The following is a 115,343-nucleotide window of genomic DNA, read 5'->3' on the forward strand; positions in this document are numbered from 1 at the left end:
ATTTTACGGAAAGGGTGATGTCAGTGAACGGTGAACAGGCGGTAAACGGACTAACACAATTGCTGGTCAAAGATATAGTGACCTATGAGCATAGTATAAGGGTTGGAAAAATGGCCAAGCTGATGGCGGCCTATCTGAACTTTGATGAATTGCAAACCCAAAAATTGATTGCAGGATGCTGTTTACACGATATTGGCAAGGTACATATCCATGACTCCATTTTGAAAAAGAAATCCTCGCTCACACAGGAAGAGTGGAAATATATGAAGTGTCATGCTTTTTTCGGAGTTCAGATGGCCATCATGGAAGGAATTACCGATCAGGATGTCATCGATACCATTCATTATCATCATGAGCGTTGGGACGGTACAGGCTATCCCAGCGGCTTGAAGGGAAACGACATTCCTGTATATGCCCGCATTTGTTCGATATTGGATGCTTTCGACTGTATGATATCGGATCGCCCCTATAAAAAAGGGATGTCCATACAGCACGCTCGCGAAGAACTGCTGAACCAGAGTTATTCGCAATTTGACGGTCATTATGTTCAGGTGTTTCTCACCATCCAGGATATGATATTGGAACATATTCAAAGAGACTCCGTACATTCGATCGCCTATCATACGAGAGCTATATATCATTCGGGAATCGTATGACGATGAGATGAGTAGGTCACCGCCGGTGGCTTATTTTGGCTTTTGACGGCTGAAAATGTTACAAATTATTGTTTTTTGATAGGACGGAAGGAAAATGAGGGGAGGGTAATGAATTAAAATTAAAGAAGGGCAGGAAGAGCCGAAGCATACAAGATTGGAGGGAAATCAGAAGTGAAGAAGGTTCTTACATCCACGACATGGAAGGTATGGCTTGCCTTTTGGATGATGATCGCCATGCTGACCATTCCGGCCCCGAGAGCGGACGCGGAATCGTTCTCCTATTTCGGGTATCCGAAAGGAACGGTGGGCATATCCAAACCAACCATCGGTTTTGAGCTTGGCGAAAGGAACGGACTGCAGGTTGGTTCGTTTAATATGAAGCTGGATCAAAAGCTTGTTTCGGGGACTTTTGATAAAGAAACGATGAGTTTTACATATACACCGACTGCGGGATTAACGCCAGGGGAGCATTCGGTTGAAGTGCAGCTGCAATTTACCGGTTATCAGACGGTCCATTTGAATTGGACGTTCACGGTAGCAGACAACCCTATAAGCGAAGTTCCCGCCGCATACTCACAGAACCGTCAACTGGGTCTGAAAGCGATCAACGATTATCGCATGCTTTACGGATTAAAGCCGGTCAAGCTCAACGGGAATCTGACGTTAGCTGCCCAACTCCATGCCCAATATTTGTTCACGAACCGTGCAGCGGAGACGACGCCTTCGGTTTCGCTGCATGATCAAAAGAAGGGATTGCCCGGTTATATAGGAGCCACCCCTTCCGAGCGTGCGGTTTATGCCGGATATTTTCGCGGCGTCGGAGAAAATGTTTCTTTTAAAACGGGAAATCTCGTGGATTCCATCGACCAGCTGTTTGATGCGCCGTATCACCGCAAGCCCTTTTTAATGCCGCATGTTACGGAAGCAGGTATAGAGATGGTCGGGGATTATGTCGTCATCATGTTTGGCTATGGGGAAAACTCCGAAACGGAGATGACGGTCTCTCCTGCCCCCGGGGATCCCTATGTTCCGCTGATTTTTGACGGTTACGAAAATCCGGATCCAATACGTATGCATGCGGCAAGAGATTATCCCGTCGGGTATCCGCTTAAGGTAGTCGTAACGGGAAAAGGCGTTGGCGAAGTCCAGTTGCTTGAAGCGACTTTGAAGGATGAATCGGGTCAACCGGTGAAGCTGCTGCAAAACAGTCCGAGCAATGACGATCATTTAACCAACAGCGTCATCTTAATTCCACCCGAGCCCCTAAAGCCAGACACTTCATATGCTGCATATGTGAAGCTGGGCGTAACAGTGAACGGGGTATCCCAAACGCTCGAGAAAGCCTGGAATTTTCATACGGAGCCGGTTCGCGGCATCGGGAAGCAGAAGCTGCATACAGACATCGCCGCGTATGTGAAGCTGACAGAGCAGAAAGACAGAATTCAGCACGTGGTCACCTTCAAGCTGGACGATGATAGCTATACAGTGGATAACGTGCCGTTCCCGTTGAAGAGGGCTCCGTTTATTGAGGAAGGCACGTCCTATTTATGGGTCAGGGACTTGGCCGCGGCGCTGGGAGCCGAAGTGACTTGGGATGACGAACGCAAAGCGGCGGTCTATACAAAAAACGGCCGCGTAATCACTTTCTTTACGGGTCGTAACGTGTATGCCATTAACGGTATTGAACATACTACGGAATCGCCGGCCCGACTGGTAGACGAACTCACCATGATTCCGGTACGCCTGCTGTCCGAGGTTTTGGGAGCGCAGGTAGAGTATCTGCCGGAAACGCGGACCGTAAAAATTGTATATTGATACGTTTGAAGAAGCTGAAGGGTCCCGGTGATATGCCGGGAGCCTTTTTTTGGTATGCCCAGCATGGGCGTCATCTTTAGGGTGAGAGTCCCGAACGGGGGCTGGCGAGCGCCTACCGTAGCTGAGGGCAAGACCCTCTATGTCAATATAGAATGTACGTTCGGTTTTTGGGACGGATATCTCCCACTTCGTAACACTGGAGAGTCAGAGGTGTGTTTAATCGCCTCCTCGCCTTTTCGATCCAAATCAAGCAATACATATTTTTTGAACAAGGGACTTGCATGTTTTCATAGGTGAGAGGACGGGGGTTAGCCGCCCCCTCCTACTCGATTCTCCATTTCGTTTATACGCCTAAGAGGATATTCCGCAAGGAACCCGAATATATACAGATAGTTGAAGCAGAAGCTGAGGCCGTTAGCCAATCATGGATAAGGGAGGAATGCGGATATGATCAACATCCTGCTTTTGTTCTTGTTGATCATGAATCCGGGAAATCCGGTCGATTCTCATGAAGATTACATTTTTGATGCGCGTCAGGCATGGGTCGGTCAAACCGCAGCGGGAATGACGATCCAAGATTTGGATGTTCAACCGATCAATGAGTCGGATTATTGGGCTGTAGTCAAATTTAAAGGCAAGACCACGGTTTGCGGAGAGATTGTTTTTATCGACGATAATGAATCCGGTGAAGGGTGGGGACTGCTTAATCATTTTACCCCGAGCAGCCATTGCGCCGCCAAAATTCCGGTAACCGACGTCGGGAAGCAGCGCAACGGTTTTTCGTTGACCGATAACCCTGCCCGGCAGCTTGAATCATTAAAATTAAACGGTAAACGTTATCAGATCACGCTGATCATCGATGATTATGAAATCTATCAGACCGGTAAGGCTCAAGAAAACAAAGCGCGTCTGATTAAAGTTGTAGATGCGGTGAAGTTGGATTAACATCAAAGAGTCAACGAGAATTCTTGGGGAGGAAGACATGAGGGTTATTGATTTATCGGAGACGATAATGGATGGAATGACCGTTTACCCGGGTGATCCCGAAGTGAAGGTTGAAGTGGTTCATACCCGCGAAGAGCATACATGGGAGCTGCGTCAATTGACGTTGGGCACACATACCGGAACGCATGTCGATGCTTTCTCACATATGCATCAGGGGGGAAATCCATCGATGAGATTCCTGTCGAACGATTTTTCGGAACGGCGCAGCTTGTAAAATTACATTCGGAGTGGCCGGTTCGTCAAGGCTTGTTTTTTATAGAAGAATGCGGAATGGAACAGTTTGAACGAATTAAACAAGCCAATCCGCCTTTTGTAGGAGGAAACCTTACAGAAGCTGTGGAGAGAAACCTGTTGGCGATCGGAATCCTCACCTATACGAACCTGGTAAATCTGGAATTGCTGCCTTACGGAAGAAGCTTCATGTTTTATGGCTTCCCTCTTAAAATTAGGCACGGGGACGGGTCTCCGGTGAGAGCCGTTGCCATACTTGATCATTGAATCGCAAGGGTATCCGTTCATGGTTGTAACGGGTACCCTGTTTGCGTCGAATCAAAATGATCCGAATTTTCGCATGCACCGTTTCTTTTTTCCCCGGCTGCACTTTACATCCAACGATCGTAGATTTAAATTCAAGGAATGATTCTGAATCGAATGTCAATTAAATACAATGAAATATCGATGTCTCTACGGGAGGAGGGGCACATAGCAGCGGAAAGCTAAGGACGGGATTGTAAGCGTTAACAATCATAGTGTGAAAACTTCTTCAGCATTACGGGAACGAGGTGATTACAGTGGGAACTCGCTTATTATCGGAGCATATGATTAAAAAACAGTATCCTCATTTGAGATATGTAAGAATTCATACCGACGGCAACAATAAAGCCACGATCTATGCATGGAACGATAATTTGCAATTACCCGATAAGGAAATAACCAAGTTGAAGAAATTCGCTTCCGGTTATTTGCCTCAGCACGTTTGTTATCAAGTCAAATCCTATGACAAGATTGAAGCTGACCGGGTCCCGCAAGTTGGTGAGCTTCCGGAGGCTGTGGTTCAAGCGGCAATGAGCAGAAGCTTAAATCAAAACCGCATCGTCGAGGTGATGAATGAGCTGTTTTCCAACGGAAGGATGACCTTTAACAGCTACGATATGATCACGGGAACCATTCATTTTGATCTTTGCTCATCTGTGCCGTTTACCGTGATGGAAAAAGAACTGATTCGCCGGTATCTTTACGAAATTACGCCTTTGGGAGCTGCCAGTGAAGTAAATTATTGCCAAGAGCCGGTCGGCGATGATAAACCTGCAGATTTGATTTGAAAGGATTAGCAGGCGAAGCAGGATGTACGGCCATCCCATCCAAAAAAGACTGATCCGTCAGAGGTCAGTCTTTTTTGGTACGCCCAGCATGGACGTCATCTTTAGGGTGAGAGTCCCGAACGGGGGCTGGCGAGCGCCTACCGTAGCTGAGGGAAAGGGTGTCCGACGCGCGGCGGAATCCGAAGGAAGCCGGAGGCAAATGCACGGGCCGAGGTACACGAACTGGATTTGAGGCAGGGTTAGTCGGATGAGTTGCCCAAACACAATGAAATCCAAAGCCGCCAAGGGCTAATCCTGTAGACTCCAGTGGTCGCGGGCAGACAGATGACGTTCTTATCTGGGGAGGCCTGCGGAATACGCGAGGTCACTTCGTAACACTGGAGAGGATGCTCGAAGGGGACAACCTACGGCTCGCTTACTAGCGAGTGATCCAAAACGGAGGAGCCCCCGGTGTGGACGGCGTAACGGTAGTGGCGCTACAAGCTTACCTGAATATCCACTGGGAAACGGTGAAAGCCGAACTCCATAAGCGTGTGCTGAAACTGATTCGGGCTTACCTGAACGCCGGAGTCATGGATAACGGGGTATGTCAGAGGATGGAAGAGGGCACGCCGCAAGGCGGGCCGTTAAGCCCGCTTCTGGCCAACATCCTGCTGGACGAACTGGACAAAGAACTGACCAAGCGCCAAAAGGGCATCTCAAAGTTTTTGCCTGGATAATGTATTGAATAATGGATTGATCCTATGGTATTATAATTGTAACATTTTGTATATAAAACCAGGTTTATTATAATAAACCGAATGGTGAGCGATACATATCATTTAGTCTTACGTCAATATGCTGAGCGCGTCATATTTTCGCCGATATAGTGTTTTGCAAGCGTTTTACAAGGAGGAAATAAATCCGCATTCCGATGGAGTCTTCCCCTCCGGCTTTCTTGCTAACCAGGCCGTCTCTACGGAAGAGATAAGCGTTGAATTTATCATGATCAAGGAGTATGATGAAAGATGAAAACTTTAGTTTGGTCAGGTCCTGAAAAAATGGAAGTACAGGAGGCAGCCGTTCCCGCATTCGGGGAAGATGAATTGCTGTTGAAGGTAGATGCCGTAGGGATCTGCGGATCCGAAATTGAAGGCTATCTGGGACATAACAGCCTCCGGGTACCTCCGCTGGTCATGGGGCATGAATTCAGTGCCACGGTTGAGGCCGTAGGAGCCAAGACCAACGGATTCTCAAAAGGAAACAAAGTTGTAGTCAACCCGCTTCTTTCCTGCGGTGCGTGCAATTCCTGCCGCAAAGGGCTGGTACAGCTGTGTGCGAAACGGGCCATCATCGGCATTCATCGGCCGGGGGCATTTGCGGAGTATGTTCATGTGCCGGCATCTGCCGTTCATCTTCTTCCGGAGGGAATAAGCCCTTTTCGGGCGGCTCTGACTGAGCCACTGGCGTGTTCGCTGCGAGCGGCCAGAAGAGCGATGGAAGGACATCCGTTTGCCAATGTCGTCGTATTTGGAGCGGGAACGATCGGCTTGCTAAGCTTTCTGACCGCACAAATTTTGGGGGCCTCCAAAATCATCGTCGTCGATACGAACGAGGCCCGCTTGAGAACGCCTGAAAAATTGGGCGCCCATGCGGTATTTACTCCCCATACTCCCGATTACTTGCATCAAATCAAGGAAGCCATGGGACCTTCCGGAATTGACGTCATCATCGATGCTGCGGGATTCCAGGCCACTCGTTCCGCGGCTGTAGAACTGGTGAATCTGGGCGGAACCATCATGAACATCGGTCTTGGCATCGATCATACGCAAGTTCCGATCAATGTTTGTATTCGCAATGAAATATCAATCCTGGGCTCCTTTTCTTATGATAAACAGGACTTTTACGATGCTCTCGAGCTCTTGAAGAGCGGCAAAATTAACGAATCGGATTGGTCGGAAATCCGTTCCTTACGGGATGGAGACCGGGCGTTTCAGGATTTGATTCATGGAAGGGTACCTCATGCAAAAATCTTTTTGACACCTTGAGGGGGAGTATTTTTCCTTCCTATTTTTTTTATTTATGGAGATGAGCAAAAGTGAATTGGCTTATTATTCTTTTATGTTCGATTTGGGGATTTAACTGGGTTGTAATGAATATCGGGGGGCAATATTTTCCGCCGATGATGTTTTCCGCACTGCGTTTTCTTGTAGGGTCTCTGGTCATATTTGCCGTCATATGGGTTAAGCGGATTCCATTGCCCAAAAAAGAAGACTGGAAATGGTACGGAATATGCGGTTTTTTACAGATCGCCTATGTTTATACGGCTTCCCAATATGCATTTCATTATATGGATACGGGCCTTGTATCTGTTCTGAACTTTACGATGCCCCTATGGCTGACGCTCATCTCTCCGTTTTTTATGCCTGATGAACGTTTGACGAAAATGAAATTGTTCGGCGTATTTACCGGCATCATCGGACTGGTTATGGTCATGGAGATAAATCCGGCTCAGTTTGACGGCAATGGGATGAAGCTGTGGATGGAGGTATTCGTATTATTAGGTGCGGTGGGCTGGGCGATATGCAATATTATCATGAAAAAAGTGCTCCATTCCCACGATAAGATTCAGTTTACAGGGTATCAGATGCTGATCGGCGCCATACTGCTGCTTTTGGGGTCATTGGCTTTTGAAAGAGGGGATGCGATCACCTGGAGCAGAGAAGGCATATTCGCCGTCCTCTTTGCGGGGGTGCTCGCATCTTCCCTGGCTTATGTCTTATGGTTTTATATTTTAAGCAAAATTGATGTGACCAAGGCTTCCATGAGTTTATTGCTGGTGCCTGTAGTCGGTGTTTTTTCCAGCGCGCTCGTTTTCCAAACCCGGTTGAGCTGGAGCGTCTTAATAGGGATTGTTCTGATACTTGCGGGTATCGGGATCGTTAATCTGAAGCAGGGTCAGCGTGCACGGAGTATTGCTGTTAAGCAGTAAACCCATCCGTATAATGAACAAGGGGCCTCATCTGAGTCGAAGACTTGGGTGAGGCCCCTTGTTTATTGTAAGAACCCGAAATGATGAATCGAAAAATCAGAAATTACAAAAAATTAATCTCTGTATAACAATGAGTTGATACTTCAAGGCTAAAGTCAAAGTAAAGCGTTCCATTTCTTTTCCGATGCCCGCTGGAAGATATCGCAGAAAGGTGAGATTCCGATGACAATACGAATGGGAAATGCACAGCCGCACTCTTTACCTTTTGAAGTTAAATTGGCTTATCGTTCCGATGAAATTGAGCAAGCATTACGTTTACGGTACCAGGTTTTTGTCGAGGAGGAGCGTAATCTTCGTTTAATGAACGATTCAGGCTTGGAGCAGGACCGGTATGACGAATTTTGTGATCATCTCATTGTTAAGGATCTGAATTCGCAGGCCGTTGTCGGCACATATCGCTTGCTTCCCGGGCCCAGGGTGCTTCAGCACTGCGGATTTTACTCGGAAACGGAATTTGATTTGTCCCGCTATGAAGATTATAAATGGAATACCCTGGAATTGGGCAGAAGCTGTGTGGCGGCGGAATATCGCAATGGAAGGGTCATTCAACTGCTGTGGGAAGGCATTGCCGATTATATCAAGCAAAAAGGATACCGTTATTTAATAGGATGTGCGAGCCTTCATATGGGCACCATTAAAGAACTGAATGAGCTGTACACGATGCTTGCAGTGAATCACGTCATTACGGACCGCTTTGGAATTACCCCGCTTGAAACGCATCGCATTCCAGGTTTACAGCTGGTAAACATGGAGCTTAGCGAAAAGGAGTTATTTCGTAGGCTGCCTCCATTAATGAAAGGCTACAAGTGGTTAGGCGCTGAAATCGGCGGCGAGCCTGCCTATGACGAGATTTTTGATACCGCGGATTTTTTCATTATTCTGGAGGCCGAAAAGATCACGAACAGCTACAAAAAGAAATTTCTAAGGTGATTTCAACTCATCGTTCCAGAGGAGGCTTTCCATTGTACGTCTGGATAGGAAAAATGGCAGGGCTTGAACATCGATTGCACCGATGGGCCGGCTTCATCCCCCGTTGGGCTATTCGTTCAGCTTGTTATGGCTTAAGCTGGCTGCTCTTTATGTTTGCAGTGAAATGGAGAAAAAAGGTGCTGGGTAATATGACGCAGCTGCTTCAAACCACCGGTACGCTTCAGCTTTGCCATTACTGCAGATCGTATTTCTATCAGGTCCTTCTGACGCTTTACGAAATAGGATTCGCTTCCTCCGGGCTGCTGCGGCATTGGGAGAAGCGTTTTGAAATTGAAGGCGAATGTCATCTCATAGAGGCGCTCAAGCACAAAAAAGGAGTCATATTAACGGTTCCGCATATCGGCAACTTTTTTTTCTATTACTGGTATTTGTCACAAAAATATCTCTGTTTGACGGTGGCTACGGCAGGGAGTGAGGAGCTTCGTCCTTTGTATCTCAAATTCCAACGGCTGGGCTGCCGCGGATTGGATTACGATAACGTCCCGCCCCTGCAGCTTATTCGGAGGCTGCGGAGCCATTTGAAGCAAAATGGTGTAGTCTTCCTTATGGGAGATTTTTACCGCCGAAGCTTTCCTCCTGCCCTTTTTTTCAACCGGGCCACAAGGAGTCCTAACGGTGCGGCATATCTTGCATTGGAATATGGCGTTCCGATTCTCTCTTTTTACGGATACCGGACCAAGGGATTTTGTCACCGGCTCGTCTTTGACGCACCACTGGACTTGAACGGGCAATTTCAAACGGATCAGCGGTATGAGGCAACCAATGCGTTGAATAAAATTCTGGAACAAAAGGTCAAGATGGCTCCGGATCAATGGTTTTACTGGTTTAATGCCGAGGAAAGATGGGACTGTCACCCGGAACGGAAACAAAGCAGCAAAGGAATAGAATCCGCTTCATAATGGGTACTCGTGTTACAAGACCAAAGGTATTGTGAGGCTGATGAAGAACATGGATACAGGGAGCCATTTGATTTTTGGCGCGACATTGGCGGGACTTGCTTATGTGGACCCCGTAGTGGCGCATAATCCAAGTTTGGCCCAGGCTGTTATGGTAGGCACATTGATTGGCTCTCATGCACCCGATTTGGACACGATACTACGGATTAAGGGATTCTCGTATTATATCAGATATCACAGGGGAATTACCCATTCGATACCCGCTTTGTTGATATGGCCTGCGTTCATTGCATTGCCGCTGATGATGGCCTACAGCCGTTGGGATGATTGGATGCATCTTTACGGCTGGATTTTTGCCGCGGTTATTCTTCACGTATGGCTCGATTGGTTGAATGCTTATGGTGTACAGTGTATGCGGCCTTTTAACAGCCAATGGATGCATCTGGATGTTCTCGCTATTTTTGATCCGTTTTTATTTTTCCTTCATGCCTTCGGATTAGGATTATGGTGGGCCGGGTATGACCCGGCGGGCGTCTTTACCTGGGTCTATGCGATTAGTATAGGATATATCGGGTTACGGGCCTGGTGGCATCATCTTTTAGTGAAGCAAGTTATAAATATGGTCGGCCGGCAGAGCATTTGCCATGTGCTTCCTGATCTTCGCGGATTTCGCTGGAGCTTTGTCGTAGAAACAGACGAGTGCTTTTATACCGGTAAAATTGTTTTTCGTACGATCAGGATGGAGGATGTGTACACAAAAGAAAAAAGAAACCATATCATTCAAGCAACGATGGGCATAGATGGAGTCCGTACGTTCCTGGGCTTTGCCCAGCGCATTCATGTTACCTGGAGGGAACACAACGACGGTTATGAAGTAAAATGGAGCGATGTCCGTTTTTGGTACAACCGTAAATTGCCGTTTGGAGTAGATGTTCAGCTTGACCGTGAGTTGAAGGTGATTGATTACTCCCTCGGCTGGAGGAAGAAGGCGTGGGATCCTCCTTTTGTATAAATGAATTCAATTCCGTCGGATTCAACCTTGGAGATATGCTCCCCTTAAAGTAGACAGGTGAAATCATAAAAACCTGCTGCTGAAGGGGAGCTTTTTCCGCTTCTGAATATTTAAGCCCCCGGGTTCTTCATAAAATTAGAGCGGCATGTTCCGAAATACGGAACAAATATCTTGTTTAAACCGCTCAAAAAAACGATGATAAAAGTGTTCACCTCATATCATTTATCTACTTTTGCCAAGGGGGTCATTCGGGTATGTTTAAAAACGTACAATTGAAAACGTTTACTTTTCTGGCGCTTGTATTTGTATTTGTGATCGGGTGCAGTGCTGAACCGGCTGCGACAATGAAGGAAGCACAAGTACAGACCAACGGAGATAGCGCTTCGGCCCCGGTCTCCAATCAGCCTCTAGACCTCCGATTCATGGCTGCTCCACAATCCGGTTCATGGTATCCGTTAGCAGTAGGTATTACAGAGGGATTGAAGAAGAACATGAGTCAGTTAAAGCAAGTCAGTATTGAACCCGGCGGCGGTGTTGCCAATGTAATTGCGGTCAACGGCGGAAAGGGACAAATGGGATTCTCACAGGCTATGCCGACGGTTGACGGTTATGCCGGTAATCCGCCCTTTAAAGAAAAGAATCAGAATGTGCAGTATGTGCTCTCGTTATTCCCGCATACCACACATATCGTTGTGCTGAAAAATTCAGGAATCACCAACATCGAAGAGATCAAAGGCAAAAAAATCAATGTTGGTCCTAAGGGTTTATTGACCGAAGATATTGCGGCCAGAATTCTTAAGGCTTATGGCATGAGCTATAAGGATATGGCCAGCGTTCAAAATCTGTCCTTTTCAGATTCCGTCGAGCAGATGAAAGACGGNNGGCGCTTGGACGTACTGTTCTGGACGGTGCCTTCTCCCTTTGCGGTATTGACCGATCTGGCTCAAAGCAAGGATATGGACTTGCTGGCGATCCCCGAGGACAAAATTGAACAAATGACCTCGTCCAATCCCGGTTTGGTTCGAGCCATCCTGACAAAGGGAACGTATAAAGGTCTGGATCATGATGTGGTGTCCGTTCAATCCCCGCTAGTGGTTATAGCCAATAAGGATGCACCGGAGGATCTGGTGTACCAGGTGACCAAAACCATATACGACAACCTGAACGATTTGAAAAAAATCGATCCTGCTTTGAAACCGGTGGATCAGGAAAGCCTGCCGGCCAATATTGGCATTCCGATGCATCCTGGGGCCAAGAAATTTTTTCAGGAAAAAGGATTATTGAAATAATACGCTGTAAGACCAACGTTACATGGTGTGGCTCCACGCAAGATTAACAAGAAAGGCTGGGTGAAAATGCAGCATTACTTGAAAAAGCTCGTGCTATTCATTACGTATGCCTTCAGTTTTTATCATCTGTACACCGGGTTCTTCGGTACGTTCGAGACGTTCCTGCAGCGCTTTGTCCACCTGTCTTTGGCTATGTTTCTTATATTTTTGCTGTATCCTTATAAAACCGGAAGCCGCATCATCAATAGGATTCTTAACAGTACAACGATCCTGTTGACTATACTTTCCATGGGTTATTTATATTTGAACTACGATTATATTCTTGGTGAACGATATCCAATGATCACGCCGTTAACTACCATGGAGACCCTGTTGGGCATCGCGATGATCGCGTTGGTTTTGGAGGCTACAAGGAAGCTTGCGGGACCGTCATTGCCCATCATTGCCTTATTGTTTCTACTATACGGCTTTGCCGGACCTTATCTGCCGGGTATCCTTGCGCATGCCGGATATGACCTGGACAGCATTATCGATTTAAATTACATGGGGACGGAAGGCACCTTCGGTATTCCGCTCGGAGCAAGCGCCTCCTATATTGCCCTTTTCATCCTGTTCGGTTCATTCCTTGCCAAATCAGGCCTCGGTACGCTATTGATGGATCTTTCTCTGGGCTTGGCCGGCCATACGAAAGGCGGTCCCGCCAAGGTTGCGATTATCGGCAGCGCCTTGCACGGCATGTTGTCCGGCAGCGCAGTCGCAAACGTCATGACGGTGGGAACATCGACCATCCCGCTCATGAAAAAGACCGGATATAAAGCTCATTTCGCGGGAGGGGTAGAAGCCGCAGCTTCCGCCGGGAGCCAAATCATGCCGCCTGTTATGGGGGTTATTGCCTTTATTATGACGCAGTACACGGGTATTCCTTATATCCAAATCGCTTTTTACGCTCTTCTGCCGGCGCTGCTGTATTTTTTGGGGATTGGCGTCATGGTCCATTTGGAGGCTGCGAAACATGGTATGGAGGGAATCCCCAGGAAGGAGCTTCCTGATTGGAAAGCCAGCCTCAAACGCCGTGGTCATCTGCTGCTGCCGATTGTACTTATGCTGGTTTTATTGATACTGGGTTATAGTCCATCATATTCTGTGACTTATTCCATATTAAGTATCATCATAATTTCCGCATTGCGCAAAGAAACGCGAATGAAATTTCAAACGATACTGGATGCGCTTCAAGACGGGGCCAAAGGCATGCTGATGATCGCGGCAGCTACAGCGACAGCAGGCATGATTAGCGGAATGTTCGGTCTAACCGGTCTGGGGCTGCGTTTTTCGGTATCACTCGGAGAGCTGGCGGGAGGGAACCTGCTGTTGGCTCTTGCCTTAACCGCTCTTACCTCGTTTATATTGGGCTTGGGGCTGCCTCCGTCAGCTTCTTATATCGTTCAAATCGCCGTGAGCATTCCGGCTCTCATATCCGTGTTGGAAGCAACCGGTGTAGATTCGATTGCCGCGAATGCTGTACTTCTCACGCATATGTTTGTCATGTACTGGGCTTCCGTCGGGGTCATTACACCTCCTGACGCTCTGGCCGCCTTCGCAGCCGCGGCAGTAGCCGATGCGAAACCGATGTTAACCGCGATGACCGCAACCCGACTCGCTTTTGTAGCTTACGTCATTCCATTTATGTTCGTTCTCAATCCTGCCTATCTATTGATCGGGAGCGTTGGAGATATCGCCTTGGCTATTTCGAGCGGAGTCTTGGGAGTCGTTGCTTTCGGCATCGTGTTTCAAGGGTATATTCATCACCGGATTGGATGGTTTCGCCGGGCCTGGGCTCTTGCTGCCGGAGGGTTGATCATTATTCCTAACCCTCTATGCAACATGGCGGGGATTGGTTTAATCGTGTTCCTGCTCGTATTCTCGCATCTGTATAAACGAAACGAAGCGGTTTCTTTGAACAGGTCCCTGTGAGAACAATGTCTGCCTTCCGTAAAATTCCGTGGTCTACGGTCCGATCCGTTGTTTTTATCACGTCGGTTATCGTCTATCTGGTATTTACCTTTTTCCATTTTCAGATGTTGGAACCGTTATTGTCTGTTCTGGCCGTGATGGCGATTCTGATTTCCATCCCGAAAAGCGGGAAGAGCGCTATAGCGTTCACCCTGCTTTTCTTGGGCGGGGGAACATGGTTTCTATGGCAAACGGGAGCAAGTGTGTTTGAGTACATCTTGTCTTTCGGAGACATGCTTTATCTGCTGTCGCTGTTTGCCATTGTTCCGGTTTTGGCCATCCCGATCAAAATCGGCAGGTATAGCGAAGCCATACAGCTATTTTTGGAACGGAAAAAGAGGTCTGATACTCAATACTATGGTTTTATTACCGTCATTTCGTTCCTGATGGGCAGCTTTCTTAGTTTGGCCACGGTACCGATCATGTATCATAGCATTAAGAACTCGGTGGAAAAATGGGCAGGAAAACAAACCAATAAATTTGTTTTATCGTCCATTATTCACGGTTATGCCGTATCGGTTGCGTGGGCGCCGGTATCTGGCGTATTGGGCGTTGTGCTTACCATCACCAAGGTGGAGTGGCAGAACATCATGCTGCCATTATGGGGAATCAGCATCGGCGGTTTAGGTGCCAGCTGGCTGATTTACCTCGTGATCAGACGTCTGGGTCCACGGTTTCGTTTGGCTGATGGGGGAGTTGGGCATTCGGATGTCATGAAGGAAGGAGAATCGGAGATTGCCGTCGCTTTGGAGCCCGATGGGGCGCACGCTATTCATCCAACAATGAAAATGGTACAGATCGTATGGGCCATTGCACTGTTGATTGTTCTGGTCTTGACCCTGAACAAAATATTTCTATTGAATATTGTTCTTATCGTAACCGTAATTGCACTGCCATTTGCTTATGGATGGTCGCTTTTGTTAAAAAAAGGCTCCCATTTTGTGAAGGGAACCTCCTCCTATGTGAAGGATCAGCTTCCGGCGATGTCGGAGCAGTTTGCGATTTTTTTGAGTGCGGGCTTTTTTGTGAGAGCCCTGAATGAATCCGGCTATCATCATTATGTTCATCAGTGCTTTGTAGAATTAAATCACGGGCTGGGCGGTCCCGCATTCTTGATTTTATTGCCGCTGCTGACGCTGTTCTTCGCGTTTGCAGGTGTGCACCCTATTGCAGTCATTACCCTTTTAGGCGAATCGCTAAATCCGGTGCTGCTTGGTTTGTCGCCGGAACATCTGACGATTGCGCTGACGGGAGGGGCTGTGCTGACCTTTCTGGTCGGCCCGTTCAGCGGAACGATTGGCGTCGTATCCTCCCTGATCGGGAAAAGTCCGTTCCATGTTGCAGGCTGGAGCGTTTGGCAAGCGTTGGGGTTCTTTCTTGTATTGGTTATTGCTTTATTAGCTTATTAGCAGAGGTTCCGAGGAATTAACCCGTTACCGGAACATGACTAACCAGACGGATGGATTCCAGTAAACTGTTCGGGGAAGCAACACCTTTGCCGGCAATATCCGGTGCGCTGCCATGACCGACGGTGCAAAAGAAAACAGGGGTGCCGATAGTAAACGCGGTAATTTTATCGAATGCCAATAGCTTGATCGGCAGATGGGCTTGATCGTGGTACATAGCGATATAAGCATCGTATTTGAGCTCACAATGCTCAAGAAACAGGGTGTCGCTTCCATATGGTCCAAAGGCATGAATGCCTTCCCGTTGTGCTTGCAGGATAGCCGGTTCAATATCCTCGATTTCTTCTGTTCCGAACATTCCTTGTTCACCGGCATGCGGATTTAAACCGGCTACTGCCATTTGAGGCGCTTGGATCCCCATGCTGCGTACCGCTTTGTCGGCTGCCCTTATCGCTTTGAGCACCAGCTGCTTGTTGATCATTTGCAAAGCCCTTCGCAGTGACACATGCAGAGTGACGTTCACAATGCGCAGTCGGTCGGAGACTAACATCAAGAATGCTTCCTCAGGCTTCGTGCCGGTTACCTTGGCAACGTAGCTTGGATACCCGTCAAATTCGACCCCGGCGAGCTCTACCGATTTCTTGGTATGGGGTCCTCCAATCACTGCCTGTACCTTGCCTTCCAATGCCAGCTGTAATGCCTTGTTTGTATACTCCAGCATGGCTAGTCCATAGTCGGCGGCATGTTCTCCAATTTGCAGCCGGTCTATCTTGACGTTAGGCATATGTATCACATCGATAAGCCCGTATTGGAACAGAGCTTCACCCGGTTCCGTAATCGGATGCAGGGTTAACGGAGCCTGTAAAAGACGGATGTACCACGCCAGTAAGTTCTTATCTCCGATCAGAATCGGATTGCATATTTCATACGTTTTTTTGTCTAAGAGAGCCTTAAGGGAAATTTCCGGACCGATCCCGGCGGGGTCGCCGATGGTTATCATAATGACGGGCTTCTGATTATTCATAAGGGCTTCCTCCTGCAGCATATATTTAGTGCTCCGTATTCATAGGATAGCTTTTAAGGCGATTGGCAGAAAGCCTCTTGTTCAAGCATGCGGAAAAGAAAATGAATTTTTGGAGGGATATTTTATGAAATTAAAAAATAGGGAAGATTCGATGACCTCGGTCCACAAAGCGATTCGGATTTTAAGGGAATTTTCCCAGAACGAACCGGAACTCGGGATCAGCCAATTGAGCCGAAGATTGGGAATAGCCAAAAGTACCGTATCCCGTTTGATCCAAATTTTGTGCGAAGAAAATATGGTCGTTCAAAATACGGAAACCCGAAAATACCATTTGTCCTTAACTGCTTTTGAGATTGGTTCTGTGGTTTATAATGAGATGGAATTGTGCCAAATTGCTTTTCCGCTGTTGAAAAAAATGCTGTCTGCGGTGCAGGCGGCCATTCAAATGGTTACTTATGACAAGGGCGGCATTGTATACCTGTTAAAGCTTCCCGAACACCGGGACGGTAAAATATTAAACGTCATGGGGAAAAGGGTGCCGGCCCACAGCACTGCATCGGGCAAAGTGATGTTGGCCTTCCAGGATGAAACGGAAATCAGCCGCGTGTTGAGCACACATTTGAAAGCGTTCACCAACAAAACCATCACTTGTCCCGATAAATTGCGCGAGGAGCTGCAGAGGATCCGAAAAAAGGGTTATGCCGTGTCACACGATGAATTCAGTCAAGGCATGAGCTCCGTAGCCGTTCCCGTATTCGATGACTACGATTCGATTATCGCCTCCATCTGTATCTTAAGGCCCACCGGACAAATCACGAATGCCAACATCCCACCTCTATTAAAAGAGATGAGAATGTACAGCCGTTTGATTACCGAGCAGCTGGGTGTGGAACAAACGAAGAAACTCCGTTATTTACATTAGCAGGCATCATGGAAAACAACAAAATTTTATTTTTTTGTTCCGCATAGCTGAATCGTCTGCTGTCTATCGGTCCGTCGCTTCTCTAATATAAAAGTACCCACATTCCAATAAGAAAGGAACATGATCATGTCAAAACTTGGTACTGAGACGACGGAGATAATCAGCTGGCCTGAGGAGGGGGTCACTAGAGTTCCTTATCAGGTATATATGGACCCATCGGTTTACGAGCAGGAGCAGCTGAGGATTTACCGCGGACCAACCTGGAACTTCCTGGCTTTAGAAACAGAGCTGCCGCAAAGCGGAGATTATAAGACCACCTTTGTCGGCGACACGCCGGTCGTCGTGACCAGAGACCGCGACGGAGAAATCAGAGCCTTTGTCAACCGCTGTTCGCATCGGGGAGCAACCGTTTGTATGGATTCCTGCGGCAATACCAAAACTTTCACCTGCGTCTATCACGCCTGGGCCTTTGACGCCAAAGGGGATCTGAAAGGAGTCCCTTTCCGCAGCGGTGTGGAAGGCAAGGGCGGCATGCCGGAGGACTTCGATACATCCAAACATGCTTTGCACAAGCTGAGAATCGAAACCTTCTGCGGTGTGATTTTCAGCTCCTTCGATCCTCATGTGATGCCGCTGCAGGAATATCTCGGTGAAAAAATGTGCGGGTATATTCGGCGTGTTTTCAATCGACCGGTTCGTGTTCTCGGCTATAACCGCCAATCGATGAATAATAATTGGAAGATTTATTTCGAGAATGTCAAAGATTCGTATCATGCAAGTATCCTTCATACGTTCTTTAGCACCTTTGGACTGAACCGCCTTTCACAACGCGGCGGTATTGATATGGACGATACAGGAATGCATCATGTGAGCTATACCTACGGTTCATCAAACGAGAACGAGGACACATATAAACAAGCGAATCTTCGTTCCTTTAATTCCAAATATAAATTGGAAGATCCTACCATGTTGGAAGGCCGGAAGGAGTTTGCGGACGGAATTACGCTTGCGATCCAGTCGATATTTCCGGGCATGGTACTGCAGCAAATTCATAATACGCTTGCGGTCCGTCAATTACTGCCGAAGGGCCCGGAGAAATGTGAGCTGCATTGGACTTATTTCGGTTATGAGGACGATGACGACCAAATGACAACGATGCGTATGAAGCAATCCAATCTGGTAGGTCCCGCCGGTTTTGTTTCTTTGGAGGATGGGGGAGTAGGGGAGCTCGTACAAAGAGGAATCGTCCGGGATAAGGATAAAAGCTCATTTGTCGAAATGGGCGGCAAAACGGTACAAAGTCAGGAATTCCGTGCTACCGAAACGTCGATCCGCGGGTTTTGGAAGCGTTATCGTGAATTGATGGGATATTAATCGGAAGGAAAGGAGTGCAGATCCATGAACCAACAGAAAGTGAATGCACCGGCATTGGAAATCAAAGCGGCCATAGAAGAATTAGTCCACGCCTACGTGGAATGCATCGACAATGATAAATTGGAGCAATGGCCGGACTTTTTTACAGAGGAATGCTTATATAAAGTGATTTCCCGAGAAAATTATGCGAGAAATCTTCTGACTTGCGTGATATACTGCGACAGTAAAGGGATGCTGAAGGACCGGATTACAGCCCACAGACACGCGAATATCTATGAGGCGCATACCTATAAGCACTTGGTAAGCGGTATCCGCATGGCAGGCCAGGAGGGTGATACTTATCTGGTGCGCGCCAATTATGCCGTTTTCCAAACGAGACAGGATGGGATAACAGAGGTTTATAATGTCGGCCAATACATGGATAAGGTTACATTTGTGAACGGCGAGGCGAAATTTAAAGAAAAGCTGGCCGTTTACGATACGGCTCTAATCCCAACGCTGCTGGTAACGCCAATTTAATTAGCCGCTCATGCAGAAAAACACCTTTGAAGCAAATGATTGTCATCACAAAGTCAATCCTTATGTTACAATAAAAAATAATCCATCCCAATTTATGTAATATGTAATCATAAGGAGGCATTGATATGAGCCAGACACCGAATTCGATCATACGGGAACCTTTTATCCTGGAGGCGGGCCATTTGGATACCGGTGAGCCGCTTTATATTCGCGGTGAGGTGAGGGCAGCGCGCGGGACGGAGGACACCGCCAGACCCGTTGTATTTATCAGCCACGGCTTCAAAGGCTTTAAGGACTGGTCTTTCTTTCCGTATATCGCGGAGCGTTTTGCCGGGGAAGGCTTCTTCGCAGTCACCTTCAATTACTCCTGCAACGGAGTGAACGAACGGGATTTTGACGAGCTGGATAAGTTCGCACGGAATACTTATTCACGGGAGCAGGAGGATCTTGCCGTCCTGCTTCAAGCTCTTGAGTCGGGAACGCTGCCGCTCGCTTCATTCGCCGATCCGCGGCGTCTTTACTTGCTGGGTCACAGCAAAGGGGGAGGCGGAAGCATTATTTTGCCTCTGAGCATCCTCAGGTGAAGGCTGTCGTCACTTGGAACGGGATTGCATCGGCCGACCTGTTCGACGATGCGTTTAAAGCTCAGATAGCCGAGCATGGCATTGCCTACGTAACGAATGTGCGAACGAAACAAGACATGCCGATCCAGGCGAGCTTCTATGAGGACTTGTCCCGCAATGCGGAGAGGTTTGATATCGTCCGCCGTTTGGCCGAATTAAAAATTCCGGTACTGCTGGTCCAGGGCGGTCAGGATTCTCCGCGCCTGAAGGAAGGGTTTGAACGGCTTCGCCAAGCTGCGCCTCAGCATCAAATCTTGACCATTCCTAGTGCAAATCATACATTCGGGGCCGTTCATCCGTTTCAGGGCATAACAGAAGAACTGGAAACAGCATTAAAGGAGAGCATTCATTTTTTGAAGGAAATTTCATAGTATGAACATACGGTGACGACAATTCATCAGTGAACGCAATGCCGCTGTGGAGCACACCGGAATGATCGAATCCCTCTTGTGCAGACAGTATGGGCTAATATTACCCTATCTGTTCGTGAACACAAGAGGGATTCTTTGTCAGGCGCTGAGAGGTTATGATAAAGTCCACTCTCTGCCGTTGACGTGAAGCGTTTGGCTACCACAAACAATTTGAAGCGATCAGAGAATTATAGGAATTATCTTTCATTTATTAAAAATACAAGAGCGGCAGCACCTTGCTTATGCACGTAAGAGGCTGCTGCTCTATTTTAATTGTTAGGGATAGTGAGACGAAAGGCTACAGGAAGAGTTTAAGTGCGTCATTTTCTGATTTCCAAAAAAGTATCAAAATCCTTCCATTGGGGAAAATAGTGAAGCATCATTCAGCCTATCGAGGGGATTTGATTTGTTGGACCGGATCATTCGTTATTTTCCAAATATTTTTACCTTATCTAATTTAGGCAGCGGCATCGTTGCTTTAGTTTTCATTGTCAATCATCTGCCGCTTATCGCTACCCTGTTCGTTGTTTTGTCAGCCGTATTTGATATGCTGGACGGCAAAATAGCACGCAGTCTCAAAGTGACCAGTGAATTTGGGGTGGAGCTTGATTCCTTGGCGGATATCGTCAGTTTTGGGGTTGTTCCGGCATTAGCGCTTTATGAAACCATCCCTCATCAAGCTGCATCGACGATGGCTTTAATGGTATTTCCCATAGCGGGTGCTCTTAGATTGGCCCGTTTCAATACACGTCCCACCAAAGGATATTTTGAGGGTCTGCCGATTCCGGCAGCGGGTTTACTCGTATGTTTTTTGTTATGGTTTCCCGTCTTGTATGGCTTTACGGCCTACGCTGCTCTGGTTCTATCGATTCTAATGGTCAGTAAAATACGGTTCAAAAAGGTATAGCCGGTCATCCCAAGTTCTATTTCGCGAATGGAATTTGCGGATTGTCCTGCGCTGATTTAAGTGATATTATAAGTTTATTAACATATCATATGAGTTGGTGATGATGATTAAGGAGCTGGCAAGTACCAAAGTTTTGAATGAATTGACCCGAAGGATTGAGCAGGAAGAGTGGAAGTCCGGACAGAAGCTGCCTTCTCTGGCCGCCGTAGCCAAAGAATTTCAGGTCGGCGTCTCCACCGTACGTGAGGCACTGCGCATTTTGGAAAACAAAGGGTATATTCTCATTGAGCACGGCAGAGGAATGTTCGTACGCAATCCAAACTGCTGGAAACAGGAAACCACATGGGATCTCACTCGGCTTTCTGTAGGAGATATGTTTTCCCTGCAGGAATTCCGGGCCGTTCTTGAACCGGAAATGGCAGCGCTTGCAGCGGAAAGAGCCACTCCCGGACAAATGGCGAATATAAAGGCGGCCGCTTCAAAAATGATCGAAGATGTAGCCAACAATGAAGATTATTTCGAAGCAGATATTGCCTTTCACGAATATATCGCCGAGGCCTGCTCGAATGAAGTCATGGCTCAGGTGATGAAAGGGATCTCGGACTTGCTTCTGGAGAGCCGCAGGAAAACCACGCGTATTCCCGGAAGCGCCGAGAGAGCGGCACATTTTCACATGCTGATTGCATTGGCCATAGAGCAGAGAAACAGCGCGCTTGCCAAAGAGATGATGAAGGCGCATCTCCAGGATGTTCGTCAGGATTCGATGAAGCTCAAGGAAGGCTGGCTAGCCGCCGCCGAATTGAAACCAAGGAAGGGGAGGAAAGATCATGATAACAATCAGAGGGTTTAATCCGTATCAGGGCAATGTGCAGGGGAAGGCGAACGAGCCTATTACGGTAGCCGGGCTGCTGGACCGTGCACGCCGCGGTCTCGGCGGGAAATACGAAGGCGGGGAGCCGGATTGGACGCTTGACAATATTTATGACCGGCTGGAGCACAATTCTCCGAGGATCGCCATTATCGGCGGCTCCTCCGATCATCCGGCCCACATTCTGGACCATGAGACGGTGTACAAAGCCGCTTTGAAAATATGGCAGGAAGGCGGAGTGCCGTTTTATTTCAGCACGCCGGTGCTTTGTGACGGAACAGCGCAAAACAACATGGGAATGTCCTATTCATTACAGAGCCGCAACGCGATTGCGGAAATCGTGGTAAATCAAATGGAAGCGCAATCATACCATGGGGCTTTCGTGATTCAGGGTTGCGATAAGCAGCCGCTGGGCGTATTAAGCGGGCTTGCTCATCTGGACCGGGTCCGGCGCAATCGCGGCGAGCATCATGTGTTTGCTACCTTTGCCCCTTCCCACGTGCTCAAGGGGGGAACGATTCCGGATGATTTGAAGCTGGAATTGGCGGAGTTGGTATCCCAGGCCGCCGCAGCGGGATATGACGATATTGCCGCCGACATTGAGGATGCGGTGAGCTATATCCTTCAGTGCTCCTCGAACACCTCATTCCAAGGGGTTTTTGAACGCGCCGTCAAATGCGGACTATTGACTGTGGAACGGCATAAGGATTTTGAAAAAAGGCTGGCGGTAAGCACGTGTGACGCCAAGGGCGGCATCTGTGCGTTTCATGGAACGGGCAACAGCTCCCGGGACGTTACGGCAGGGTTCGGTATGGTATGTCCGGAGCTGGAGCTGCTGACGGAACCGCCGACACAGGCTCAAGTCAATAAAGCGATCGAATCCTTATTTTCCATCATCGACCGTCCGGAATGCAGCGTAAGTGAATTGCTTCGGGCCAATATCGCCAATGTGATCCGGATCCACAGTTCCGCAGGAGGTTCCACCAACCTAATGATGCATATTGTCGGGGCGATGATCTATGCCGGATTTGACTTTACGCTGGAAGACATGGAGCGCATCGCTGCCGAACATCCGATTCCCGATTTATTCGATTACAGCCTGACCGAAGGCAGAGATATTTATGCATTGGCGCAGCAGTGCTGCTCGGGTCAAATCCGCGGCATGGAGACGCTGATCTATGAGCTTACAAGAAACGGGGTTCCGATGGCTTTGGATGCGCCGACGGTAACAGGCCAAACCTGGAGAGAAAGGCTGTCCCATACCGAAGGCTTGAGCGCGGACGGCGTGAAGGACAATCCCATCATCCTGAGCAGGCCCAGACGCGGCTTCAGCGGCGTCGATGTCCTCCGGGGAAACTTTTTCAACCATGCAGTGGTTAAAATCAGCGGGATGCCTACAAAGCAGCTGGATCAATTCGACGATAAGATCGCGTTTGTGCTTTACTTTGAAAATGAAGAAGAAGCGAATCATCGGTTATTGGACGTGAACATGCTGGATCGCCTAAAGGCCCAAAGAAGCTTCGGGCTAGAACATATGAAGCGGATGGCTTCCTACAACGCATCCGTTTCTTTGGAAGCGCTGCAAGCGTTGAGCTATGATGAGCTGTTCGACCGGATGATTCGGGAGGAATGGCTCAGGCTGGCGGTCATTATATCCGGTCAAGGCCCGGAAGCATTCGGAATGCCGGAAATGATGACGCCGATGCAGCATATTAACGCACACCGTCAGTTAAAGCGTTTGACGACTCTAATCAGCGACGGCCGTTATTCGGGAGTGACATTTGGCGCTGCTGTAGGGCATATGACTCCGGAAGCTTTTCATGGCGGCGGGCTGCTGTATCTGCAGGAGGGAGATCTGCTGCATTTGCAGTTCCGCAAGAAGCGCATCGATCTGCTGAATCCCGGGAGCTTTGCTTCGGGCCATATCGTACAGGATGCCGGAGAGCTTCGGTCGGAGCGGACGGAGCTAGGATTATCCCGGATGGAGCAGCTGCGTAAAAGACAAAAGCGCGTGGCGGCATCGAACCGGCTGCGCGATTGTACGGATGCGTCCCGCGGCGTAGTTCCGATGGGAGTCGCGTTGGACGCGGAGTTGAAATGGATTTAAAATGGTTTGGTTTGTATTGACGTGTTTAAAAAATGATGATAAGGTGTCATTAAAATATTTAATACATTAATGTTTATTCGAACAGACATGAAGAGCGTACCGGTAAACCGGAGGCATGGGGAATCTTATCCTCATGCTTTTTTTATTATCCGAATCGGTAAGGTTGTTCCGACGCAAGAAGAGATGAAGTTGGTTCAACAAAAAAAGGTAAAGGTGATAGGATGGACTTGCGGACGATAAAAACGTTTCAAACGATTGTCAAGCTGGGAAGTTTTCAACGAGCGGCGGAAGAACTCAAATATGTGCAATCCACCATAACGATGCATATCCAAAAACTTGAATCCGACCTGGGCGTCAAATTGCTTGAACGCAGCAAGAAAGTCTGCTTGACGGAGGCGGGACGTTTGTTTCATGAGAAGGCGGATCTGCTGTTAAAAGATTATGAATACCTTCAAAGCGCCATGACGGAATGGATTCAGGGGGAAGCGGGTGTGGTTCGGTTAGGTGTAATGGAACCTGCGGCCAGCTATCGGCTGCCCAAAATCCTTGCTCCATTCATGGAACGCTATCCCAAGGTGCAAATCAGCATTCAAATCGGCAATACGTACGTGTTGCGGGAAATGCTGATCGAGGGCAAAATTGATTTGGCCATATGCAGTGTACCGGATACAGGTTTGGGAACCACGTTTGAGCCGCTTTTCGCAGAAAAGGTTGCGCTGCTTGTTCCCAAGCAGGACGATCTTGCGGGGAAACATGAGATTTATTTAAAAGACCTGCGGGGCAAACGGCTGCTGCTTACGACTACGATTTGTCCATACCGAAAAAAATTGGAAGCGGCATTGCTGGAAAAAGGCGGAAGTCCGTATTTTGGTATTGAAATCAGCACCATGTCCGCATTGAAATATTATGTTCAAGCCAATTTTGGCATTGCGGTGGTTCCGATCATTACAGTAACGCCTCCCCCGGAAGGAACGGTGCTAAAACCAATCCTTGATTTGGATACCGGCCTGGTGACAGGCATTTTGCTGAAGTCTGATTATAAGGCACTTGGATCTGCAGGAGAAAAGCTGATCAGCACGTTAAGGGACGGTTTGCTAAATCAAAAATGCGATCAAATTACGGGAGTATAGAATAAAGAAGTTCAAAATTTTTGAAGCTTTTGTTCTTATTTATCAAATTTACAAATCTGATGAATTATTGTATGCTTATATTAACCCGATCGGATAACTGTGAAATTCTGCCGGACAACCGGAGATGAAAGACTTGCTTGATTGAACACATGATTATACATTTTCGGATCCACCGGACCCCCCGGAGACCCAGCATACTTGTTATGTTGGCGTCTCTTTTTTATTGCAGTCAAATTTTTGTTTTCCGGGATGGATGCCTGGGGAGGTTGGCTTTATGAATTTCAAACGAAAAAGAAAGAAGCGCAGCATGATCTTATCCGTTATCGCTCTGTTCACGCTATCCATTATGTTGATCGGCTGCGGGACCGCAAATAACAACAGTCAAGCATCCGGCGGGCAGACCGCCAAACCGAATGCGGAAAAAACGGTCCTTCGGATCGGTTATCAAAAGTCGGGAACATTGATGGTATTGAAGGCCAAAGGCGAGCTGGAAAAAAAATTGGCTCCTTTTGGAACGAAGGTCCAATGGTCTGAATTTAACACAGGCATTTCAGTCATGGAGGCGCTGGGCACCGGGAGCATTGACTTCGGCATCGCCGGCGATGCGCCGGTATTGTTCGGACAAGAGCGCGGTCTGCCGTTTCTGTATGTAGCCAGTGAACCGTCCAGTCCGCAAAGCGAGGGCATTCTGGTGAAAAAGGATTCGCCGATCCAGACGATCGCCGATCTGAAAGGCAAAAAAGTAGCGTTCAACAAGGCGTCGATTTCCCAGTATTTGATCAATGAGGCGCTTGCTTCGGTCGGATTGACGCTGAATGATATCGAACCGGTTTACTTGGCTCCTCCGGATGCACGCATCGCTTTTGAACGGGGAAGTGCGGATGCCTGGGTCGTTTGGGATCCCTTCTTCTCGGCAGCCGAGCTTGCCGGAAATCGGGTTCTGGCCGATGGGAAAGGGCTCGTCATTTACAGAACGTTCTACCTGGGAGGAAAAGAGTTCGCTGAAAAGCACCCCGAGGTGCTGCAAGCGCTGGTTCAGGAGCTCCAAAACATCAGTGAATGGATTAACCAAAATCCGGGGGAAGTCGCCAAATTGCTTGCTGCGGAAACGCAGCTTGACGTGGCGGTCTGGGAACAATCTTTGCGGAGAAGGCCTCTCACCATCAAGCTGATCGATGAGGAAATCATACAGGATCAGCAGAGCGTTGCAGATACATTCCTGAAGATCGGACTTGTTTCCAAGAAGATCAACGTCAGGGAAAATGTCTGGATACCGAAAAATCAGTAAGCAGTTAGAGGTCAAAGGGGTGAAGCCCTTCTATGGGAACGAAATTTCTGGAGCTGCCGGAAGCGGCTGCGCTTATACATCATGGGGATACGGTAGCGATCAGCGGCAGCATGGAGATGTCGCCCATGGCTTTGCTGCGCGAACTGATCCGCTCCGGGGCCAGCGGCCTGCACCTCCTATGCAGCGGATCGGCGGCCATTAACGCCGATCTGCTGATTGGTGCCGGATGTGTGGAGACGGTGGAAGCGTCGCAAATCATCCTGGGAGAGTTCGGCTTTGCTCCCCATTACCGCCGTGCGGTGGAGGAGGGGCGGCTGCAGGTTCGCGAACACGCTTGTCCGGCTATGGCCGCTGCGATTCAGGCGGGTGCCATGGGGCTTCCGTTTATCCCCGTTCCAGGGTTGCTGGGAACGGACTATTTGCAGGTCAGAGATGATTTTCGTCTCATTCGCAACCCTTATCGGCCGGAAGAGGAAGTCGTCGTGGTACCGGCTATCCGTCCGGATGTGTGTATATTTCACGCTTATCAGGCGGATACGCAAGGCAACGTGGTCGCCAGCAGGCTGCAGAACAACCGGCTGCTTGCCCAAGCCTCGCGCCATGTCATTGTGACGGTAGAGGAGGTGGTGGCTCCCGGGGAATTGGATCGTGAAAAGGGAACGTTCATTCCGGCGCTGTACATCCATACTGTGGTAGAAGCGCCATTCGGAGCCTACCCGACAAGCTGTCCAGGCTTTTACCCTGCGGATGAAGCCCATATGCAAACTTATTTGAAAGCGGCCGGACATCCGAACGAGTTTGAAAAGTACTTGCAGCAGTATGTGTTTTCTTACACGAGGCACGAGGACTATTCCGTTTACTGCAGCCGTAAGGAGAGTCAGCATGAAATATTCGACTGAAGAATTCATGATTTGTGCTTTGGCCCGCGAGCTTCATGACGGGGAAACGATCGCCGTAGGCAACAGTTCTCCGGTGCCGGCGGCGGCGGCCCTGCTGGCCAAAGAAACCCATGCCCCCCGCGCCCAAACCTACATCATGGGGTATGAGCGGGAATGGCCGTTTGAGGGGACCAAGGAATTTTTCGATTACATCCAGCGCGGCCTTGTCGATGTGTTCTTCTTGAGCGGGGCCCAAATCGACTGTTGGGGCAATATCAATTTACATGTCATCGGCGACTATGCCCGCCCGAAGGTCAGGCTTCCCGGAGGTGCCGGTTCATCTATGGTGTATTACCGCTGCAAAAGGATTTTCCTTTTTAAAACCGACCATCATGCAAAGGGGTTTCCCGAACGATTGGATTTTGTCAGCAGCAGCGCTTCTCCTGATTTCCGGCAGGAGGGCGCTGGGCGTCTGGAAGCGGTATATACCCCGCTTGCCGTACTGAGGCCCGCTCCGCTTACGCGCCGGCTGCAATTGTCCGCGATCGCGCCGGGAACGACGGCAGAAGAAGTGCAGGGGAAAACTGGCTTTGATCTGGGGATCGAAGGCGACGTTCCGCGCATCGAAGCGCCTTCCCCGCAGCAATTGGATGTTTTGCGAAGCAAAGTGAAAGCGGCGCTTCAGGAAATTTATCCCGCATTCGTTAAAGGAGGAATTGGAAATGGTTGAATTTATTACGATGGCGCCTACCTTCGGGGACGGCCAGTACGTGGGAACTTCCAATTACAATGCTCAAAGGCTGGACGCATGGAGCACGACGGCCGAACGCGAGCCTACCCTGGAATACATCTCACGCATTGCGCAGGCGGCGGAGAAGGGCGGATTCGGCACGCTTCTGCTTCCGACCGGCAGCAGCTGCCTCGATTCGTTGATCATCGCAACGGCGCTGATTCCCGCCACGGAACGGCTCCGCTTCCTGTTCGCCGTGCGCCCCGGCTTTACCGCCCCGTCCGTGTTTGCGAGACAGTTTGCCAGCTTTGACTACTTGTCCGGTGGCCGTGCCCTGGTCAATATCGTTACCGGAGGGTCTCCCGCCGAGCTTGCCGGCGACGGCGATTTTTTGGATCACGCTACCCGCTATCGGCGTACCGATGAGTTCATTCGGGTATTGAAACGTTTGTTTAGTGAAGAAAACTTCGATCACGAAGGTGAATTTTACAAGCTAAAAAATGCGTCTCTCTATCCGAAGCCGATTCAGAAAAATCCGGAGATCTATTTCGGGGGCGCCTCGGAAGCCGGCCAAGCGGTCGCGGCTTCCGTCGCCGATGTCTATATGATGTGGGGGGAGACGCTGGACAATATCCGCGAACGAATCGGGGAGATCCAACGGTTGGCGGCCGTTCGCAATCGGAAACTCAGTTACAGCATTTCATTCCAGGTCGTCTTGGGCGATACGGAGGAGCAAGCGTGGGAAAATGCCAATCATCTGATCAGCAAGGCCGATCCCGCCGTCATTCAGAAGAAGGCGGAAGCCAGCGACAAAGGCGAATCCGTCGGTCTGAAGCGTCTGCATCAACTGATGCTGGATTCCAAGGAAAATCATTTCCGGATCGGTCCGAATTTATGGGCCGGGCTGACCCAGGTGCTCAGCGGCAATTCCATCGCCTTGGTCGGCACACCCGATCAAGTAGCGGACCGGATCGTAGAATATGTCTGCCTGGGATTCGATAAAGTGCTGCTTAGAGGGTTTCCGCACCTGGAAACCATTGAGGCCGTTGGAAGAGATGTGATTCCAAGAGTGCATGCGAAGCTGCAAAAAAATGAAATACCATCCGAGAGAGGTGTACTTCACTAATGAGCACAGCATACGGTTTTAAAGAGTTGGAGGCCGACATTCGTTCCGTTCTTTCCCGAACAGGCGATTTCCGAACCATTGTGGATGAAGTTCGCCCATTTTTACAAACTTTGCTGCAATCCGACGAACTCCTGCCTGAAAGGTATCAGCAGCCATTACCGCACAAATATGCCCAATATTTGTTGTATAAGCCCGAGGATGAAGCCTTTTCCGTGATCGCCTTCGTATGGGGGCCCGGACAGGTAGCCCCGGTGCACGATCATTTGGTATGGGGGCTGGTCGGCATCTACAAGGGAGCGGTGGAAGAGAAGCGTTACCGGAGAGTGGATCATGGGGAAGCGGCCCCGAGGCGCTATACGCTTGAGGAAGTGGGAACGGTGCATGCCACGAAGGGCGATATCTCCTTCGTTTATCCTCCGGATTACGATATTCACGGCGTGTCCAATCCACATAGCGAAGTGGCGGTTACTATCCATGTATACGGCGCTGATATCGGCAAGCAGGAGCGGCACATCCACGATCCCGCAACGGGCGCTTTGCGTGATGTGGTCACGAAGCATGATAATGACGTGCCGATCTATGCCGATGTGTAGAAAGGGAGGTGTGATGCAATCATGAGCACATTACAGGGAGGGCCGCTTTCGGGGCTTAGGGTCATCGAGTTCGGGCAGATCGCGGCCGGCCCGTTTACAGGCATGCTTCTGGCTGATTTGGGAGCCGACGTGGTGAAGGTGGAAAGACCTGACAGCGGAGACGGCATGCGCGATTGGCCGCCTTTCTTTGTGAATGAACAGGGAGAGTCCTACAGTGCAAACTTCGCCTCCCTTAACCGCAACAAACGAAGTATTACGGTCGATTTCAAGGACCCGGAACAGCTTGAAGCTTTGCGGAAATTGTGCGGAAAGGCCGATATCATTATCGAAAACTACCGTCCCGGGGTGCTGCGGAAGTTTGGCTTGGGTTACGATGCGCTGTCGGCGGAAAATCCCGGACTGGTCTATTGCTCTATCTCCGGATACGGCCAAGAGGGCCCGTATGCGCAGAAGGGCGCTTTTGACGTGACGATTCAGGCGATCAGCGGCTTGATGAGCGTTACCGGAGAAGAAACCGGTACACCTGTCAAATGCGGAGTGCCGATAGCCGACTTTGCCGCCGGACTTTACGGTGCTTACAGCATCGCCGTTTCCATCCTGCAAGCGAGTCAAAGCGGAAAAGGCGCCTATATCGACTGCTCCATGCTCGGCAGCGTCCTCGGTATTTCTGCGCTGCAGCACAGTGAATATTACGGCAACGGGATCTCTCCCAAGCGGCTTGGGACCGCCCATCCGCGCAACGCCCCGTACCAGGGGTTTTACGGAAGCGACAAACCGTTTGTGATCGCCGCAGGCAATGACAAGCTGTGGAGGGAAGTATGCGAAGCCGCCGATCGCCCCGAGCTTATTGACGATCCCCGCTTTGTGACGCAGACCCTCCGTGCCAAAAACCAAAAGGAGCTGGCTTCTTTGCTGCAGCAGTCCTTTTCGCGGAAGACGGCCGGGGAATGGCTGAAGGAGTTTGACCGAAGAGGCGTACCGTGCGCGCCCATCAACGATTACGAGGACATTTTGCATGATCCGGCCGTTCATCAAATCGGGCTGGTGAAGGATTTGCAGTTACCCAACGGATTAACAACCCGGACGGTTCCGTTCCCGGTCAAGGTGACCGGCTACGATTTTTCCGTATACCGCCATCCTCCGCAAAGGGGCGAGCATACGGAAGAAGTTTTCAAGGAATGGCTTGACGCAATCCACCCTTAAACGGGACTGCCGGCTTGCGGAAGAGATATCTGAATCTGAAGAAGTCCGTTACCTATCGGACGCTTATGGGAACGAATGTTGGAAGAAGGTGGGCTCCCGTTTGGCAAAGACTTTGCTAAAAGATGTACCGTTGACTGAAGATGTCCCAATCAAGATCCGGGCAAACGATGTCGGGTTTGGCTATGGTCATCAGGACATTTTGCAAAATATTCATTTTACCGTTCGCGAAGGGGAGTTTGTCGTTTTGATGGGACCCAGCGGATGCGGCAAAAGCACATTCCTCCGCCTGGTGTCCGGTTTATCCCTGCCAACGCGCGGAAAGCTTGAAATCGATGGCGAACCGGTTCGGGACACGTCGATCGAGCGTGCGATCGTGTTTCAAGACTACTCCTTGTTTCCCTGGCTGACAACTGGGGAAAATGTCATGCTTGCACTCAGCCAGGTGATGAAAAAGAAAAAAAAGGAGATTCAACAGGTCGCGCAGGAATATCTGCAAATGGTACAGCTCGAACACGTCTTCGACAAATACCCTGGACAATTATCGGGGGGAATGCGCCAGCGTGCCGCCATCGCCCGGGCGCTTGCTTTGTCGGCGAATCTGCTGCTTATGGATGAACCGTTCGGCGCGCTGGATCCGGTGACCCGCGTTCATTTGCAGGATCTCATCCTGCAGTTATGGCAGGATCGCCGCCAGACCGTACTGTTCGTGACGCACGATGTGGAAGAAGCGCTGTTTTTGGCAGACCGGATCCTGTTGTTTTCGCCCGGTCCTTCCAGCATCGTTGCACATGAATTGAAAATTCCGTTCGCAAGACCCCGGCAGCGGAAAAAGGTGTTCCAATCCCCGGAATTTACCGAACTGAGGGATCAATTGATGGATCACATGAATAAAGGGTTGTTCGAGAAGCTGGAAAGAGAGGAAACGGTCTTCTATCCGGGTGACCGGATCTGAAACCGTAAAAAACATAATAGAGGAGGAACATGGGTGTATAAAGTTCAAGTTCATCGGAAAAAACAATCATTTGCCTGGCTACTCGCTTCCGGCCTTGCCCTTTCAGTGCTCGTCACAGGCTGCGGCCAGCAGTCGGCAGCTCCGCAGCCTGCGGTTTCGGAGCAAGCCGGGAAGTCCGATCAGGCCCAAAAGCAGGATCAAACGTTTGAACTCAATGTCGGCTACGGCCAATCGTTGGGCACCCAGCACGGATTCATTGCCGAATACGAGGGGTATTTTAAGGAGCAAAACCTGAAAGTCAACTTTGTGCCTTTTGCGTCTACAGCGGACGGATTAAACGGCCTGCAGGCCGGGAAAATCGATGTCGGCGTATCCTTCGGAACCGCAGGTCCGTTGACATTTATCTCCCAAGGATCGGATTTTTCAATTATCGGGGGCATTTGTCCGGCGGCAGCCCGGTCTATGCCAAAAAGAAAACCAGGATCAGTTCAAGACGATCGAAGGGTTTCGCGGGAAAAAAGTGGGCACCCTTCGTCTGTATACCGGCGATATCGTCTTCCGTTCCGCTTTGAGCCAAGCCGGAATCGATTGGAAAAAAGACATTGAACTGATCGAGTTCAAAAACAATTCCATGCTGCTTGAAGCGATTAAATCAGGCAAAGTCGATGTCGGGGTCGGATCGCCGGGCACGTTATACGAGGCGGAGGAAGGGGGGCTGGTCGCCGTCACATGGAGCAACGATCTGCAGCCGGATCACGTATGCTGCCGCATCGTGGCCAAGACGGGCGACGTGAAGGAAAAGCGGGAAGCCTTCAAACGGTTTCTGAAAGCGATCATTAAGGCGGAACGGGACAAAGAAAAAGATCCGAAGGTGACGATTGACGCCAGCAGGCCCCACATCAGGCTTGACGACAAAATTATGGAGAAGTCGATCATCGAACCGCATATGCTGAATCATTCCGATCCGAACAAGAAAGAAATCGTCAAAATGTGGGAAAACATGAACGACATCGGCTATATCAAGGAAGGAAAAGACATCGATATTACCAAATACATCGATACGTCGTTGTACAAAGAAGCCGTTGAAGAACTGATCGCTTCCGAGCCGGACGAGCCGTTTTTCCAAAAAGTAAAGGAGCGTTTCAACCAGCAAAATATTGGATAAGGAGCTGTTTTTCGCGTTGAAACGGTTTGTTAAAACGTATTATGGTACTTTGCTTATCGTAGCCGCCGTGTTGGCGGCATGGATTTACTTTACGGATGTCGCCAAAAAGATCAATCCCGTGCTGTTCCCGAATCCGCAGGCCGTCCTGCTTGCCTTCTGGAAAAGTAAAGGGCTGCTGTTGGAGGGGTTCATCAGCTCGATGCAGCTGTTTCTAAGCGGATATTTCTCCGCCGTCATTGCGGGAATAGCGGTAGGGTTGGCGGTCGCGCTGCATCCTGCGCTGAGGAAACCGCTGATGCCGATTTTCCATGCGTTGAGCCCGATTCCCCCTACGATGTACATTCCGTATGCCATAGCGCTTTTGCCTACGTTTAAATCCGCATCCGTGTTTTTGATTTTCGCCGGCGCGTTATGGCCTATCCTGCTCGGTACCATTCAAGGCGTATTGCTTATAGACCGGCATTATCTGGACAACGCCCGCGCGTTAGGGCTAAGAAGCGGAAAGCTTCTCACAAAGGTGATCATTCCGGCGGCGCTGCCGTTCATTTTTAACGGAGCGGGCGTAGCGCTGGGATTCGCCTTCATTATTCTGACCGTGGCGGAAATGTTCGGCGCCAAATCGGGCATGGGGTATTTTATTCAATACTACAGTGATTTTTCCGATTATAAAAACGTTGTTGCCGGTATGATTTTCAACAGCCTGGTCATCCTGGCCATCATGCTCATTTTTGACAAGATCAAAAACAAATACTTGTTTTGGACGCAGCTCGATGACAAAACTTTATAACTATAGCGCATCCAAATGGCCCTCCGCATCGCACAGCCGGGGGGAGGAAGAAACGGGCTGTACCGCTTTTGGCTGATCAGCCCTTCACTTCAAGGAAGGGAAAGATTCGCAATGACTACGATTTCGCATCAGGCCCCCATCGATTATTTGGCTGTGGCCGATGAACTGGTTGATACGTTTTCCCTGACCGCCGTAGAGCGGGATATCAAAGGAGGTACGGCGAAAGCGGAACGGGATTTGATCAGGAGAAGCGGCTTGCTCGCCTTGCTGGCGCCCAAGAGCTTTGGCGGTTGTGGGGATACATGGCTAACCGTACTGGAGATCGTTCGATGATTTGCCAGGGTCGACAGTTCCATTGCGCATTTGTTCGGATATCATTTTCTGAATTTGGTCACACCGCATATGTATGGAACCGAGGAACAGAAGCGCCGATATTATATGGAAACGGCGAACAAACCCTTGTTCTGGGGAAACGCATTTAATCCGCTGGATCAACGGCTTGTTGCCGTTCGTGAAGGCGACCGTTATTACTTGAGCGGAACCAAACGGTTCTGCTCCGGTGCTACGGATTCGGATTTGCTGCTCGTTTCCGCGAAGCATGAAGAGGGAAACGGCCCTCTGATTGCCGTCATTCCTACCCGTCGGGAAGGAGTGAACGTATTGAATGATTGGGACAATATGGGGCAGCGGCAGACGGACAGCGGGGGGATCGAATTTAGCCGGGTTCCGGTAGAATTAGGCGAGGTGCTTGACACACCGGGTCCGGTCGGGACGGAATTTTCCAAACTTCGCAGCTCCATTTCGCAAATTATTCTGACGCATGTATATTTGGGTATCGCGGAAGGGGCGTTCGAACAGGCCAAATTATACACGGCTTCAAGCGCCAGAGCCTGGCCTGCTTCCGGCGTCTCCTCCGCTGCTCAGGATCCGTATTTTCTTCGCCATTACGGCGACATGTGGGTCCGGTTGGAAGCCGCCCGGGATTTTCAATCGGCCTGGGAGAAGGAGTGGGGATTGACGGAACGGGAACGGGGAGAATGCATGATGAGCATTGCAACGGCGAAGGTGATGACTACGCAGGTCGGGCTGGACATTACAAGCCGTATGTTCGAGGTGATGGGCTCCCGGGCGACTTCGTCCGAATACCGTTATGACCGTTTTTGGCGCAATCTTCGCACGCATACGCTTCACGATCCGGTCGAATACAAGCTGAAGGAATTGGGAAATTGGGCGCTGAACGGCCAATTTCCGCAGTCCTCTTCGTTCTTTTAAGGAGCTTCGGGGACGAGATGAAAAGAAATGCCATCGTGAATTTTGCCATTGTCGTGCTGCTGGTTTTCACTTGCTATTCGTTTTGGAACAAGCAAGAGGACAGTGCTTTTGCGGCACCGAACGCCGCCGCTCCCGAGGTGAAGCTGCCTGATCTGGATGGTCGATGGGTGGATATCCGTAAAGATGCGGATGGAAAAGCGGTATTTTTGGTTTTTTGGACTTCCTGGTGCGAGTACTGCAAGAAGGAAGCCTCAGTACTTGGCGAATTGTACGGGGAGTTTAAGGACCGGATCGCTTTTTATGCCGTCAATGTGACGCATCAGGACGATCTGAAGGAGGTGAGAAGCTTTGTCCAGGCCCATCGTTTACCCTTTCCGGTACTGCTCGACGAAAAAGGCGAAGTCACGGAACGATACAGGGTGGAGTACTTGCCAACCTTTTATCTCATCGGCCGGGACGGGATCGTCGAGGATCTGTTGATCGGGGAAATTCCGCGGGAACGGCTGTTAGGCAAGCTGCAGGAGCTCGCCCCGTAAACAAACCGGCTTTGGACTTTGGCCAAAGGACCGAATCGTGGAAAAGGAAGGTTGATTCTTTTGGAACAAAAATCACAAAAACCGGCAATAGGCTTTATTGGCACCGGGGTCATGGGAAAAAGTATGGCCAGCCGTTTAATTCGGGCCGGATATGTGCTTCATGTCTACACCCGCACCAAGTCTAAGGCGGAACCGCTCCTCTTAGAAGGGGCCAATTGGCATGACACGCCGGCATCTTTGGCCGAACAATCGCAAATCATCATAACGATGGTCGGTTACCCCCATGACGTGGAAGAGCTGTATCTCGGGGAACATGGAATCATTCATCATGCCCGGCCCAATAGTTATTTAATTGATATGACCACTTCCAGCCCGGCCTTGGCCCGGCGAATTGAGCAGGCGGCGCTTGGGCGCGGATTATTTTCGCTGGATGCTCCCGTGTCGGGCGGCGATATAGGGGCCAGGGAGGGTAAGCTGTCTATTATGGTTGGCGGGCGGCGGGAAGCTTTCGATGAGGTAACGCCGGTTTTGAAGTCCATGGGGACGAACATTGTTTATCAGGGGGCGCAGGCGCCGGGCAGTATACGAAAATGTGCAATCAAATCGCGATTGCCTCCAATATGATCGGCGTCTGCGAATCGTTGATTTATGCTCAAAAGGCCGGATTGGATCCTTCCACCGTACTGAAAAGCATTGAGACCGGAGCGGCCGGCAGTTGGTCGCTGAGCCATTTGGCTCCGCGTATCATCGGCGGTAATTTTACGCCGGGTTTTTACGTTAAGCATTTCGTTAAGGATATGAAAATTGCCCTGGAATCCGCCAAGGAAATGAACCTTGAACTGCCGGGGCTGGCTCTTGCCCACTCCCTTTATGAGAAATTAGTTGAACTGGGAGAAGAGGACAGCGGCACGCAAGCATTATTTAAAGTGATCGGGGGCAAATCTCCGGCTGTCTCTTGAAACCGATGAAACAGCATGGATCGCAGCGGGATAGCCCAGTATTTTAGCAGGCGGGTTCAACATGAAAGACGCCTGCGCAGTGAATCTAAACCAAAAAAATCGGGTTAAAATTTGGAGGTATGGACATGGCAGAGAATGTGAAATTGGTATTGTGGAGCCGCGAAGGCTGTCAAGCTTGCCAGGAAGCGAAAGCTTATTTAAAAGAAAAGGGATACGTTTACTCCAATGTGGATGTGGGAGGGAAAGATTACTTAAGGGATGTTCTTGAAGTCAAGTACGGTATTCGTCATGTGCCGGTGATCGAGGTCGGCCGCAATCAAACCTACGAGGCGATCGTAGACAGCGACTTTAACCGGCTTGAAGCTTTACTTAAGTCCTAAACAGGATTTCCCCAATAAAGATAAACACAGTTGGACAGGATTGACGGCCTGTTCAACTGTGTTTTTTTGTAAACCGGAGCCGACTCAGGATATGGACTGGAGTCATCCGGTTTTTTTGATATTTTTGCGGAACGAAATATATTGCGTAAAGGGCGAGCACATGAGAAAATAGGATTAGAATGATGGATGTTGTTGCATTTTTAAACACTTGTTCATGTGCTGCAAAAATCTTTATTTGAGAGGTGAAGGAATTGAATATACTTGCCATAGCTCCATATAAAGGGTTGAAGGATTTAATTCTGGAAGTGAATAAGGATTTAAAGAAAAACATCCATGTTGAAATCGGAGATTGGTATGAAGGGCTCGACATAGCCAAAGCGCTGGAAACCAAAGGTTATGATATGATCATCAGCCGCGGTGCGACCGTAAATCTGCTGAGGGAGCATTGTTCCATTCCGGTAGCGGAAATCAAAATATCGGGGTACGACATCTTGAGAACGCTTACGCTCTTGAACGGATTTGAAGGGAAAATTGGCGTGATGAGCCATTTGAAGGTGATTCAAGGAGCGGACTTTATAGGCAAGCTGCTGAATATGGACTTAACCTTTTACGACGATGCCGAGTGTGAAAAATGTCTGGAAAAGGCCATGGAAGACGGGGTACAAGTGATCGTCGGGGATGTTAAATCCACACAGGCGGCCAGGAGCTTCGGACTTCACGGCATTCTCATCACTTCCGGAAGGGAAGCTGTGATTGAAGCCATCCAGGATGCGGAGAGATTGGTTTATTATACGAATAAAGTAAAAGAAAAGTATGCAGGGCTGGTATCCGTATTGGATCAGCTGGAGGAAGGCGTAATCATTGTCAGTCCGCAGGAGGAATGTCAATTCATCAATGCCCGCGCGCGTGAACTGTTAAATGTAAACAAGGACCAATCAGTGGATACGCTGTTCAAAGCATCAGGCTTATCCATAAATTTAAGCGACGTGATGAAGCGGGAGGCCGTTCACAGCAGCGAAAGAGTGCAGCTTTCTGATAAATCGCTGGACATCAAGGGATTTCCGTTATATCTTGACGGACGGATGACAGGAGCGGCCGCTGTATTGAAATGGAACCCTGATCAAGCCGGACGGAATAAAATAGAAGAGTACCGGTTTGTAAAAAAAGCAAAGGCTTCCGCCCACTTCAATCAACTGGTCGGGAAATCACAGACGATGGTCAGGCTGATTGAGTGCGCCAAACGGATCAGCAAATCCGAACTGCCGATCATGATTTACGGGGAGCCGGGGACGGGAAAACACGTCTTAGCCCAAAGCATTCATAATGAAGGCGATTTAAAAACGAAAGCGTTTGTTACCATAGATTGCCATTCCCATTCACCCGAGATATTGGAAAAAGAAATGCTGGGGGCGGGTTCCGAGCCGGGTGCCTTTGAGCTCGCCAATGGCGGCACCTTGTATATGTCCAATATTGGCAAGCTGCCTCTGAGCCTCCAATCGGCCTTGTTTCACATTCTGACGCGCCATAAGGTCAGGAGAATAGACAGCAGTGAAGAACGGGAGATCAAGGTGCGCGTGATTGCAGAACATGAAGAGAAATTAATCTCTTTGGTCTCCAGGGGGGAGTTCAGGTCGGATCTGTACCGCGTTATCAATACATTTACTTTAAGTCTTTCGCCGCTGCGTGAAAGAATAGAGGATATGCCCGATTTGATACGGATGTTTATCGCTTCGGCCAATGTCGTGACGGGAAAGGAAATCGTCGGGGTTCAACCGGAAGTGATGGACATTTTAAGATCGTACGACTGGCCGGGAAACGTATATCAGTTGAAAAACACCATCCATAAAATGTGCCTTTTGAGCGACGGACCGTATATCAAAAAAGACGAGATCGAACCGGTAATCAAGGAATTGGCGGACAGCACGGAAACGAGGAATCCCGCAGTATTTTCGTTCTTCAACAAGACTTTGGAGGAAATTGAAAGCGATATCATCTACAGGATTCTGGTAGAGGAAGAATACAACCAATCCAAAGCGGCGAAAAGGCTCGGCATCAATCGAACAACCCTTTGGCGAAAATTGAAAATGAAGAATCAGAAGGTCCTGGATTATAACCAATGATTAAAAATGCAACAAATCGATGCCACATAACTGTGGTCAAAGGTAACAATGCCAATTATAATGATAAAAAAACGTTTACATCAATCAATAAACGGTAAAGGAGATAAGGTATGAAAACTCAAAGAAAACCGGTTATGGCTTTGACTTACGGCGATGCAGCAGGAATCGGGCCGGAGCTGGTCGCTAAAGCGCTGCAAATGGATGAAATTCGCAGTTTGGCTCAATGGGTGCTGGTTGGTGATGAACGGGTGTTTAAGCAGGGGGCGGAGCTCGCCGGGGTCACCTTAAACTATCGAAAAATCGATTCCATCGAACAGGCTTCATTCCAGGAGCATGAGCTTCCGTTAATCGATCTGCAAAATATAAATCCGGATGATTTCCAAAAGGGCATCCTCTCTCCGGAAGCGGGGTTAGCGAGCGGAAAAACGCTGGAATACACTTTGCAGCTCGTGAAGGGGAATCATCTGGAAGGCGTGGTCTATGCTCCTTTGAATAAAGAAGCGATGTTTCGGGGCGGCCTTCATTTTGAGGATGATATTCATTTTCTTGCCGACCTGCTGGGCGTTAAAGACGGTTTCGGTGAAATTAATGTCATGGAGAAGCTTTGGGTATTCCGCGTAACCTCCCATATTCCTCTTCGAAAAGTAAGCGAGCTGATTACGAAAGAAAGTGTCGGTCAGCGGATTCGGTTTGCCCATGAAACGCTTACGGCAGCGGGTTATCATCAGCCGCGAATTGCGGTGGCCGCACTCAATCCTCATGCCGGTGACGGAGGTCTCTTCGGGACGGAGGAGATCGATGAAATGATTCCTGCGGTGCAAGAAGCACAGGCACAAGGCATCAATGTCGCGGGGCCTTATCCGGCGGATACGATTTTCCTGCGTCTTCCCAAGGACCCGTTCGACGCTTTGCTTGCCATGTATCACGATCAGGCGCAGACGGGCATGAAGCTGATGGGCTTCAACAAAGGGGTGACGGTCAGCGGCGGGCTGCCTGTCGTTCTGGCGACCCCTGCGCATGGAACCGCATTTGATATTGCGGGCAAGGGCATTGCCGATCCCGGAGCCATGGCACATGCCATGAGGCTGGCCGTTCGATTGGTTTTGGGGAAGAGGGATAAGGTAACCAATGGATAATAAGCGGGTGGGGAGATGATGCGGCATGGAGACCAACTACAGCACGGTCATGATGAAACCGATTGACAATGTGGCGGTGGCCTTGACGAATATTCCTGGCGGGACGGTAGTAACGGTCAACTGCGGCGGGAACACGATCGCTGTGGAGCTGAAAGAAAATATCGAATTCGGTCATAAATTTGCGGTCGCGCCGATATCCAGCGGGCAAGACATCTTGAAATATGGAGAAGTGATCGGCGTTGCGGTGAAGGATATCGCCGTCGGGGAGCATGTGCACGTTCATAACCTGGAAGGGAAACGGGGAAGGGGTGACCGCATTGTCTCTTGATGCTGTGACATTTTGGGGATATCGTCGTCCTGACGGCCGGGTAGGTATTCGCAACCACGTGTTGATCCTGCCTACGATTGTTTGCGCCACACAAGCGGCAAAGCATATCACGGAGCTTGTTCAAGGAACGGTCAGCTTTATTCATCAGCATGGCTGCGCGCAGGTAGGCGTCGATTACGAGCAGACGTTCCGCACCTATGTCGGCATGGGGACCAATCCGAATGTGTACGGTGTTGTCGTTCTCGGGCTGGGCTGTGAAACCCATCAGGCGAGAAGCATTGCAGGGGAAATCGCCAAGTCGGGCAAACCGGTTGAGGTCGTCTCGATCCAGGACCACGGCGGCACCTTATACACGGTAGCGGAAGGGGCAAGAATAGCTGCCAAGATGGTGCAGGATGCATCCGCGCTTCATCGGGAACTCTTTGACCTCCGTGAATTGATTGTCGGCACCGAGTGCGGGGGCTCGGATGCTTGTTCAGGACTATCCGCTAATCCGGCGGTAGGCGTAGTCAGCGATATGATCGTCGACCATGGAGGAACGTCCATATTAGCGGAGACGACGGAATTAATCGGAGCGGAACACTTGTTGGCGAATAGAGCCGTAGACGACAGGGTAGCCAAAAAAGTTTATGAGGTTATCCAGGCGATGGAAAGCCGCGCGTTCAAGATGGGGGTCGATATACGTACGGGGAATCCGAGTCCGGGCAATATCCGGGGAGGTTTAAGCTCGCTGGAGGAAAAATCATTGGGCGCAGCGAATAAAGCGGGAACCAGGCTGCTTCAGGAGCTCATCGATTATGCGGAAGCCCCGACCAAAAAGGGACTCGTATGGATGGATACGCCAGGCCATGACATCGAACAATTAACCGGGATGGTAGCCGGCGGGGCGCAAATCGTGCTATTCACTACCGGCAGAGGAACGCCTACCGGCTCTCCGATCGCGCCTGTGATCAAAATCTCTACGAATACCGCCATTTTTAACAAGATGGGCGACAATATTGACATTAATGCCGGTACGATCATAGACGGAACAGAAACGATCGAAGCTGTAGGACAACGTCTGTTTGACGAAATGGTTTCGGTATGTTCCGGTAAATGGACCAAATCGGAAATATTGAAGCAGCACGATTTCGGCATTTATCGGATAGGGCCTACTTTCTGAATATTGGAGGGAATACGGGTGAAAGGAAAAACCGCACTGATTACCGGATCGGCTACGGGTATCGGGAAAGCCATAGCGTGCCGTTTGGCGCAGGAAGGCGTCCATATTGCAGTCAATTATTCCAAATCGGAAAAAGAAGCCTTGGAAACCAAAAAGGAGATCGAGGCATTAGGTGTCAATTGCATAGTAATTCAAGGCACGGTATCGGATGACCGGAAAGTAAGGGACATGGTTCAGCAAACGATAGATACCTTTGGACGATTGGACATTTTGGTCAACAACGCCGGTGTGACCGATTTTGTGAAGCACGATGATCTGGAAGGATTGAAGGAAGAATATTGGGATCGGGTCATGGATGTCAATGTGAAGGGGATGTTCTTCTGCTGTCGTGCTGCCGCCGCAGAATTAAAAAAACAGAGAGGCTGCATAGTGAATATCACTTCCGTAGCAGGAATCACAGGCTTAGGCAGTTCCATCGCCTATGCGGCCTCCAAAGCGGCGGCGATCAGCGTGACCAAATCACTGGCCCGTGTGATGGCACCCGAAGTGAGAGTGAATAGCGTTGCGCCTGGGGTTGTGCAGACCAGGTGGGTGGAAGGCCAGGAGGATCATGTGATGCGCTTGGCGGAAGGGACGCCGTTAGGGAGAGTGGCTGCTCCGGAGGATGTTGCCGAAGTGGTTTATTCCGTGATTGCTCATTCCCATTTTGTGACCGGCGAGACGATTAAAGTAGACGGCGGTATGTTTATTTGACAGCAAATCGCATTTTATGAGGCATCGCACGATATGAAGGAGAGGCAGGGTACTATCGCCTCTCTTTTTTGGTTGGTTAAATCTATTAATGTATTCATTAATTTAAGATCATGAGCGAGATTCGGAAAGCGAGATTTTCTTTTGAATTGAAATTTTATAAGTTTTATCAAACTCATTTTACGCGGGTTTAAAATTTCGAGGATGAAAATACAAGAAACTATTGACAATAACGTATACGTTAATTGATAATGAACATACAGATCATCAATAAATCAAGCATATTACAAAATGATGGCAGGAGGCCGAAGCATGAGTGAACAACAACATTTTCGAATTGCAGTCATCCCTGGTGACGGTATCGGGCAAGAGGTAATCCAAGAAGGACAGCGTGTACTGGAGCACTTGGCCCAAGCGTCCAACGGAAAATTTTCTTTCCAGTTTGATTCTTTTCCATGGGGAAGCGAATATTACGCTAAACACGGCCGAATGATGGCTGAAGACGGGTTGGAGCAGCTGAAGGATTATGACGCTATTTATTTCGGCGCCGTCGGCTGGAAAAATGTCCCGGACCATGTGAGTTTGTGGGGATTGAGACTTGCGATCTGCCAAGGCTTTGATCAGTGGGCCAATATCCGGCCTGTTCGCTTCCTGCCGGGAGTGGAAAGCAAGCTGCGCCATCCGAATGTGGAAGAGCTGGATTGGATCTTGATTCGTGAAAATTCGGAAGGCGAGTATTCGGGCTTCGGCGGACGGAATTTCACAGGGCGGGGGAAAGGGAAGGAAGTGGCGGTTCAGTCATCGGTGTTTACGGAGGAAGGCTGCGAACGGATTATTCGTTTCGCGTTTGAGACGGCCCGCACTCGTAAAAGAAAGAAAGTGACCAGTGTAACGAAAAGCAATGCACAGCAATATGGAATGGTGCTTTGGGATGAAGTGTTTGCGCGTGTGAGTCAGGAATATCCGGATGTCGAAACCGAGCAATGGCTGGTTGACGCTATGGCGGCCCGCTTTGTATTGAAGCCGGAAACATTGGAAGTCGTCGTGGGCTCCAACCTGATTGCCGACATTCTGTCTGATCTGGGCAGTGCTCTTGCCGGAAGCCTGGGGCTTGCCGCCAGCGCCAATCTCAACCCCGACAGACGCTACCCGAGCATGTTCGAGCCCGTTCATGGATCTGCTCCCGATATTGCCGGGGCGGGCATAGCCAATCCGATCGGAACCATTGCCAGCGGGGCGCTCATGCTGGAGCATCTCGGCCTTCATGAGGAAGCCGCACTTCTCAATCGGGCGATCGAAGAAACGACTGGACAAGGAAAGCTTACTCCTGATGTAGGGGGTACCAGCAGAACCACGGAGGTTACTGATGCGATTATAGCTAATCTGTCCAATAAAGCTGCCAGTCTTAAATAATCCAAGAGCTGAGGTTGATTTCCGGAAAATCAACCTCAGCTCTTTTCTTTAGGTGGCGCGGATCGTCCGGAGCACTTCCAGAATTTCATTGCGGGCCCTGTAGCGGTGAGATTGCAGCATCGTACGGGCGGCTTCCGGTTCTCCGGCCTTCATGACAGCCAGGATCGCTTGATGTTCGATCATCGAGCGCGTAGGCTTGGGCCTGTATTGTATCGTATACAACCGGGCGCGGTAAAGCTGATCGGTTTGACTGTCCATAATGCCTCTAAGACGCGGATTTTTGGCCAGGTCCACGATATAGTTATGAAACTGATCATCCAGGTCTGTCCAGGCAAGGAGATCGTCGTTGTCCAGTGCCTTTTGCTGCTCATCAACGAGAAGCTCGAGCTGATGAAGTTCTTCTGAAGTGACACGGCCGGCGGCAAGACGGCCCGCAATGCCGTCCAGCGCTTCAACCACCTCGTAAATTTGCTGCAGATCATCCGCTACAATGGGCGCAACGGTAAAGCCCCTGCGCGGGATCAGGCGGACCCAGCCCTCCATTTCCAGACGAACGAGAGCTTCACGCACGGGTGTCCTGCTCATGCCCAGAATTTCGGCTAATGTCCCTTCCAGTACCGTTTGTCCGGGTGCCAATTGAAGATGCCGAATCGCATGGCGAACGGCTAAGTAGGCACGCTGCGGCAGGCGAGTTTCCTCATTCGTCTCTAACTGGGACAAAAAAGACTGCATATTGGAAGAAAGAGCAGGGTTGACCGGTTCTTGGTCATTTCCTTCAGACAGGGGAATCGTCGGTCGTTTTTCCATGTTTATCTGTACACATCCCGATAGCATAAGATTTGATGTCTTAATTTACTTAAATTATAACAAAAAGTAAGCGGATTCCTCAATGAGCCGAGGGGTTGGCGCTCCGGTACTTTTCTTGACAAAAGCCCATTTGTTCGTTAATTTCAATATATGGACAGTAGTTCAAATAAACGAATCATGAAGGTGGAGCTATGACACAAGATAACGGAGCATTTAGAACGGTTTCCCGGATATTTGCCATTTTGCGTCTGTTAAGCAAGAAATCACACGGGTTATCGTTCACGGAAATGATGAATGAGTTTGCCGATATCCCCAAAAGCAGCATGCACAATTTGTTGAAGCAAATGGCTTCACACGGGTATGTGTATTACAACGATGCAACAAAGCTCTATTCGATTGGGGGCGGCATGATTGAACTGGCTTCATCCATCGTGCATCATTTTACTGTCAAACCTTTGGCGCGTCCGTATATAGAGGATTTGGGGACCAAAACCGGGGAAGACATATACCTGGGAATTGTGAGCGGGGATGAATTGGTTTATATCGATAAGGTGAAAGGGACGCATCCCATCCGGTATGACATCCCCGTGGGCACCCGCAGGCAATTTTATTGTACTTCCATGGGTAAACTCTACTTAGCCAGTATGAAGGATGACGAACTGAATGCCTATTTTCAAAAAAAACAGCTGGTTCGAATGACCGAAAGAACAATGACGGATCCTGCACAGATCAGAGAGCACCTCAAAGCCGTTCGCACGTATGGATTATCCATCAGCTATGAAGAAAACATGGATGGCATTGTCGGCATTGCCGCTCCTGTTCTTGACCAATCCGGAAAAATGGCGGCCGGAGTGGTGATTTCCATTCCAACGGACAGAGCAGGCGAACAACGGCTCGATTTTTTGGCGAATCATGTCAAAGAGACAGCGGAGAAAATTACAAACCGCATGGGCGGACAACCATGGAATCGCGGTCACGGCATGGAAACGGCCGCATTGGATTGGAAACACTTGATTGCAAGAATGTAATTCATAAAAGCGACCTCAAACCAAATCCTTTCATAGCTGCGATGGCGGCCGACAACCGGGAGCTTTGATTTCAAACCATAGCGGTAGCCGCCTTGAGCGTGATCCAGCGATCGTTGATTTCCCCAACCTCCCGGTTTCTCACCGGACAACCCCCATTTGCTTGTTTCTCCATAACCCTGACTTTGATGAGAACCTTTCTGAAACCGCTACCAATTTTGTGATTGACAAGATTTGAGATAAGGAGTAAGATTTAATAAGTTCAATAGTTAGAACAAAAGTTTAAATATTTGAAAAAAAGGTGGTGGTTCATGGGGACAATACGGATGGGTCCGTTCACTGCACATGAAAAGAAATCATTGAGCACGAAGGGAGAAGCTTACTATGGCCATCAGAGGACTTAAAGTCGTCGATACGGACGCACATTATTTGGAGCCCATCGAACAGCTTGCCGATTATGCGGATGACGTTTGGAAATCGCGGATCAAAGGGGTGAGTCCGACCCGGCTGCTGCCCATGACGCTCGGGGATCGAATGATGGAGGGCCGGATCAGAAGGGAAGATATGGATTACAACTACCATATTGGATCGAACAAGGAAGGCGAAGTCAAGGCGGCCATGAACCGGCTGCAAATCGACGCTTCTATTTTTGTTCCAAACCACTTAATCTCGATGGGGCATACTCCGGTGAGAGATTTGGTCGTGGCACTTTGCAACGGCTACATCGATTTTATGATCGATAAAGTATTGGATCCTGATGAGGGGATTTACACCATGGTCATCGTTCCATGGCAGGATCCTGAAGAAGGCGCCAAAATCATTGAGCGTGCAGCTCATCATCCCGGTGTGGTCGGAGTATGCTTTATGTGTTCCGGCGCTTACCCTCCTCTTGGAGATGTTCGCTACGATCCGGTTTATGACGCTGCCCAAAGACATGACCTGCCTATGGTATTTCATTCCGCTCCCGGATTGACGCTGGTGGAAGGGGCGTCTCCCGCCGATGGATTTCAACGTTTGATCGAGTCCCATTCATTGGGATTTGCCGTAAGCAACATGATTCAGCTCACCAGCTTACTGATGCAGGGGATTCCGGAGAGGTTTCCAAAGCTCAAATTCGTATTTCAGGAATCCGGGTTGTTTTGGGTACCGATGATGATGTATCGTCTGGACGAATATTACTTGAAACGCCGTTCCGAAGCTCCATTACTCAAGGGCTTGCCGAGCGAATATATTCTGAACCGAATATACTTTGGAAGCCAGCCTATTGAAATGCCCAAGCAGACTCAGCACTTGAAAGCCGTGTTTGACATGGCCAACGGCTATGATCAGTTCATGTATGCCAGTGATTACCCGCACTTTGATTATGATGATCCTTCTATTGCCTATCGCATGCCGTTTCTGGATAAGGAAGCGAAGGCCAAATTTTTGGCAGGCAATGCCATGAAGGTGTTCAATCTTAGAAAAGGGGGAATCAAAAAATGGGAAAACATATCATCGGTCCCGTCGGACAATTCTCAGATGGAACCGTTAAAATAGTCGATCTGGAAGGGAAATCGGTTGGCATCGTATGCACGGGGGGGAAATTTTATGCATTACGCAACTTATGTCCTCATCAGGGCGGCCCGGCCTGCGGAGGCATTTTCCCTACATTAAAAGCAGCGATCCAGGCTAACGGGCGCATCGTGGAATACAATGATTACGAGGAACCGGTCGTATCCTGCCCTTGGCATGGCTGGGAGTTTGATGTGAAAACGGGCGAGTGCCTGGCCGACCGCACGAGGCGAATTGCCGTATATGACGCGACGATAGAAAACGATTCCGTGATTGTAACCATCCCCTGAAGAAAGGAAGAGGGTCCATGAATCCGTTTGGCACATTGAATTATGAAATCAAACCGCATCCGGAGCATCAGCGCTTGAAACATGTTGAGTTGAGCAACGCATCGCTTCAGCAATTTTTTCAATCCGTTAAGGACATCGACATCGAAAGAATCGAATATGTTCCGTTTGAACGATTTTATTTGGCCGATCAGCTTAAAGAAGCGGTTGGAGATTCATTTCAGCAGACCATCCGGCAAATTCTGCAAGACCGCAGCAGCGGAGGCTTTACCATAGGTGTCCAGGAGCAAACGGACGATACGGATGAATATCTTAAATTTGCAACGGCGATTGCCTATCTCATTGGGATTTCCAATCATGACGCGATGTCGGGCAAGTTTTACGCCAGATTTGCTGTGCAGCATTCGGACGATAGCGATACGTACCTTCGTCAGGCTTTTCGGGTGCTGGAACTGCATACCGACGGCATTTTCGTTGATGAGCCGACGGATTGGCTGATCATGATGAAATTCGTGGAACGAAATGCTGTCGGGGGCGAATCGCGGCTGCTTCACCTCGATGATTGGGAGGACCTGCCTGCTTTCAGCCAACACCCCTTGGCCTCACATATTTATAAGTACGATTACTCCGACAGAGGCAGCAAGAACGTAACAAGTGCCGTATATAATCCCACCTTCTATGAACGGAACCATACCATCTGTATGCGCTACAACCACCAATGTGTCCATCCGCAAACGATAGAGCAGGCGATGTATCTTAAACATATTCAGGAATCGATGGAAAATAGTCCGGGAACGCTCGCCGTAAACCTGCCTGTCGGACAGCTGGTCATACTGAACAACCACTTCTGGCTTCATGGCCGGGAGGCTTTTGAAAAGAATACGGATCTGTACCGGGAGTTAATGCGGCAGAGAGGCGTTTTCGCCCAAAATTGATTTCCGTTCAAGACAGAAAACGGGGAGATGCATAGTATTGTCCAATATCGGATTCCGAATATGCAAGAGTGTCGACAGGATCAATCCGGAAATTATCGCCAGCTTTAAAGGGATTGCCGCATCGAATATTGCGGACGTCATGGGACGCTTTCGCGCTATGGATCATGCGATTAAAAGTGTGAACAAGCCGGGCATTCATGTTGTTGGAAGCGCTTTTACCGTCAGAACGCATCCCTCGGATAACTTAATGGTGCACAAGGCGATGGACCTGGCCAAACCGGGAGATTTGATCGTCATTGATGCTTCCGGGGATATGGGTCATGCGATACTCGGCGAGCTCATGTGTCACTATGCCAAGGTGAAGGGCCTCGGGGGTTTTATTGTCGATGGTCCCGTGAGGGATCTGTATGCCATTGCTGAGATGGGCTTTCCCGTCTTTGCCAGGGGCGGCACACCGCGCGGCCCCTACAAGGAAGGGCCTGGTGAAATCAACACCGTCATTAGCTGCGGCAATGTTCCGGTAGCACCGGGAGATGTCATTGTTGGTGATGATGACGGGGTTGTGGTCATCCCTTCAGCAGAGGCGCAGGAAGTATTAAAGTCAGCCCGGGCGGTGCAGGAGAAGGAAGCGGCGACCATTCAAGCGATTTACGACGGCAAATGGGATAGATCATGGATCGATGCCGCACTTCAAGCCAAAGGATGTGAAGTCATTGAGTAATGGGGTAGTGAAGGTGCCGAAGGCGGAGCTCCAAGATTTTGTTTCCCAGATTTTCACATGTGCAGGATTGGATGAAGAACAATCATCCACGTTGGCCAGACATCTGGTTCTGGCCAATTTAAGAGGCATTGATTCCCATGGCGTCAGCAGGGTCGCCATTTACATTGATAGGCTTCACAGAGGGCTGACCAATAAAAAGTGCGAATTGAAAGCCGTCCGGGAAACCGCCTCATTCGCTTTATTCGATGCTCAGAACGCTTCGGGTATCGTCGCAGCAACAAAGGGAATGCAGATCGCTGTAAATAAAGCGAAGCAGACGGGGATCGGGGTGGTCGGGATCAACCATTCGAATCACTGCGGCATGCTTGCCGATTACACCATGTATGCGGCAGAGCACGACTGTATTGCGCTGGCAACGACCAATGCCCCGGCGAATATGGCGCCATGGGGAGGCAAGGAGCGCTTCTTCGGGACCAATCCTTTATCCTATGGAATCCCGGCGGGCGAGGAGGAGGATATCATCTTCGATATGGCTTCCAGTGTCGTTGCCAGAGGCAAGATCATCAATGCTCAGAAAAACGGGCAAACCATTCCCGTCGGCTGGGCGATTTCCAGGGAGGGCAACCCGACAACCGATCCGACGGAGGCTTTGGAAGGGTTGGTGCTGCCGGTCGGCGGTCATAAAGGATACGGGATTGCGATGCTGGTCGACATTCTGTCCGGGCTGTTTACAGGAGCGCAATATGGGCCGCATATCGGCGATTTGTACCGAAACTTTGAGCGGCATCAGCATGCGGGACAATTCTTTATGGTCATGCGTGCCGATTTATTTCAGCCTTTGCAGATTTTCAAAGACCGCATGGATCAGATGATAAGGGAAATTCGGCAGGTTCCGTTGATTGAAGGAGTAGAGCAAATTTACATGCCGGGCGAAATGGAACGGGGCATGATGGATGACCGCACGAAAAACGGAATACCGTTATCGACACAAGTTGTCCAGGAAATGGTTCAGGTTGCCAATCGCCTGCATGTATACAATCCGCTGTTTCAAAGCGCGAAATAAGAGGGGGGCTGTGATTCTTGAAAAAGCTGGTTTCGATTATTCTGGCTGCGGCATTAACGATGGTTGCGGGATGCGGTGCGACGAATCAAGGGACGACAAACCAAGGAAATCAAGCGAATCCGGGCAGCGATGGAAAACAGCAGGCAGCCAATGGCTATCCGAATAAGCCGATTACCTTGATCGTAGCGTTCGAGGCAGGCGGAGGCACCGACGTAGGTGCAAGAATATTGGCTCCATATGTGGAGAAGGAGTTAGGGGTGCCCCTCGTTATATCCAATAAACCGGGCGCCGGCGGCTGGGTCGGTTGGGGGGAATTGGTCAAATCGCCGCCCGACGGTTATACCATCGGATATATTAACACGCCTAATTTAATTACAGGCTATGTGAATCCTTCTACGGCCCGGAAGGAAAACCTCGACAGCTTTGAACCCATTGCCAATCATGTGACGGATCTTGGCGCGATAGCTATCCGGTCCAATGAAACCCGATTCACGGACATCAAGAGTTTAGTTGAGTATGCCAAGGCAAACCAATTAACGGTAACCTCTACGGGAGTCGGCAGTGACGATCATTATGCGGCTTTACGAATGAATCAAAGATTGGGTACGAAGTTCAATGCAGTCCATACCAAGGGCTTCGGCGAAAATTTGAGCAATCTGCTCGGAGGGCACGTGGATGTAATGCTTGCCAATGTCGGTGAAGTCGTTAAACCTCATAATGAAAAACAGTTGAAGGTTATTGCGGTGATGGCGCAGGAACGCTCGTCTTATCTTCCGGATGCGCCGACCTTAAAGGAAAGCGGATTTGGCGATATTGTTTCCTGGTCTGCCCGGGGCATCGCGGCTCCCAAAGGGGTCAGTCCGGAAATTATGGAGAAGCTGATCGCCGCATTCGAAAAAGGAATTAACGACATGGAGCAAAAGAAAAAAATGGAAGACATGGGCCTCCAGGTGGATTTTAAAAAGGGAGAAGAGTACAAGAACATGCTGAAGGAAGAGGAAGCGGGCGTTATGGAGCTGAAGAAGCTGTTGAATTGGTAAGCGAATGAGACCTGATTTCAAAGGTATGGGCATAGTCCAAGAAAAAGCTGCACCATGCCTTTGAAATCATAGGGATCGATGCGGGGAAAGGAAGTGGTCTGATGTTGAAAAATGCGGGATTTGTGATCGGTATCGTGATCCTGCTTTTTGCATCCCTGATTTTATGGCAGTCCTTATCGCTTGACTATTACAGCGAGCTTGGACCCGGACCAGGATTACTGCCGCTTTGGCTTAGTGCGGTTTTAATGGTCTTGTCGCTGCTGTTTATGATGAAGTCGCTCAAGAAAAGTATTATTTTGTTCCCGGAGATTTTACCGAGGGGCAGAGGGCTCGGGAATATTCTGACCATTATCGCTGCTGTGCTTTTTTTATTATCGCCGCTCCTTTTGCCGGTTTCACGATCGCGGGTATCCTGACGCTGTCTTTTATTCTGATAAGAGATTATAAATGGGTTATGGCTCTGGGTGTTTCGGCCACCGTTACGGTATCCCTGTTTTATGTTTTCAAATTTCTCCTCAATGTGCCTCTGCCGGTGAATGCATTGGGATTCTAAGTAAGGGGGAAAACCATGGAGTCATTCGTTCATTTATTGTCGGGATTTAGTACAGCGCTTACATTGGAAAATCTGGTCTACTGTTTGCTTGGCGTTACGGCCGGTATGCTGGTCGGCATCCTCCCGGGACTGGGCCCTACATCGGGAACGGCCATCCTGCTCCCCATTACTTTCGGCATGGACCCCATATCTGCGATTATTATGTTATCGGGGATTTACTACGGGGCGATGTATGGAGGCACCATTACGTCTGTTCTTATCAATACCCCGGGCGAAGCCGCATCGGTGATTACCTGTTTGGACGGGCATCCTTTGGCGAAGCAGGGAAGGGCCGGAACCGCATTGGGAGTAGCGGGAATCGGGTCATTCATTGGGGGAACCGTGTCGATTATAGGGCTTGCCTTTCTCGGGCCGGTGATCGCCCGAATGGCATTGAAATTTGGACCGCCGGAGTTTTTTGCTCTGATGGTTTTGGGCTTGACCCTAGTGATCGGTCTGATCGGCAAATCGCTCTTAACCGGGATGATGGCTGCTGTGTTGGGGCTAACCTTATCCATGATCGGGATGGATACCATGTCCGGTGTGGTCCGGTTCAGCTTCGGGGAGCCCCAATTAATGAACGGTTTCGATTTTGTGACGGTGGCTATGGGGTTATTCGGTTTATCCGAAATTTTAACCAATGCCGAAATCCATACAAAAGCGCAGAAGGCTCCTAAAGTGCAAGGACTTTTGCCTAGACGGGAAGAATGGCGTCCAACATTGATGTCCATTGGACGAGGCACCGGATTAGGATTTTTAGTGGGGCTGCTGCCCGGATCCAATTCGGTTATTCCTGCCATCATGTCGTATTCCCTGGAGAAAAAACTGGCTAAGGATCCTGCTCGCTTTGGAAAGGGAGCCATTGAGGGCGTAGCCGGACCCGAAACAGCCAATAACTCCTACTGCGGCGGTGCTCTCATTCCTTTGTTCACGCTTGGGATTCCTAGCTCGCCTACGATTGCCGTCATCCTGGGAGCGTTTATTATGCATGGACTTACCCCGGGTCCCACTCTATTTCAAAATAATCCGGATTTTGTCTGGGCCGTCATTGCCAGTATGTTTATAGGCAACTTTATTTTGCTCATCATGAATGTGCCTATGGCAGGGTTGTGGGCCAAAATTGCAACCGTTCCGTTCAAGCTGCTTTTTCCCATTATCCTGATGATTTCAATTTTAGGTGCATATAGTGTGAATAACAGCCTTTGGGATGTCGGAGTCATGCTCGCATTTGGTATTATAGGGTATTTTATGAAGAAGGTCGATATTCCTATGGCGCCTCTGGTGCTAACCTTTGTTTTAGGAAAGCTGATGGAAGACGCATTGATGCAGTCGTTAATCATCTTTAACGGAAACTTCTTCTCCTTTTTCCAGCGTCCGATTTCAGGTACCATTCTGGCCATTTCCATCCTGATTTTGATGATAAGCTTTATAGCAGGCTTGAAGAAGAAAAAGGAATTTTTGGCTAATGACGTTGAAATGTAAACGACGTAGAGGAGCTGCAATCCTGTGGAAGACTTGAAATCTGCATAACGAGGGGGTCAAATACAGATTGACTTTGGAAGCATACCTAAAGACAGGTGACGTTGCGGCCTGTCTTTTTTTGTATTGAACAGAAAATTCCAGTGGTATGGTCGGCAGATGCGCTTGGAGTAAGATTGACACGTATTGGATGTTGAATTAAAATGATTCCAAAACTACCAATATACACGCATCCCGGCCCCTGAGATTTAAGTTGTGACCTGTAATCCCATATATAGGACTCCAATCATAGCCATCAGCAAGTTAATCCACTGATTTCCAATTTTATGATCTCAGCATCAGCAACTTGTCAGAATATGTAAGTCCAAAGACCTATTTTGAAAGCGTTTTAATTATTGGGGATTTATACCTGGTGGTAAGAATTTAACATTGAAACCTGAACATCATTTGTGGAGGTGGAGTACATTTGAATTCTTACATGAGCCGACGTCAATTCCTCAAAAAGATGACGAAATGGACTGTGCTGGGGGTGGGTCTTTGTCTGAACGGAACGCTGCTTGCCGCTTGTGAGAAATCGATTACAGGCGGCGGCTTGAACTTGGAGGACCCGGATACGGAGGAACAGAAACCGTTTATATTTTTTTCCAATAAAAGTCTGGGGTACTATTTTTATATTATTCAACAGGAGGCCGTTAACCGCGCGGCTCAATCGATCGGATGGGGCTTTCAGTCTTCTGTTGCCGATTTCGATCCGTCCAAGCAGGATCAGCAAATTCGGGATATATTGGCCAAGAAGCCGGTCGCTGTGGTGGCAGATCCGGTAGACAGCGAAGGGCTGGAAGAAACGATGAGTGCAGCCAGGCGCGAAGCCATTCCGGTGGGAATTATCGATACGCCTCTTATGACCGGCGAAGCCTCGATTACGATCGCCTTCGATAATTACAAAGCCGGGGAAATGGCCGCCCAAAAAATCATTGAGCTGTTGACAGAAAAGTACGGAACGCCTAAAGGGATCGTACTCAACTGTTTTGGCCAACTGAAGAGCCATGCGTGGAATCTTCGAAAGCAGGGCTTTGAAGCGGTGCTCCAAACCTATGAGGATGTCGAGTTAATCAGCCGCGCCACCGAAGGCGATTTAACGAAAATGCATGATGTAACCGCCGAAATATTGTCCCAATTTCCACAGCTTGACGCCGTCCACGCGCCTTCCGAAACCCCCGCCCGCGGTATTTATCAGGCATTGAAGGAAAAAGGCAGGCTCCATCCCAAGGGTTCGAAGGAGCACGTTATTTTTGTCACCATAGACGGGGAGCCGATCGCACATCAATGGATTAAGGAGGGGATTTTGGATGCCACCATCTCTCAGGATCCGATTGCTTACGGGGAAATATGCGTCGAGCTTCTGAATAAGTATGCCCGGCAGGGTAAGGAGGTCCCTCTGGAGCAATATTCGAACAGCAAGTACTACTGGGAAAAGGCGCAAATTATGCAAACCGCCTCCGGTCCAAGCCTGATTCTGCCGCCGTTTGAAGTGAATACAGGCAATGTGGACGACAAGCGGCTGTGGGGGAATATCGCCTTTAACGACTGGGGAATCAAATATTATTAACCATGACATCAAACAAAGAGAGGACGCCTATGGGACGGATCCTTCATTTTTTTAGAAAAAGCATTAAGCGCCGTCTTCTTTTTTGCTTTGTATGGATCAGTATTCTGCCTATAGTGATCGTCGGCTTCATCCCTTATCAAAAAACAGCCGAAGTCGTGAAGGGGCAGGTATTGGAGTATGCGCAGATTACGGTGAATCAGCTCAATGAGAATATTAACTACCATTTGAACGAGATGGACTTGATGTCGAGAATGGTGTACTATCAGGTGTTTGCCGCCTTTGAGAAAGAAGGGGGAGAAAGCGAGATCCATCGCGAGGATTTCCGCCAATTTATTTTGGCGCTCAAAAATAACCGCACCTTCATTGATGAAATTCATGTGATTGAAGGGGATCAATACTATTCGACTGCGTCCGTGCTGAGGCAGGAGCTGTTGAAATCCAAAGATTGGTATATCAGCTCCTTGCAAAATCCGGGAGAGAAGACATGGGTCGGACCGCATGTAAACGATTACTCCCTGAATGAACCGAAAACGGACAGGGTCGTATCCCTTGTGTATCCCTTTATCCTTCCCAAGCGTTCGTCGCCGGCCGTTATTATTATCGAAATGAAACAAGATAAGCTCGATGAGCTGTTTCAGAGTCCCGCCCTAAGAAGCCTGGGTAAAGTATTGCTGATCGACAAATATGGCCGTATTCTGTACAGCTCGGATCCGTCATTGCTGCCTGCGGAGCATGAATATTCGAATCAATATATTACGAATACGAATCTGCTCGGCGGGTTAAACGATGAATACAGCTTTATCTATGACATCAATTATTTCAGCGGATGGAAGGTCGCCGCATTCATTCCGAATGTGAAGATAGAGCAAAGCTTTGCTTCCATCCGGAAAATCGTGTTTATGCTGATCGGCATTTTTCTGGTCATATCGATCCTGCTGGGCTGGGGATTGTCAGACCGGCTGATCAAACCGCTGAGAACATTGCAGATCGACATGCGGCAGGTAAAGAAAGGCAAGTTTTATACGCGGTCTGCCATTGATGCGGACGATGAAATCGGTGATCTCAGCCGCAACTTCAATCAAATGGTAGCCGAGATCGAAAGCCTGATTGATAAAATCTCCGAATCCGAACGAAAGAAGAAGCAAATCGAGATGCAGTCCCTTCAATATCAGATTAATCCGCATTTTCTATACAATACGTTAAACTCCGTGCAGTGGCTGGCCAAAGAGTACAAGGCGCCGGAAATCAGCGAAATGCTGACGGCTTTAATCAAGCTGCTGCGCGCGAGTTTAAATACGACCAATTATACGCATATGCTGGAGGAAGAATTGGAGGTGTTGTCCTACTATGCCCGTATTCAGAAATACAGGTATGACGATCAGGTGAAGATCATTTACCGGATCGATACGGATGTACTGGCCGCCCTTGTGCCCAGATTTGTTCTGCAGCCGCTGGTAGAAAACGCATTCTTTCACGGCCTTTCCGACAATGAAGGAAGGATTGAAATCAGCGCCCGCCGCAAGGAGGATCTGGTTGAAATCGTTGTGGAGGATAACGGAAGAGGAATCGATGCCGACAAACTGAAAACCTTATTTTCCCCCGATGTGGAAAGAAAGCATTCCAGCGGAATCGGAATCAAGAATGTGGACGATAAAATTAAGCATTATTTCGGCGATTCGTACGGGTTATCTATTGATAGCGTCAAAGGTAGGGGAACGAGGATTTCTATCGTATTGCCTTGCAGGCTAAAGGAAGGGGTAGAGGAGCTTGACGATACAAATCTTGGCTCTTCGCTCTACTGGGTGGGTAGAGGCGCAAATATTAGTTTTATAACCCTTCCGCCTCTAAGAGAATTTCAGAGATTGAAACAGCCCTCAAGAAGAGCACTTGACCGCTGTTTCAATCTCTGAAGCGTGGTATTAAGGCGGTAAGGGTTATTGTGCTCGGCGTGCTCCGAGCGTTGGAAGTCGGAGCTTATTCGCGGTCATGTAGACCATGGCGATCAGATTTTCTACGTTGCGGTAACCTCTGGCTCGCCGTTTGGCTGCTTGCACCAGACCATTAATACCTTCGAGCAAACCGTTCGTCATCTTGCTGTGGAACCAGCGTAATATGCCTTCCTCATGTTGCTTGATCGTCTTGGCTAAGCTAATCATGGGCGAGAGCTTTGATCGAGTGGCCCAGCCGATCCATTCCCGCAAATACATATCCGCCAAAATATGCGGGGTAGTCCAGAGATCCTGTAAGGCCAGCTTAAGACGGTAAGCCCGCCCAGTCTGCAGGTTGCTGTCCTTTAGGCGCAGTAAGGTTTCTTTCTGCTCCGCTTTGAGGTTTGCTTCGTTCTTCAACCAGATGTATTTCGTTCGCTTCAGTTCTGGCATTTGCTTCTGCTCTTGAATTCGAACCTCATCCAGGGCTTCGCCCACCAGCTTCATCACATGAAATTTGTCAAAGGTGATCTCGGCATCAGGAAAATATTCCTCAATGCCTCGGATAAAGGCGGGTGACATATCGCAGCATACTTCTTCAATCTGCTGCGCGGCAGCACCTTTTGTTGTCAGATACGACTTAAAGCGCTCCAACGTATCCATTCCTTTGCCTTCAGTTGCAAACAGCACGGTTTTGCGATCAACATCAACAAACAGGGTAATGTAGCGGTGCCCTCGCCTAGATGACGTCTCGTCAATCGCAATCCGTTTCACCTTGGATATATCAAGCTCTGCCATCGCTTTATCGACGTAGTGATGGAAGATGCGCCACATCCGTGTGTCATGTTCTCTCAGCTCACGGGCTGCCGCATTGACGGGCATTTCCGCCATTAATCGCATCGCCCATGCTTCAAAGAGCAAAGTGAAATGAGAAAGCGGTCTGGCCCACTTCACCGATACTTGCGTTATCTTGTTACACGCCTTGCATTTTACTCGTGGCATTCTGGCGTGCATATATGTTTTCCAATTCCAGAAGTCCAAGTGTCGCCAGGTCTTCTTCTCGGAGTCATATGCTTTACAAGCGATCCCGCATAAGGGACAAGCGAAGGTTGCTCCTCGTGCAAAGTCGATAAACAGGTGCCAAGCTTGATCCATATCGTCAAACTCAACATGCGTCAATTTCCATGGTTCTTCCAACTGTAACGCCACTTTGAACATCTCTGAAATCATATTGTCACTACTGCTTAATGTAGTCCACACTAGTCATCCCGCCCTATTAATCATCTTACAGAGCAGTATTGACTAAATTTCTATTAAGCAGACATTAGCCATGAACTATAGCGAGGAAGCCAAATCTTAGTGGTTGATGACGAGATGATTGTTAGAAGAGGACTTAAAACGCTGGTCCCCTGGGGTGAATTCGGCATGGAGGTCGTATCCGAAGCGGCCAACGGGGAGAAGGCGTTGAACATTCTCAAGCAGCAGCCCATCGATTTGGTCATTACGGATATCCGGATGCCGATCATCGACGGGCTGGAGCTTACGCGCATCATCAAGCGGGATTATCCGCATATCAAGGTACTGCTGCTTACTTGCTACAATGACTTTGAATATGTGAAGGAGGCTTTGGAAATCGGGGCCTCGGGTTATTTACTTAAAACAGAAATGGAAGAGGACGGTCATCTGGAGAACGCTTTATCCAGAATCCGGTCCGAATTTGAGCAGATGAAGACGAATCAGGAAATGGTTCGGGAGCTGCAAAGACAAGCCAGTCAGTCCCTGCCCTTACTGCGGGAGAAATGGTTGAGGTCGCTTCTGACGGGAGATCACTATACCGAATTGAAGCAGCAAAGCGACAAGCTGGCCCTCCGATGGCTCGATAAGCCGTGCCTGCTCCTGTTGATCATGTATAAAGAAAATGTCAATGCCGCCGAAGAGACCGTTTCCAAAGCATTACAGGATGGCCTGGGAGAAGCGAATGCTATGGCGGTAAGGTTAAGTGACAGGTCCTATCTGGTTTTGATTGAAAAAGCGGCGAATATCAGCAAGCAGAAGGGGATGGAATGGGAAAATCATACAGTATTAACGGTATATGCGGCCTTGAAGAGCCTGGCTCCGGCCTCCGGTCAGGTTCAATTGTACTATCGTTCCTCCCGCAGTATGGATCAGCTTCCTGCCGAATATTCGAATCTACTGCAATTTGCGGAGCAGCACGCCTTTTACCATGAGCTTGGAACCGTGGAGGATACGCACGGCATGGAGCTTCCGGAAGCTTTTGAAGCCCAGGCCTATGTGAACGGGCAGGACGTCAAGCGGCTGGCCATGATCCGGAATTGGAGCAGGCTGAAGGAAATGCTTGCGGAAGTGACAGCTTTGATTCAGGATCGCAAGCCCAGTGTCGAATCTGTAAAAATGATGGTGATCGATATCGTTTTGGCCATTATGGAAGGGCTTCAATCGAACAGTCATATTATATCCTCTCTATGGGGAAGCAATAAATTCGACTACATGGAAAGAGTCAAAAAAATTCCGACGTTCAAGGAATTGACGGAATGGCTTATGGATGGTATCGGGCATCTGGAAGCGGAGAGATCCGTCCTGATTGGCGGAGTGAATAAGGTAATAGCCAAAGCGGCTGCCTACATTGAAACCCATTTCCACGAGGAGGTGACGCTGGAGCAATTGGCGGAGCATGTCGGCCTGAGCAAGAGCTATTTAAGTTCTTACTTCAAAAAGGTTACGGGTGAAAGCTTCATTGATTATATGCTTCAGCTGCGTGTCGAAAAAGCCAAAGAGCTGTTTCGGCAAACGAATCTGAAAATTTATGAAGTCGCGGAGGCCGTTGGTTTTCAGGACCCCAAATATTTTACCAAATCGTTTAAACGGATCACAGGCGTATCTCCGAATCAGTACAAAGAAGCCATCGAAAAATAAAAGATCAGGCACACGCGCAAGGTCATCCAATGGACCTGCGCGTTTTTTTTTGTGTGGAGGCCCAAAAATTTTACACCCTGCCGTAAATCATTGCACCTTTCTCCGTTATATTGCGAATCATCTAAAAAATGAACACCTGCATCCAAACTTTCATCCATGTTGCGGTATTTGTCAATGGAGTAAAATCAAATCACAGAAGGAGGGAGATAGGAAATGAAAGCGGTTAAAGCAGCTGTTATTCACAAACGGGGCGCATTGGAGATAAGAACTTTTCCTAAACCCGTACTGAACGATGAAGAGCTGCTTGTCAAAGTCCACATGTGCGGAATCTGCGGTTCCGATCAACACATCTTCCGTGGAGATTGGGGCGAGCCTTATCCGATTATCCCGGGTCACGAATTCGTGGGCACCGTAGAGGAATTAGGCAAAAATGCCGCACAAAAGCATGGGGTCAAGCTCGGGGACAAGGTTGCAGTAGAGATGATTCTTCCTTGCGGCGCGTGCAGGTGGTGCAAAGAGGGATTTTACAATCTGTGCGTCAAAGACCGGGAGGAGGGAAGACAGTACGGCTGCAATATCAGCTGCACCCGGGAGCCTCATTTATTCGGCGGATGGTCGCAGGTTCTGTATGTGCCTTCCAACGCCATCGTTCACCGGATTCCCGATCACGTTCCATGGCACAGAGCCGTTTTGACGGAGCCGCTTGCTGTGACGGTCAGGGCGGTCCACCTGACGCCGCCGAAGCTTGGAGACACCGTAGCCGTGATCGGCGCGGGGCCGATCGGGCTGCTGACTGCGGTTGCGGCCAAGGCGGCAGGGGCGGCGGCGGTTATTCTCATCGGCACGCGGGATGAAAGACTTGCTCTAGGCAAACAGCTGGGTGCGGATGAGGTCATCGATTTTAGAAAAGAAGATGCCGGGTCCAGATTGCTTGAACTGACAGGAGGGAGGGGAGCCGATCTCGTATTCGAAACGGCGGGAACGCCGCAGGCGCAAAAGGATAGTCTGAATTACGCCAGAAAAGGCGGAACGGTCAATTATCTCGGATTAACGGGGAATAGGCCGGTTACGATTGAAACCGACAATCAGATGACGTTTAAGGAGTTGAAGCTGCAGACGTCTTTCCTGAGTGCATGGGGGTATCAAGGGGCCATCGATCTGATTGCCAGCGGGCGATTCCCCATTGAGAAGATGGTTACGCACGAATTTGCTTTAGACGAGGCGGAACAAGCCCTGCAATGCGCTTCGAACCGCGAGGAAAAGGCGATTAAAGTAGTCTTGATTCCTTAAAAGAATTTGTAAGCGCTATTATACACAACGGACATGAAGGAGGAGCAACCATGCCAATCATCGGAAAAGCAGCGGTTTTGGACGGAGTCGAAGGGAATTTTCATATTAAAGAATATGAGGTACCGGAGCCGAAGGCCGGAGAATTCATTTTACGGACGGAATATGCGGGTGTTTGCGGAACGGATGTTCATATCTATTACGGGCATTTGAATACAATTGAGTATCCGATCATATTGGGCCATGAATTCTGCGGCATCATTGAGAAGCTTGGACAGGGCGTAGTCGAAGACTCGAACGGAAGACCGGTAAAGGAAGGCGACCGGGTGGTGATTGTGCCGGGAGTACCGTGCGGAAATTGCTATTACTGCAAAATTTCCAAAACGCCGACCCGCTGCGCCAATGTGAAAGCTTACGGGTTCATGCCCGATCAGGCGCCGCATCTATTATCCGGCGGATTTAGCCAATATGTTCATATTCAATACCGGGGCACGTCTTTCTTCAAGACGGACATGGAACCGCATATTGCCGTCCTGACGGAGCCTCTCTCGATTTGTATCCATGGTTTTCAGCGGGCCGGCGGCGTTCGCTTCGGAAGTACGGTGGTGGTGCAGGGGACAGGAGCCATCGGACTGGGAGCGGTCGCTTTCGCCAAACGGTCGGGTGCCGCCAAGGTGATCGCCGTGGGAGGGCCGAAGCGCCGTCTGGAGCTGGCCCGGGAATTAGGCGCGGATGTCACGATTGATATCGAGGAAATCCGCGATCCCAAAGAGCGTATCCAATTGGTCAAGGAGGAAACCAAGGGCGGTCGCGGAGCCGATATGGTCGTCGAGTGCTCGGGATTCCCGGCTTCTGTTCCGGAAGGACTTTCCTACCTGCGCGACAGCGCATCCTATGTGGAGCTGGGCCATTTTACAGACGTAGGCACAGCCAATATCAATCCGCATTGGCATATTCTCCGGAACAACGCCGACATTCACGGGGTATGGGGAAGCGATGTAGAGCATATGGAAATGACGCTGAATATCATTGAGAAAATGGAGCTGCCTTACGATAAGCTGGTTACGCAAACGCTTGGATTGAATCGAATCGGGGACGCCATTACGGCAATGAGCAAAAAAGGGTACCGCCTTGACGGCGAAGATCAGGTGATCAAAATTGCCATCAATCCGTGGATCTAGCTGCAGTATCCCAACCGTTCCGCTTCACAAATCCAAAAGGAAAGGGAGTATACATGTTATGTCTATTCAGTTGAACGGAGAACAACGCGGTGCTTCGGGCAGTGCCGTTATTGAAGTAAGGAATATGGCCACGATGGAACTGATTGACACCGTACCGGCCGCAACGATGGAGGACGCTCAGAAGGCGTTGGACGCAGCGCAGGCTGGAGCGAAGGCTTGGGCGCGGACGCCGATTTATAAACGGGCGGAGATCATCAACCGCTTTGTGAGCCATCTGCGGGCCGAACGCGATGAGCTCGCCCGGCTGCTCAGCGCAGAAAACGGCAAGACGCTGGAGCAGGCAGGCTGGGAGCTGGATACGGCGGCGGCCATTTTTGAAGGCTTTGTCGAAGAATCCAAAAGATTGTTCGGTCAAACGATTCCTTTGGAAATCCAGTCCGGTCTTGAAAAAGATTTGATGATTACGAAGCGGGAACCGCTGGGCGTCATCGTAGGCATTATCCCGTTCAATTTCCCGGCGGAATTGTTTGCCCACAAGGCGGGGGCTGCTTTGGCTGCCGGGAACGCGATGATCGTCAAACCGCCGGAAGATGACCCGTTAACGGTCACGCGCATGGCGGAGATGCTGCATGAAGCGGGTGTTCCGAGAGATGTGCTGCAGATTGTAAACGGTTATGGCGAAGAGGTAGGAGATTATTTGGTTAAAAGTCCGGCGGTTCAAGCCGTCAGCTTTACGGGAAGCACGGAAGTGGGCACCATCATCGCCCAAAACGGCGCCAAAAACTTGTCAAGGGTGTTCCTTGAGCTTGGCGCAAATGATGCGATGATCGTTTGCGAGGACGGCGATCTGGATGCAGCCGTCGATCATGCGATATTCGGAAGGCTGTTGGCGAACGGTCAAGTCTGCTGCGCAAACAAACGATTGCTGGTGCAGCAATCCGTCTATGAGGAATTTAAAACCAAGTTGGTTGAAAAACTGGCTGCGAAGCGGATCGGCCATCAGCTTGAAGAAGGAACGGATGTCGGACCGCTTATTAACGAAGCCGCAGCAGTAAAAGTGGAACGACAAATTCAATATACGATCGGCCAAGGCGCCACGCTGGCACTGGGAGGAAAACGGGTTCGGCAAACGTTCATCGAGCCTACCGTTCTCGAAGCAACGAAGGATATGGACATTGCCAAGGATCTGGAGATCTTCGGTCCCGTATTTGCTCTGATCGCGTTTGAAGATCTGCAGGAAGCGATCGACATCGCAAACGCCAGTCAATATGGCTTGAACTCTTCCATTTTCACCAGGGATATTTACAAGGCGATGGAGGGGGGAAATCAAATCGAGGCCGGGATTGTTTCCGTCAATGGCGGAACCTGCTACCGTCCGGTATGCAGCGCCTTCGGCGGATATAAGAAAAGCGGGATCGGCAGAGAGGGAACGCTGTATACGCTTGAAGAGCTGACGCAAATCAAAAGCATCGTTCTTCGCGGTGTCATGTAAGTCCGCGAAAGCTGGAGGAGAACTTGAAACAGAATAGGGGGATGTCTATGAAACATTTAAGAAAAAGAAGCTTTGCCGCATTGATTGCCGTATTCCTGCTGTCGCTTGCCATATCCGCCTGCGGAGGAGGGCAGCAGCAAACCGCCGGAGGCTCAACGCCTCCACAGCAGAATGAACAAGGAGGCGGTACGTCGCCGAGCGGCTCCAATGGCAAAGGGCTGATTGCTTTATCCCACAAAAGCTTGAACTATTATGCCTTTGTCGCGATGCAGGAAGCGGCCAAGCGGAAAGCAGAAGAGCTCGGCTACCAATTCGAAGCGAGCGTGGCCGACTTTGATTCCGCCAAACAAACGAACCAATTTATCAACTTTATTTCCAAGAAGCCGGCAGCCATTATTTCCGATCCCAATGACAGCGAAGGACTGGTTACGGCCATCGATAAAGCGGAGCAGGCCGGCATTCCGGTTGCGATTTTCGATACGCCGACGACAGGCGGCAATGTATCGTTTACAGTGGCTTTCGACAATTATAAAGCCGGTGAAATGGCGGCCATGGAAATCGTAAAACGGCTGGAGCAAAAGTACGGAGAAGCCAAAGGCAACGTTCTGAATGCATACGGGGCCATGTCCAGCTCGGCATGGAGAGCGCGTAAGGAAGGCTTCGATGCGGTCATGAAGAAATATCCGAACATCAATTATCTGGCCATGCCTGCCGAAGGAGATATGAGAAAGACGCAGGATGTGGCGTTGAATGCGATCGCGAAGTACAAAACCCTCGACGCTGTCCACGCGCCAAGCGACAACCCTGCAATGGGACTTTATGAAGCGTTGAAGCAGACCAATCAATTGAAAAAGGTGGGCGAAGAAGGACACGTCATCTTTGTCACGATTGATGCGGAGCCGATTGCGCTGCAGCGGATTCAAGAGGGCTGGTACGATGCCTCGATTAATCAGGATTGCGTAGCTTACGGTGAGCTGGTGATTGAAATGCTGGACAAATATACGCTAAAGGGACAGAAGGTTCCGATCGAAACCTATAAGAACGACAGCTATTTCTGGAAAGAAGCGCCGATCAAGGAAGGTCAGACCGGCCCGCACATGGTCATCGATCCTTATGTCATTGACAGCACCAATGTAGACAATGATGCGCACTGGGGCAATGTAGCCTGGAACAAGTACGGATTACGATATTAAGGAGATATTAAGGCTTCATACACGGTATAAGATGGGGTAGAGCTCCGCTCTCTCCATCTTATGCGCATAAAGATTAGTAGTAGGAGGGGATCCGTTTGCTGCTTCAAATCTCCAATGTGTACAAAAGCTTCGGCGGGAAGGAAGTATTGAAAAATGTCGAATTTGCCGTAGACTATGGTGAAATTCATGGATTGGTCGGCAAAAACGGTGCAGGTAAATCCACGCTGGTCAATATCATCTCGGGCGTTCTCTCCTGCGACAGCGGAGCGGTTGAACTGGATTCACAGCCGATCGACCGGCTTTCCGTTCTCGAAAGACAAGATTTGGGCATCTATGTCGTCCCCCAGCATGCCACCATCATTCCCGAATTCAGCGTCGCCGAGAATCTGTTTCTGGGCGTATGGCTGCGGAAAAAAGCAGGGCTCGTGGATTGGAAGCCTATGTTTGAGAAGGCGGAGCAGGAGCTGCGTGAATACGGACTTCCCATCGATCCCAGGATGAAGGCCAAGGATCTGTCTCTTGTCAATCAAAGAAAGCTCAATATTGTCAGAGCTTTGTTCAGCAAGGCCAAATTAATCATATTGGACGAACCGACGACGGCACTTTCGGCGGATGAGAGAAACAGCTTGTTTGAATTCGTACTCAAGCTGAAAAAGCAGGGTACCGGCATTATTTTTATATCTCACTATCTTGAAGAGGTGCTAAAGCTGTGCGACCGGATCACCGTCATCCGCGACGGTCTGTCTTTTACCGGTTATGCGGCGGATTCGGTTGACGAGCGCTCGCTGACGAATTTGATCGTGGGCGAAGATGTTGAGCTGTGTACCCGTACCCGGGAGCCGGGAGCGGAGAAGGAACCGATTCTGGAATGCAGGAACATCAAGGGAAAGGACCTGAAGGACGTATCCTTCCGTTTGCACCGTGGAGAAATTTTGGGCTTGATCGGGTTTCCCGGATCAGGCGCAAGGGAAATATGCAGGGGCCTGTTCGGGCTGTATCCGGTGGAGAGCGGGGAAATTCATTTGAACGGCCGGGAGATCGGCATACCCAAAGAACCGGCTGAAGCCTTGAAGCATAATATCGTCTATGTATCTTACGATCGTCATAAAGAAGGGATTGTACAGCAGCTTCCGATTCAAGAAAATATCAGTTTGTCCATCCTGGGGTCCAAGCTCAAAAAGCTGATGGGATTGGTGGATAAGGAAAGAGAGATCGACAATTCTACCGGCTATTTTAAACAGCTGAACATTAAAGCCGGCTCTATTTATGAATTGGTAGGGAATTTGAGCGGGGGGAATCAGCAGAAAGTGGTGATTTCCAAGGCGCTAAGCGTGGAACCGTCCGTATTGATTATCGATGAGCCGACAATCGGGATCGATGTCAAAAGCCGGGAGGAGATTTTGTTTCTGATCGATGAGCTTACCCGGTCGGGTTTAAGCGTTCTGTACCTGACGAACGATTACAATGAGCTGCTCAGGGTAGCGGACCGCTTAATCTTTTTCTCCGACGGAAAGGTCGTCCGTGAAGCGGAAAATGACGGGTTCACGGCTGAGCAGGTGATTCAAATGCGAGATTCAGTAAAGGGTGGTGCAGCATGAGCGTCAAAGAAAGCAATGTTGCCGTTTCGCAGCCTCCGCTGCCGTTGGCACAGAACGATCAAAGGCTGGTCCGGCTGTTTGCCAATCATATTGTCTGGTTTCTCCTTGTATTCGGGATTATTACTATGGGGTTAATCGACTCCACGTTTTTTTCCAAATCGATTTTGCAAAATATTCTGGTCCAAACGGCTGTGCTCGGCGTGCTGACCGCCGGGATGTCTTTTGTCCTGATTATCGGGGAGATCGATTTATCGGTTGTCGGTGTTCTGGCGTTTAGCGCCGGATTGGGCACCACCTTGATGAACGGCGGGCTTCCCTGGTTTCTTGCCGTTGTGGTCATTGTTTTGTTCGGGGTTGGCGTCGGATTCGCAAACGGTTGGCTGATCGCCAAATTGAAGGCTGCGGCCTTGATTGAAACGCTGGCCATGGGGCTTATTCTGCAGGGAGCGCTTATGGCCTTGACCCAGGGCCGTTCCATTATTAATTTTCCTGCGGCCTATACATGGATCGGACAAGGAACCGTCGCCGGTCTTCCCGTACTCCCCATCCCGTTCCTTCTTATCTATTTGTTGGTCTATTTTATATGGAAGCAGACCGTGTTCGGCAGAAGCCTGTTCGCAACGGGCGGTAACAGCCGGAGCGCCTATGTGAGCGGGATCCGGACAGATCGGATCAAGATTTATGCTTTTGCCATTTCGGGCGGATTGGCGGGTTTTTCGGGATATTTGCTCTCCGCATATATGGGTGCCGTTACGATGACGTTCGGCTCCGATTTGCTCATGTACACGCTGGCTGCAGCCGTCATCGGAGGCGTCAGTCTCACGGGAGGGAGGGGAAGCATCTCCGGAGTATTAGGAGGCGTGCTGCTGCTTACCGTCATTCAAACCGGCCTGCAAATACTGGGAATTTCTTCCTATTATGTGACGATGGTCGGGGGCTTGATGATTTTTATTGCCGTTGTGGTCGATGCGTTAAAAACAAAATATTTACAATGAAACAAACCGGTCCAGGGCGGTTCCTCTTCATATAAACGGCATATGTTCTTTTTAAAATCCCAATCACATGGGATTTTTTTGTTGCTATGAATGTACTGTCTGGTTTGGCGCTGCATATGGAAGTGAGATGAAAAAATTGACTTCGGTGATTTTTTTATACTACAATTCTGTAAGTACAGTAGGCCGATAGGCATCGTTTGACATGAAAGCGCAGGCAAAATACATAACATATCCATTTCGTAGGGGGATTCCGGTGTGGAAGGCAATGTTGTAAACGTTTCACTTATTTTACTTAATATAGTCATCTTCATTCTGATCATGAGATACAGAAGACGAAGACTGGCCAAACAGGCTGAAAAGGCACGAAGACTGCAAAGCTTGATCGGTCAAATCTCGGTCGAAGCCAATAATGAGAATGTGCAGGAATTGATTAACGAGCTTCAGGAAACCTATGCATTATTCAGAAACCCGAAGAATGGCGGAATTGTCCGTTCTACCTTTGAATCCATATTAGCAAGCGATAAAGTGGATCTGGAATTAAAGCACGAATTACGCAGGATTCTAACCAAATCGGGAGTCAAGGATCTTAAAGAGGTACAGGCATAGAAAATTAAACCAACAAGCTGACAAGCTGGCGTCCGCATTCCGTGGATGTCAGCTTGTTTTTTGTTTAGGACCTGAGACGAAACTGATTTTCTTTTGGCATTGTTCATTATACAAGAACCGCCCCTGTTTTTATCGTTTGCGGAGAGGTATTTTATTGAAGAGGGCGATCATGAATAGTGTGGGGACCGGGCCCTCCGACACCTGAAAGGGGAGCGAGTGGGATGAAGAGGTGGATTCGACATTCGTTAAGCAGGACTGGAAAGCATACGCTGAGGCTGCTTGCCTGTACCTCGATGTTACTGGCAGCTGCCGGATGCGGGAGCCAGACGGCTGATTCGCCCGCACCAGAGGGCAAGAATGGAAACCCGGGAGCTGCAGCGGCCATGAAGACCATGCCGGATCAGCTGACCACGGTGAAACTGGGGCTTCCGTCGAAAAACATGAGCTATCTTCCGATTTTTGTAGCTCAACAGAAAGGATTTTATAAGAACGTCAATTTGGAAGTCAATCTCGAGTATGTCAAAGGCGGTGTTCTTGCGCTAAGAGGACTTCAAACCGGAGAATATCCGATCATCTCCACGCTTCCGGAATCGGTTATTACCGGGGTGGCGGAAGGCGCAAACGTCAAAATGATCGGTACGCTCGACGATCAGTCGATGTATTCGATCTTTGTATCCAAGGATATCAAAAGCCCCGGCGATCTGAAGGGAAAGTCGGCGGCGAGCAACGTACCGGGTAACGGAACAGACATTCAGCTGCAATATTGGTTGAAGAAAAACGGGCTGACGCCCAACGAGGACGTACGGCTTATCAACGCAGGGGAGAACGCGGGCCGCTTGCAGGCACTGCAGACCGGTCAGGCGTCCGTCACTATTTTAAGCCAGCCTACCGATTTGAAGGCCGAGGAGCTCGGTTTCACCAGGTTGGCCTTAATGCGCGACGAGCTTAAAACGTACAATCACAATATGATCGCCGCCAATGGGGACCTGATTAAAAATACGCCGGAGGTGGTCTACGCCTTTATGTCGGCGCACGCCGAGGCCGTGAAGTTCATAAAGGATGGCGCCAACCGCGAAGAAGCTTTGCAAATCGCCATGGCAGAGTTGGGAATGAATAGAGCCGATGCGGAAAAATCGTTCGATTTCGTACTGCCGGCACTCGCAGACAAGGGAAAAATAAACATCGAAGGCATGAAATGGGCTATCGATACGGTAAAGGAAACCGGTGCGCTTGTGAAAGAAATGAGTGTCGATCAAGTGGTGGATGAACGCTTTTATGCGAAGTAGCAGGTGATAAGAGCGGCCCGGGCCATTTGGTCGACCCTGTCGAAGAAATCAAAGTCCAGCGGTAAGATGTCAAGTTCCTGATTCGCGGTAATTGGAAATTCTTTTGATGGAAAATCGCTTTGAGTCAGGAAAAATGGCATCACGAAATAAACCCTGAGTAAAATCGAGCGATTTTTCCAGGATATACCTCGATTTTACTGGGAATTCCCAATGGGCTTCGCAGAAAGTAGGTGAGAAGCTTTAGGCGTTAGTCACCTTCCTCCGCGGCGTGTAGACTTGGTCGTTGCGTAGCAGCACATCGACCAGCCGCACAAGTTTTCTTGCGGTTAAGACGAGGGCGCGTTTGTGTTGGTGCTTCGTGACTTCGTTGTATTTTTTCCGGTAGTACTCTCCGAATTCTGCGTCGCGGTTCTTTACCAAGTTGGCAGCTTCAACCAGGTAATAACGCAGAAACCGGTTGCCGGATTTAATACGGGACGTTTCTTCGGCTTCAAACTTGCCAGACTGATTCTTTCGCCAAGTAAGCCCAGCGTACTTCGCCAGAGCGGCTTGATCGTCAAAGCGATGGATGTCACCGATTTCGGCGATAATACCAGCGCTGTAGATCGGGCCGATACCGGGGATCGTCTTCAGGACGTTTTCACCGGGTAAGCCGGCGATAATGCGTTCAATCGCCTTGTCGAGCTCCTTGATTTGCTTCTGCGTACTTCGAATGGCTTCGATAGAAGTGCCCAGGATGATATCGATGGAGTCCTCGACGACTTTTGAGAGACGATAGGAAGCACGCGCGGCTTTCTGGATGCACCTCGCTACACCCTCCGGATCAGGGAATCGATTACGGCCCTTATCCTTGAGGTAGTCGGCTAAATCCGCCACATCCATCGAGCTGACCTCATCCAGGCTGTATTTCTCAAGGAGCAATTCAGTGATGGCATGGCCGAAGGCGGAGCTCTCCACCTCCGCGGAGAACGCACTGCACTTGTAGAACAGGTGCTGGAGAAAGTACTGCTTCTCTCGTGTCAGGTTGTGGACGAGGTGAAACCGCATGCGGGTCAGTCTTTGAAGAGCGATGTACTGCTCTTGGGCGACAACGGTCATCGGCAGCCTTCCAAAACGCAGCCTGTCTGCAATAATCCAGGCATCGATGCGGTCGTTCTTATCGAGGTCCACATAGGCTTCCTTGAACTTGCTAATGAGCTTCGGATTAATGGTAAATACCTTCGTATGCCGCTCGCTGAGAAGCTTGTCCCCATGCAGGAACATGGCGGGGTGCCAACTGTAAACCGATGTTGATTCCAGACCGATGTGAATCTCCGATGGCTTGATGCGGTCAGCGTGGGCAAGGATCTGATCCCGCAGGTGGCAGGCACCGTGGTAGTTGTTGAGCACCGTGAACGCTTGGAGGGTATCGCCGCCAGCATCCATGATGCACACCTTTAAATCTTGCGAACTCACGTCAATCCCGACAAACAACTTCACGTGGGATTCCTCCTTTCTTTATGGGATTCAGGGACTGGACCTTTCGGGATGCCCCCAGCGCACTCGCCGTTCAATCACCCTCGCATATGAGAACTCACTTCGGTCCATGAGCTGCCTCGAAGCTGCTATCTTCGAGCATGGGTTGCCGAAGGGGACAGCCAGCGGGTTAGAAGTTCAAGCGAGAGCCGAGGAAGCAGACTTTAAGAGTAGTCGATGCTACAGGAGAGAGAAGGATTTCCCCGAATAACCCTAAGAATTATTGTCTGGAAGCATCTCGAAAAGTCCAGTCCCAATTCAATTTTCAAAGAGCCAACGCTGGAAATTTTGAAAGCGGTCGCCAGTTCCCTGGGGAACTGGAAATTGGCCTTCAAAGCTTTACAACAAATATGATACGAGGGAGAGATGGCTATGTTAAAAAGAGAAGACAACGAAAGGCTGTGCAGGGTAGGTCCCGGAACACCGATGGGAGAGTTGTTCCGCCGTTATTGGATTCCTGCCGTCTTGAGCGAAGAGCTGCCGGCAGCGGATTGCCCGCCGGTTCGCGTCCGGCTGCTGGGGGAGGATCTGGTTGCCTTTCGCGATACGAACGGCAAAGTTGGACTGCTCGATGCGTACTGCCCTCATCGCCGGGCCCATTTGTTCTGGGGGCGCAATGAAGAATGCGGACTCCGCTGTGTATATCACGGCTGGAAGTTCGATACAAACGGTCAATGCCTGGACACGCCGAACGAGCCGCCAACCAGCGATTTCAAGCATAGCGTCAAATTGAAAGCCTATCCTGTCTATGAAAAAGCAGGCGTCATCTGGACCTACATGGGGCCGAAAGAGCAGCAGCCGGGTTACCCGGATTACGAATGGATGAGAGCTCCGGAAAACTGCCGCAACGTATCGAAAACCTTCGAAGCGTGCAACTGGCTGCAAGCCCTGGAAGGAGGCATTGACACTTCCCATTCCTCGTTTGCCCATAACAATAACATAGCGGATAAAAACGCGCTGCGGACAAGGGCTACCGCGCCAAAGCTCGAGGTGGTCAAAACCGATTACGGCTTCAAATACGCAGGAATTCGCGACTTGAAGGAAGATAACCATTATGTCAGGGCTTATCAATTTCTTATGCCCGCACAGCAAATGAGAGGTGCCATGATCCGCTGGACCGACGGTAAAATGGAGCAATTTCCGTCCATCGCAGGCCATGTGTGGGTGCCTATCGATGACGCTAACGTATGGGTGTATAACATTTTATACTCATCGGATGTCCATATTCCATTCACTCCTGAATTTGTGAAGAAGCACGAAAAGGACTTCGGTCGCGGAGAAGAAGATATGCTGCCGGGGTATAAACTGGTGCGCAATCCTTCCAACGATTATCTCATTGACCGAGAGGTGCAGCGAACCGAAACCTTTACCGGCATCTCCGGAATCAACACCCAGGACTACGCGCTTCAGGAAACGATGGAACAGCCATTCTGCGATCGCACCAAGGAAAAGCTGGGTACCGCGGATACCGCCATTATTGCGGCGCGCCAGCTGCTTTTGGAGGCCACCAGAGACGTGGAGGCGGGTAAAACGCCGCGCGGGGCGGATCCGGAAACACACAGCAGGGTTAGAGGCTGCGATCAATTTCTGCCCAAGGGTGTGGATTGGAAAGAGGCGCTGCTCGAAGAAATGACAGCCAAGTTCTAGGCGGCCCATTAGCAAAGGGGAGGAACGAATATGGTACTCGCTGCTGGTTTGGAATCATTAAAAATGAGCTTGGTACAATGTATTCTGATGCTGGAACGGGCAGAGATCATCGACTTTAACGGCCACTGCAGCGTGCGTATTCCCGGTACGGAGCATATCCTGATCAATTCGGGACCGAGTGCCCGGAACGATTTGAGCGCCGGGGATATCGTCATTATGGATGTACACGGCACGCCGTTGGAAGGGAGCGAAGTCCCGCCGATGGAATATCACATCCACACGGAAATCTATAAAAAACGGCCCGACGTACAGGCTGTGATCCATGCCCATCCCCGCTGGTCGACCTTGTTCAGTATAACGGGAACACCGCTTAAGCCTGTTTTTCCTCAAGCAGCTCTTTTGGGGGAGATTTCGACGTTTGACCGTGTGGATTCCATAAACACTTCGGAGCTGGGCGGCCGGTTGGCCGAGGCGCTCGGGGGCAGCCGCACGATGCTGTTAAAATCTCACGGAAGCGTCATCACCGGCTCCACGCTCGAGGAGGCGTTCGCCTTGTGCATTTACTTGGAAGAGAACGCTCAGCGCCAGTACAGGGCTCAAGCTTTGGGCATGCCCTATGAGCTGAACGATCAGGAAATCGAGGCCTGTGCCCGTCATTTAGGGAAGCCTGCTCTCTACCGCAAGGTATGGGATTATTATGAAGTAAAACTACGGCAATAACTTCCGATTGGCTTGGCAGAGAGGGGAGACGCCATGGCGATGCCTAATAAATTTGCAGGAAAAACAATTGCCGTACTTGGCTACAGCGAGGACGGGGCCGAATATGCAAAGCGGCTGCGCGAGCAAGGCTATGAGGTCGTGATCGGCTTGCGTGAAAGGGATGTTATGTGGCCTCGTGCCGAGCAGGACGGCTTTAAGGTGATGAACCTGTGGAATGCGGTCGGAGCTTCCGACATCATACAAGTGTGGTAAACCAAAGGAGGGATTTCATCGTTTGAGCGAATCGACTGAACCCGTCGCAGCATCGCCGTCGCCTTCCTTGAAGGACATGTGGCTGATCACGATCGGTCACGGATTAACCCATTGGTATCCGGCCACCTTTTATATGCTGCTTCCGGTGATTGGCCAAGAGCTGGGACTCAGCTATACCGAAACCGGCATGCTCATTACGTTTCAATATATGGCGAGCACGATTTCCAATGTGCCGGGAGGCATGCTGGTCGATACGGTCGGCAAAAAAGGTCTTCTGATGGCACTATCGCTCTTCTGGGTCGGATTTCCCTACTTGTTCATGAATTTCACGAGTACCTACTGGATGCTGCTTCTTTGCATCTCGCTGGTCGGCATAGGCAACAACCTGTGGCATCCGACGGCGATCCCTGCATTATCGCAGCGCTATCCGGAGCGGAGAGGCTTTGTCCTCTCAGTTCACGGCATGGGAGCCCATGCAGGCGATGCGCTCGCCCCGCTTGCGATAGGTGCGATGCTGGCTCTATTTACATGGAGGCAAATCGTTGTGCTCAATATCGTTCCCGGCGTGATCATCGCGCTGCTTATTGTGATCATGCTGCGGAATTCACCATTGGACCTCAAAAAACAAAAGGCGAGGGCTGGCGAGGAGAAGCAGGGACAAACCGTAAAGGAATATTTCAACGGACTGAAGGGACTGGTACAAAACCGCAGCCTGGTGCTCATTTCAACGAGCTCCGCCTTCCGTTCCATGACGCAAAACGCGCTGCTTACCTTTCTTCCGTTGTATTTGGCGCATGAGCTGGATTTTTTCCCTTTGTGGGTCGGATCAGGCATATTCCTGCTCCAGATGGGAGGCTTTATCGCCGCTCCGATATCCGGTCATTTGTCCGATAAATGGGGACGCAAAAAGGTATTGACGACAAGCATGACGGTATCCGCCGTTATTTTGATTGCTATGGCGGCTTTTGGCAAATCGCCGTTGTTCATCGTATTTATCGCGGTTCTCGGATTTTTTCTCTATGCGGTCCGTCCCGTGATGCAGGCTTGGCTAATGGAATCGTCTCCCCAAAAAATGGCCGGGACCAGCATAGGCATCCTGTTCGGCATGCAGTCCCTGGGCCAATCGGTATCCCCCTTGCTTGGAGGCATCATTTCCGACAAGTTCGGTTTATTTGCGGCATTTTATTTTGTGGCCGGTACGATTATCATTGCGAACCTGCTCATTTGGTTTGCGCCACAAGAGGAGTCATCAACCGGTAATCACCATTCCATATCTACATAAGGAGGATTTCCATGGCTAAACTGAATTTAAGCTTCGCCTGCTGGGACTACGATCGTGTTCATGCGTTAATGGACGGTTCCGTCCGTCCCAAGGGCATTGAACTGAACTTTCTCAGCATGCCGGTGGAAGAAACGTTTTTCCGCATGATGCGCCACCAGGAATTCGATGTTGCCGAGCTGTCTGCTTCTTCCTATCTTCTTGCGAGGGACCGCGGATTTCCCCATTTTACGGCCATTCCGGTATTTCCGTCGCGGTATTTCCGTCATTCGGGGATTTATGTGAATGTTGAAGCGGGAATCCGTCGACCGGAGGAGTTAAAAGGCAAGCGCATCGGTATTCCCGAGTATCAGTTGACCGCTTGCGTCTGGATTCGCGGATTTTTGCAGCATGAATACGGTGTTCATCCGACCGAGGTGGAGTGGTTCTATGGAGGGCAGGAGACGCCCGGTCGTGTCGAAAAGTTCAAGCTGGAGCTGCCCGCGGACATTCGCCTGCAGCCGATCGGTCCGGAGCAGACACTAAACCAAATGCTGGAGAACGGCGATCTGGGCGCGTTTATTGCTCCTCGGGCGCCGTCCTGCTTCTTGAAGGGGTCGCCGCGCGTAGAACGTCTGTTCGAAGATTACGTATCCGTTGAAAAAGATTATTTCCGCAAAACCGGCATTTTCCCGATTATGCATGTTGTGGCTATTCGCAACGAAATTCTGGAACGGTACCCGTGGGCCGCGCAAAACCTGTATCAGGCGTTCGTCGAAGCCAAGAACAAGGTGTACGAGGGCTTCAATCAAACCGCGGCCTTAAAAGTGACGCTGCCTTGGCTGGTGCCGGAAGTCGAACGGACGAAGCAACTGATGGGCGATGATTTCTGGCCTTACGGATTAGAGAAAAACCGCGCTGCCTTGGAAGCGTTGGTCCACTATTCTCATGAACAGGGGCTTATCAAAACCAAGCTTTCAGTGGAAGATTTATTTGTGAAGTCGACCTTGGAGCAGTACACCATCTAATGGTACAAGGTCCAAAGAAAACGCCGACCATTTCCGAGCAGCACTTATCTAAGGCGGGGTAAACCATGAGGATGAAGGAAAGGAGGCTGATTTCATGAAGCGAACCTCATTGGCCGCAGTTGCGGCCGGAGTTCAAAGGACGGAGCTGCAGGAATTTGACCTGCCGGAGGCAACGGAGGATTCCGGACTGCTTCGCATCGAAACCGTAGGCGTGTGCGGAACGGATGTGTCCTACTATAAGAAATCGCAATCTCCCCGCATACTGGGTCACCATATCGTCGGCTTTATTGAGCGGGTAGGGGAAAAGGCGGCTGCGCGTTGGGGGGTGAAGGAGGGGGATCGGGTGGCACTCGAGGAATATATCCCTTGCGGCCAATGCTCTTTCTGCCGGATAGGCATGTATCGCTCCTGCCCGTCGACGGATCCGAGAACCGGCGGCATCCGATACGGTGCTACGCCTGTGGATCGGCAGCCGTCCTTATGGGGCGGCTTCAGCGAGTTTATGTATCTTCATCCGAACTCGGTGCTGCATGCCATGCCTGAGCATGTTCTTCCGGAAGAAGCCGCCCTCACCTTGCCTCTGGCCAACGGGTTTGAATGGATGCTGCTGCAGGGCGGTGTAGGCCCGGGGAAAACGGTGGTCATTCAGGGGCCCGGCCAGCAAGGGTTGGCTTGTACCCTTGCAGCCAAGGCGGCCGGGGCTGAATGCGTGATCGTCACCGGACGATCTACCAGTATGAAGCGGCTTGAATTGTCCAGACGCCTCGGTGCAGATCATATCGTGAATATTCAAGCCGAAAGTTTAGAAGATCGGGTCCATGAAATCACAGGCGGCCGGATGGCCGATGTGGTTATCGATGTAACCTCCGGCGGGTCAGAGCCGGTCATCTCCTCCGTGGCTGCGGCCGGCCGTGGCGGTATGGTCATGTTTGGAGCTTACAAATATACGAAGATCCCCGAATTCGATATCGACTCGGTCATCACGAAAACACTTCAGCTTAAAGGCGTAAGGGGACACAGCTATACATCGGTACAAATGGCCGTCGATTTTATCGCATCGGGCAAATTTCCGCTGCGGATCATGAATTCTCACGATTTCGCTTTGGAGGAAACGGACTTGGCTTTAAAAACGGCGGGGGGAGAAGGCGAACCCGGTCCGCTTCTTGTCACCGTATCGCCCGGGAAGAAAAGATAATGGAACAATAAATAACGGGATGGATCGAATCCATCCCGTAAATCGGCAACAATATCACGTATCGGATCAGGCATATCTTAACTTAGCCGCTCGGTGATTAGTCTGCTGCAGGTTTTCAGATCTTTGACATAGTTTTGTACCTGTACGGGATACAAATACGATTTGGTTACGGCAAAGCTAACGGCTGCAATGACCAGACCGGTGCTGCTGTGCACCGGAACGGCTATGGAGCAAATACCGTCCTTATACTCGGACATTCCGGTAGAATAGCCGCTTTTGCGCACTTCGCGCAGTTGTTCGAGGAGCGCTTCGCCGCTAGTAATGGTTTTGTGTGTATGCCGGTCAAGTCCTTGTTCAATGACGCGGCTGATTTCCTGCTCAGCCTGGACGGCAAGAAGCACTTTGCCTGAAGCGGTGCAGTGGCTTGGTATGCGTTTTCCTATTTTCGATACGGTTCCATGATGATCGTCAGGAACCATTTTGCACAAAAATACGACTTCTCCGCGATCATAGACACCTAAATGAACCGCCTCACGGTAGGTTGTCATCAGCTTGTTTAGAAGGGGCGCAGCGATCGAGCGCAGCTCATTGCCATGGTATACGGCAAAACCAAGCTCGAAGGAGCCGATCCCCAAATGATATTTATGCGTGTACTTGTTTTTCTCTACAAGATTGTTGCCGTGGAGTGTGCTGACTAACCGGAAAATGGTACTTTTCGCCAATCCCAAACGCTTGCTCAATTCCGTGATGCCGAGCTCCTTATCCGCTAAAGTAAATTCCCGCAAGATACGGATCGCATTGTTAACGGAAGAAAGAGGTTCTTTTTGCGCCAAAGAAAACACCACCTTGAACAGAATTTTCCGGCCGGCATGTATTCGTTTTCACGATCATTATGACATACCCTTTGGGTCGGTAAAACCTATTTGTGCCGTATAGAGAAACGGAATGCGGCAGCAGCCGCTGCGATCTTCAGAAGTCTCATTGAAAATCTCATACTCCAATTTCGATTAGAGGGTTTTCTTATTTTTCTAACGTGTGGACAGGAGCATATTTTGCAGTGCTTTTCCATATAAATTACGGGGCACACGGTCTTCGCTAATATAGTAAAATATAGCCAACCCATTTTCTAACGAAAGAATCGTCCAAGCCAGTTCATTCGTAGACAGAGTAGACTTATGATTTTCTTTCGACTTCAATTTCTCAATGGCCTTGGAAATTTGCTCCACCGATTCTGTTATCAGGTTAGACCATTTATGACGTACCGATTCTTCACGCATCGCATAAAGAAAAAATTCCATGTTAAGCATGCTCCATGTTCGATTTTCCTGCCTAACTGAAAGGAAATATTCATCCATGTTTTCGATAAAATGTGAAAATGAATGCTGTTGGTCTATTACTTGATGGATGTTGTTCACATGTAATTTCATTTGTTGTTCCAATATGGCTAGAAAGAGCTCTTCTTTGGAATTAAAATGAGCATAAACCGCCCCTTTGCTAAATCCGGCATGTTCTGCAATTTTATCAACAGAAGCTCCGTGAAAGCCTAATTGAGCAAAGGTCTCGACAGCTGATTCTAAAAGTAATTGCCGAGTCTCCTTTTTTCGCTCCTCATGGGTTAATCTTCGTCTGATCATTTCTCTTCCCTCCCTCTTTCTCTTGACAATCATACCATATAACATTAACATACCATATAGTATATAAATACTAAACAGTATGAAAATTATAATAGATAATTATTATTGGAAGTAACCATCAACAATAAAGGGGAAGAGGGGAATCATGCGGAGGGAAGAAAACCTTGCAACGCAGAAACAGACTTTGTCCAAAATTTTGGCACAAACGATGAAAACAGGGATTATTAAATCAAACTTGATTCCGATGTTTGCTGGATTAACATTGGCATTATATACATATCAAATCCGTCTTTTAGAGAAATTCCCGGAAATGATATTTGCTTTGATTGGTTCGATTTTAGTCATGGGGGCAGCCGGAGCTTTTAATAACTTATACGACCGAGATATAGATTCTATTATGGAGAGAACGAAAAACAGGCCGACTGTAACAGGAGAAATAAAGCCCAAAGCAGTATTATGGCTGGGTATCTTCATGTCTGTCTTCGGAATAGTGACTCTTGCATTAACAACTCTCCTTGCAGCATTCCTAGGTTTTCTAGGTTTGTTTTTTTATGTTGTCCCATATACGATGTGGAGCAAGAGAAGAACCATTTATAATACGGAGGTTGGCAGTATTTCCGGGGCGATGCCGCCACTCATAGGATGGGCCGCAATTTATCCGGACATCACACATCCAGCCATTCTTGGTCTTTTTGTGATTACAGTGATTTGGCAAATGCCGCATTTCTATGCTATAGCTATTCGGAAGCACGATGAGTACAAGGCCGCGAAGGTTCCTATGCTTCCCGTAGTCAAAGGCATAAAAAGAACATATATACAAACGAATATTTATTTAATTGTTTTAATTGCAGCAAGTTTTCTTTTTGGGTCTTTAAGCCTCGGTCTTATGTTAGTAGCTCTTCTTTTAAGTGTTCTATGGCTTATTTTAAGTATTTTCGGTTATAAAAAGATGGATTCAGAGAGATGGGCAAAATCAATGTTTGTTTATTCCCTTCTTCATATGACGATCTTATTTTCAACGGTAATCATCTATTCTCTGATGGGAATTCTTTTGAATTTATAAAAATGAAAACAAGGACGAATGGATTAAGTTTTTGCAAGAAAATGAAGACGATTATCGGTTCTTTAGTAGAGACTTTATCCGATTATCCGATTTTAAATACATGTATTTACAAATTCAGACTGGAACATTATGATAAGACTATAATTGAGAAAACGATTACGCCAGAGGGGTGAATATGTCCCATATCACCATGAAAGAAATAGCCGGTTTAGCCGGCGTGTCCGCTGCAACCGTTTCAAGAGGCTTGAGCCATTATATTTTGCCTTGATATCTTGGGACTCGCACACGTCTCTATGTGAACAAGAAATAAAACGTAGTTTTATAATATAAAACAAAGAAAGCGATTACCCAACATCTGTTGTGGAAGCCCAGGAGGAATTTTATACATGAGCAGAAGCAGACCAAAAGTATTTGTCCCCAACCAAATCCCGGAACAAGCGCTCCGCTACCTTCAAGAATATTGCGAGGTAGACTACCGGGATGCAGAAGAGAAGCTTTCTGACGCAGAACTCATCGCGGGGCTTCAAGATGCGGAAGGGCTTATGATTTATTCCCGCCAGAAGATTGAAGCCTCCATACTCGAGCATGCGCCTCGCTTAAAGGTGATAAGCAATATTGCCGTCGGGTACGACAATTTGGATCTGGCAGAACTGACCAAACGGGGCATTATGGGGACCAATACCCCCGGGGTGTTGACCGAAACGACGGCCGATCTTGCCTTCAGCATCCTTATGGCCGCGGCCAGACGGATTGCAGAAGCGGATCATTTTGTAAAAAGCGGGCAGTGGGAAGGGTGGAAGCCCAGTTTATTGCTAGGGAAAAACGTCTACGGCTCCACGCTCGGCATCATCGGGATGGGTAGGATCGGAGAAGCGGTAGCCCGCCGGGCTAAGGGCTTCGATATGAATATTTTATATTACAACCGTTCCAGGAAGCCTGCCGCCGAGGCCGGATTAGGGGTCATTTATACTTCTATGGATGAGCTTCTGCAAAAATCCGATTATGTGGTTGTATTGGTTCCGCTGGGCCCGAGTTCAACCCGCTTGATCGGCGAGCGTGAGTTTCACCTCATGAAGCGCGATGCTATATTTATTAATGTATCAAGAGGAGCAACCGTAGATGAGCAGGCCTTGATCCGCGCACTGCAGGAAGGCCGGATCGCAGGCGCCGCGCTGGATGTTTTTGAAAAAGAACCGGTAGATAAAAACAATCCATTGCTCCAAATGCGAAATGTCGTGACCGTGCCTCACATTGGAAGCGCTACATTGGAAACCCGTTCCAAAATGGCCGAGAAGGCCGCCAGGAACCTTGTAGCCGGTTTGTCAGGACAAATACCGGTTGACTTGATTAATCCGGAGGTTATTCCATCGGCATCAAGTCAGAAGAAGTGGGGATGACATCCGGGACCATCGTATAGGCGATTACTTCGTGACTCTGCAGGAGGGTATCCCTCTGGGACATGAAATGTTAAGGAAACGCATACTTTCGGGAGAGCTTATGTTAAAATTTGGGTATCCGATGGCGCGGAACCCCAGTCAGCTGAGTGAAGTTATAAAGGAGGACGAAAACTGTGCAATCGCTGGATTTGAGCTTATACCCTAAAATTGAACTGCCCCGGTTTGTTAAAGTCAAACAACATTTTGACCGTCAGAAGCTGGACGATATTCCCGGAGAGATTCAAAAAAATATGGCCCCTTATCTGGAGAATCTTTCGGGCAAACGGATCGCTGTAGGTGTAGGAAGCAGGGGAATCCATAACATCGACCTGATTACCAAATGCGTAGTCGATCAGTTGAAGCAGGCGGGTGCGCACCCGTTTATTATCCCGGCCATGGGGAGTCATGGCGGAGCGACGCCGGAGGGACAAGCCGAAATCCTGGAGGCTTATGGCATTTCCGAGAAGACCATGGGCGTGGAGATCGATGCGTCGATGGATGTGGAATCGATTGGCGAGATTGAGCCGGGACTTGAGGTCTATGTCGCCAAAAGCGCGCTGGAAGCCGACGGCATCGTTATCATTCCGAGAATTAAAGCACATACGGCGTTCCGTGGCGAAGTCGAGAGCGGGATTTGCAAAATGCTCGTCATCGGGCTTGGAAAACAAGCGGGCACCGATCTTGTACACCGTCAGGGATTTGGGCGTTTTGCAGAGCTGATTCCATCCATCGGCCGCATGATTGCCGAAAAAACCAGATTTCTTTTTTCCGTATCCATCGTCGAGAATGCGTATGAAGAAACCTATAAAATTGAAGTCATACCCAAGCAGGATGCGATTGCGTTGGAAAGAGAAAAAGCCCTGCTGGAAGAAAGCAAGAATAAAATGGGAAAGATCCTGTTTCCCAAATTTGATGTATTGGTTATTGAGCAGATCGGCAAAAACATCAGCGGCGACGGACAGGACCCGAACGTCACGGGACTTTATATCACCAAGTTTGCCAGCGGTGGTCCCGAGTTTCAGAATTGCGTCATTTTTGATTTAACGGAAGAAACGCATGGCAACGCGAATGGTGTGGGAACGGCAGACGTCATTACCCGCAAGCTGTTCGATAAGATTGACTTCATTTCGATGTATACGAATGCGTTCACCAGTACGGAATCCGCCCCGGTCAAAATTCCGATGGTGGCGTCCACGCCGGAGGACGCTCTGCGCATCGCGGTCAAGATGTGTAATGGCATTGAACCTTACCGGCATAAGATTGTATGGATCAAAAACACCCTGGAGCTGGGCGAGATAATCATTAGCGAGCCCTTATTGGAAGAAGCCAGGGCCAACCCGAACATTGAGATTAGTTCGGAGCCGGTGGAGCTTACTTTTGCCAATGGGGAGCCGCTGTTTCATTGCTGAATTCGGCTGGCTCACTGCAACTGGAGGTGTAAAGGAATAATGAAGCTTCGTTGTACAATTCTGGATGATTACCAGCAAGCCGCACTAACGATGGCCGACTGGTCGACCATTTCGGAGTCGGTAGAAGTCCGGTCGATCGTTCGGCATGTGGATCGGGAGGAGGAGCTCGTCAGTCTGCTCGGCGATGAAGACATCGTCGTGATCATGCGCGAACGCACTCCCTTTCCGGCATCGCTGTTTGCACGTTTGCCCAAGCTAAAGCTGCTCATCACCTCCGGCATGCGGAATGCATCCATAGACCTTGCGGCTGCGGCTTCGCACGGTGTGGTCGTTTGCGGGACGGGGAGCAAATCCGAGCCTCCCGTAGAGCTGACTTGGGCATTGATCCTTGGGCTTGCACGTCATATTGTGCAAGAAAACAGCGCCCTTCGGACAAACGGTCCATGGCAGAGCACCATCGGAACGGATCTTCATGGCAAGCAGCTTGGCGTGCTTGGTCTCGGCAAGATCGGAAGCAAGGTGGCTCGCATCGGCAAAGCGTTCGGGATGGAGGTGGCTGCCTGGAGCCAACATTTGACCCGAGAGCAGGCCGATGCTGCAGGAGTACGGTTAGCAGCCTCCAAAGAAGAACTGCTGGAAAGCAGCGACATTGTCTCTATCCATCTTGTGCTCAGCGATCGGACGAGAGGCCTGCTCGGCAGAGAAGAGCTTCGGCGGATGCGTCCTTCCGCATATTTGATCAATACCTCACGGGCGGCGATTGTGGATCAGCAGGCGCTCATCGAGGCCTTGCAGAACCGGTGGATCGCCGGCGCGGGTATCGATGTATTTGACATCGAGCCTTTGCCGGAAGACAGCCTGTTTCGAAAGCTGCCCAATGTTCTGGCGACACCCCATCTCGGATACGTGTCTCAGGGAAATTATCATACCTACTTTCGGGAAGCCGTGGAAGATATCCAGGCCTTTTTATCCGGCTCGCCTATCCGTAAACTCAACTGAACCAAACATCCGCAGAATATTGCGGATGTTTTTCTCTAATCTGCCAGTCCTGATCAAGCTCGGAGGAGGAAAGAAGATGAAAATCAACATCAATGCATTATTCGATCTCACTGGCAAGACCGCAGTGGTGACCGGGGCCAGTCAAGGCATAGGCAGCGAGATAGCTAAACTGCGCTCGATTTAAATTTGAAAAGCGCATTTTTTTGCAGTCAGGCCGCCGAATGGGCATCTGATCGAATTAATGTAAATGCGATCGCACCCACCTTCATTAAAACCCCATTGACCGAACCGATGTTCGAAGATCCGGCATTCAAGGAAGAGGTTCTGAATCGTATTCCGCTGGGGCGTCTGGCAAACCCGAGGATCTGAACTGCCGTCTGCAGCAGGCTATCCTTTTTCAAGTTATCCATTTGTAATGTCTGCCAGAAACGCCCCGGACGCGGCCGCCAAATCTTTCCCGTCCAAAAAGATTTGAAGTCCCCGCTTACCTGCACTAATACTGACAGGATTCACGCCGGTTACGGTTTTATCCAGATATAAAGGGTATTTTTTCTTCATTCCGAGCGGCGAGACGCCGCCGCGGATATACCCTGTAAGCCTTTGAATTTCTTTCACCGGAACCATCTCCACCTTTTTGTTCCCGCTTGCCTTGGCTAATGTTTTTAAGTCCAATTCTTTATCCCCTGGAATGCAGGCCGCGATAATCCCTGTTTTATCCCCGCGGAGTATTAGCGTTTTGTACATTTGACGGGGCATGACACCGACTTTTTCTGCAACAATGACCGCATCGAGTTGATTTTCATCCCATTCGTATTCATGTAAAGTATAAGAAATGTGAAGGGAATCCAAGATTCGGCAAGCATTGGTTTTCGTTGACATTTTCTCCGTCGGACCTCCGGAACTGTATTTCACTTATCATATCATGGGATGGTTGGCCGGTATAGATGCAGGGATTACGCAAATGGTTTGATCATTGAAGTGTTTTCATTTATGATTACGTCATAGGATGTAACGTTCAGATTACGCCATGAAAAAAAACGCTGAATGAACTGCTGTGCCTATGTTGGCAATAAATACACCCGCCTCGTCATGAACTCATCGATGTTCAGTCACAAAAAGCCTCCTGATTTCAATTCATTTCCTTTAGGCCGATACCCATCAAACCAAAACGATTGAGAAGTTCCGAAATTTCCGATTTCCGTTAAATTACCGTTAAGGGGGATGTTCCATTACAAAGCCGCCGCTATAAATCGATATCCAACATAAAGGGGGTCTTTATGAACAACATGAACAAGCGTGAACGACTGAAACAGAAAATTGAATCCCATCTTCGGCACACGGCAAGACAGCTGGTGAAGTTCGATACCTTGGAGGAAACGCTGAATTACTTGATGGATTCGTTTTGGATGGAGTTTACATGCGACTTTGTAGCGATTCTCTTGAAATCAGACAACCTTCTTGTGCCGAAAGCCTGGAAAGGGGAGACACGGCAGGTGGAGACGGCGCTTTATTTTCAAGTCCCTTCGGAATCGAAGCTGTTGCAGGAAGCCTTATGGGGGCCCAACGGCAGTATCGGGGAGGGGGAAGAAGAATTTCACATGGCGCTGGAGGCGGAAAATCTCTCCACCTGGTTTACGGTACCGCTGAAAGAGCGGGAAAAAACGTTTGGACTCTGTATCATCGGTTTTCGCAATTTTGTTCCGCTGATTCTGGAAGCTGAAACGTATTTCGTGGAATTCGGCAGGGACGTGGCGGTTGCGATCGGTTTGGCTAAAGAGAAAGAACGGCAAAAACGGAAAATCAAAGGGATGGAATGGCTGAGGGAAAATATTTTCCCCGGTTCATCGATTGAGCAAATGGTTGAAAAAATTGTGGACCGCGCCGTAAAGGGGACGATGGCTCAATCCGCCTGCGTTTATTTATATGACGATCAACATTTCCGTTTTACTTATCAGCCTCCAAGCTTTGGTTTGGAAACCTTCCGGGAACATCTCATAATGGACGAAAACAGCACGATCATGACCCTTTTCCCTTATCTCGAACTGGCAGGCGGCACCGAACTGACCGTGCCCCTGGTCGTGAATTTGAAAACGATCGGCGTGCTGCACGTCAGCGGCAAAGAGAACGGATATTTTACGGAAGAAGATTTGGATCTGCTGGAGTTTTTGTCTTTACACGTATCGACCTTGATTGAGAACGCCCGGCTTTATCAAAATGAGATCGAAAGCCGATCCAGGCTGCAGCGCATTATGTACCATCAGCAAGAGCTGATGAAAAAAGCGATTGAAGAGGAATCGTTAGGCCAGATGACCAAAACCGTGAACTCCCTGTTCGGCTGCTCCATCCTGCTGCTGGATCGCTTTATCCGCCCGATTTCACACTGTTTCCTTCACGGGGAAGAAGACATGCTGAATCCCATCCTGCAAGCAGTGAAAGAACATGAAATGAAGATTGCTGCACTGCGTTCGAAAGAGCTCTGGCTTGCTCTGCCGGGAAATGAGGAGCCGACTTTGGGAATTTGGCCGGTTACAGGCGTCGGACAATCGCTTGGCTATTTCGTTGTGATTTCCCGGCCGGAATTGTGGGATTCCGTGAATCGGTTGACCATTAACAACGCGATAAGCCTGTTTGCCAATGAATTCATTAAACAAAAGCTGGTCCTGGACGCTAAGGAACAGGTGAAAGAGAGCTTCATCAACCAATTGTTTTCACATCAGATCGAGGACCTGAATCAGATCGTTCAATATGCAAGTCTCACCCATTGGAATATTATGGATCCCCACAGAGTCGCCGTGCTGTCCATGACTTTGCCAGAGAAGCAGGGGGATCATCTGCACCTGATTGACCGCGAAGAGACCAAATCAAAGCTTTGGGACCAAATCAAATTCAAAATCAGTTCGGAATATACGAATATGATGACGTCTCGCAAAGGGGATGAATTTATCCTCATCAGTCCTCTTACGAACGAAACAAAGGGAACCGAGCCTTATTGGAAGAGGGTATTCGGCAGCCTGAAAAAGATCACCCATTCGGTCAATCCGTCCATTCAAATCTATATCGGCGTCGGAGGCAAAACCAACCGAATTGAAGATTATAACGATTCATACAAACAGGCGGTGCAAACGAATAACTTGGTTCGACATCGCTTTGTCAAGACAGGGGTTGCCCTGTTCGAGGAGCTTGAGTCCTATACCATGCTTCACCAGATCAACGATATGTCATCCATTCGGTTGTTTGTAAAGAAAAAATTGTCACCCTTGCTGCATTTTGACGGAAACGGGGCAGACCTCTTTCATACCCTGCGCGTCTATTTGGAACGTAACGGAAATATCAAAGAAACGTCGGACGCTCTGTTTATCCACCGAAGTACACTGCTCTACAGACTTGATAAAATCCGGGATTTGCTGCAGATCGATTTAAACGATTCGGATCAGCGTTTCAATCTCATGCTGGCCTATAAGCTATTCGACCTTCATCGATTCACTCTTCCGCAAATTCGATGAAAATGACGCTCGGTTTTCCTACAAAATGAAGATACACAATGAGCCTCCATACCCTTATGATTTCAGTAAGCGGTTACATTAGATTTCAAGCAGACTCAGGAGGCTGATAGGATGAACATTCAACGGATCGGTGTAGTGGGATCGGGGACGATGGGAGGCGCCATTGCCCATTTGGCCGCGCTTTCCGGTTTCCAAGTCATTTTATGCGACGTGGCGGACGCGTTCTTGAACAAAGCGAGGCAACGCATGGAGACGCTGATGGATAAATCCGTCGAGAAAGGGAAGATGACAGCAGACCAAAAAGCGGAGGTGCTGTCCCGTATCGTATTTACGACGCGATTGGAAGAGTTGAAACCGGTACAAGTCGTTATCGAGGCGATTATTGAAAACCTGGAGGCAAAGAAGGAATTGTTTCACCAACTCGACGAGCTGCTGCCGCCAGACGTGCTTATCGCTTCCAACACCTCTTCGATGTCCGTCACGGTCCTGGCCGAAGCGACCAAACGCCAGCACCTTGTGGCGGGGATGCACTTTTTCAATCCCCCTCAGGTGATGAAGCTGGTAGAGGTGGTACGCGGCTTCAAGACGGGCGACGATACCGTTCGGCAATTGAAGGAATTAGCGATTCGATTCGGGAAGGACCCGATCGAGGTCAAGAAAGACAGCCCGGGCTTTATCGTCAACCGGGTCATGATTCCTCAGTTTATCGAGGCCATTCGTCTAGTGGAAGAAGGGGTGGCGTCGCCCGAAGACGTGGATAAAGCGATTGTGCTCGGCTTGAACTATCCCATGGGGCCATTTACGCTCCAGGATTTCGCAGGCGTCGATATCGGCCTGAACGTCATGGATTATTTTTATGAGGAATTTAAGGATGACCGTTTTGCAGCGCCTTTATCCTTACGCCGATTGGTGCGCGCCGGACGGTTAGGAAAGAAGACGGGGGCGGGATGGTATGATTACAACAAATAAGCAGGGACGTGAACCGGACATGACCTATGAAACGATAGAACTGGCTGTAAAAGAAAACATCGCGATCGTTTACTTGAATCGCCCTCCGTACAACCCTCTAAACGGACAATTATTTCGTGAGCTGTCGCATCTGTTCGATCGTCTGGAGCAGGATGCGGACATCAAAGCCGTTATTATTACCGGTACAGGAGACAGGGCATTCGCTGCCGGCGCGGACATTAAGGATATGATGGACCTGAACGCCAACGAAGTGCTGCAATTTTGCCAGATGTCCCGGCTCACATTCTTCAAGATAGAATCCCTGTCCAAACCGGTCATTGCGGCGATCAACGGTCTGGCGCTCGGCGGCGGCTGCGAATTGGCACTCACCTGTGATATAAGACTGGTTTCGGAGCATTCCAAATTCGGATTGCCGGAGATTAATCTCGGCATAATTCCCGGCGGGGGCGGAACACAAAGGCTCCAAAGGCTGATTGGTCAGGCAAAAGCCAAAGAACTGCTCTATTTCGGCGAGATGATCGATGCGGCTAAAGCGTTGGAGATCGGACTGGCGAATCGGGTAGTTCCACTTGCGGAATTGCTCCCGGAAGCCGTGGCGCTTGCGAAAAAGCTTGCGGAAAAGCCTGTGGTGGCGATGCGGATGATGAAAACGGCGGTGAACGCGGGATATCATGCGGACCTCCAGACGGCACTGGATTTGGAAATGGCATGCTTCGGGAACGCATACGCCAGTGAGGACCGCAGGGAAGGCATGCAATCCTTTGTAGAGAAACGCAAAGCTCAATTCTCAGGACGTTAGGAGGAGAAGTGATGGCAAAACGCGAGGTTTATCTCATCGACGGCGCGCGAACCGCCTTCGGTGAATTCGGGGGTTCCTTCAAGGACGTCACGGCTATTGATCTGGCCGCGGCATGCGCCTGTAAAGCGATGGAAAAATCCAATGTATCGCCGGAGGAAATCGATCAGGTCGTGATCGGCAATGTCATTCAATCCAGCCCGGATGCCGTTTATACGGGAAGACATGTCGGCTTAAAGTCGGGTGTCCCCAAGCATGTTCCGGGGCTTACGGTGAACCGCCTCTGCGGTTCCGGCCTGCAGGCGATCATCAGTGCGGCCCAATCGATTCTGTTGGGAGAGGCCGATTTGGCGCTTGCCGGCGGCGCGGAAAATATGAGCCAGGTGCCGCATGTGATCCGGGGCGCCAGATGGGGTATTCCGCTTGGCAAAGCTCCCATGGAGGATTATTTGTGGGAGACGCTTTACGATCCTTATGGAGATTGCACGATGGCGACCACTGCAGAAAACCTGGCCGTTAAATACGGGATTACCAGAGAGCAAGCGGACGCTTTCTCCGTCCGGAGTCAGAAGCGAGCGCTGAAGGCTATAGAAACAGGCATTTTTTCGGAAGAAATCGTTCCTTATACGGTAAAAGGGAGAAAAGGCGATATCCTTGTTGACCGGGATGAGCATCCTCGATCGACAACGATGGAAGCCCTCTCCAGGCTTCCCTCCCGATTTACGATAGACGGCGTCGTCACGGCCGGCAACGCAAGCGGCATGAATGATGGCGCGGCCGTAACGGTCATCGCTTCGGAGGAGTCGGTGATCCGGCGCGGCTTAAAACCTCTCGCGCGATTGGTGGCGTGGGGCATTGTAGGCGTGGAGCCGGCCATGATGGGCATCGGACCCGCCGACGCCATTCGCCAGGCATTGCAAAGAGCGGGAATGACCCTTCAGCAGTTGGATTTGATTGAAATTAACGAAGCGTTCGCAGCTCAATATCTCGCCTGCCGGCAGGAGCTCGATTTTGATCCCGAGAAAGGCAACGTGAATGGCGGCGCCGTTGCGTTAGGCCATCCGCTCGGAGCCAGCGGTGCCCGAATCACGCTGTCCTTACTGTACGAACTGCGCCGCAGAAACCAAAGATTCGGCATTTCCTCCTTATGCATCGGCGGCGGCCAAGGGATCGCAGCGATCTGGGAGCGAGTCTGAACCGGATGCAGGGATGGGATCATAAAAAGTCTCAAGGGGTGAATCATCAATGTATCAAGACTGCTATGGACTTACCGTTACAGAGTTATTTGAAAGGGCTTACAAGTTAAATCCTTCCAAAGAAGTGATTTATGATCGCAGCCGAAGGCTGACCTATCAAGAGCTTCGTGAAGAATCGATACAGCTGGCTGCTTCGCTGCAGGATCTTCAAGTGGAGAAGGGGGACCGGGTGGCGGTTTGTTTGCCGAACTGGCACGAGTTTGTCGTGATCTACCTGGCTCTTTCACATCTTGGTGCGATCCTGATTCCATTCAATACACGGTATCGGCAGGAAGAAGTGGAATATATCTTGTCCAATAGCGGCGCGAAGCTGGTTTTCTGTACCGATGAGTTCGGCGGCGTCCCTCATTATGAGCAATTCTCCACCTTGTTGAAGTCATCGAAGACGCTTCAGCAGATGGTATCGGTCAGGTTCGAACGGCCTGGAATGCTTTCTTATCATCAGCTGCTGGAACGAGGAAAGCATCTGCCTCTTACTTTTGCAGCGATCGACCGGCGTGAGGATGTCTTCGGGATTCTATATACCTCCGGAACCACCGGCAGGCCGAAGGGTGTCATGCTTACTCATGCGAACGTTGTGCATACGGCCGCCATCACCGCGGAATCGATGCGCTGTACACCGGATGACGTTATGCTGGTGGCGGTTCCCGTCTTTCATGTGTTCGGTATTACGCCAAGCATTCTTACCAATTTCGCCTGCGGCGGAAAGATGGTGCTTGTGGACGTATTCAAGCCGAAAGATGTGCTGGAATTGATACAAAACGAGGGAATTACCATACACCACGGCGTTCCGACGATGTTTATCCTCGAACTGAACCATCCGGCGTTTTCCGTTTATGACCTTTCCTCCCTGCGCACAGGCATTATTGCCGCAGCCCCATGCCCGGTAGAAGTCGTCAAACGGATTCGATCGGACATGGGATGCGATATCGTGGTGGCATACGGGCTGACGGAAACCTCGCCGACGCTGACCATCACGGATTTCAACGATGATGATCGGATCAGGTCCGAGACGGTCGGAAAAGTGCTGCCGGGAGCGGAGGTGAAAATCGTCAATGGACAAAGGGAACCGGTTGCCTTCGGAGAGGTCGGTGAATTAGCCTGCCGTGGATTCGGGGTGATGAAAGGGTATTATCAAATGCCTCAGGAAACCAAGGCGGTGATTGACGATGAGGGGTGGTTATACACGGGAGATTTGGCCACGCTCGATAAGGACGGGTACATCCGCATTGTAGGCCGAAGCAAGGAAATGATCATTCGAGGAGGATACAACATTTATCCAAGGGAGATCGAGGAGGTGCTATACAAGCACCCGGAAATTCTGGAAGCGGCGGTCGTCGGACTTCCCGATTCGGTCCTGGGGGAGATCACCTGCTCCGCAGTCCGGTTGAAAAGCGGCGCGAAGGTAGAAGCCGAAGAATTGAAGCAATTTATTCGTGAGCGGCTGGCGGATTATAAAACGCCCGACAAAATCGTTTTTATGCATGAGTTTCCCATGACGCCAAGCGGAAAAATCAAAAAAATGGATTTGCAACAGCAATTGAAAATCGAATTGGAGGGTCAGTTGAGATGAAGAAGATGAAAAGATGGCTGTGGACTTCACTCATGGCTTTGACTCTATGGATTGCAACGGTCGGCTGCTCCTCTGCATCTTCGATTCCGGAGAATACGGCTGCTCCAGCAACCCCATCGGAGGGATCGGCGCAAACCATCAAAATCGGTGTCATCGTTTCCGAGACGGGACCTGCTTCCTCTTTGGGCAAACCTGAAGCTGAAACGGCAAGACTGCTTAAGAAACAGATCGAAGGGCAGTTGTTCAACGGTAAAAAAGTGGAATTGATCATCAGCGATAATGAAACGAACGATACCAACGCGGTCGTTATCGCAAAAAAAATGGTATCGCAGGATAAAGTCGTCGCCATCGTCGGAGGGACGCAAACCAGCACGAGCGTAGCCATCAGCGAAGTGGCGAAGGAAAACAAATTGCCGCTGATTGCCTTGGCGCCTTTATCCAAGGAGGTGCTTGGCGAGTATGTATTCCAGGTCACGCAAAGCAACGCCACCGTGCTGCAAACGATCATTGATTATTTAAAATCCAACAACATCACTAGCGTTGCTTGGACGAATGCGCGCGATGCCTTCGGCCAAAGCGGTCTGCCGATTTTCAAGGAGCTGGCGAAGGCGAATCACATCGAGATTGTCGCGGTGGAGGATTTCGACGGGGCAGCCACCGATATGACCGTACAGCTGACCAAAATTAAACCGAAAAAACCCGGCGCCGTCATCGTATGGTCTCGTCCACCGGGGGCGGGCATCATCGCCAAAAATTTCAACCAGCTCGGGTTTGACGTGCCGATGATTCAAAGCCACGCGGTAAGCAATGAAGGCTTCCTGAAGCAGGTCGGAGCCGAGGGGGAAGGGGTGTTGGCGATCGGAAGCAAAATGAATATTCTGGATGCCCTTCCGGATTCGGAACAAAAACAACTGTTAATGAAGTTTAATGATGAATTCCAAAAAGAATACGGTACCTCCCCGGGGCCGTTCGGAGGGTATATGTACGATGGAATCCAACTGGTGCTCAAGGCCATCTCCAATGGCCATGAAAGTCCGCAGGCCATTCGCGATTACATTGAGAGCGGTCTTGGAAAGCACCTAGGTGTCACGGGAACGTTCGAATTCAGCGCGGATGTTCATGACGCGGCGGCAGGCGACGGGCTGGCGCTGCTGCGGGTAGCGAAGCAGGGCTGGGAACCGGCCAGATAATGTTACGGTTTACCCGGAGGGATAAAGACACATAGGATATCGTTTCCGGTCGGTGCGATGTGTCTATATCTCATATAGAAGAGAGGGGACAAAATGGATACGATCAGCCAAGTTCTGCAATATCTCATTACGGGCCTCACGACGGGGAGCATCTATGCGCTTATCGCCGTCGGTTACGTCACCATCTATAATGTAACCGGCGTGATTAACTTTGCGCAAGGAGAGTTTACGATGCTTGGAGCTCTTCTATGCGTATCCTTCGTTCAATCGGGGGTTCCGCTGGTTTTCAGTATCATACTGGCCATTGTTCTTACGGCCTGTTTCGGTTTCTTCATGGAGAGAACGACGGTCTATCCGGTCAGAAATGCGAATTTTGTAACGTTGATCATTATTACGATTGGCGTATCGATCGTGCTCAGGGGGGCAGGTCTGCTGATTTGGGGAAACACGCCGTTAAGCCTTCCGCCGTTTTCCGACAGCTCGCCGGTTATGATCCTGGGCGCCGTCCTGATTCCGCAAAGCATCTGGGTGTTTGCGACACTGATGCTGCTGCTGGGTATGCTGTATTTATTTTTTGAAAAAACGGTGCTCGGCACGGCGTTGAAGGCATGCGTCATCAACCCCAAGGCCGCGCAGCTAATGGGAATCAATACCCGATCGATGTCAGCTTTTGCGTTTACGGTCAGCGCTGCGGTCGGCGCTGTGGCCGGCATCGTGGTGACTCCGATCACAGGAGCCATTTACGATATGGGCCTCTTGCTCGGCCTAAAGGGCTTTATGGCCATGGTCATCGGCGGGATGAACAACATATCCGGCGCCGTCTTTGCCGGTTTTTTGATTGGCGTGATCGAGGCGTTCAGCGGAGGGTACATTTCCACTTCCTACAGCGATGCGATCAGCTTTGCTTTCCTGCTGCTGGTCTTGTTCATTTCACCGAACGGCATGATGAGTAAAGCAACCGGAAAACGGGTCTAAAGAAAGGGGGAGTCTTGTGAAGAAGCAAACGCTGTATGCCAGCCGGCTCAAGCCGCTTTTCATCCTGATGGCGCTCATCGTGCTTGCGCCGGTCCTTTTTCATTCTCCTTATTATTTGACGGTATTGGTGCTGATCGGGATTTACAGCATCATTACGCTGGGATTAAGTCTGCTGATGGGATATGCGGGTCAAATCTCGCTTGGGCATGCGGCCTTCTTTGGAATCGGAGCGTATACCTCGGGCATCCTGACCGCGAAGTACGGGATTGCGCCGCTTGCGGCGATGCTGGCCGGGATTCTGTTGACGGGTTTGATTGCTTTTATAGTCGGCATTCCAACGCTGAAGCTGAAGGAGCATTTTCTGGCGCTGGCGACCATCGGTTTTAACATTATCGTATACATCGTCATTTTAGGCATGTACGACCTGACCGGCGGGGCATCGGGTTTAACCGGGATTCCGAAATTTTCGGTATTCGGCTTCGACATTCGCGGGGAATGGAATTATTACTTTCTCGTATGGGGGATTGTGCTTCTCCTGGCATCGTTTTGCATTAATCTAGTGCAATCCCATATCGGCAGGGTGCTTCGGGGGATTCACGACAGCGAGATCGCGACGCTCACGCAGGGAATAGATGTATTGAAATATAAGCTGCAAATTTTTGTGTTAAGCGCGGTTTTTGCTTCTGCAGCCGGAAGCTTGTACGCCCATTTTATGAATTTTCTCGCACCGGGAACATTTTACGTGCTGGCATCGATCCAACTGCTGATCATGGTCGTTGTCGGAGGGGCTCAACCGATTTGGGGCGCGATCCTTGGCGCTTTCGTGATGACGGTGCTGGCGGAAGGCGTGCGCCATTATGTCCCGATGGTAATGGATGTCGGCGGAGAAATTGAAATTATCATTTACGGTCTTCTGTTGGTTCTCGTCATGATGTTTATGCCCAAAGGCTTGCTGCCGATGATCGGCGCAATACAGGAACGCTTCCGACGCAGGAAGCTCCCGGAAGGAGGCGGGCCGCATGGACAGCGCACTGTTGGAAGTTAAGCAATTAACCAAACGTTTCGGCGGCATTGTAGCGGTGGACGGTGTTTCTTTCAACGTTCGAAAAGGAGAGATCGTAGCGGTTATCGGTCCGAACGGAGCGGGCAAAACGACGCTGTTTAACATGATTTCCTCTATTTTGGAGCCAAGCGAGGGCGAGGTCTGGTTCAAGGGAGAGAAATTAACCGGAACGCAGGTTCACCGGCTGGCTGCGAAGGGGATCACGAGGACCTTCCAAAATCTGCAAATTTTCGAGTCCATGACGGTGCTGGAAAATGTCATGCTCGGTACGCATACAAAGCTCAAAACGACGATCTTCAATGCCGGCTTTCGGCTGCCGGTGGTGAAAGAAGACGACGAAACCGCGGCTTCTTTAGCGCTTCAGGCATTGGAATCGGTTGGCTTACAGGACAAACAGGCGGAGATTGCCGGCAACCTGCCTTACGGTTTGCGCAAGCTGCTGGAGTTGGCCAGGGCGATTGTGCTGAAGGCGGATCTGATCCTGCTCGACGAACCGATGGCGGGCTTAAATGACGGGGAAAGCCACCGGCTCGCTTCGTTCCTGCTGGAGATGAAAAATAAGGGGCACTCTTTTCTTTTTGTCGAGCACGACATGGCCGCCGTCATGAAAATTGCGGATCGCATCGTCGTTATCGATTTCGGGGTCAAGATTGCCGAGGGGTCCCCCGAGCAAATAAGAAACCATCCTAAGGTGATCGACGCCTACTTAGGGAAGGAGTTGGAATGATGCTGCAGGCCAACGGCATTACCGCTTACCACGGCCGCATCCGCGCGCTGCATCAGGTCAGCCTGTCCGTCCATCCGGGCGAGATGGTATCCATCATCGGAGCGAATGGCGCAGGGAAGAGCACGCTGCTTGGGGTTCTCGCGGGCTTATATAAGCCGGCGCAAGGAGAGATTCTCCTGGGGAAAGATCGGATCGAGCATCTGCCGGCGCATCAGGTCGTCCGCAAAGGGATCAGCCTTGTGCCCGAAGGAAGGCAGGTGTTTACGAGCTTGAGCGTCAGAGAAAATCTGATTCTTGGCATGTATCACAAATATAAGCGAGAGAAGCACACGGTGGAGTCGAAGCTGGAAGCGATGCTGGAGATGTTCCCCGGTTTGAAGAAGCACTATAAGTCAGCGGCCGGCAATATGAGCGGTGGGGAGCAGCAAATGCTGGCCATCGCCCGAGGGCTGATGGCGGATCCGAAAATTATTTTGCTCGATGAGCCTTCTATGGGACTTGCGCCTTTCATTGTGAAGGAGATCCTTGTCATTTTGCAGCGCATCAGGGACGACCTCGGGACGATGGTCATTTTGGTGGAGCAGAATGTAAAAGCCGCCTTGAAGGTGGCAGACCGGGTGTATGTGATGGATCGGGGAACCTTCGTACTGGAAGGCAAACCGTCTGATCTGTTGTACGATCCGATGGTTCAAAAGACATATCTTGGTACAGTTCACGAAACCAAAGGAGCGGTGAATGCATGAGTGATGTACAGACGAAGGTGAAAGGGATGTTCTTCCTATCCGATGAACAGGAAGCGATTCAATCGCTTGCGCGAGAGTTCGCTTCGCAGGAGATTGCGCCTCACGCAAGACACTATGATGAAACGGAAAGCTTCCCTGCGGAAATCATGAAGAAGCTTTACGAGACCGGCCTGTCTAATCTGGCGATCCCCGAAGCGTATGGCGGTGCGGGGATCGATAAGATATCCCATGCGTTAATCATGGAGGAAATCGCGAAAGCATGTGCCGGTGTTGCGACCAGCCTGGATGCGAATTCGTTGGCCTCCTATCCGATTCTGGTGGGAGGAACGGAGGAGCAAAAGCGCGTTTATTTGCGTCGTCTGACGGAAGAAGGACAGTATGCGGCTTTCGCGCTGACGGAGCCTGCCGCCGGCAGCGATGTAAGCTCGCTGCGAACGACAGCAGAACGAATCGGCGACGATTACGTGTTGAATGGGGAAAAGTGCTTTATCACCAACGCCAGCGTAGCGAATTTTTATGTCGTGCTCGCCAAGCTGAAAGGCGAAACTGGATCAAGAGCGTTTACCGCGTTTATCGTCGAACGGGACGCTGAAGGTGTTTCTGTGGGAGAGAAAGAGAAAAAGCTTGGACTTCGTGCATCCGACACGGCATCCGTTCTATTCGAGGACGTGAAGATTCCGTCGGCCCAACGTCTGGGCGCTGAAGGGGAGGGCTTTAAAATATTCATGAAGGCTCTGATGTATGCCAGACCGATGGTCGGCTCGCAGGCGGTCGGAATCGCCCAAGGCGCTTATGAAGCCGCTGTGCAATATGCAAAAGAGCGAAAGCAGTTCGGGAAGCCGATCGCCGATCTGCAAGCCATTCAATTTATGCTGGCTGACATGGCGATGAATATTGAAGCGTCCCGTTTGCTGGTACAAAAAGCGGTGTTTCTGCTGCAGGAAGGCCGTCCTTCCGTCAGGCACGCCTCATTCGCCAAGTGCTTCGCTGCGGATACGGCCATGAAGGTAGCAACGGACGCCGTACAAATCTATGGTGGTTATGGCTTTATCCGCGAGTACCCGGTCGAGAAATATTTTCGGGATGCGAAGATTATGCAAATTTATGAAGGGACGAACCAAATTCAGCGTGTCGTTATCGCCAAAGAAATTTTATCCTGACAAGCGGAGAACGTTTGTCATTTCGGAGGGAGAAGTCCATGGACATGATTGTGATCATGAAGCAAACGATGGATACGGAAGAAAATGTGGTGCTGGTCGAAGGACGCATTCAGGAAGATGGAGTGCGTTTTATTATGAATCCCTACGACGAATATGCCGTGGAGGAAGCCGTACGATTGCGGGAGGCATTCGGAGGTACGGTTACCATCGTCTCTATCGGGCCGGATCGTGTGGAAGCTTCGATGAGAACGGCATTGGCGATGGGTGCGGATCAAGGTGTCCTTGTCGATGACGAGTCGCTGTTCGGCGACGAATGGACAACCTCGAAAGTCCTGGCGTCGGTGATCCGCAGCCGCCCGTTCGATCTCATTCTGACCGGGAATATGTCTGTCGACAACGGATCCGGTCAGACGGGACCCAGGGTCGCAGAAGAGCTCGACATCCCGCATGTCTCGTCTGTTACGAAGCTGACGGTGGAAGGCAGCCGGCTCACGGTGGAGCGGGATGCGGAAGGGGATACGGAGACCGTCGAGCTCCGCCTTCCGGCGCTTGTCACCGCGCAGCAGGGGCTGAATGAGCCGCGCTATCCTTCCTTGCCGGGGATTATGAAGGCGAAGAAGAAACCGATCAATCGGATCGGTGCGGCGGAACTTGGAGTGAACGTCGGGGAAGTCCAACCGAAAACAAGGGTAATCCATCAATACGTCCCCCCGAAGAGGGGCGCCTGTCAACTGCTAGCAGGCGATGCGCAGACCCAGGCGTCAGACTTGGTGCAGCTGCTTCGAAACGCTGCCAAAGTGATATAGGAGGAGGAAACGCGATGAGCAGAAACGTACTTGTTTTGGCGGAAATTCGGGACGGCGGCATTCGCAGCGTGACCTTCGAGGCGCTGGGCGCAGCAAGGCTGGCTGCGGAGGGCGGAACGGTAAACGTTGCTTTATTGGGAGCAGGAGTATCCGTGCACGAATCTGCATTGAGAGAACAGGGCGCTGACCGTATATATAAGGTGGAGCACGAGGCATTGCGGCATTATACTCCGGATGCGTACACCCAGGCGTTCGCGGCGTTATTAAAAGAGACGGCACCGGATTGCGTCTTTATGGGGCATACGGCGATCGGCAAAGATTTGGCTCCCCGTGTTGCCGCTAAATTTGGATGGGGATTGATCTCCGACGTCACAGATATTGCGCTCGTGGACGGCGAATTGGTCTTTACCCGTCCGATCTACGCAGGTAAAGCGTTCCAGAAGAAAAAAACGACGGAGGCCGTCGTCTTCGCCACTATTCGTCCAAACAACATTCAGGTCGGCAAACCGGATGCATCCCGTATTTCGGAAACGGTGGATTTCAAGGTGGAATTCACGGATCTTCGCTCTACCGTGCGGCATGTGGTTCGTCAATCGCTCGGGAGGGTGGATCTGGCCGAGGCCAAAATTATCGTCTCCGGAGGAAGAGGAGTGAAGAGTGTCGACGGATTCAAGCCGCTGGAGGAATTGGCCGACGTGCTCGGCGCTGCCGTAGGGGCCTCGCGCGGGGCGTGCGATGCGGGTTATTGCGATTATGCTTTGCAAATCGGGCAAACGGGTAAAGTGGTTACGCCGGATTTATATATCGCTTGCGGCATATCGGGTGCGATCCAGCATGTTGCCGGTATGTCCAACGCCAAGATCATTGTCGCCATTAATAAGGATCCGGAAGCGCCGATTTTTAAAATTGCCGATTACGGCATCGTCGGAGATCTTTTCGAGATCGTACCTTTATTGTCGAACGAATTTAGAAGCGCATTGATAACGTCGTAACAGGAGGTTTCCACATGTGGCCGCTGCTGAATTTCGCTGCTTTTATCGCCGTTTCGGGGTTTGCGGTCTATTGGTTCGCAGCCGTGGTGTACAGCCGCATAACTTATATTCGACTGGGCAAGCCCCACGAATTAAAGCAGGACCTGGACGTACGCATTCGTGAATTTTTAATCCAAGTATTCGGTCAGAAGAAATTGCTGAAAGACAAAAAGAGCGGCATGATGCATATGGTGATGTTTTACGGGTTCATTATTTTGCAGTTCGGCGCAGTTGAGCTGATCGTAAAAGGGTTTATCAAAGGGTTCGAGCTGCCGCTTGGAGCGGCACACCCTTATTTCAGTTTAACTCAAGAGGTGACAACCTTCTTGGTTTTATTGGCCGTGGCATATGCCTTCTACCGGAGATATGTCGAGAAGCTTTCCCGGCTTAAACGAGGGCTGAAGTCGGGGGTCGTCATTTTATTCCTTGCCGTGCTGATGAGCTCGATCTTGCTGTCGCTGGCGTTTGAGCGGCTTTGGTTAGGGGCAGACAGCAGCTTGTATGCCCCTTTCTCTTTTTTATTGGCCGCTTTGTTTACAGGACTGTCGGAAAGTCAGGCTGCCGCAGCTTTTTATATATTCTGGTGGGTTCATTTGCTTACGCTGCTGGCCTTCTTGGTCTATGTGCCGCAATCGAAGCACGCACATCTTTTGTTTGCGCCCGTAAACATTGCGCTGCGTGAAACGAAACCTTACGGGAAACTGAGCTCGCTCCATTTGGAGGACGAGACCCAGGAATCCTTCGGTGCAGGCAAAGTGGAAGATTTCCGGCGCAATCAATTGATCGATTTGTATGCGTGCGTTGAATGCGGTCGCTGCACCCAGATGTGTCCGGCTTCGAACACGGGCAAGACGCTGTCTCCCATGGATCTCATTGTCAAGCTGCGCGATCACTTAACGGAGAAAGGGGCCGTAACCTCCCGTACTCCCTGGATGCCTTCGTTATCCTTTGCATCCGGCGCTGCGGCCGGGACCAGGCAAGCTGCGGATCAGCGTCCCAAAGAGAAAAGGTTAATCGGCGACGTGATTACGGAGGAGGAGCTGTGGGCGTGCACCACATGCCGCAATTGCGAGGACCAATGTCCTGTTTCTAACGAGCATGTGGAGAAAATCATCGACATGCGCCGTTATCTGGTATTGACTCAGGGAGACATGCCTCACGAAGCGGCACGGTACTTTCAACATATCGAGCGGCAAAGCAATCCGTGGGGGATCAGCCGCAAGAACCGGATCAAATGGCGTGAAGGGCGCGAGGATCTCGTGATCCCGACAGTGGAGGAAACAGACGATTTCGAGTACTTGTTCTTTGTCGGTTCGATGGGCTCGTTTGATATCCGCAGCCAAAACATCGCCCGATCCTTCGCCAAAATCTTGAACACGGCGGGCGTGAAGTTTGCGATACTCGGCAATGAAGAGAAAAATTCGGGCGATTCCGCGCGAAGAATGGGTAACGAAATGCTGTTCCAACAGCTTTGTCAAGAAAACATCGCAGCGTTTCAAGACTATGGAGTAAAGAAAATCGTAACGATATGTCCGCATACGTACAACACGTTTAAAAACGAATATCCGGAGTTTGGTTTGGAGGCGGAGGTTTTCCATCATACGGAGCTGATCTGGAAACTCATCCAAGAAGGCCGCATAAGACCGGAGAAGGAAATGGAAGAGGCGGTGGCTTATCACGATTCATGCTACTTGGGCCGTTACAATGGAATCTTCGACATCCCGCGCCATATTCTCCAGGCGGTTCCCGGCGTGAAGCTTCTGGAGCTGGAACGGAACCGGGAAGACGCGATGTGCTGCGGCGCAGGGGAGGAATGATGTGGCTGGAGGAATCGCAGGGCAAGCGCGTAAACGTCGAACGAACGGAGCAAGCGCTTCAGGCGCGTCCGACCGTCATAGGGAGCAATTGCCCCTATTGTTTAACCATGATAAGTGACGGCGTGAAAAGTAAAGGATTGGAAATCCAGGTTCAAACCTTGGATATCGCAGAAATTGTAGAACGAGCGTTATTGTGAGTCTGTGATCGTCTGGTTATGCACGATTTTTATATTATGTTTTTAAGACGAACAGAAAAATAAAATGGAATCATTCGAAGTTTTGCATTACAATAGGAAATAGGGGTGGCAGAAAACCCAAAGGTGGTGGTAGAATGAGACGAAACCAGTTTCGTTTGCGTGTGAACTGGGGAGATACCGACAAGGCGGGCATTGTATATTATCCGAATTATTTTAAGTGGTTTGATATTGCAGCACACGAGTTTTTCCGGAGTATCGGTCTTTCTCCTTCGACTTTATCGGAGCGGGATGGCGTCATCCTGCCTCTGCTGGATGTCCGCTGCTCGTTTGAGAAACCGCTTTATTACGACGATATCATCACGGTGATGACCGAAGCAGCGGAGGTCCAACCCAAAACCATAAAGCTGACGCATCAAGTGTTTGCCCGCGGCGTTCGCACAGGTCATGGGTATGAATTGCGAGGATGGGTAAAGGAAGCAAATGGCAGCATCAAAGCAGTGGAAATTCCCGTAGCCTACCGTGCGGTTCTGGAAGAGGACCGGCCTTTTCCGCCGCTGAATGCGGATCCGTGGTTGTGCTCTTGAGGTGACAAGGATGATGGATGAATTGCTAAACCGGCAGCAGCGCTTGCAGCAGCTCATGAAGCAGCGCGGAGTGGATGCCTTTGTGATTACCCATAATGTAGGACTCTATTATTTCGCAGGCTCCATGCAAACGGGATATTTGCTGATCCCTTCCGAGGGGGAAGCCACATTCTTTGTACGGAAAAGCGTATCCCGCGCCCGCAGCGAATATGCGGGAAGGGTGGAGCCGCTGGAATCGTTGACCGAACTTCAATCCCGGTTGGAACAGGAGCGGTCCGACCTGTATCGCGGCAAGGAGCTTGTGTTTGCGACGGAGTTTGATGTGCTTCCCGTATCGTATTATCAGCGTTTGCAAAAAGCGCTGCCCGGCGTCAGATGGGTGGACGGCACAATGCTGACCCGCGAGACCAGAATGATCAAGACGCCTTACGAAATCCGCAAAATCAAGGAGTCTGCCATGGTGCTCCACACTGCGCTTGAGCGCTCCTTATCGTACATTCATGTCGGTATGTCGGAGCTTGAGATGATCAGCCGCATAGAGCATGATATGAGACAGCTGGGGCATATCGGCCTTATGCGGATGAGAGCGTATAATCAGCAGAATTCCTCCGGAATTATCGTGTCGGGAGCTTCTGCGGCATTTCCTACATCCTTTGACGGGCCTGCGGGAGGAGAAGGGCTAAGTGCAGCCTTTCCCTTCGGAGCAAGCCGCAGAGCATTTGAAAAGAATGTTCCCATATTGATCGATGTTGGCTGCTGTATAGACGGGTATCATATTGACCAATCGAGAACCATAGTGTTCGGGGAATTGCCTGACGATTTGCAGTATGCTTATGATGCCGCCGAGCGAATCGCCAAACAGACTGAAACCAATATGCGGGCCGGAACCGTCTGCGAGCGGCTTTACCTGGATGCGGTAACGATGGCTGAAGCGGAAGGGCTGGTCGATCACTTCATGGGATTCAAGGCGGACAGGGCTAAATTTTTGGGACATGGCATCGGGCTTGAGCTTGATGAATTTCCCGTGCTGGCCGAGAAATTCACGTACCCGCTTCAACCCGGAATGGTGATTGCCGTTGAACCGAAATTTACTTTTCCCGGCCGTGGAGTCGTCGGCACCGAAGATACCTATCTGATTACGGAAACGGGATGCGAGCGAATCTCAATGACACCTCCCGGATTGATTAGAATGTAAACATTTCATATGTCAAAAGCAAAGTATAACGAAAAACGATGAGATCATGAGGATAATACCAGGGACTTGCTTGAAACCCACGATCATCGTCCAATTCTTGGAATATCCCGTTTTGTCAAAAGAGATCGAAGGGGTATAATTAAAGCTGGATTTCATATCAACCTTCTGTACGTAGACGGGTTAAATCATGAGGAGACAATGATCATGGGGAAACTTTCCCGGACGCAAACCGTTTTATTCATTATTTTTTTAGTTACTGTCTGGGGAGTGAATTGGCCGTTATCCAAATTTGCGTTGTTGTACACACCGCCGGTATTGTTCTCGGGACTCAGAACGTTGTTAGCGGGTCTTATTCTGCTGCTGATTGCTTTGCCAAGATATAAAAAACTCCATTTCAAAGAAACCTGGCCGGTCTATTTGCTGTCCGCTTTGTTTAATGTCGTTTTGTATTACGGGCTGCAAACGATCGGGCTGAATTATCTGCCTGCCGGCCTATTCTCTGCGCTTGTGTTCCTTCAACCTGTCCTTGTCGGCCTATTCTCATGGATGTGGTTGGGGGAAGCGATGTACGGCCTGAAAATGGCGGGCCTTGTTCTCGGTTTTTCCGGAGTGGGACTCATCAGTACGGGCGGTATATCCGGCCATATCTCCTTCACAGGCATTATGTTTGCCCTGGGTTCTGCGCTCAGCTGGGCGATAGGGACCGTTTATGTGAAGAAAAAAGCTTCGGCCGTGGACCCGATCTGGCTGGTGACGCTTCAATTCGTCACAGGCGGGCTCTTCATGACGGCTGCGGGCTTAAGTGTAGAGCGTTGGACCGATATTGTCTGGACACCTGCTTTTATTCTGACGCTTCTGTTTATTTCGCTTTTTGTCATCGCGATAGGCTGGCTCGTATTCTTTAGACTCATTGACTCCGGTGAGGCAAGCAAAGTGTCTTCGTACACGTTTATGATACCTATCGTGGCCATTCTGGCCGGAAGCCTGTTTCTTCGCGAGCCGATAACCTTGTCTCTTTTGGGCGGGGTAGTGCTGATTCTCGTCAGCATCTATTTTGTGAACAAGACACCGGGCAGGGTCAGGTTAAAGACCAAAAGCTGATAACCGTAGCCGGAAGGGGCTGTCCCCAAGCATTGGCATGGCATGGCATGGAACATCCCGAATAGGAAAACGAAAGGACCTCAAATCCCGCTGAAGGCGGGGATGAGGTTCTTTTTATATAACGTTAAGCAGGGCATAGGTGTGAGATGCTCCAATGTGCCTCGAATGTTTCAATTCGTTGAAAGATGGGTAAAAAATTAGAAAGGGGGGAATAGGGATGATTCGTTTTGAGAAAGTGAGAAAGGTCTATGAAGACGGATTTGTGGCTCTGAAAAACATTAATCTTGAATTCAAAGAGGGCGAATTAACCGTACTGATCGGTCCAAGCGGCTGCGGAAAGACCACATTGATGAAGCTGATCAACAGGCTGAATCATCCGAGTCAGGGAAAAGTATTGATCCGCAACAAGGACATTTCCGGCATTGACCCGATCCAATTGAGGCGAAGTATAGGCTATGTCATCCAAAGTATCGGTTTATTTCCACATATGACGATTGCGGCTAATGTGGGCGTCGTTCCCCGATTGCTTCATTGGGATAAAGACCGCATTGATCAGCGGGTGGATGAGCTTTTGCGCCTTGTTCATCTTGACCCTGATACCTACCGTAACCGGTATCCTGCAGAGCTTAGCGGCGGACAGCAGCAGCGCATCGGAATCATTCGGGCGCTCGCCGCAAACCCCGAAATTATATTGCTCGATGAACCGTTCAGCGCGCTGGACCCGATCAGCCGTGAGCAGCTTCAGGATGAGCTCATCAGACTTCAGCAGGATTTCAAACATACCATCGTCTTTGTGACTCATGATATGGATGAAGCGCTTAAAATAGCCGACACCATTGTTCTGATGAAAGAGGGCGAGGTTGTGCAGACGGGACGGCCCGAACAAATTCTGCGGCATCCGGCCGATGATTTTGTCAGAAATTTCATCGGCAAGAAAAGGCTGCAAACCGGAACGGCCGATCAATTGCTTAAAGTAGACGATGTCATGACGGAGAATGCTGTAACCGCATATCCGACGCGCGGCTTGGCCGAAGCCATCAAGCTGATGGAAAAGCGGAAAGTCGATTCTTTGATTGTGGTAGACCGGAACAACGATTTACTCGGTTATGCTTCGATCTTCAGTGTGCTGGACATGTATCGGGAAGAATTCGCCACGTTGGCCGACGTCATGAGCCCTTTTGAGCATGTGGTGGAATCGGGTATGCCGGTAACAGCCGCCATTTCTCTTATGAACGAACACGGGCTGCCCTATGTGCCGGTGATCCGCAACGGACGTTTTGCCGGTCTTATTACCAAGGGAAGCCTTGTCCGGCATCTGGCCGAAGTGTACGCGCCGGCTGAATCAATGGAATCGGAGTTGCCTGAGGCTGCGATATCCGATATGCATTGGGAGCAATCCACTCAGGAGATGAGGGGCGGCGAGACGCTATGATCGCTCAATATTTTGAATTTGTCCTTAACCGTCAGGAAGATATTTTGCGGGCACTGCAGGAACACCTGGTGATCTCGGCTGTATCGGTGGCGCTCGGGGCTGCGGTGGCGATTCCCATTGGAATTTGGCTGGCCGCAAACAAGATTTCCTGGATAAACGGGATCATCTTCTCCATAGCCAATATATTGCAAACGATACCCAGTCTGGCCCTGCTGGCCATACTTATTCCACTGTTGGGAGTTGGCCGCACACCCGCCGTTTTTGCGCTGTTCCTGTATTCACTCATGCCGATTCTGCGTAATACCTATTCCGGTTTTCAATCTGTCGATCCGAATCTTCTGGAGGCTGCCAAAGGAATGGGTTACAACCGAAGGCAGATGTTAATCCAGATTCAACTGCCGCTTGCTTTTCCTTATATTATGTCAGGGATTCGGGTAACGACGGTCTACATTATCAGTTGGGCTACATTGGCGACACTGATCGGCGCCGGAGGGCTGGGGCAATTAATATTTGCCGGCATGGGGACCAACAAGAAAGAGCTTATTTTTACAGGTGCTGTTCTGGCGGTTATTTTAGCGTTGGTTGCGGACTTTTTCCTGAGCCTTGCAGAAAAGCGGGTTACAGCCAACACCCATACCGCAGCCCAGGGGGAAAACCAATGATCCGGCAGAAATTTGCTTCTTCGTTATGCCTAACCATCCTTGCCGTCTTCCTCATTTTTCCGCTTTCGGGATGCGGGAACGAAGACAGGATTATCATCGGCACTCAGACCTATTCGGAGCCCAAGATATTAGCGCAAATGCATAAGCTTATGATCGAGGACAGGACTGGCCTCAAGGTCGATGTATTACCCGATCTGGCATCCAGCGGCGTTGTCACCCAGGCGTTAATAAACAACGATATCCAAATGGCCGTGCTGTATACGGGCATGATCTTTGATCAATATTTTCCGGTTGAGCCCGACAAGGACCGCGAACGCGTGTTCCGGCAGGCCAAAGAAGGCTTTGACAAGTATTACGGCTTACATTGGTTTGATCCGTACGGCTTTGAGAACACGTATGCCTTTACCGTAAGGGAGGACGTAGCGGAACAAAACCGACTCGACACGATTTCCGACGTAGCGCCTATAGCCGCCAATATGTCCCTTGGCGTAGATACGACCTGGCTGGAGCGGGAAAGCGACGGTTATCCCGCATTTCGCAAGCATTACGGGATCACCTTCGGCAGAACGATTCCTATGGAAGTGGCGCTGGTTTACAAGGCGGTGGCGAATAAGAATGTGGATATCGTGCTGGCATATTCCACCGATCCCCGCATCAAGGAATACCATCTGAAATCACTTCAAGACGACAAGCAGTTTTTCCCTCCTTACGATGCGGCGCCGGTGATCCGTAACGATGTTCTCGCCAGGCATCCGGAGTTGAATGAAATCATGAGTCTGCTGGCGGGTAAGATAGATGTGCAAACGATGATCGAGTTGAATTATGAGGTCGACATCAATAAAAGAAACGAAAGAAAAGTAGCCGAAGAATATCTGAAAAAAGTCGGACTGCTGGACTAAAGACAAGAGGTGGTTGTATGGAGTTGTTTTTTCGCTATGTGGGGGAAAACTGGCTTTACCTCGTTGAACTCACTTATCAGCATATTCTGATGGTTGTATCGGGCTTGCTGTTAGCTTTGATGGTAGGAGTTCCTCTCGGTATACTTGCTGCAAGAGTCCCCAAGCTGGCCGGTGTCATTTTAGCCTCGGCTAATGTCGTGCAGGTTTTTCCAAGCCTGGCTATGCTGGTGCTGCTGATGATTGTATTCGGGCTCGGATTCAATACCGTGGTCATCGGATTGTTCCTGTACTCGCTGCTGCCGGTAATCCGCAATACGTATGTTGGACTGACCCAGGTGGACCCGGCGATTACCGAAGCCGGGCGGGGGGTAGGCATGAATCCCTTGCAGCTGCTGGTTCTTGTGCAGTTTCCCCTTGCTCTGCCATTTGTGTTTACGGGCATAAGGGTGGCAGCCGTCATCGCGATCGGCGTCGCAACGATCGCCCCGTTGATCGGGGGAGAAGGTCTTGGACGTGAAATTTATTCCGGCATCAATATGGATAATTCAGCCCGTCTCTACGCAGGAGCTATTCCGGCGGCCGCGCTTGCCCTGTTGGCCGATTTTCTTCTGGGTTACCTGCAGCGGCGGGTGGGCCGGCAAAGGAAGGCTGCTTCAAAGACGACCGCTTAATAAACCTATATATTTCTGTTTTAGCAAGTATCCCGGCGGCGATCCTGATCATTGCCGGCATTGCCTATATTCCCGGCTATATGAACAGTTTCTTGGTTTCAAGTCTTCTTTTGGATAGACAACCGCCTTTTAAACATCAGTATCCGGCAAACGATATTACGGTTCTGATTGCAGCACACAATGAAGAGAAAGGAATACGAGATACGTTAAGGCAGATTAGTTGCCAGGATTATGAGGGAAGCATCCACGTTCTTCTTGTCGAGTTGGGATATCAAATGCTGACAAGTCCCATTGCAGTCTGGGGGTATTTGCAAGAAGCCTTTCAGCTGAAACGGGTTTGGAAATAAGAAGCTCATGCGGGATGCAAGAGCTTCTTTCTTTATCACAAAATAAAACCTGCTTTGTCGGTTATCCATGAATGGCCTCGTTAGAGGGTTTCTTATTGAGCGTGCAGGAGATATGCAGGAGTGCCGGGGGGATACTTAAAGAGTAAACACGTGCTGGTCGATACGGACTTTTATCGGACGGCTCTTGCTCCAGGCCGATGTTGCAATCTTGGGATTGTAGTAAAAGAGAGCTCCGTTCGTCGGATCCGATCCGTTTAAAGCGGCCCTGGCCGCCTGGTAGGCGGAAGGTCCCGGCGTCAGGTTGTACTGTCCGTCCAGAATGGCGGAGAATTGACCCGGTTGAAAAATGACCTCCGTAATGGAATCGGGAAATGCATTGGACTGCACCCGATTGAGGACGACCGCGCCTACGGCAATTTGGCCCTGGAGCGATTCGCCTCTGGCCTCGGCATGGATCAATCGTGCCAATTGCTCCAATACATTTTGCTTTGGAGCGGCCGATTGTTTCAATAGCGATAAGGTCTTGGAATCGGCCGTACCGCTAACAGGCAAGCCGGACTGTTTTTGAAATTTTTTTACCGCTTCGTATGTAATCGATCCATAGTAGCCGGTTGCGCCGGCCTGAAAGTAGCCAAGCGTACTAAGCCGCAGCTGCAAGTCGAGGACATGCTCGCTTTGCGTGCCCCTCTCCAGCGCTGCTGCACCGGCCGGCATCGCCATGGCCGTAAGGCCAAGGAAACCACCGATTAATGCGGCAATGACGGAACTTTTCTTCATCGTATTCAAACAACCTCCTATTCCTTTTTGGGATCGCCTGCTGTGACGGCATGGCGTGTTCAGGGATGTTCATCCGACCGGGGAAGTCACCGTACACGCTCAAAACAATAAGGCCGGAACAGCTCCCGACGGTCCTCAAAGGGTTCGAAGCCGTTGTCTGATTTTAGCCCGGGTTCTATGTTTTTTAATAATTATTAGAAAATGTGGATCGATTTTTTAACCCGGTCCCTGATGTTTTTCCATTCTGCCAGATGCTTCTCAAGGTTGTCGATCAGCTGATCGACGTCCTTCAAAAAAACGTCCTTATGGTTTGTATTGATGTCCATGTTGTCTGCGGGCACCGGAGTATGGGCTAGAAGGGAGGCGAGTAATCGCTGCAGCTGATCCTCTATCGGTGCTGCCGACCGTTGTTCTTGTTGTTCATTCTTATCCGGCTTCGTATCCTTTTTCCGGGGCGCGTTCTTCGTCGCCTTCGGTACGGCGCTCTTTTCCCTTTCCGCTTTATTTTGTTCATATATAGACCAGGTTTCAAGCAATGCGGGCCCTGTTTTGTACAATAGCTTGTCTTTCGTTGCTGAAGAGATACTTTTATCCTTAAATAATCGGGCGATCTTTTTGACATCACTCACAGGCATCTCGTCTCTGGCGATAATCAAGGCGAGCGGATCCCGGTACTCGATCGGCAAATCTTTAATGGGCAGCAGCTGATCTTCCGTCAGTTTGTCTTTTCGGATTTCCGTTCCGCTCACGATGAGCTTTTTTACGGCCATGCCGAACTTCAGCAGATCACACTTGTTTTTGATGTAGGCTTCCGGCTTGCCAAGCTTGCTGGACAGATATTTGATCGAGCTGCTGAACTTAGGATCGTGAAGAAGCTTGTTGAACGCCTCGGCTTCTTCAATGGGGGAGAAACCTTCTCTCGTCAAATTTTCCGCAATTTGTTCCAGATAAATTTCCGTTTCATCCGTTACGGTAGAGACAAGACAAGGGATCGTAGGGCGCCCCAGCATTTTGCAGGCTTTGTATCTACGGTTCCCGTATATGATTTTATAGCGGCCGTTACCCGTGGCTCTGACTTTAATGGGTGACAGCAGGCCAAGCTCTTCAATGCTTTTCATTAATTCCTGCAGTGCTTCTTCGTCAAATTGATATCTGGGCTGATCGGTATCCTCATCAATCAGGTCGGTTAAAATGTCGGTTATTTCCATTAGGCATTCGATCTCCTATCATTCGATTTCATCCCGGAGAGAAGTCCCGGGCGGGGGACATGCGCATATCAATATTATATAACATGGTCCCTTCGGAGGAAATGCGTGCTATGTATACTATATCTTTCATTTACAAAGGCGAGGGCGTTACCTGGGTGCCTCCTGGTTATATTGACTTTTCATAAAATCAACAAAAGCCTTCACCACGGACAGCTCCAAAGCCGCATGACGATGGGTCATCCAGGTTTTCCGGGAGATGGGCTGGTTCTCTTCGGAGTATAGGTCAATGGTATGCAAGGAATCGATTTCGCTGAGACTGATGCTGGGAATGATAGCATAACCCAATCCATTCTTGACGAGCTCGACACAGGTATCGATTCGGTCGACATCCATGGTGATCAGAGGGGGGTGATGAAAGGTTTTGTGCCACCAATGATCGATGGTTTGCTTGAGATGGCTGTCCGTTTTGTAGTTGATTCTTGCTAAAGTCGGCAGGTCCTCCAGATGGATAGGCTCTTTTGAAGCTATGGTAACGGGTTCTTCGTATAAAAAATAATGGTGCTCATGCCAATGATGATCCCCGCGCACAATGCCGATGTGGACTTCATCCTTATACAAATAATTCATGACTTCCGTGCTCCATCCGGTTTTTACTATAATTTCAACATCCGGGTAAAGCTTTACAAATCGTTTGAGCAAAGCGGGCAGGCGATATCGTGCGAAATTGCTTGAAACACCCAGCCTCAGCGTACCTTGAACCTGATGGCCCATGTTTTTTTTTTTTTTTTTTTTTCCGGATTTCATACAAAATTTGATCGGCCAGCTTGACAAGACATTCCCCCTCGGCAGTAAATTCAACACCTTTCTTTCCTCTGGAGATGATGGGGGTATTAAAATATTTTTCTAGATTTTGAATCCGATACGTAATGGCCGGCTGGGAAATATACAGGATTTCAGCGGTTCTGCTGATATTTTTTTCCGTATACAGCGTTTTTAGCAGTAAAAAGTCTTTTTCATCCATTTGAGGGCTCCTTTTTAAATAAAACTTATGGATAATGATAAGAATTAAATATTTTTGTTATCAATGGGATTATATTACAATACCCTTACGCGGAAAAGCAACCAGCTGCATGGGGGAGGTAACATTTCCTGATGATTGAAACGGGATCAGGTTGCGTTCGGCCGCAGTTTCACAAGCACAAAAAAAATGATGTAAGGAGGGTATTCTTACAATGTTATTGAAAGCGCTGTCAAATAAGGTTTGGAAGGTCATGCTGTCGGGATTGCTTACTCTTGGTTTAGCCGCATGCGGCAATTCATCGGAACCGAAAGTGCAGATTGTACATTCGGGACCGGTACAGGCGAGCAAAGCATCCAGCTATCCCGATAAGCCGATAACCATGATTGCTCCTTCCGGACCGGGAGGCGGTTGGGACAGAACGGCAAGGGTGACGGCCAAAGTATTAACCGAAACCAAATTAATCAGCAAGTCCATGACGGTGGAGAACAAGCCGGGCGGTGGCGGAGTTGTGTTTTTGGCGGACTATGCGACGAAGGATAAAAAGAACAATTACAAGCTTTTTATCAGCTCGCCTCCAATCCTGCTCAATCATCTGAAGAAAGAAGGAAATAGTCCTTTCGGTTACAGGGATACGACGCCTCTGGCGCAGTTGATTAAAGACTACGGGGCGATCGTGGTGAACGCCGATTCCAAATTCAAGGATTTGAAATCGCTGATCGATGTGTTAAAGGCTGATCCATCCCAAGTCACGTTTGCAGGAGGTTCCGCTCCGGGGTCCATGTACCATATGGTGTCTGTGCTTCCCGCATTGAAAAGCGGCATCGATGCGAAGAAAATCAAGTACGTTTCTTACGATGGCACGGGTGAATCGATGACGGCTCTATTGGGCGGCCATGCGGATGTGCTTAGTACGGACGCTTCCAGTCTGGGGGATTACCTGAAAGCGGGTAAAATCCGGGTGTTGGCGGTAGCCTCGCCGTCCCGTTTAGGCGGAGAGTTGAAGGACGCACCGACAATGAAAGAGCAGGGGGTAGATGCTGAATTTAACATATGGAGAGGCGTGTTCGGTCCCAAGGAGATGGATAAGGACGCCTTTGACTATTGGGAAGCGAAGCTCAAAGAGATGGTCCAATCGGAAGCTTGGCAAAGAGAGCTTAAAGCCAACAATTGGGAGGGCGATTATAAGAACCCGGCTGATTTTAAAGCATTCCTGGAAAAACAGGAAGCGCAAATTAAGGAGTTATTAACAGCGATAGGTATGGAAAAATAATGCCTATTCGCCATAAAAGTATAAATAAAACTTATTACATTTCATAAAATATGAATATTATATTTATGATGACGATTGATATAGACTATTAACAAGGTGATTATCACCTTGCACATCTTTACCCCAAAAAAGTCCCCGGAGGTAGGAATCATGTCGAATGAATATCCTTTACAGTATGATGTGGTTGTTGTAGGTGCAGGCAATGCGGCACTCTGTGCCGGGATATCCGCTAAAGAGGAAGGCGCCAATGTCTTAATCCTGGAAAGAGGGCCGCAGCATAAGCGCGGCGGAAATTCCTTTTTTACGGACGGCGCTATAAGGACTGCCTTTCAAAATCTGGATGATATCCGGGAAATTATCCCGGAAATGACGGATGAAGAAGCCGCTAGAATTCAGATCCCTATCTATCATGCAGAAGATTTTTACAATGATCTGATGAGGGTAACCGGCGGCAAAAGCGATCCTCAATTAGCGAAATACATGACGGGACAATCCACTCAGGTGGTCAAATGGATGCAGCGCAATGGAGTGATCTTTGAGCTCAATGAGAACCAATCCTTTGAGAAGGATGGGATACTGACCTTCTGGGGCAACCTTCCTCTTAAAACGCAAAATAAAGGGGTCGGGCTCATTGAACAATTGAATAAACGTGCAGAAGAACTGGGAATTGATATCTGGTATCAGTCTCGAGCCGTCAAGCTGGTGGAGGAAAACAATCAAATTACGGCGATTCAAATTGAACAGCCGGACGGGGTCGTGACCGTACGTACGGGAAGCGTTATTTTGGCTTGCGGCGGTTTTGAGGCGAATAAAACAATGCGCGCCAGGCATCTTGGTTCCGAATGGAACGCTGCGATTGTAAGAGGTACCGAGTATAACACCGGGGATGGGCTTATGATGGCGTTGGATATCGGAGCACAGCCTTACGGCGATTGGGCTGGATGCCATTCCATCGGAACAGACTGCAAAGCACCGGAGGTAGGCGATTTTTCCAAGCCGGGGGACATTTACAAAAAGTCCTCTTTTCCGCTTGGCCTCCTGATCAACAAAGAGGGAAAGAGATTTGTCGACGAGGGTGCCGATTTCCGGAATTATACGTACGCCAAATATGGACGGGAAGTTTTAAAGCAGCCGGGCGGCATGGCTTATCAAATTTTCGATGCCCAGGTGTATCCTCTGCTCCGCAAGGAGTATCTGATCGAGGAAGCCACGTTTGTAAAAGCGGACACGATCGAAGAATTAGCGGACATGCTTGAGGTAGATAAGACGCAATTCTTACAAACGATCCGGGAGTTCAATCAAGCTGTGCAGGAAGGCGCCTACAATCCTACCGTGAAAGATGGGAAAGGTACGGCCGGAATTACACCGCCTAAATCGAACTGGGCGCTGCGGCTGGAAGAAGGACCCTTCTATGCTTATCCGGTTACTTGCGGGATTACGTTTACCTTTGGCGGTATCCATGTGAATACGCATGGAGAAGTTCTCGGCAAAGAGGGTACGCCTATTCCGGGTCTCTATGCCGCAGGTGAAATGGTGGGCGGATTATTCTATGAAAATTATCCCGGAGGATCAGGATTAATGTCAGGCGCCGTTTTTGGTAAAGCAGCCGGAGCCTCCGCTAGCCGCTATGTAAGAGAGAAAACGCAATCAGCGGCAAGTCAATAAAAACAATCGTTTGAACAACAGCTTGTCACTTTCGTTATCAGCCCTTGAATCTCCCAAGCAGGAGAGTTCTAGGGCTTATTCATATGTGGACGAAAGTGCCAAATAGTGCTAAAATTCTACGGATATAGGGGGCTTGGATGTGAGATCACGCTTCCGGTTTCATTGGTAGTCCGGCGTACATGCGGCGGAAAGCCGAAGGATCAATAAATGGATGATTTAGGGGGGAATCATCGGTGACATCACTCCATGGAAAAACAGCCTTCGTCACTGGAGCTGCTTCAGGTATCGGTCGTGCATCGGCTATCCAATTAGCCCGTCATGGAGCTAACGTTTGTCTGGTTGATATTCAGGAAGAGGGATTGAACCAGGTAAAAGAAGAGCTGGAAAGGTTAAAATGCAATGTGATCACCGTAACGGCTGATGTTACAGACCGTGTCAGCATGAAGTCGGCGTTCCATCAATTTCAGCAGTGGGGAAAACAACTTGACATTTTGTTTTCCAATGCCGGCGTTGTAGGTCTGCTTACTCCGATAGAAGATATGCCCGAGGAAGAATGGGATCGAATTATGACGGTCAATGTAAAGGGAGCTTTTTTGACAGTGAAATACGCGATCCCCTTCATGAAAGACAATGGGGGATGCATTATTGTAACGAGCTCCATACACGGCAACCGTATTTTTAACAGCTACGGGATGTCGGTCTATTCCACTTCCAAGGCCGCATTGACGGCTTTCGCCAAAACGGCCGCATTGGAATTGGCACGCTACAAAATTCGTGTGAATGTCATTAGCCCGGGTGCTGTTGAGACCGGTTTGAATGATCATTTGGTTCGATCAGACGAGCTTT

Annotated in this window: 110 protein-coding genes and 4 pseudogenes (1 of these 114 only partly in view); 103 read left to right on the forward strand and 11 right to left on the reverse strand. The window is 49.8% G+C overall.

The features are described 5' to 3' along the window. The first annotated feature begins 23 nt into the window (after positions 1 to 23). The 16 genes and pseudogenes from EXW96_RS02525 (at position 24) to EXW96_RS02590 (ending at position 15,435) form a co-directional block, all read left to right on the forward strand. Positions 24 to 656, forward strand: a complete 633-nt coding sequence (locus EXW96_RS02525) for an HD-GYP domain-containing protein (protein WP_249929553.1) — start codon at positions 24 to 26, stop codon at positions 654 to 656. A 171-nt stretch (positions 657 to 827) separates the two neighbouring features. Then, a complete protein-coding gene (locus tag EXW96_RS02530) occupies positions 828 to 2,471 on the forward strand; it encodes a stalk domain-containing protein (protein ID WP_309224991.1) in 1,644 nt (547 codons plus the stop codon). Between the two features lie 447 nt (positions 2,472 to 2,918). Further along, on the forward strand, positions 2,919 to 3,416 hold the full coding sequence (locus EXW96_RS02535) for a hypothetical protein (RefSeq protein WP_174349787.1): 498 nt from the start codon (positions 2,919 to 2,921) through the stop codon (positions 3,414 to 3,416). A gap of 37 nt (positions 3,417 to 3,453) precedes the next feature. Further along, on the forward strand, positions 3,454 to 3,690 hold the full coding sequence (locus EXW96_RS27165) for a cyclase family protein (protein WP_254611184.1): 237 nt from the start codon (positions 3,454 to 3,456) through the stop codon (positions 3,688 to 3,690). A 56-nt stretch (positions 3,691 to 3,746) separates the two neighbouring features. After that, positions 3,747 to 3,974: a cyclase family protein gene (locus EXW96_RS27170; RefSeq protein ID WP_254611185.1), complete on the forward strand. Its 228-nt coding sequence runs from the start codon at positions 3,747 to 3,749 to the stop codon at positions 3,972 to 3,974. A 293-nt stretch (positions 3,975 to 4,267) separates the two neighbouring features. Beyond that, positions 4,268 to 4,798 (forward strand): hypothetical protein, encoded by a 531-nt coding sequence (locus EXW96_RS02545; RefSeq protein ID WP_249929557.1) that lies wholly within the window; start codon positions 4,268 to 4,270, stop codon positions 4,796 to 4,798. Between the two features lie 377 nt (positions 4,799 to 5,175). Beyond that, positions 5,176 to 5,484 (forward strand): annotated as a pseudogene (locus EXW96_RS02550) (reverse transcriptase domain-containing protein); the annotation flags it as partial. Positions 5,485 to 5,805: 321 nt separating this feature from the next. Further along, positions 5,806 to 6,825 carry a zinc-binding dehydrogenase gene (locus EXW96_RS02555; protein ID WP_174349788.1) on the forward strand — a complete coding sequence of 340 codons (1,020 nt, stop codon included), beginning with the start codon at positions 5,806 to 5,808 and terminating at the stop codon, positions 6,823 to 6,825. Between the two features lie 50 nt (positions 6,826 to 6,875). Further along, positions 6,876 to 7,769 carry a DMT family transporter gene (locus EXW96_RS02560; RefSeq protein WP_174349789.1) on the forward strand — a complete coding sequence of 298 codons (894 nt, stop codon included), beginning with the start codon at positions 6,876 to 6,878 and terminating at the stop codon, positions 7,767 to 7,769. 222 nt (positions 7,770 to 7,991) lie between these two features. After that, positions 7,992 to 8,759, forward strand: a complete 768-nt coding sequence (locus EXW96_RS02565; RefSeq protein ID WP_174349790.1) for a GNAT family N-acetyltransferase — start codon at positions 7,992 to 7,994, stop codon at positions 8,757 to 8,759. Between the two features lie 32 nt (positions 8,760 to 8,791). Further along, positions 8,792 to 9,718, forward strand: a complete 927-nt coding sequence (locus tag EXW96_RS02570) for a lysophospholipid acyltransferase family protein (RefSeq protein WP_174349791.1) — start codon at positions 8,792 to 8,794, stop codon at positions 9,716 to 9,718. Positions 9,719 to 9,758: 40 nt separating this feature from the next. Continuing rightward, positions 9,759 to 10,727 (forward strand): metal-dependent hydrolase, encoded by a 969-nt coding sequence (locus EXW96_RS02575; protein WP_254611186.1) that lies wholly within the window; start codon positions 9,759 to 9,761, stop codon positions 10,725 to 10,727. Between the two features lie 254 nt (positions 10,728 to 10,981). Beyond that, on the forward strand, positions 10,982 to 11,607 hold a 626-nt coding region (locus EXW96_RS27175; RefSeq protein ID WP_254611187.1), incomplete at its 3' end, for a TAXI family TRAP transporter solute-binding subunit. Between the two features lie 2 nt (positions 11,608 to 11,609). Further along, positions 11,610 to 12,016: pseudogene (locus EXW96_RS28440) on the forward strand (TAXI family TRAP transporter solute-binding subunit); the annotation flags it as partial. A 66-nt stretch (positions 12,017 to 12,082) separates the two neighbouring features. Further along, positions 12,083 to 13,987 carry a TRAP transporter permease gene (locus EXW96_RS02585; RefSeq protein ID WP_174349793.1) on the forward strand — a complete coding sequence of 635 codons (1,905 nt, stop codon included), beginning with the start codon at positions 12,083 to 12,085 and terminating at the stop codon, positions 13,985 to 13,987. After that, on the forward strand, positions 13,984 to 15,435 hold the full coding sequence (locus EXW96_RS02590; RefSeq protein ID WP_174349794.1) for a hypothetical protein: 1,452 nt from the start codon (positions 13,984 to 13,986) through the stop codon (positions 15,433 to 15,435). Before EXW96_RS02585 ends, EXW96_RS02590 begins: the two co-directional genes overlap by 4 nt. Before the next feature lie 16 nt (positions 15,436 to 15,451). Here EXW96_RS02590 and EXW96_RS02595 read toward each other — a convergent pair whose 3' ends face one another. Then, on the reverse strand, positions 15,452 to 16,456 hold the full coding sequence (locus tag EXW96_RS02595) for a PdxA family dehydrogenase (protein ID WP_074728367.1): 1,005 nt from the start codon (positions 16,454 to 16,456) through the stop codon (positions 15,452 to 15,454). Between the two features lie 124 nt (positions 16,457 to 16,580). Between EXW96_RS02595 and EXW96_RS02600 the strand changes: the two genes are divergently transcribed. The 30 genes and pseudogenes from EXW96_RS02600 (at position 16,581) to EXW96_RS02730 (ending at position 44,094) form a co-directional block, all read left to right on the forward strand. After that, positions 16,581 to 17,378 carry an IclR family transcriptional regulator gene (locus EXW96_RS02600; RefSeq protein ID WP_062408091.1) on the forward strand — a complete coding sequence of 266 codons (798 nt, stop codon included), beginning with the start codon at positions 16,581 to 16,583 and terminating at the stop codon, positions 17,376 to 17,378. 126 nt (positions 17,379 to 17,504) lie between these two features. Next, positions 17,505 to 18,752 carry an aromatic ring-hydroxylating dioxygenase subunit alpha gene (locus EXW96_RS02605; protein ID WP_174349795.1) on the forward strand — a complete coding sequence of 416 codons (1,248 nt, stop codon included), beginning with the start codon at positions 17,505 to 17,507 and terminating at the stop codon, positions 18,750 to 18,752. Positions 18,753 to 18,776: 24 nt separating this feature from the next. Further along, a complete protein-coding gene (locus tag EXW96_RS02610) occupies positions 18,777 to 19,271 on the forward strand; it encodes an aromatic-ring-hydroxylating dioxygenase subunit beta (RefSeq protein WP_062408094.1) in 495 nt (164 codons plus the stop codon). A 125-nt stretch (positions 19,272 to 19,396) separates the two neighbouring features. Further along, positions 19,397 to 19,855, forward strand: a complete 459-nt coding sequence (locus EXW96_RS27180) for an alpha/beta hydrolase family protein (protein WP_254611188.1) — start codon at positions 19,397 to 19,399, stop codon at positions 19,853 to 19,855. Beyond that, complete coding sequence (locus tag EXW96_RS27185; RefSeq protein ID WP_254611189.1) at positions 19,852 to 20,265, forward strand: alpha/beta hydrolase family protein; 414 nt, start codon at positions 19,852 to 19,854, stop codon at positions 20,263 to 20,265. Before EXW96_RS27180 ends, EXW96_RS27185 begins: the two co-directional genes overlap by 4 nt. Positions 20,266 to 20,713: 448 nt before the next feature. Beyond that, positions 20,714 to 21,211, forward strand: coding sequence for a CDP-diacylglycerol--serine O-phosphatidyltransferase (gene pssA / locus EXW96_RS02620; protein WP_235594275.1), 498 nt, complete (start codon positions 20,714 to 20,716; stop codon positions 21,209 to 21,211). A gap of 100 nt (positions 21,212 to 21,311) precedes the next feature. Next, positions 21,312 to 22,061: a FadR/GntR family transcriptional regulator gene (locus EXW96_RS02625; RefSeq protein ID WP_174349796.1), complete on the forward strand. Its 750-nt coding sequence runs from the start codon at positions 21,312 to 21,314 to the stop codon at positions 22,059 to 22,061. Continuing rightward, positions 22,039 to 24,186 (forward strand): dihydroxy-acid dehydratase domain-containing protein, encoded by a 2,148-nt coding sequence (locus EXW96_RS02630; RefSeq protein WP_174349797.1) that lies wholly within the window; start codon positions 22,039 to 22,041, stop codon positions 24,184 to 24,186. Before EXW96_RS02625 ends, EXW96_RS02630 begins: the two co-directional genes overlap by 23 nt. A gap of 221 nt (positions 24,187 to 24,407) precedes the next feature. Beyond that, positions 24,408 to 25,316 (forward strand): LysR family transcriptional regulator, encoded by a 909-nt coding sequence (locus EXW96_RS02635; protein WP_174349798.1) that lies wholly within the window; start codon positions 24,408 to 24,410, stop codon positions 25,314 to 25,316. A gap of 274 nt (positions 25,317 to 25,590) precedes the next feature. Further along, positions 25,591 to 26,604 (forward strand): sulfonate ABC transporter substrate-binding protein, encoded by a 1,014-nt coding sequence (locus EXW96_RS02640; RefSeq protein WP_254611190.1) that lies wholly within the window; start codon positions 25,591 to 25,593, stop codon positions 26,602 to 26,604. A 32-nt stretch (positions 26,605 to 26,636) separates the two neighbouring features. Beyond that, a complete protein-coding gene (locus EXW96_RS02645; RefSeq protein WP_174349799.1) occupies positions 26,637 to 27,503 on the forward strand; it encodes a CoA transferase subunit A in 867 nt (288 codons plus the stop codon). Continuing rightward, entirely contained in the window at positions 27,487 to 28,212 is a 726-nt protein-coding gene (locus EXW96_RS02650; RefSeq protein ID WP_054819797.1) for a CoA-transferase, read from the forward strand. The genes EXW96_RS02645 and EXW96_RS02650 overlap by 17 nt, the downstream gene beginning before the upstream one ends. Then, positions 28,205 to 29,338, forward strand: a complete 1,134-nt coding sequence (locus EXW96_RS02655) for an LLM class flavin-dependent oxidoreductase (protein WP_174349800.1) — start codon at positions 28,205 to 28,207, stop codon at positions 29,336 to 29,338. Before EXW96_RS02650 ends, EXW96_RS02655 begins: the two co-directional genes overlap by 8 nt. After that, entirely contained in the window at positions 29,338 to 29,931 is a 594-nt protein-coding gene (locus EXW96_RS02660) for a cysteine dioxygenase family protein (protein WP_062408113.1), read from the forward strand. The genes EXW96_RS02655 and EXW96_RS02660 overlap by 1 nt, the downstream gene beginning before the upstream one ends. Before the next feature lie 21 nt (positions 29,932 to 29,952). Further along, a complete protein-coding gene (locus tag EXW96_RS02665; protein ID WP_174349801.1) occupies positions 29,953 to 31,134 on the forward strand; it encodes a CaiB/BaiF CoA transferase family protein in 1,182 nt (393 codons plus the stop codon). Between the two features lie 100 nt (positions 31,135 to 31,234). Continuing rightward, a complete protein-coding gene (locus tag EXW96_RS02670; protein WP_217437229.1) occupies positions 31,235 to 32,086 on the forward strand; it encodes an ABC transporter ATP-binding protein in 852 nt (283 codons plus the stop codon). 33 nt (positions 32,087 to 32,119) lie between these two features. Further along, a complete protein-coding gene (locus EXW96_RS28215; protein ID WP_309224992.1) occupies positions 32,120 to 32,692 on the forward strand; it encodes an ABC transporter substrate-binding protein in 573 nt (190 codons plus the stop codon). Further along, a complete protein-coding gene (locus tag EXW96_RS27195; RefSeq protein WP_430016312.1) occupies positions 32,607 to 33,251 on the forward strand; it encodes an ABC transporter substrate-binding protein in 645 nt (214 codons plus the stop codon). Before EXW96_RS28215 ends, EXW96_RS27195 begins: the two co-directional genes overlap by 86 nt. 16 nt (positions 33,252 to 33,267) lie before the next feature. Further along, positions 33,268 to 34,038: an ABC transporter permease gene (locus EXW96_RS02680; protein WP_054819810.1), complete on the forward strand. Its 771-nt coding sequence runs from the start codon at positions 33,268 to 33,270 to the stop codon at positions 34,036 to 34,038. 111 nt (positions 34,039 to 34,149) lie between these two features. After that, entirely contained in the window at positions 34,150 to 34,371 is a 222-nt protein-coding gene (locus tag EXW96_RS27200; protein ID WP_254611191.1) for a hypothetical protein, read from the forward strand. A 105-nt stretch (positions 34,372 to 34,476) separates the two neighbouring features. Then, positions 34,477 to 35,310: an acyl-CoA dehydrogenase family protein gene (locus EXW96_RS02685; protein WP_254611192.1), complete on the forward strand. Its 834-nt coding sequence runs from the start codon at positions 34,477 to 34,479 to the stop codon at positions 35,308 to 35,310. Between the two features lie 17 nt (positions 35,311 to 35,327). Beyond that, a complete protein-coding gene (locus EXW96_RS02690; RefSeq protein ID WP_174349802.1) occupies positions 35,328 to 35,846 on the forward strand; it encodes a TlpA disulfide reductase family protein in 519 nt (172 codons plus the stop codon). A 111-nt stretch (positions 35,847 to 35,957) separates the two neighbouring features. After that, a pseudogene (locus tag EXW96_RS02695) lies at positions 35,958 to 36,805 on the forward strand (NAD(P)-dependent oxidoreductase). A gap of 125 nt (positions 36,806 to 36,930) precedes the next feature. Continuing rightward, positions 36,931 to 37,185, forward strand: coding sequence for a glutaredoxin family protein (locus tag EXW96_RS02700; protein WP_054819803.1), 255 nt, complete (start codon positions 36,931 to 36,933; stop codon positions 37,183 to 37,185). Positions 37,186 to 37,436: 251 nt separating this feature from the next. Continuing rightward, positions 37,437 to 39,305 (forward strand): sigma-54-dependent Fis family transcriptional regulator, encoded by a 1,869-nt coding sequence (locus EXW96_RS02705; protein WP_174349803.1) that lies wholly within the window; start codon positions 37,437 to 37,439, stop codon positions 39,303 to 39,305. A 110-nt stretch (positions 39,306 to 39,415) separates the two neighbouring features. Next, positions 39,416 to 40,441: a PdxA family dehydrogenase gene (locus tag EXW96_RS02710; RefSeq protein WP_054819806.1), complete on the forward strand. Its 1,026-nt coding sequence runs from the start codon at positions 39,416 to 39,418 to the stop codon at positions 40,439 to 40,441. Between the two features lie 25 nt (positions 40,442 to 40,466). Beyond that, a complete protein-coding gene (locus tag EXW96_RS02715; protein ID WP_054819807.1) occupies positions 40,467 to 40,769 on the forward strand; it encodes a UxaA family hydrolase in 303 nt (100 codons plus the stop codon). After that, a complete protein-coding gene (locus EXW96_RS02720; protein ID WP_254611193.1) occupies positions 40,759 to 41,931 on the forward strand; it encodes a UxaA family hydrolase in 1,173 nt (390 codons plus the stop codon). The genes EXW96_RS02715 and EXW96_RS02720 overlap by 11 nt, the downstream gene beginning before the upstream one ends. Positions 41,932 to 41,949: 18 nt before the next feature. Then, on the forward strand, positions 41,950 to 42,684 hold the full coding sequence (locus EXW96_RS02725; RefSeq protein WP_235594277.1) for an SDR family NAD(P)-dependent oxidoreductase: 735 nt from the start codon (positions 41,950 to 41,952) through the stop codon (positions 42,682 to 42,684). Positions 42,685 to 42,993: 309 nt separating this feature from the next. Beyond that, the gene (locus EXW96_RS02730) at positions 42,994 to 44,094 is read left to right on the forward strand and encodes a tartrate dehydrogenase (protein ID WP_054819808.1); all 1,101 of its coding nucleotides are present in this window, start codon (positions 42,994 to 42,996) and stop codon (positions 44,092 to 44,094) included. A gap of 48 nt (positions 44,095 to 44,142) precedes the next feature. Here EXW96_RS02730 and EXW96_RS02735 read toward each other — a convergent pair whose 3' ends face one another. After that, positions 44,143 to 44,901 carry a GntR family transcriptional regulator gene (locus EXW96_RS02735; protein WP_082660719.1) on the reverse strand — a complete coding sequence of 253 codons (759 nt, stop codon included), beginning with the start codon at positions 44,899 to 44,901 and terminating at the stop codon, positions 44,143 to 44,145. A 191-nt stretch (positions 44,902 to 45,092) separates the two neighbouring features. On the opposite strand from EXW96_RS02735, the gene EXW96_RS02740 reads away from it, so the two are divergent. From EXW96_RS02740 to EXW96_RS02795, 12 genes are all read left to right on the forward strand, one after another. Continuing rightward, positions 45,093 to 45,929, forward strand: a complete 837-nt coding sequence (locus EXW96_RS02740) for an IclR family transcriptional regulator (protein ID WP_174349805.1) — start codon at positions 45,093 to 45,095, stop codon at positions 45,927 to 45,929. 381 nt (positions 45,930 to 46,310) lie between these two features. Further along, positions 46,311 to 47,462 (forward strand): amidohydrolase family protein, encoded by a 1,152-nt coding sequence (locus EXW96_RS02745; RefSeq protein ID WP_062408123.1) that lies wholly within the window; start codon positions 46,311 to 46,313, stop codon positions 47,460 to 47,462. Continuing rightward, positions 47,405 to 47,767 carry a Rieske (2Fe-2S) protein gene (locus EXW96_RS02750; RefSeq protein ID WP_054817170.1) on the forward strand — a complete coding sequence of 121 codons (363 nt, stop codon included), beginning with the start codon at positions 47,405 to 47,407 and terminating at the stop codon, positions 47,765 to 47,767. Before EXW96_RS02745 ends, EXW96_RS02750 begins: the two co-directional genes overlap by 58 nt. A 17-nt stretch (positions 47,768 to 47,784) precedes the next feature. Continuing rightward, the gene (gene glaH, locus EXW96_RS02755; RefSeq protein WP_174349806.1) at positions 47,785 to 48,699 is read left to right on the forward strand and encodes a glutarate dioxygenase GlaH; all 915 of its coding nucleotides are present in this window, start codon (positions 47,785 to 47,787) and stop codon (positions 48,697 to 48,699) included. 37 nt (positions 48,700 to 48,736) lie between these two features. Beyond that, positions 48,737 to 49,420, forward strand: coding sequence for an RraA family protein (locus EXW96_RS02760; protein ID WP_174349807.1), 684 nt, complete (start codon positions 48,737 to 48,739; stop codon positions 49,418 to 49,420). Next, positions 49,413 to 50,483 carry an Ldh family oxidoreductase gene (locus EXW96_RS02765; protein ID WP_174349808.1) on the forward strand — a complete coding sequence of 357 codons (1,071 nt, stop codon included), beginning with the start codon at positions 49,413 to 49,415 and terminating at the stop codon, positions 50,481 to 50,483. The genes EXW96_RS02760 and EXW96_RS02765 overlap by 8 nt, the downstream gene beginning before the upstream one ends. 17 nt (positions 50,484 to 50,500) lie before the next feature. Continuing rightward, on the forward strand, positions 50,501 to 51,523 hold the full coding sequence (locus tag EXW96_RS02770) for a tripartite tricarboxylate transporter substrate binding protein (RefSeq protein WP_174349809.1): 1,023 nt from the start codon (positions 50,501 to 50,503) through the stop codon (positions 51,521 to 51,523). A gap of 101 nt (positions 51,524 to 51,624) precedes the next feature. Further along, on the forward strand, positions 51,625 to 51,939 hold the full coding sequence (locus EXW96_RS02775; protein ID WP_174349810.1) for a hypothetical protein: 315 nt from the start codon (positions 51,625 to 51,627) through the stop codon (positions 51,937 to 51,939). A gap of 2 nt (positions 51,940 to 51,941) precedes the next feature. Further along, complete coding sequence (locus tag EXW96_RS28445; protein ID WP_375256436.1) at positions 51,942 to 52,076, forward strand: tripartite tricarboxylate transporter TctB family protein; 135 nt, start codon at positions 51,942 to 51,944, stop codon at positions 52,074 to 52,076. A 15-nt stretch (positions 52,077 to 52,091) separates the two neighbouring features. Next, positions 52,092 to 53,597 (forward strand): tripartite tricarboxylate transporter permease, encoded by a 1,506-nt coding sequence (locus tag EXW96_RS02785; RefSeq protein WP_074728305.1) that lies wholly within the window; start codon positions 52,092 to 52,094, stop codon positions 53,595 to 53,597. A 463-nt stretch (positions 53,598 to 54,060) separates the two neighbouring features. Beyond that, positions 54,061 to 55,203 (forward strand): sugar ABC transporter substrate-binding protein, encoded by a 1,143-nt coding sequence (locus tag EXW96_RS02790; RefSeq protein ID WP_174349811.1) that lies wholly within the window; start codon positions 54,061 to 54,063, stop codon positions 55,201 to 55,203. A gap of 29 nt (positions 55,204 to 55,232) precedes the next feature. After that, entirely contained in the window at positions 55,233 to 57,113 is a 1,881-nt protein-coding gene (locus tag EXW96_RS02795; protein ID WP_174349812.1) for a cache domain-containing sensor histidine kinase, read from the forward strand. A 24-nt stretch (positions 57,114 to 57,137) separates the two neighbouring features. Here EXW96_RS02795 and EXW96_RS02800 read toward each other — a convergent pair whose 3' ends face one another. Beyond that, on the reverse strand, positions 57,138 to 58,391 hold the full coding sequence (locus tag EXW96_RS02800; protein WP_309224977.1) for an ISL3 family transposase: 1,254 nt from the start codon (positions 58,389 to 58,391) through the stop codon (positions 57,138 to 57,140). Between the two features lie 99 nt (positions 58,392 to 58,490). Between EXW96_RS02800 and EXW96_RS28220 the strand changes: the two genes are divergently transcribed. From EXW96_RS28220 to EXW96_RS02845, 9 genes are all read left to right on the forward strand, one after another. After that, complete coding sequence (locus tag EXW96_RS28220; protein WP_174349813.1) at positions 58,491 to 60,065, forward strand: response regulator transcription factor; 1,575 nt, start codon at positions 58,491 to 58,493, stop codon at positions 60,063 to 60,065. 213 nt (positions 60,066 to 60,278) lie between these two features. Next, the gene (locus EXW96_RS02810; RefSeq protein WP_062408142.1) at positions 60,279 to 61,355 is read left to right on the forward strand and encodes a zinc-dependent alcohol dehydrogenase; all 1,077 of its coding nucleotides are present in this window, start codon (positions 60,279 to 60,281) and stop codon (positions 61,353 to 61,355) included. Positions 61,356 to 61,405: 50 nt separating this feature from the next. Continuing rightward, positions 61,406 to 62,533 (forward strand): zinc-binding dehydrogenase, encoded by a 1,128-nt coding sequence (locus EXW96_RS02815; RefSeq protein WP_054817184.1) that lies wholly within the window; start codon positions 61,406 to 61,408, stop codon positions 62,531 to 62,533. A gap of 58 nt (positions 62,534 to 62,591) precedes the next feature. Next, on the forward strand, positions 62,592 to 64,025 hold the full coding sequence (locus tag EXW96_RS02820; protein ID WP_174349814.1) for an aldehyde dehydrogenase family protein: 1,434 nt from the start codon (positions 62,592 to 62,594) through the stop codon (positions 64,023 to 64,025). Positions 64,026 to 64,072: 47 nt separating this feature from the next. Further along, positions 64,073 to 65,218 (forward strand): sugar ABC transporter substrate-binding protein, encoded by a 1,146-nt coding sequence (locus tag EXW96_RS02825; RefSeq protein ID WP_062408146.1) that lies wholly within the window; start codon positions 64,073 to 64,075, stop codon positions 65,216 to 65,218. Between the two features lie 95 nt (positions 65,219 to 65,313). Next, positions 65,314 to 66,816, forward strand: coding sequence for a sugar ABC transporter ATP-binding protein (locus tag EXW96_RS02830; RefSeq protein ID WP_217437231.1), 1,503 nt, complete (start codon positions 65,314 to 65,316; stop codon positions 66,814 to 66,816). Continuing rightward, positions 66,813 to 67,811: an ABC transporter permease gene (locus EXW96_RS02835; protein WP_174349815.1), complete on the forward strand. Its 999-nt coding sequence runs from the start codon at positions 66,813 to 66,815 to the stop codon at positions 67,809 to 67,811. Before EXW96_RS02830 ends, EXW96_RS02835 begins: the two co-directional genes overlap by 4 nt. Positions 67,812 to 68,066: 255 nt before the next feature. Then, complete coding sequence (locus EXW96_RS02840) at positions 68,067 to 68,417, forward strand: hypothetical protein (RefSeq protein ID WP_054817192.1); 351 nt, start codon at positions 68,067 to 68,069, stop codon at positions 68,415 to 68,417. 221 nt (positions 68,418 to 68,638) lie between these two features. Then, positions 68,639 to 69,703: an ABC transporter substrate-binding protein gene (locus EXW96_RS02845; protein WP_054817193.1), complete on the forward strand. Its 1,065-nt coding sequence runs from the start codon at positions 68,639 to 68,641 to the stop codon at positions 69,701 to 69,703. Positions 69,704 to 69,943: 240 nt separating this feature from the next. Here the strand turns inward: EXW96_RS02845 and EXW96_RS02850 are convergent, their stop codons facing one another. Beyond that, positions 69,944 to 71,182: an IS110 family RNA-guided transposase gene (locus EXW96_RS02850; RefSeq protein WP_174349816.1), complete on the reverse strand. Its 1,239-nt coding sequence runs from the start codon at positions 71,180 to 71,182 to the stop codon at positions 69,944 to 69,946. 408 nt (positions 71,183 to 71,590) lie between these two features. On the opposite strand from EXW96_RS02850, the gene EXW96_RS02855 reads away from it, so the two are divergent. The 6 genes from EXW96_RS02855 to EXW96_RS02880 all read left to right on the forward strand — a co-directional run bounded on the left by EXW96_RS02855 (position 71,591) and on the right by EXW96_RS02880 (position 77,318). Further along, positions 71,591 to 72,865: a Rieske 2Fe-2S domain-containing protein gene (locus EXW96_RS02855; protein ID WP_062408154.1), complete on the forward strand. Its 1,275-nt coding sequence runs from the start codon at positions 71,591 to 71,593 to the stop codon at positions 72,863 to 72,865. 30 nt (positions 72,866 to 72,895) lie between these two features. Further along, positions 72,896 to 73,585, forward strand: a complete 690-nt coding sequence (locus EXW96_RS02860; protein ID WP_054817196.1) for a class II aldolase/adducin family protein — start codon at positions 72,896 to 72,898, stop codon at positions 73,583 to 73,585. Positions 73,586 to 73,624: 39 nt separating this feature from the next. Next, a complete protein-coding gene (locus EXW96_RS02865) occupies positions 73,625 to 73,837 on the forward strand; it encodes a Rossmann-fold NAD(P)-binding domain-containing protein (RefSeq protein ID WP_174349817.1) in 213 nt (70 codons plus the stop codon). Between the two features lie 22 nt (positions 73,838 to 73,859). Next, positions 73,860 to 75,119 carry an MFS transporter gene (locus tag EXW96_RS02870; protein ID WP_217437232.1) on the forward strand — a complete coding sequence of 420 codons (1,260 nt, stop codon included), beginning with the start codon at positions 73,860 to 73,862 and terminating at the stop codon, positions 75,117 to 75,119. Positions 75,120 to 75,130: 11 nt separating this feature from the next. After that, positions 75,131 to 76,123 (forward strand): PhnD/SsuA/transferrin family substrate-binding protein, encoded by a 993-nt coding sequence (locus EXW96_RS02875; RefSeq protein WP_174349818.1) that lies wholly within the window; start codon positions 75,131 to 75,133, stop codon positions 76,121 to 76,123. A gap of 94 nt (positions 76,124 to 76,217) precedes the next feature. Then, entirely contained in the window at positions 76,218 to 77,318 is a 1,101-nt protein-coding gene (locus EXW96_RS02880; RefSeq protein WP_174349819.1) for a zinc-dependent alcohol dehydrogenase, read from the forward strand. Between the two features lie 77 nt (positions 77,319 to 77,395). Here EXW96_RS02880 and EXW96_RS02885 read toward each other — a convergent pair whose 3' ends face one another. Together EXW96_RS02885 and EXW96_RS02890 are read right to left on the reverse strand one after the other, a co-directional pair. Continuing rightward, on the reverse strand, positions 77,396 to 78,151 hold the full coding sequence (locus EXW96_RS02885; RefSeq protein ID WP_054817200.1) for an IclR family transcriptional regulator: 756 nt from the start codon (positions 78,149 to 78,151) through the stop codon (positions 77,396 to 77,398). 195 nt (positions 78,152 to 78,346) lie between these two features. Beyond that, positions 78,347 to 78,952, reverse strand: a complete 606-nt coding sequence (locus EXW96_RS02890) for a TetR/AcrR family transcriptional regulator (RefSeq protein WP_174349820.1) — start codon at positions 78,950 to 78,952, stop codon at positions 78,347 to 78,349. Between the two features lie 145 nt (positions 78,953 to 79,097). On the opposite strand from EXW96_RS02890, the gene cyoE reads away from it, so the two are divergent. The 6 genes from cyoE to EXW96_RS02925 all read left to right on the forward strand — a co-directional run bounded on the left by cyoE (position 79,098) and on the right by EXW96_RS02925 (position 84,228). Then, the gene (gene cyoE, locus EXW96_RS02895) at positions 79,098 to 80,015 is read left to right on the forward strand and encodes a heme o synthase (protein WP_174349821.1); all 918 of its coding nucleotides are present in this window, start codon (positions 79,098 to 79,100) and stop codon (positions 80,013 to 80,015) included. A gap of 190 nt (positions 80,016 to 80,205) precedes the next feature. Then, positions 80,206 to 80,283: a LacI family DNA-binding transcriptional regulator gene (locus tag EXW96_RS28450; protein ID WP_375256437.1), complete on the forward strand. Its 78-nt coding sequence runs from the start codon at positions 80,206 to 80,208 to the stop codon at positions 80,281 to 80,283. Between the two features lie 118 nt (positions 80,284 to 80,401). Continuing rightward, positions 80,402 to 81,412 (forward strand): 2-hydroxyacid dehydrogenase, encoded by a 1,011-nt coding sequence (locus tag EXW96_RS02905; protein ID WP_174349823.1) that lies wholly within the window; start codon positions 80,402 to 80,404, stop codon positions 81,410 to 81,412. Positions 81,413 to 81,585: 173 nt separating this feature from the next. Next, positions 81,586 to 82,860, forward strand: a complete 1,275-nt coding sequence (locus EXW96_RS02910; protein WP_174349824.1) for a nickel pincer cofactor-dependent isomerase, group 22 — start codon at positions 81,586 to 81,588, stop codon at positions 82,858 to 82,860. A 39-nt stretch (positions 82,861 to 82,899) separates the two neighbouring features. Next, positions 82,900 to 83,859: a D-2-hydroxyacid dehydrogenase family protein gene (locus tag EXW96_RS02915; protein WP_137670064.1), complete on the forward strand. Its 960-nt coding sequence runs from the start codon at positions 82,900 to 82,902 to the stop codon at positions 83,857 to 83,859. Positions 83,860 to 84,045: 186 nt separating this feature from the next. After that, complete coding sequence (locus EXW96_RS02925) at positions 84,046 to 84,228, forward strand: SDR family oxidoreductase (RefSeq protein WP_174349825.1); 183 nt, start codon at positions 84,046 to 84,048, stop codon at positions 84,226 to 84,228. Between the two features lie 33 nt (positions 84,229 to 84,261). Here EXW96_RS02925 and ybaK read toward each other — a convergent pair whose 3' ends face one another. Further along, the gene (gene ybaK / locus EXW96_RS02930) at positions 84,262 to 84,738 is read right to left on the reverse strand and encodes a Cys-tRNA(Pro) deacylase (RefSeq protein ID WP_137670065.1); all 477 of its coding nucleotides are present in this window, start codon (positions 84,736 to 84,738) and stop codon (positions 84,262 to 84,264) included. 398 nt (positions 84,739 to 85,136) lie between these two features. Between ybaK and EXW96_RS02935 the strand changes: the two genes are divergently transcribed. The 21 genes and pseudogenes from EXW96_RS02935 to EXW96_RS03035 all read left to right on the forward strand — a co-directional run bounded on the left by EXW96_RS02935 (position 85,137) and on the right by EXW96_RS03035 (position 108,209). Next, the gene (locus EXW96_RS02935) at positions 85,137 to 87,362 is read left to right on the forward strand and encodes a helix-turn-helix domain-containing protein (RefSeq protein ID WP_174349826.1); all 2,226 of its coding nucleotides are present in this window, start codon (positions 85,137 to 85,139) and stop codon (positions 87,360 to 87,362) included. A gap of 111 nt (positions 87,363 to 87,473) precedes the next feature. Further along, positions 87,474 to 88,331, forward strand: a complete 858-nt coding sequence (locus EXW96_RS02940; protein WP_174349827.1) for a 3-hydroxyacyl-CoA dehydrogenase family protein — start codon at positions 87,474 to 87,476, stop codon at positions 88,329 to 88,331. A gap of 19 nt (positions 88,332 to 88,350) precedes the next feature. Next, entirely contained in the window at positions 88,351 to 89,130 is a 780-nt protein-coding gene (locus EXW96_RS02945) for an enoyl-CoA hydratase/isomerase family protein (RefSeq protein WP_174350058.1), read from the forward strand. A gap of 11 nt (positions 89,131 to 89,141) precedes the next feature. Then, on the forward strand, positions 89,142 to 90,323 hold the full coding sequence (locus tag EXW96_RS02950) for an acetyl-CoA C-acetyltransferase (RefSeq protein ID WP_174349828.1): 1,182 nt from the start codon (positions 89,142 to 89,144) through the stop codon (positions 90,321 to 90,323). A 49-nt stretch (positions 90,324 to 90,372) separates the two neighbouring features. Beyond that, entirely contained in the window at positions 90,373 to 91,956 is a 1,584-nt protein-coding gene (locus EXW96_RS02955) for a long-chain-fatty-acid--CoA ligase (protein WP_174349829.1), read from the forward strand. Continuing rightward, positions 91,953 to 93,146 carry an ABC transporter substrate-binding protein gene (locus EXW96_RS02960; protein ID WP_174349830.1) on the forward strand — a complete coding sequence of 398 codons (1,194 nt, stop codon included), beginning with the start codon at positions 91,953 to 91,955 and terminating at the stop codon, positions 93,144 to 93,146. Before EXW96_RS02955 ends, EXW96_RS02960 begins: the two co-directional genes overlap by 4 nt. A 93-nt stretch (positions 93,147 to 93,239) precedes the next feature. Further along, a complete protein-coding gene (locus tag EXW96_RS02965; protein ID WP_137670068.1) occupies positions 93,240 to 94,121 on the forward strand; it encodes a branched-chain amino acid ABC transporter permease in 882 nt (293 codons plus the stop codon). A 16-nt stretch (positions 94,122 to 94,137) separates the two neighbouring features. Then, positions 94,138 to 95,166, forward strand: a complete 1,029-nt coding sequence (locus tag EXW96_RS02970; RefSeq protein WP_174349831.1) for a branched-chain amino acid ABC transporter permease — start codon at positions 94,138 to 94,140, stop codon at positions 95,164 to 95,166. After that, a complete protein-coding gene (locus tag EXW96_RS02975) occupies positions 95,141 to 95,911 on the forward strand; it encodes an ABC transporter ATP-binding protein (RefSeq protein ID WP_054817210.1) in 771 nt (256 codons plus the stop codon). The genes EXW96_RS02970 and EXW96_RS02975 overlap by 26 nt, the downstream gene beginning before the upstream one ends. Next, the gene (locus EXW96_RS02980) at positions 95,908 to 96,654 is read left to right on the forward strand and encodes an ABC transporter ATP-binding protein (protein WP_306274216.1); all 747 of its coding nucleotides are present in this window, start codon (positions 95,908 to 95,910) and stop codon (positions 96,652 to 96,654) included. Before EXW96_RS02975 ends, EXW96_RS02980 begins: the two co-directional genes overlap by 4 nt. Beyond that, positions 96,651 to 97,814 (forward strand): acyl-CoA dehydrogenase family protein, encoded by a 1,164-nt coding sequence (locus EXW96_RS02985; protein ID WP_302621093.1) that lies wholly within the window; start codon positions 96,651 to 96,653, stop codon positions 97,812 to 97,814. The genes EXW96_RS02980 and EXW96_RS02985 overlap by 4 nt, the downstream gene beginning before the upstream one ends. A gap of 38 nt (positions 97,815 to 97,852) precedes the next feature. Next, positions 97,853 to 98,620: an electron transfer flavoprotein subunit beta/FixA family protein gene (locus tag EXW96_RS02990; protein ID WP_174349832.1), complete on the forward strand. Its 768-nt coding sequence runs from the start codon at positions 97,853 to 97,855 to the stop codon at positions 98,618 to 98,620. 14 nt (positions 98,621 to 98,634) lie between these two features. Then, positions 98,635 to 99,612, forward strand: a complete 978-nt coding sequence (locus EXW96_RS02995; protein WP_062408183.1) for an electron transfer flavoprotein subunit alpha/FixB family protein — start codon at positions 98,635 to 98,637, stop codon at positions 99,610 to 99,612. Positions 99,613 to 99,626: 14 nt separating this feature from the next. Beyond that, positions 99,627 to 101,665, forward strand: a pseudogene (locus EXW96_RS03000) (heterodisulfide reductase-related iron-sulfur binding cluster). 134 nt (positions 101,666 to 101,799) lie between these two features. Continuing rightward, a complete protein-coding gene (locus EXW96_RS03005; protein ID WP_174349833.1) occupies positions 101,800 to 102,249 on the forward strand; it encodes an acyl-CoA thioesterase in 450 nt (149 codons plus the stop codon). A gap of 10 nt (positions 102,250 to 102,259) precedes the next feature. Further along, on the forward strand, positions 102,260 to 103,444 hold the full coding sequence (locus tag EXW96_RS03010) for a M24 family metallopeptidase (protein WP_309224995.1): 1,185 nt from the start codon (positions 102,260 to 102,262) through the stop codon (positions 103,442 to 103,444). A gap of 204 nt (positions 103,445 to 103,648) precedes the next feature. Beyond that, positions 103,649 to 104,545 carry a DMT family transporter gene (locus EXW96_RS03015; protein WP_174349834.1) on the forward strand — a complete coding sequence of 299 codons (897 nt, stop codon included), beginning with the start codon at positions 103,649 to 103,651 and terminating at the stop codon, positions 104,543 to 104,545. A 217-nt stretch (positions 104,546 to 104,762) separates the two neighbouring features. Further along, the gene (locus EXW96_RS03020) at positions 104,763 to 105,977 is read left to right on the forward strand and encodes a betaine/proline/choline family ABC transporter ATP-binding protein (RefSeq protein ID WP_174349835.1); all 1,215 of its coding nucleotides are present in this window, start codon (positions 104,763 to 104,765) and stop codon (positions 105,975 to 105,977) included. Continuing rightward, the gene (locus EXW96_RS03025; RefSeq protein WP_062408195.1) at positions 105,974 to 106,639 is read left to right on the forward strand and encodes an ABC transporter permease; all 666 of its coding nucleotides are present in this window, start codon (positions 105,974 to 105,976) and stop codon (positions 106,637 to 106,639) included. The genes EXW96_RS03020 and EXW96_RS03025 overlap by 4 nt, the downstream gene beginning before the upstream one ends. Continuing rightward, the gene (locus EXW96_RS03030; RefSeq protein ID WP_174349836.1) at positions 106,636 to 107,538 is read left to right on the forward strand and encodes a glycine betaine ABC transporter substrate-binding protein; all 903 of its coding nucleotides are present in this window, start codon (positions 106,636 to 106,638) and stop codon (positions 107,536 to 107,538) included. The genes EXW96_RS03025 and EXW96_RS03030 overlap by 4 nt, the downstream gene beginning before the upstream one ends. A gap of 17 nt (positions 107,539 to 107,555) precedes the next feature. Beyond that, on the forward strand, positions 107,556 to 108,209 hold the full coding sequence (locus EXW96_RS03035) for an ABC transporter permease (RefSeq protein WP_174349837.1): 654 nt from the start codon (positions 107,556 to 107,558) through the stop codon (positions 108,207 to 108,209). A 482-nt stretch (positions 108,210 to 108,691) separates the two neighbouring features. Here EXW96_RS03035 and EXW96_RS03040 read toward each other — a convergent pair whose 3' ends face one another. The 4 genes from EXW96_RS03040 to EXW96_RS28225 form a co-directional block, all read right to left on the reverse strand. After that, positions 108,692 to 109,333: a cell wall hydrolase gene (locus tag EXW96_RS03040; RefSeq protein ID WP_174349838.1), complete on the reverse strand. Its 642-nt coding sequence runs from the start codon at positions 109,331 to 109,333 to the stop codon at positions 108,692 to 108,694. Positions 109,334 to 109,527: 194 nt separating this feature from the next. After that, complete coding sequence (locus EXW96_RS03045) at positions 109,528 to 110,541, reverse strand: ParB/RepB/Spo0J family partition protein (protein ID WP_174349839.1); 1,014 nt, start codon at positions 110,539 to 110,541, stop codon at positions 109,528 to 109,530. Positions 110,542 to 110,688: 147 nt separating this feature from the next. Continuing rightward, positions 110,689 to 111,312: a substrate-binding domain-containing protein gene (locus EXW96_RS03050; RefSeq protein WP_309224996.1), complete on the reverse strand. Its 624-nt coding sequence runs from the start codon at positions 111,310 to 111,312 to the stop codon at positions 110,689 to 110,691. Further along, positions 111,203 to 111,562: a LysR family transcriptional regulator gene (locus EXW96_RS28225; RefSeq protein ID WP_309224997.1), complete on the reverse strand. Its 360-nt coding sequence runs from the start codon at positions 111,560 to 111,562 to the stop codon at positions 111,203 to 111,205. Before EXW96_RS28225 ends, EXW96_RS03050 begins: the two co-directional genes overlap by 110 nt. Before the next feature lie 211 nt (positions 111,563 to 111,773). Here EXW96_RS28225 and EXW96_RS03055 point away from each other — a divergent pair, with 211 nt between their 5' ends. The 3 genes from EXW96_RS03055 to EXW96_RS03065 form a co-directional block, all read left to right on the forward strand. Next, positions 111,774 to 112,832 (forward strand): Bug family tripartite tricarboxylate transporter substrate binding protein, encoded by a 1,059-nt coding sequence (locus EXW96_RS03055; protein WP_174349840.1) that lies wholly within the window; start codon positions 111,774 to 111,776, stop codon positions 112,830 to 112,832. A gap of 150 nt (positions 112,833 to 112,982) precedes the next feature. Beyond that, positions 112,983 to 114,497, forward strand: a complete 1,515-nt coding sequence (tcuA, locus tag EXW96_RS03060) for an FAD-dependent tricarballylate dehydrogenase TcuA (RefSeq protein WP_174349841.1) — start codon at positions 112,983 to 112,985, stop codon at positions 114,495 to 114,497. Positions 114,498 to 114,730: 233 nt separating this feature from the next. Next, positions 114,731 to 115,343 carry the 5' portion of an SDR family NAD(P)-dependent oxidoreductase gene (locus EXW96_RS03065; RefSeq protein ID WP_174349842.1) on the forward strand. The gene runs 161 nt beyond the window's last position, so only the first 613 of its 774 coding nucleotides appear in the window; it begins with the start codon at positions 114,731 to 114,733; its stop codon lies beyond the right edge, outside the window.

The sequence above is a fragment of the Paenibacillus sp. JMULE4 genome (assembly GCF_013337105.1).
Taxonomy (GTDB): Bacteria; Bacillota; Bacilli; order Paenibacillales; family NBRC-103111; genus Paenibacillus_G; species Paenibacillus_G naphthalenovorans.

Coding starts and splice junctions, on each gene's coding strand:
- EXW96_RS02535 (WP_174349787.1), top strand. CDS start 2,919: ATGATCAACATCCTGCTTTTGTTCTTGTTGATCATGAATCCGGGAAAT.
- EXW96_RS27165 (WP_254611184.1), top strand. CDS start 3,454: ATGAGGGTTATTGATTTATCGGAGACGATAATGGATGGAATGACCGTT.
- EXW96_RS27170 (WP_254611185.1), top strand. CDS start 3,747: ATGGAACAGTTTGAACGAATTAAACAAGCCAATCCGCCTTTTGTAGGA.
- EXW96_RS02555 (WP_174349788.1), top strand. CDS start 5,806: ATGAAAACTTTAGTTTGGTCAGGTCCTGAAAAAATGGAAGTACAGGAG.
- EXW96_RS02565 (WP_174349790.1), top strand. CDS start 7,992: ATGACAATACGAATGGGAAATGCACAGCCGCACTCTTTACCTTTTGAA.
- EXW96_RS02575 (WP_254611186.1), top strand. CDS start 9,759: ATGAAGAACATGGATACAGGGAGCCATTTGATTTTTGGCGCGACATTG.
- EXW96_RS02585 (WP_174349793.1), top strand. CDS start 12,083: ATGCAGCATTACTTGAAAAAGCTCGTGCTATTCATTACGTATGCCTTC.
- EXW96_RS02595 (WP_074728367.1), bottom strand. CDS start 16,456: ATGAATAATCAGAAGCCCGTCATTATGATAACCATCGGCGACCCCGCC.
- EXW96_RS02600 (WP_062408091.1), top strand. CDS start 16,581: ATGAAATTAAAAAATAGGGAAGATTCGATGACCTCGGTCCACAAAGCG.
- EXW96_RS02605 (WP_174349795.1), top strand. CDS start 17,505: ATGTCAAAACTTGGTACTGAGACGACGGAGATAATCAGCTGGCCTGAG.
- EXW96_RS02610 (WP_062408094.1), top strand. CDS start 18,777: ATGAACCAACAGAAAGTGAATGCACCGGCATTGGAAATCAAAGCGGCC.
- EXW96_RS27180 (WP_254611188.1), top strand. CDS start 19,397: ATGAGCCAGACACCGAATTCGATCATACGGGAACCTTTTATCCTGGAG.
- EXW96_RS02625 (WP_174349796.1), top strand. CDS start 21,312: ATGATGATTAAGGAGCTGGCAAGTACCAAAGTTTTGAATGAATTGACC.
- EXW96_RS02630 (WP_174349797.1), top strand. CDS start 22,039: ATGATAACAATCAGAGGGTTTAATCCGTATCAGGGCAATGTGCAGGGG.
- EXW96_RS02635 (WP_174349798.1), top strand. CDS start 24,408: ATGGACTTGCGGACGATAAAAACGTTTCAAACGATTGTCAAGCTGGGA.
- EXW96_RS02640 (WP_254611190.1), top strand. CDS start 25,591: ATGAATTTCAAACGAAAAAGAAAGAAGCGCAGCATGATCTTATCCGTT.
- EXW96_RS02645 (WP_174349799.1), top strand. CDS start 26,637: ATGGGAACGAAATTTCTGGAGCTGCCGGAAGCGGCTGCGCTTATACAT.
- EXW96_RS02650 (WP_054819797.1), top strand. CDS start 27,487: ATGAAATATTCGACTGAAGAATTCATGATTTGTGCTTTGGCCCGCGAG.
- EXW96_RS02655 (WP_174349800.1), top strand. CDS start 28,205: ATGGTTGAATTTATTACGATGGCGCCTACCTTCGGGGACGGCCAGTAC.
- EXW96_RS02660 (WP_062408113.1), top strand. CDS start 29,338: ATGAGCACAGCATACGGTTTTAAAGAGTTGGAGGCCGACATTCGTTCC.
- EXW96_RS02665 (WP_174349801.1), top strand. CDS start 29,953: ATGAGCACATTACAGGGAGGGCCGCTTTCGGGGCTTAGGGTCATCGAG.
- EXW96_RS27200 (WP_254611191.1), top strand. CDS start 34,150: ATGACTACGATTTCGCATCAGGCCCCCATCGATTATTTGGCTGTGGCC.
- EXW96_RS02685 (WP_254611192.1), top strand. CDS start 34,477: ATGGAAACGGCGAACAAACCCTTGTTCTGGGGAAACGCATTTAATCCG.
- EXW96_RS02690 (WP_174349802.1), top strand. CDS start 35,328: ATGAAAAGAAATGCCATCGTGAATTTTGCCATTGTCGTGCTGCTGGTT.
- EXW96_RS02700 (WP_054819803.1), top strand. CDS start 36,931: ATGGCAGAGAATGTGAAATTGGTATTGTGGAGCCGCGAAGGCTGTCAA.
- EXW96_RS02710 (WP_054819806.1), top strand. CDS start 39,416: ATGAAAACTCAAAGAAAACCGGTTATGGCTTTGACTTACGGCGATGCA.
- EXW96_RS02715 (WP_054819807.1), top strand. CDS start 40,467: ATGGAGACCAACTACAGCACGGTCATGATGAAACCGATTGACAATGTG.
- EXW96_RS02730 (WP_054819808.1), top strand. CDS start 42,994: ATGAGTGAACAACAACATTTTCGAATTGCAGTCATCCCTGGTGACGGT.
- EXW96_RS02735 (WP_082660719.1), bottom strand. CDS start 44,901: ATGGAAAAACGACCGACGATTCCCCTGTCTGAAGGAAATGACCAAGAA.
- EXW96_RS02740 (WP_174349805.1), top strand. CDS start 45,093: ATGACACAAGATAACGGAGCATTTAGAACGGTTTCCCGGATATTTGCC.
- EXW96_RS02745 (WP_062408123.1), top strand. CDS start 46,311: ATGGCCATCAGAGGACTTAAAGTCGTCGATACGGACGCACATTATTTG.
- EXW96_RS02750 (WP_054817170.1), top strand. CDS start 47,405: ATGGGAAAACATATCATCGGTCCCGTCGGACAATTCTCAGATGGAACC.
- glaH (WP_174349806.1), top strand. CDS start 47,785: ATGAATCCGTTTGGCACATTGAATTATGAAATCAAACCGCATCCGGAG.
- EXW96_RS02775 (WP_174349810.1), top strand. CDS start 51,625: ATGTTGAAAAATGCGGGATTTGTGATCGGTATCGTGATCCTGCTTTTT.
- EXW96_RS02785 (WP_074728305.1), top strand. CDS start 52,092: ATGGAGTCATTCGTTCATTTATTGTCGGGATTTAGTACAGCGCTTACA.
- EXW96_RS02795 (WP_174349812.1), top strand. CDS start 55,233: ATGGGACGGATCCTTCATTTTTTTAGAAAAAGCATTAAGCGCCGTCTT.
- EXW96_RS02810 (WP_062408142.1), top strand. CDS start 60,279: ATGAAAGCGGTTAAAGCAGCTGTTATTCACAAACGGGGCGCATTGGAG.
- EXW96_RS02815 (WP_054817184.1), top strand. CDS start 61,406: ATGCCAATCATCGGAAAAGCAGCGGTTTTGGACGGAGTCGAAGGGAAT.
- EXW96_RS02820 (WP_174349814.1), top strand. CDS start 62,592: ATGTCTATTCAGTTGAACGGAGAACAACGCGGTGCTTCGGGCAGTGCC.
- EXW96_RS02825 (WP_062408146.1), top strand. CDS start 64,073: ATGAAACATTTAAGAAAAAGAAGCTTTGCCGCATTGATTGCCGTATTC.
- EXW96_RS02835 (WP_174349815.1), top strand. CDS start 66,813: ATGAGCGTCAAAGAAAGCAATGTTGCCGTTTCGCAGCCTCCGCTGCCG.
- EXW96_RS02845 (WP_054817193.1), top strand. CDS start 68,639: ATGAAGAGGTGGATTCGACATTCGTTAAGCAGGACTGGAAAGCATACG.
- EXW96_RS02855 (WP_062408154.1), top strand. CDS start 71,591: ATGTTAAAAAGAGAAGACAACGAAAGGCTGTGCAGGGTAGGTCCCGGA.
- EXW96_RS02860 (WP_054817196.1), top strand. CDS start 72,896: ATGGTACTCGCTGCTGGTTTGGAATCATTAAAAATGAGCTTGGTACAA.
- EXW96_RS02865 (WP_174349817.1), top strand. CDS start 73,625: ATGCCTAATAAATTTGCAGGAAAAACAATTGCCGTACTTGGCTACAGC.
- EXW96_RS02875 (WP_174349818.1), top strand. CDS start 75,131: ATGGCTAAACTGAATTTAAGCTTCGCCTGCTGGGACTACGATCGTGTT.
- EXW96_RS02880 (WP_174349819.1), top strand. CDS start 76,218: ATGAAGCGAACCTCATTGGCCGCAGTTGCGGCCGGAGTTCAAAGGACG.
- EXW96_RS02890 (WP_174349820.1), bottom strand. CDS start 78,952: ATGATCAGACGAAGATTAACCCATGAGGAGCGAAAAAAGGAGACTCGG.
- cyoE (WP_174349821.1), top strand. CDS start 79,098: ATGCGGAGGGAAGAAAACCTTGCAACGCAGAAACAGACTTTGTCCAAA.
- EXW96_RS28450 (WP_375256437.1), top strand. CDS start 80,206: ATGAAAGAAATAGCCGGTTTAGCCGGCGTGTCCGCTGCAACCGTTTCA.
- EXW96_RS02905 (WP_174349823.1), top strand. CDS start 80,402: ATGAGCAGAAGCAGACCAAAAGTATTTGTCCCCAACCAAATCCCGGAA.
- EXW96_RS02915 (WP_137670064.1), top strand. CDS start 82,900: ATGAAGCTTCGTTGTACAATTCTGGATGATTACCAGCAAGCCGCACTA.
- ybaK (WP_137670065.1), bottom strand. CDS start 84,738: ATGTCAACGAAAACCAATGCTTGCCGAATCTTGGATTCCCTTCACATT.
- EXW96_RS02935 (WP_174349826.1), top strand. CDS start 85,137: ATGAACAACATGAACAAGCGTGAACGACTGAAACAGAAAATTGAATCC.
- EXW96_RS02940 (WP_174349827.1), top strand. CDS start 87,474: ATGAACATTCAACGGATCGGTGTAGTGGGATCGGGGACGATGGGAGGC.
- EXW96_RS02945 (WP_174350058.1), top strand. CDS start 88,351: ATGACCTATGAAACGATAGAACTGGCTGTAAAAGAAAACATCGCGATC.
- EXW96_RS02950 (WP_174349828.1), top strand. CDS start 89,142: ATGGCAAAACGCGAGGTTTATCTCATCGACGGCGCGCGAACCGCCTTC.
- EXW96_RS02955 (WP_174349829.1), top strand. CDS start 90,373: ATGTATCAAGACTGCTATGGACTTACCGTTACAGAGTTATTTGAAAGG.
- EXW96_RS02960 (WP_174349830.1), top strand. CDS start 91,953: ATGAAGAAGATGAAAAGATGGCTGTGGACTTCACTCATGGCTTTGACT.
- EXW96_RS02965 (WP_137670068.1), top strand. CDS start 93,240: ATGGATACGATCAGCCAAGTTCTGCAATATCTCATTACGGGCCTCACG.
- EXW96_RS02975 (WP_054817210.1), top strand. CDS start 95,141: ATGGACAGCGCACTGTTGGAAGTTAAGCAATTAACCAAACGTTTCGGC.
- EXW96_RS02980 (WP_306274216.1), top strand. CDS start 95,908: ATGATGCTGCAGGCCAACGGCATTACCGCTTACCACGGCCGCATCCGC.
- EXW96_RS02985 (WP_302621093.1), top strand. CDS start 96,651: ATGAGTGATGTACAGACGAAGGTGAAAGGGATGTTCTTCCTATCCGAT.
- EXW96_RS02990 (WP_174349832.1), top strand. CDS start 97,853: ATGGACATGATTGTGATCATGAAGCAAACGATGGATACGGAAGAAAAT.
- EXW96_RS02995 (WP_062408183.1), top strand. CDS start 98,635: ATGAGCAGAAACGTACTTGTTTTGGCGGAAATTCGGGACGGCGGCATT.
- EXW96_RS03005 (WP_174349833.1), top strand. CDS start 101,800: ATGAGACGAAACCAGTTTCGTTTGCGTGTGAACTGGGGAGATACCGAC.
- EXW96_RS03010 (WP_309224995.1), top strand. CDS start 102,260: ATGATGGATGAATTGCTAAACCGGCAGCAGCGCTTGCAGCAGCTCATG.
- EXW96_RS03015 (WP_174349834.1), top strand. CDS start 103,649: ATGGGGAAACTTTCCCGGACGCAAACCGTTTTATTCATTATTTTTTTA.
- EXW96_RS03020 (WP_174349835.1), top strand. CDS start 104,763: ATGATTCGTTTTGAGAAAGTGAGAAAGGTCTATGAAGACGGATTTGTG.
- EXW96_RS03025 (WP_062408195.1), top strand. CDS start 105,974: ATGATCGCTCAATATTTTGAATTTGTCCTTAACCGTCAGGAAGATATT.
- EXW96_RS03030 (WP_174349836.1), top strand. CDS start 106,636: ATGATCCGGCAGAAATTTGCTTCTTCGTTATGCCTAACCATCCTTGCC.
- EXW96_RS03035 (WP_174349837.1), top strand. CDS start 107,556: ATGGAGTTGTTTTTTCGCTATGTGGGGGAAAACTGGCTTTACCTCGTT.
- EXW96_RS03040 (WP_174349838.1), bottom strand. CDS start 109,333: ATGAAGAAAAGTTCCGTCATTGCCGCATTAATCGGTGGTTTCCTTGGC.
- EXW96_RS03045 (WP_174349839.1), bottom strand. CDS start 110,541: ATGGAAATAACCGACATTTTAACCGACCTGATTGATGAGGATACCGAT.
- EXW96_RS03050 (WP_309224996.1), bottom strand. CDS start 111,312: ATGGGCCATCAGGTTCAAGGTACGCTGAGGCTGGGTGTTTCAAGCAAT.
- EXW96_RS28225 (WP_309224997.1), bottom strand. CDS start 111,562: ATGGATGAAAAAGACTTTTTACTGCTAAAAACGCTGTATACGGAAAAA.
- EXW96_RS03055 (WP_174349840.1), top strand. CDS start 111,774: ATGTTATTGAAAGCGCTGTCAAATAAGGTTTGGAAGGTCATGCTGTCG.
- tcuA (WP_174349841.1), top strand. CDS start 112,983: ATGTCGAATGAATATCCTTTACAGTATGATGTGGTTGTTGTAGGTGCA.